This window comes from Mycolicibacterium sp. XJ2546 (assembly GCF_053483195.1).
The window spans coordinates 1-91,925 of sequence record NZ_JBEFRW010000018.1; the positions used below are offsets into that span (position 1 = coordinate 1).

Sequence of the window (91,925 nt, forward strand, 5' to 3'; positions counted from 1 at the left end):
AGCCCTGTGCCCCCCAATTCAATTGGGGGGCACAGGCATTTGTATATCTCGAGCCGAAAAAGCAGCAGACGCATATTGGGCTTCGAACCAATCAACCGCTGTCCGGGCCCCTACGCTGACCGTATGACGGCAACCGGCGGGCATAGTCCAGCGACGCCCCCCCGCGGAACGACGCTTCCACCTGAAGGCCGGCGTCGTCGTGGGCCGCGTCGACGACGACGTCATGCGGGCGCTGGGCATTCCCTACGCACAGTCAGCGAGGTTCGCTGAGCAATGATCAGAACCTGTGGATGAGCCTCGGCGAGGCGGCGTGAAAGTGGGCGCACCTTCCCGAGGATGATCTGAAAGTCGAAGTGGTTCTGATCAAGACCGGCGTTGGCGCGCTGGTTGGGAAGGTACGCCCATGCTCACGGTAGTTCACGATGCCCAGGAGGCCAACGACAACACCGGCGGTCGGTCGTTGTTGGATGAGATCGTCCGCGACGGTGCCCGGCAGATGTTGGCTGCGGCGTTGCAGGCCGAGGTCGCCGCGTATGTGGCGCAGTTCGCCGACCAGCTCGATGAGGACGGCCATCGACTGGTGGTCCGCAACGGCTATCACCAGGCCCGTGAGGTGCTGACGGCCGCCGGTGCGGTCGAGGTGAAAGCGCCGCGGGTCAACGACCGCCGTGTCGATCCCGACACTGGTGACCGCAAGCGGTTCGCCTCGGCGATTCTGCCGGCCTGGGCGCGCAAGTCCCCGCAGATGTCCGAGGTGCTGCCGCTGCTGTACCTGCACGGGGTCTCGACCAGCGATTTCGGGCCGGCATTGGAGCAGTTCCTCGGCTCCGGTGCCGGACTGTCGGCCACTACGATCAGCCGGCTCACCGCGCAATGGCAGGACGAAGCCCGGACTTTCGCCGCCCGAGACCTCTCGGGCACCGACTACGTCTACCTGTGGGTCGACGGCATCCACCTCAAGGTCCGCCTGGACCAGGAGAAGCTGTGTCTGCTGGTGATGCTCGGCGTGCGTGCTGATGGCCGCAAGGAGCTGGTGGCGATCACCGACGGCTACCGGGAGTCGGCCGAGTCGTGGGCCGATCTGCTGCGCGACTGCAAACGGCGCGGGATGACCGCCCCCGTGCTCGCTGTCGGCGATGGCGCCCTGGGGTTCTGGAAAGCGGTCCGCGAGGTGTTCCCAGCCACCAAAGAACAGCGCTGCTGGTTCCACAAGCAAGCCAATGTGCTTGCCGGACTGCCTAAATCAGCCCACCCGTCAGCGTTGGCGGCGATGAAAGAGATCTACAACGCCGAAGACATCGACAAAGCGCAAGTCGCGGTTAAAGCGTTCGAGGTCGACTTCGGCGCCAAGTACCCCAAGGTGGTCGCCAAGATCGTCGACGATCGGGACACCCTGCTGGAGTTCTATCACTACCCGGCCGAACATTGGATTCACCTGCGCACCACGAACCCGATCGAAAGCACCTTCGCCACAGTGCGTTTGAGGACCAAGGTCACCAAGGGGCCGGGATCACGGGCGGCGGGACTGGCGATGGCTTACAAGCTGATCGACGCCGCCGCGGCCCGTTGGCGGGCAGTCAACGCCCCACATCTGGTCGCCCTGGTCCGCGCCGGCGCGGGTTTCCATAAAGGCAAACTGCTCGAACGCCCCGCCGACATCACCCCGCCGACACCGCCATCAGACGATGACGAACAAGCCGGAACGGAGGTCGCCTGAAACACACCGATCCACAGGTCTTGACAATTTCTCAGGTTCGCTGCGCCCGTACTGATTTCGCGCTACGCGGCGCCGCTGGGCCGAATTCGCCCGAACGGGCACTGTGTCAGCTGCCGGCGCCGAAGATACGATCACCTTCTTGCCGGACTGACGGTGCTCTACTCGAAGAGTGCGGCCTGCGCGGGCGCGTGCGACCGCTCGAGCCCGAGCAGCAGCTTCTTGCGGTCCAGGCCGCCGCCGTATCCGGTGAGGCTGCCGTTCGCGCCGATCACCCGGTGACACGGCACGATGATGCCAATCGGATTGTGGCCGTTGGCCAACCCGACCGCACGAAACGCGCCCGGAGATCCGATCTGTCGAGCGATATCACCGTACGAACGCGTCTCCCCGTAAGGGATCGTCAGCAGCGCCTCCCATACGCGGCGCTGAAACGCGGTGCCGACCAGGTGCAGGTCCAGGTCGAAGTCCCGGCGGTCGCCGGCGAAGTACGCCTCGAGCTGGGCGACGGCCTCGGGGAAGGCCGTGTCGTCGGGTTCCCAATTGGCGCGGCTCGGCTCATAGGTCTGGTCGACCATCCGCAGGTGCATGAGTCGACCGTCCTTGCCGGCCAGCGTCAGCGGGCCGACCGGGCTGTCGACGCTGCGAAATTGCAGGGTTTCGATCACTTCTTCTCCTTCGGCGGCCAATGGTTGACCGCGTGTTCGAGGGCCGTCCATAGATGCTGCGTGGCATAGGAACGCCAGGGCCGCCACTGCGCAGCACGCTCGGTAAGCGCCCGCTGATCCGACGGTAACCCGAGTTGCTTGGCGGCGAGCCGCACACCCAGGTCGGTAACCGGAAAGGCGTCCGGGTCACCGAGTCCGCGCATGGCGATCACCTCCGCGGTCCAGTCGCCGATGCCGGGGACTGCCCGTAGCTGATCCCGCGCCCCGTTCCAGTCGGTTCCGGCGTCCAGCACCACCTCGCCGTCGGCGACGCCGCGGATCAGCGCAGTCAATGACCGTTGCCGGGCCTTGGGGAAGGCAAGGTGCGCGGGGTCGATGTCGGCAAGCTGCTCGATCGCGGGAAAGACGTGCGTCAGCCCGCCGTCGGCGTCGCCGATGGTCTGGCCATAGCCGGCGACGAGTCGTCCGGCGTGGGTGCGTGCGGCCTTGACGGAGACCTGTTGGCCCAGCACCACCCGCACCGCAAGTTCTTGTTCGTCGACGGCGCGGGGGATCCGCTGACCGGGTGCCTTCGCGACGAGCACGCTCAGATCGGGGTCGGCGCCCAGCGCGTCGACGACGGCTTCGGGGTCGGCGTCGAGGTCCAGCAGCCGTCGGCACCGGGCGATGGCGGTGGAGAGATCGCGGAAGTCGTCCAGGCTGACGCGGCACTGCACATGGTCGGGCTGCGGTGTGAGGCCGACGATTCCGTTGCCGTTGGGCAGGCGCAACGTCCGCCGGTAGGCGCCGTCGCGCACCTCCTCGACACCGGGTACCGCGCTGGCGGCCAGATGGCCGAAGACGCCTTCGTACGCGAACGGGGTGCGCACTGGCAACCGCAGCGACAGCGCCCCAGCGCCGCCCTCGGCTCGTCCGAACCGCCTACGGGCGCGCTGGCGCAACACGGTCGGCGTCGTATCGCACACCGTGCGCACGGTGTCGTTGAACTGACGGATGCTGGAGAACCCGGCGGCGAAAGCCACGTCGCTGAACGGCAATTCGGTGGTTTCGATGAGGATGCGGGCCGTCTGGGTGCGTTGGGCTCGGGCCAGCGCCAGCGGGTTGGCGCCGACCTCGGCCTGCAGAAGCCGTTCCAGTTGCCGGATGGTGTAGCCGAGGCGGCTGGCCAGCCCGGTCACACCATCGCGGTCGACGGTGCCGTCGGCGATCAACCGCATGGCGCGGGCCACCACGTCGCCGCGCACGTTCCACTCCGGTGAGCCCGGCGACGCGTCGGGGCGGCAGCGCTTACAGGGTCGGAACCCGGCGTTCTGCGCCGCGGCCGCCGTCGGGTAGAAGCGCATGTTGCGCGCATACGGTGGGCGGACGGGGCAACTCGGGCGGCAGTAGATCTTCGTGGTCAGCACGGCGGTGACGAACCAGCCGTCGAACCGGGCGTCCTTGGACTGCACGGCCCGGTAGCAGCGGTCGAAATCGTCGTACACGCCTTCAACAATTACACGCGCCCACCGACATGACTAGCGGAAAAACGACATCGTGGTCGATGGGCTTCAATCTCGTCAACCGGCACGCCGACCTGCAGCCGCCGGCACAGGAGGTGCCCAGCTATGTGCACCACGAGATGTGGGGGGTGGGGCACCAACCCGCCGTGCCCGTCGCGACCGTGAGGCTCAGCACGAAACGGTGACATAGACCGTTCGGTATCGGATTCGCTCCACCGACCCGGAGTCGCCGACGGGGTCGCGATCCGTAACATCTTGGCCCGCAGTGACACTGGTCACCGCGCATTGTGACAGCGGCGCTGCCCCGACACGGTTGACGATCACCCGTCTGCCCTCGGATTCGAGCTTTCGGATGGTGTCGGCCGCCGAGTCGGGACCCGTCGGTGCGCCGTGCGCGGTGCCCGCCATCCCGAGTATCGCTGTCGACAACGCGACCGCCGTCATCGTGGAAGCAATGAGAAATTGCATGGTGTTTCCCTCCTAGACCAGGCCGCCGTTGGCGAAAACGGTCTGGCCGTTGACCCAGCCGCCGTCACCGCTGCACAACGCGGCGATGACGTCGGCGATATCGGTTGGTTCACCGAGCCGCTGATGCGGTGTTCGTTGCGCGAAACCCGCAATCTGCTCGGCGCTCTTTCCGTCGGTGAACAAGGTCGTATTGACGACGCCCGGGGCGATGGCGTTCACCGAGACCTGTCGGCTGCCAAGCTCTTTGGCCAGCGCGGCCGCATACATGTCTTGCGCCATTTTTGTTGCCGCATACGGACCGTATGTGGCCGTACGCAATTGCGTGATGCTCGATGACAGCGTCACGATCCTGCCGCCGTCGCGCACGCGCCGCGCCGCCTCACGAAGCGTGTTGAAGCTGCCTTTTGTGTTGACCGCGAACATGCGGTCGAAGTCCGCGTCGGCCATCTGCGCCATCGAGGCGAGGTGCATGATCCCGGCGTTGGCGATCACCACGTCGACGCCATCGAAGGCTTCTTCGTGTCGGTCGAACAGGTGGCGAACTGCCAGCGGGTCGCTGACGTCGGCCTGTACCCAGATCGCCCGTCCACCGCCGGCCTCGATCTCGCGGGCGACGTCTGCGGCCAGGTGCCGGTTGACCACGCAGTTGACCGTGACGGCGTAACCGTCGCGCGCCAACCGCAGCGCGGTCGCAGCGCCGATGCCGCGTGACGAGCCCGTGACGATTACCGACTTGCCGGTTGAGGGTCGGTCCTCGCCCATGGTTGCGGCGGCGATGCCGGCGATACCGGAAGCGCCGACGCCCACTGCCGCAGTCGCTGCCAGCATCGACCGGCGGGACAGCCGACGCGGTTCGCCTTCGTCCTTGTCGCTTGTGCACTCCACCGGGCCCTCCGTTCGTTAAAGGTGATAGCAGAAGTACGATAGCGCTGATGTTATCACCAGAATGCCAACAGTGCTATCGTCGATAACATGTCGGGGGTCGCTAAGCCACAGCTCGAGCCGCGGGAGCGCATTCTGCGCGCGGCCGCCGACATCCTCGCCCGGCATGGGCGTGAGGCTGTGACCACCCGAAATGTCAGCACGGCGGCGCAGGTTCAAGCCCCCACGATCTACCGGCACTTCGGCGATATGCGCCAGCTGATCGACGATGCGGCCAGCCTCGGCATGGCCGAGTATCTCGCCGTCAAACGCCGTCAGCCGCGGACCGACGATCCCGTCGAAGACCTGCGCGGGGGCTGGGACCGCCACGTCGAGTTCGGGCTCGCCAACCCCGCGACGTACGCGGTGCTCTACGGCGATCCGCGACCAGACGCCGTACCCCGAGCGGTCGCCGAGGGCGACGCCATCCTCAAGGGGATGATGCAGCGGATCGCACAAGCCGGCCGACTGCGGGTACGCGTCGACCGCGCCGCCGATATGGTTCATTCGGCGTGCCGCGGTGTCACGCTCACGCTCGTCTCGCAGCCGCCGCAGGCTCGCGACCCCGGCCTGTCCAACGCCACCCGAGAAGCCATGCTGGCGGCCATCACGACCGACCGCCCGGACAGTCGACTCGAAGACACCCGCACGGCGGCACGCGCCATAGCGCTGAAGTCAGTACTGGAAACGGGTGATGCCAGCGTGCTGACTGAAGCCGAGACGGCGCTGCTCGTCGAGTGGCTCGACCGGCTGTCGCGATGAGCGGTTGGCTTACAGTCAAACGGTGACGATCAGCTACGACGACGGCCTGCGCGAACAGATTCGGCAACGGATGGCAGGCCACCGCCGCCGCACCGCGAGCGATCCCGCCAAGCGCCGCGCCGCGGTCGCGGTGGTTCTCGTCGACTCTGCGCTCGGCGAGGACCGGGTGGACCCGGCGCCCGTCGACGACTGGATCGACGGACGGCCGATGCCGGAGGCCGGGCTCGACGGCCGCATGGTCGACGTCTCCGGCGGTGCCGCGTTTCTGCTGTGCCGCAGGGCGTCTCGATTATCCACTCACGCCGCGCAATGGGCGCTGCCCGGCGGGCGCGTGGACCCGGGCGAGACCGTCATCGACGCCGCATTGCGCGAACTCGACGAAGAAGTGGGGGTCCGGCTGTCCGACTCTTCGGTGCTCGGCATCCTCGACGACTATCCGACCCGGTCGGGCTACATCATCACTCCGGTGGTGATCTGGGGCGGTGGACGACTCGACCTGCGCCCGGCGCCCGACGAGGTGGTGGCGGTCTACCGCGTCGGCCTGCACCAGCTTCAGCGCGGCGATTCCCCGCGGTTCGTCAGCATCCCGGAGAGTCCGCGCCCCGTCGTGCAGATACCTCTCGGCAACGACCTGATCCACGCCCCCACGGGCGCGGTGCTGCTGCAGCTGCGGTGGCTGGCCCTGGAAGGCCGCAGCGACCCCGTCGACACGCTCGAACAACCCGTCTTCGCGTGGTCATAGCCCGCAGATATCAAAGTCCTAACGATCTCGTCAATTCCGCGGGTGCGCCTCGCCCACGGGCCTCAGCCGTGGTCTGGTGGTGGCGATGTCAACACATGAGCCGTCCGCATTGTCCTTCTTGGCCGCCGCGACGGCGGGAGCCGCGCTGCTCACTTTCGGGGTACCAGTGGCGGCGGCCGCGCCCACGTCGGACAGCCGCGGCTACGTCGACTCCACCGCGCGCTGTGCCCCGCCGAGCACCGCGGTGGTCTTCGGCAGCACCGGCAGTTCGCGGGTGGCGATCTGTATGTCTACCGACGGCGATTACGAGTACCGCGGTGTGCGGGTGCGCGACGGCGCCAAGCTGATCGCGCCGGCTTCGCCTGCGGACGACGGCGGCTTCAGCGCCGACAACGACGGGATCACCTACACGGTGACCGCGGACGCCTTGACCATCACGTCCGGCACGAAGGTGATCCGGGAGGAGACCATGGTCGACGTCCATGGTTCAGCACCGTCGGGCAACCCGGGCGCCTCGCCGGCAGCGCCGAGTGCGACCGCCACGCCGACGACACCGCTGCCGCCGCCCTTACCCGCCGAGGTGGGTGGCGACAGCAGCAGCTAAGGCCTGGTGGCACAGGCTTAGCCGCGTACCCCACCGCGCAGGTACTCGTCGCGGCAGGCCCGTCGAGCCAGCTTGCCGCTGGTGGTGCGCGGGATCGAACCGGCGGGCACGAAGCGGACGTCGGCGACCGACAGGCCGTGCACATCCGCGACCGCGGCGCGGATGGCGGCGATCGCCGGCAGCGGGTCGGCGCGGCGGGTACCCGACGCACGTTCGGCGATGACCACCACGTCGTCATCGCCGACGGTGAACACCGCCACGTAACCCCGGCGCACCATCGCCGACGCCAGCGCCACCGTGTTCTCGATGTCGTGCGGATAGTGCTGGCGCGCACCGACGGTCACCAGATCCGCCATGCGGCCGGTGACGTAAAGCTCCCCGCCCAGATACACCCCGAGGTCGCCGGTGCGCATCCAAGCGGCGTCGCCCGGTGCCCCGTCGGCGTGGCTTGCCGTCGTCAGCCGCGAGCCCAGCATGGCATCGAACGTCTGCTGTGATTCCTGCGGGCGGGCCCAGTACCGTCGCGCCACGTTGTCGCCGTGCAACCAGATCTCACCGACCCGACCGTCGGCGACTTCCTCGTGGCCCTCGGGGTCGACGATCACCGCCCACTGGCTGCGCGCGACCTGACCGCAGGACACCTGCGCCAGCGCACTTTTCGCGTCGGCGGGCACCCGCACGGCGCGTCCATCGGCGAGCTGCGCGCGGTCGAGGTACACCACGGACGGCTCGGCGTCGGGCGCGATGGTCGACACGAACAGGGTGGCCTCCGCGATGCCGTAGGACGGTTTGATCGCCGTTGCAGGCAGCCCGTACGGCGTGAACGCGTCGGTGAACGTCGTGATCGCGTCCATGCTGACCGGTTCGGATCCGACGATCATCACCACGTTGCGCAGGTCGATGTCCTGGCCCGCGGCGGGCACGCCGCGCTGGGCGGTGTACTCGTAGGCGAAGTTCGGCGCGGCGGTGACCACCCGGCCGCGGCCCGACTCGTCGGACAGTGCGCGGATCCAGCGCTCGGGCCGCCGAAGAAACGCGGTGGGCGCCAGCAGCGTCGAATGGCCGCCGTAGACCGCGGGAAAGCCGATCATCGACAAACCCATGTCGTGGTAGAGCGGCAGCCAGCTGAGCCCGTGGGTGTTTCGGTCCAGCAGGTCGATCGACAGGATCATCTGGATCAGGTTTGTGCCGACCGCCCGGTGGGTGATCTCCACGCCGACCGGGGGCCGCGTCGATCCGGAGGTGTACTGCAGGTGCGCGACGTCGTCCACATCCAGATTGACCGGCGAGAACGTCTCGCCCACGGAAACGGGTACCTCGTCGACGACGATGAGTTCGGGGCGGGGCCGCAACGTGCGCTGTATCAGGAACGCCTCGATGGCGTCGGCGGCCGCGCGGGTCGTGAGAACCGCCGCGGGCCGGGCGTCGCTCAGGGCGGTGTCCAACCGTTCGGCGTGGCCCTGGAGTTCGGGGGCGAACAACGGAACCGCGATCATGCCCGCCTTGACCGCGCCGTAAAACCCGGCGACGTAATCGAGGCCCTGCGGAGCCAGGATGGCCACCCGGTCACCCCGCGAGGCGACGCGTTGTACGGCCGCACCGATCGCCCTGATACGACGTCCCAGTTCGTTCCATGTCAGCTCGATGGCCCGACCGTCTGCCGATCCCGTGTAGTCCAGGTACCGGTAGGCGACCGCGTCACCGACGTTGGCGATGTTGCGGTCGATGAGCGAAACCAGCGTGACGCCGGGCGGCAGAACGACGTTGCCCTCGGCATCCAGGCAGTCCTCGATCTGCAGCAGACCTCTATGGTCGGTGGAAGCGGCCATACCGTCGAGTCTAATTAATGTGACGCGCGGTATCACCTATCTCTACCTGGATGTGACCAAAAAGGCTCGCAAGGTGCTTTGTCAGGAAGTGAGGGATCATGACGCCAACCATGCCGCTCGTGCCGCCGTTCACCCTCGATACCGCCACCGCGAAGGTGCGTGTCGCCGAAGATCTCTGGAACACCAGGGATCCCGAACGCGTCGCCAACGGCTACACCCCCGACAGCTGGTGGCGCAACCGGTCCACCTTCGTGCAGGGGCGGGCGCAGATCGTCGACTTCCTCACCGCAAAGTGGGCAACCGAACTCGAATACCGGCTCATCAAGGAGATCTGGGCCTACGGCGACAACCGCATCGCCGTGCGGTTCGCATACGAGTACCACGACGACTCCGGCCAGTGGTTTCGCGCGTACGGCAACGAGAACTGGGAGTTCGACGCCGACGGGCTGATGAGGACACGCCACGCCAGCATCAACGACGTCGTTCTCACCGAGGCCGATCGCCTGTTTCGCTGGGACCGAAGCGGGCCGCGACCGGCCGACCACGCCGGGCTCACCGAGTTGGGCCTGTGAACCAACGCCTCGTCGTTAGGATTTTGCCATGGCGGAACTGGTGCAGGAGTACCTGGACCAAATCTGTGCCGAACACCTCCCCAACACCGAAGGGGCATTGGCCGACTACATTCCCGAGCTGACCCGCGTCAACCCCGACGCGCTTGGGCTGTCGTTGTCGCTGGCCGACGGATATGTCTATGAATGCGGCGATGCCGCAACGGAGTTCACGATCCAATCGGTGTCGAAGCCGTTCACGTACGCGCTCGCGCTCGACCGTTTTGGCCAGCAAGCGGTGGATGCGAGGATCGGCGTGGAGCCATCGGGCGAGGCGTTCAACGAGATCAGCGTCGACCGAACCACCAAGAAGCCGAAGAACCCGATGATCAACGCGGGTGCCATCGCTGCGGTTTCGCTGATCCCCGGCGTCAGCGCCGAGGACCGGTTCAACCAGATACTCGAGTTCTATTCGGAGTTCGCGGGTCGAGAGCTTTCGGTCGATCACGACGTGTACGCATCGGAGAAAGCCACTGGCAGCCGAAACCGTGCGATCGCCTACATGTTGCAGAGCTTCGGCGCCCTCGAGGGTGATCCCGACGAGATCCTCGACGTCTATTTCCGGCAGTGTGCCATCAACGTGACGAGCACCGACCTGGCCAGGATGGCGACGACGCTTGCCCGCGGCGGTGTCGAACCCCAATCGGGGCGGCGGGTGACCAACGCCGCTGTGGTCACCCGCACGCTGAGCGTGATGGTCACCTGCGGGATGTACGACGCGGCGGGTGACTGGGTGAGCGCGGTGGGTATGCCGGCCAAAAGTGGTGTGGGCGGCGGTATTACCGCCGTCCTTCCTGGTCAGCTCGGCATCGGGGTCTACTCGCCGCGGCTGGATGCCAAAGGTCACAGCGTGCGTGGCGTGGAGGTGTGCCGCAGCCTGTCCGCGAACCTGGGAATGCACTTCATGTCGGTCACCCGCGAGTCACTCTCGACGGTCCGGGCCGCCTACGACGCCCGTCCCGGCATCCGGATCTACGAACTGCACGGCGACCTGTTGTTCGCAGGAACCGAGCAGGTGCTGCGCAACATCGAGCGGGAATACGACGACTTCGACGTGGCCATCCTGGAAGTGTCACGGGTGGACGACATCGACGCCACTTCCCGGCGCATGCTTGCCGGCATGCGCGAGTTCCTCACGGCGGCAGGCAAAGAAGGTTATCTGGTCGATCCCGACGATACGTTGCGGGTGGCCGATGTTTCGGAGTCTAAAGCGCAAGTTTTCGGCACGTTCGATGATGCGTTGCGGGCCGCGGAGAAAGCCGTCGCGGCACGGCGCACGTCAGACGGGTAACGCCAGGCGGGTCGGCTCGTCGTGCCCACGCAGCGTCACGGTGTCACCGAATGTCCAATGTGCTCGCTCACTTTCGGATGCATTGGAAACGGCCGCCGACGACGCCAGCAGGTGACAGGGCTTGGTCTTGGCCAGTTCGCACAGCCGCGCCGCCTCGTTGACGGGTTCGCCGATGACGGTGTACTCGAACCGTTCTCGGGCACCGACATTGCCGGCGACCGCTTCTCCCGCCGCGATCCCGATGCCGGCGTCGAACTCGGGAGTCTCATCACCGATGCGCCGCGCGATGGCCCGACCCGCGGCCAGCGCCGCGTCTTCGGGGGAGCGCAGGTGGTTGGGCGCGCCGAAGACGGCCAATGCGCCGTCGCCCTCGAACTTGTTGACGAACCCGCGATGGCGGTCGACTTCCTCGACCACCACCGAGAAGAACCGATTGAGAAGGTCGACGACCTGGGTCGCGGGCAGTTGTGTCACCAGATGTGTGGAACCGATGATGTCGACGAAGATCACTGCAACGTGACGTTCCTCGCCGCCGAGCTTGGTGTGCTCTTTCTCGGCGGCGGCTGCGACATCTCGGCCGACGTGGCGGCCGAACAGGTCGCGCAACCGCTCCCGCTCGCGCAGCCCGTTGACCATCCGGTTGAAGCCGCGCTGCAACTCGCCGAGTTCGGTGCCGTCGAAAACCACCACTTCACAGTTCAGGTCGCCTTCTTCGACGCGATTGAGGGCCGCGCGCACTACCCGCAGCGGCGTCGCGAACAGCCACGACAGCAGCCACATCAGAAGGAAACCGAACGTCAACCCGAGAAGCGAGATGATCATCACGGCGACGGCGAACTGCGTCTCCGACAGGTTCTGCAGCACCAGCGCGAACAGCGCTGTGATCACGATGCCGATCAGCGGTACGCCCGAGCCGAGCAGCCAGACCGTCATCGTGCGGCCCATGAGTCCGCCGGTCAGCCGCCGCGGCGGCGGGGCGTACTCCAGCGCCTGCGCGGCCACCGGCCGCAACGCGAACTCCGTCGTGAGATAGCCGGCAGTGGCGACCATGACACCGGGGAACGCCAACGAGAACAGGAACCGCGGGATGAAGACCGTATCGACGATGCCGTAGAGCGTGGTGAACAGCGCCGTAGCCATACCCCACAAGGCGATCAGCGCCCACGCCACCCGCCACGGCGCCACGAACGCGTTGCGATGATCCTTGGCGGTGGGCCGGCGTTCTTCGATGGCCCACCGCAGCGCGTTGACCGTGCGCCTGGTGATCCAGAAGACGCCGACCACCAACGCTCCGACGATGTAGGCCGGCACGGCTCCGAACGACAGCCACGCCGGAGCGTCGGTGAACACACTGGGCACCGGAAACGCGACCGCCACCAACAGCGTCGACACCGCAATGCCGAGGAAGTTCCAGAACAAGACCAGCACCGTCAGGATGATCTGGATGCGCACCCGACGGCGTAGCTGGTTCTCTGTCGACTTGCCGAGCAGCCAGGACCCGTACTCCGGACCGTCGGGTAGCCGTCCGCTCTGCCGGGTGACGGCTTCGGCGATACGGCCCAGTCGGCGCGCGAGGGTACTTTTCTTGGCGTTCATCTGGCCCCACCCTAAATCGCCCCGACCGCCCCTTAATGTGGTTCGGGTGCGTCTTGTCATTGCCCAGTGCACCGTCGACTACGTTGGACGGCTCACGGCACATCTGCCGTCGGCCCGTCGCCTGCTGCTGATCAAGGCGGACGGGTCGGTGAGTGTGCACGCCGATGACCGCGCCTACAAGCCGCTGAACTGGATGACCCCGCCGTGCCGGCTGACCGAGAACCTCGATGGGCCGGTGCCGGTCTGGGTGGTGGAGAACAAGGCTGGCGAGCAGTTGCGTATCACGATCGAAGGGATCGAGCACGACTCGAGCCACGAACTCGGTGTGGACCCGGGGTTGGTGAAGGACGGGGTGGAGGCCCACCTGCAGGAACTGCTGGCCGAACACGTCGAGCTGCTGGGCCCCGGTTACACGCTGGTGCGCCGGGAATACATGACCGCGATCGGACCGGTGGACTTGTTGTGCCGTGACGAGCACGGCGGATCGGTCGCGGTGGAGATCAAACGCCGCGGCGAAATCGACGGGGTCGAACAGCTCACCCGCTACCTCGAGTTGCTCAACCGGGACACGCTGCTGGCGCCGGTGGCCGGCATCTTCGCGGCCCAACAGATCAAACCCCAGGCGCGGACACTGGCGACTGACCGCGGGATTCGCTGCGTGACTTTGGACTACGACCAGATGCGCGGTATGGACAGCAACGAGTTCCGGCTGTTCTGATGGCTCGGCACGGCAGGCCCTCGCGGCGGCGACCGGCGCCGTCGACGCCGATGCCTGTCCCGCGTCGCATCGAGATCGGCCCGGACGGATACGAATACGAAGTTCGACCGGTTCCGGCCTCGCGCGCCACCAAGACATACCGGTGCCCGGGCTGCGATCACGAAATCCAACCCGGCACACCACATTTGGTCGTTTTCCCAGCCGAGGGCGGCGGAGCGATCGAAGACCGTCGGCACTGGCACACGCCGTGCTGGACGCACCGCAATACGCGTAGCCCGACGCGGAAGTGGTCTTAGTCGGCGGCGTCGTCTGAAGCGGGCTCGACCAACTCGATGAGCACTCCGCCGGCATCCTTGGGATGGATGAAGTTGATCCGCGAATTCGCGGTGCCGCGCCGCGGTGCGTCGTAGATCAGCCGCACGCCGTCAGCGCGCAGCCGCTCGGAAAGCGCGTCGATGTCGCTGACGCGATAAGCCAACTGCTGCAGACCGGGGCCGCGCTTGTCGAGGAACTTCGCGATCGGGGAGGTCTCGTCGAGCGGAGCCATCAACTGGATCTGCGCGCTGCCGACGGGGGCACCCCGCACGGACAGCATGGCTTCACGAACGCCCTGGTCCTCGTTGATCTCTTCGTGCAGAACGATCATTCCGAGGTGGTCGTGGTACCACTTGATCGCTGCGTCCAGATCGGGCACCGCGATTCCGACATGGTCGATTGCTGTGACCAACGCGCTCGCGAGGGCCGGACGGGCATCAACCTGTTCGGTGGTCATAACGTAACGGTAACCTTGAGACAACTGGTTGCGGAATGTGTCATGGGCCACATATGTGTGTACCCATGGCTGGGAGGATTTAAATGACAACGTCGGTGATTGTTGCTGGAGCACGCACTCCGGTGGGCAAACTCATGGGTTCGCTCAAGGATTTTTCCGGCAGTGACCTCGGCGGCATCGCGATCGCCGGGGCACTGGAGAAATCCAAGCTTCCAGCCTCGGCCGTCGAGTACGTGATCATGGGACAGGTGTTGACCGCCGGTGCCGGGCAGATGCCGGCCCGCCAGGCCGCGATCGCCGCGGGTATCGGCTGGGACGTGCCCTCGCTGACCATCAACAAGATGTGTCTGTCCGGAATCGACGCGATCGCATTGGCCGATCAGTTGATCCGTGCCGGCGAGTTCGACGTGGTGGTCGCCGGGGGTCAGGAGTCGATGACGCAGGCGCCCCATTTGTTGATGAACAGCCGCTCGGGCTACAAGTACGGCGACGTCACGGTGTTGGACCACATGGCCTACGACGGCCTGCACGACGTGTTCACCGACCAGCCGATGGGCGCGCTCACCGAGCAGCGCAACGACGTCGACCAGTTCACCCGCGCCGAGCAGGATGAGTTCGCCGCGCGCTCGCACCAAAGGGCCGCTGCGGCATGGAAAGACGGCGTTTACGCCGACGAAGTCGTGCCCGTGCAGATACCGCAACGCAAGGGTGACCCGATCGAGTTCGCCGAGGACGAGGGCATCCGGGCCAATACCACTACCGAGTCGCTGGCGGGTCTCAAGCCAGCCTTCCGCAGGGACGGCACCATCACCGCCGGTTCCGCGTCGCAGATTTCCGACGGTGCGGCCGCAGTCGTGGTGATGAACAAGGACAAGGCCGTCGAGATGGGTCTGACCTGGCTGGTCGAGATCGGCGCCCACGGCGTCGTCGCAGGCCCGGACTCCTCCCTGCAGTCGCAGCCGGCCAACGCCATCAAGAAGGCCATTGCGCGCGAAGGCATCTCCGTTGATCAGCTCGATGTGATCGAGATAAACGAGGCGTTCTCCGCGGTGTCGTTGGCCTCGGCCAAGGAACTCGGCGTGGATCTGGACAAGGTCAACGTCAACGGTGGCGCGATCGCCATCGGCCATCCCATCGGGATGTCGGGGGCTCGGATCGCCCTGCATGCGGCCCTCGAGCTGGCGCGACGAGGTTCCGGCTACGGCGTGGCGGCCCTGTGCGGGGCGGGCGGCCAAGGCGACGCGCTGGTTCTGCGCGCCGGGTAGCGCCTACGACGCTGCGTAGTAATCGGTTCGGGTTTCGGGCACAATGGCGGCCATGACCCGTGCCCTCGATCCTCGGTCCGTCGCTCGATGGTTCCGATTGGTCGCCCTGCTTGAGGCAATCAGCTGGGCCGGACTGCTGATCGGGATGTATTTCAAGTACCTGGGCACGCCTCGGACCGAGATCGGGGTCAAGGTGTTCGGCGCGGCGCACGGGGCGATCTTCGTGGCCTTTGTTGCGGTCGCCTTGCTGGCCGGACTGGTGTTCAAATGGGCGTACGGCACCTGGTTGCTGGCGGCGTTGTCGAGCATTCTGCCGATGTGCAGTGTGATCTTCGTCATATGGGCCGATCGCACCGGGCGGATCGGCGTCGGCGCGGTCGCCGGGCCCGTTGCCCAGCCGGGCCTGACCGCACCCGAATCGACGTGACAAACTTGTAGCGTGACTCGTCCTCGACCTTCAATTGCGGCCTCGATGGCCGGTGCGGTTGACCTGTCAGCGCTCAAGCAGCGGGCGTCCGCGGGTGACGGTGGTTCGGCAGCCCCATCGGGTGGGGTAGAGATCACCGAGGCCAACCTCGAAGCAGAAGTTCTGGCCCGCTCCGGGCAGGTGCCCGTCGTCGTGTTGTTGTGGTCGCCGCGCAGCGACGCCAGCATCCAGTTGGGTGATGCGCTTGCCAACCTCTCGTCGACCGACGGCGGTAAGTGGGCGCTGGCGACGGTCAACGTCGACACGGTTCCGCGGGTGGCGCAGATGTTTGGCGTGCAGGCCGTCCCGACGGTCGTGGCCTTTGGCGCCGGCCAACCGTTGTCGAGCTTTCAGGGCGTGCAACCGCCCGAGCAGCTGCGGCAGTGGATCGATTCACTGCTGAACGCGGTCGCCGGCAAGCTCCCCGGCGGTGATGATCCCGACCAACCCGAACAGGTCGATCCCGAACTCGCGCAGGCGCGCGCGCACCTCGACGCCGGTGACTTCGACGCGGCAGGCAAGGCCTATCAGGCGATCTTGGACGCCAACCCAGCCCATGCCGAGGCCAAGGGCGCGGTGCGCCAGATCGGCTTTCTTCAGCGGGCGACTACGCGTGCCCCCGGCGCGATCGTCGCCGCCGATGCCCAGCCGGACGACATCGAGTTGGCGTTGGCGGCCGCCGACGTCGAGATCCTGCAGCAGAACGTCGGTGCGGCCTTCGACCGGTTGGTCGGGTTGGTCAAGCGCACCGCCGGTGAGGACCGCGCCAAGGTCCGCACGCGGCTCGTCGAGCTGTTCGAGCTGTTCGACGCCGCCGACCCCGAGGTGATCGCGGGCCGGCGCAAGCTCGCCAACGCGCTCTACTAGCTCCGCGCACCTGGCGCCGAGGGCACCCAGCTTCCGCCGAGATCGACGAAATGGCGGAATTTACTCGCACATTTCCGCCCGTTTGTGCCTTTGGGCGTGAATGTGTCAGGCCGGTTCGAACCAGAGGGCGGCCAGCGGCGGTAGCACCATGACCGCCGACGCGGGGCGGCCGTGCCACGGCTCGTCGGTCGCTTCGACCGCACCGTAGTTGCCGATCCCGGCGCCGTTGTAGATGTCGGCGTCGGTGTTGAGCACCTCGCGCCACGTGCCCGTGTGCGGCAGGCCCAGCCGGTAGCGGGTGTGCTCGGCGCCGGAGAAGTTGAAGACGCACGCCATCACGGAGCCGTCATCGCCGTAGCGCAAGAAGCTCAGCACGTTGTTGGCCGAGTCGTTGGCGTCGATCCAGGAATAGCCCTCGGGGCTGGTATCGCGCGACCACAGCGCCCGCCTGCTGCCGTAGATGGCGTTCATGTCCTGCACCATGCGCTGGATGCCCGTCGAGTAGCTGTTCTCGTCGAGCTGATACCAGTCGACGCCACGTTCCTCCGACCACTCGGCACGCTGGCCGAAATCCTGGCCCATGAACAACAGCTGCTTGCCCGGATGCGCCCACTGGTAGGCCAGCAGGCCGCGCAGCCCGGCCGCCTTGACGTGGTCGTTGCCGGGCATCCTGCCCCACAGTGTGCCCTTGCCGTGCACCACCTCGTCGTGGCTGACCGGCAGCACGTAGTTCTCGCTGAACGCATACAGCATCGAGAACGTGATCTCGTGGTGATGATAGCTGCGGTGGATCGGGTCGCGCTTGACGAACTCCAGGGTGTCGTTCATCCAGCCCATGTTCCACTTCATCGAGAACCCAAGGCCGCCAAGATTTGTCGCTCTGGTGACGCCCGGCCACGACGTCGACTCCTCGGCGACGGTGACGATGCCGGGTGCCCCCTTGTGCAGGGTCGCATTCATCTCCTGCAGGAACTGCACGGCTTCGAGGTTCTCCCGGCCACCGTAGATGTTCGGCGTCCAGCCGCCCTCGGGACGCGAATAATCCAGGTACAGCATGGAGGCGACCGCGTCGACGCGCAGACCGTCGATGTGGAACTCCTGGCACCAGTACAGCGCGTTGGCCACCAAAAAGTTGCGCACCTCGGCGCGGCCGAAGTCGAATACGTAAGTGCCCCAGTCGAGTTGCTCGCCGCGACGCGGATCGGAGTGCTCGTATAGCGCTGTCCCGTCGAAGCGGCCCAGCGCCCACGCGTCCTTGGGGAAGTGGGCGGGCACCCAGTCCATGATCACGCCGATGCCGGCCTGGTGGAGGGTGTCGACGAGGAAGCGGAACTCGTCGGGGGTGCCCAGCCGCGACGTCGGCGCGTAATACGACGTCACCTGGTAACCCCACGAGCCGCCGAACGGATGTTCGGCCACCGGCATCAACTCGACATGGGTGAAGCCTTGTGCCACCACGTATTCGGTGAGCTGCTCGGCCAGCTCGCGATAGCTCAGCCCGGGCCGCCACGACATGAGGTGCACCTCGTAGGTGCTCATCGGCTCGAACACCGGGTTGAGATCGGCCCGCCGGTCCATCCATTCGCCGTCGCGCCAGCGGTACTCGCTGTGCGTCACCTTCGACGCCGTCTGCGGCGGCACCTCGGTGGCGAACGCCATCGGATCGGCGCGGTCGCTGACCGAGCCGTCGGCGCCGTGGATCCGGAACTTGTACAGGCCCCCGATCTCGAAACCGGGCCAGAACAATTCCCACACACCGGTGGAGCCCAGCACCCGCAACTGAGCCTCCGTGCCGTCCCAGTGGTTGAAGTCACCAATCAGGCTGACACCTTTGGCATTCGGCGCCCACACCGCGAACGAGACCCCGTCGACCACACCGTCGGGCGTGGTGAAGCTGCGCGGGTGGGCGCCCAGCACCTCCCACAGCCGCTCGTGGCGGCCCTCGGCGAACAGGTGCAAGTCGATCTCGCCGAGCGTGGGCAAGAACCGGTAGGCGTCGGCCACGGTGTGGCGATGGGTCTTGCCGTCCTGGCCGGCGTAGCTGACCTCGAGGCGGTAGTCGACCAGGTCGGTGAACGGCAGCGCCACCGCGAACAATCCGGCCTCGATATGGGTGAACGGATACCGCGCGTCGCCGATCAGCGCGACCACCTCCAGCGCGTGCGGCCGGTAGGCCCGGATGACGGTGTGGTCGTCGTACTCGTGGGCGCCGAGAACCGAATGCGGATCGTGATGGTCGCCGGACAGCAGCCGGTTGAGGTCGGCGGTGTGTGGCCTCAGATGGGGGCTGGTGAGTGGATTGGTCTGCGTCATGTCGGTCACTCCCTACGCAGCAGGTTCAGTCGGTGCTCCGGCGCAACCTGAGGCATGTTGAGCACGTGCGCCACGGCTCTGGCCGGATCGATACGGACGTAATTCGCTTGGCCCCACTGGTATTCCTCGCCGGTGATCTCGTCGCGCACCCAGAACCGGTCGTAGGGTTCCATACCCAGCGCGGCCATGTCGAGCCACAAGGTGGTCTCTTCGACGCCGAACGGGTTGAGTGTCACCACCACCAGCACCTGGTCGCCGGTTGCGGGGTCGAACTTGCTGTACGCCAGCAGCGCATCGTTGTCGGGGTGGTGGAACTTGATGGTGCGCAGCTGGTGCAGCGCCGGGTGGACGCGCCGAATCTCGTTGAGCTGAGTCAAAAACGGCTCCAGCGATTCGCTGTCGGCCACCGCGGCCTCGAAGTCGCGCGGCCGAAGTTCGTACTTCTCGGAGTTCAGATATTCTTCGCTGCCCTCGCGCACGGCCCGATGCTCGAACAGCTCATAGCCCGAATACACCCCCCATGACGAGCTCATCGTCGCCGCCAGCACCGCCCGGATCGCGAACATGCCGGGCCCGCCGTGTTGCAGGCTCTCATGCAGGATGTCGGGGGTGTTGACGAACAGGTTGGGCCGCGCATAGTCGGCGTGCTCGGCGATCTGCTCGCCGAATTCGGTCAGCTCCCACTTCGCCGTGCGCCAGGTGAAGTACGTATAAGACTGGGTGAAGCCGAGTTTGGCCAGCCCGTACAACCGGGCCGGGCGGGTGAAGGCCTCGGACAAGAACAGCACGTCGGGGTCGTCGTTCTTCACTTCGCCGATCAGCCAGGCCCAGAAGTCCGGCGGCTTGGTGTGCGGGTTGTCGACGCGAAACACCTTCACGCCGTGTGAAATCCAGTACCGCACGACGCGCAGCACTTCCTGGTACAGCCCGGCCGGATCGTTGTCGAAGTTCAGCGGGTAGATGTCCTGGTACTTCTTGGGCGGGTTCTCCGCGTAGGCGATGGTCCCGTCGGGTAAAACGGTGAACCACTCGGGATGCTCACGCGCCCAGGGATGATCGGGCGCGGTCTGCAACGCCAGGTCCAGCGCGACCTCCATACCCTCGTCACGGGCGGCGGCGACGAAATCGTCGAAATCGGAGATGGTGCCCAGCCTCGGGTGCACGGCGTCGTGGCCGCCCTCGTCGCTGCCGATCGCCCACGGTGAGCCGACGTCGTTGGGCGCCGCGGTGACGCTGTTGTTGCGGCCCTTGCGGTGCACTTTGCCGATCGGGTGGATCGGCGGCAGATACACCACGTCGAACCCCATCCGCGCGATCCGCGACAGCGCCTTGGTGGCGGTGGCGAACGTGCCGTGTACGGGGTTGCCGCTGGCGTCCCACCCGCCCGTCGACCGCGGAAACATCTCATACCAGGCGCTGAACCTCGCCAGGGGGCGGTCGACCCACACGCCGTACTGCTCGCCGCGGGTGACCAGTTCGCGCAGCGGATAGCGCGATAACAACTCGTCCACCTCGGGGGACAGCGCCGCACCCGCACGGGCGAACGGATCGCCGGGTTCCCGCAGCCGGGCCGCCGCGTCGATCAGCGGAAACCGATCCTGGCGGGGCACCCCGGCGGCGGCGCGCTCCAACAGAGTGGCGCCGACCAACAGGTCATTGGACAGTTCGGCCTCGCTCTGCCCGGCGTCCAGCTTCGCGGTCACGTTCTTGCGCCACGTCGAAATGGGGTCGCCCCACCCGTCGACCCGGAACGTCCACAGACCGACCGCGTCGGGGGTGAACTGACCGTGCAACACGTCCGGCGTCGTGCCCGTCGACATGGGCAGCCGCTGCGGTTTGATTCGTGAGGCTCCGGTGACGACCTCCTCGATCGGCACGGCTTCGGCCGCCCGCACCAAACCGGGTGGGTCCTCGACCAGCTTCGGGTAGCCGCGGCCGTGGTAGCGCACGACCAGCGTGGCCGCGACGGCGTCGTGGCCCTCGCGCCACACCGTCGCCGTCACCGGCACGATTTCGCCGATGACGGCCTTGGCCGGGTACCGACCGCCGGAAATGACAGGTGCGACGTCGTCGATTGCGATCCGACCGGCCACCCCACCACTCCTTAACGTTGTCGCGGCCCTGTGCCTAACAGCCTCGTGAGAACCCTCTGCCGCCCTATACCCACCGTAATGCGCGGCCCAACCCCTCGCGCCGAAGCGAACAGGGTTCCCAGCTGCGCCGGTGTGACAGATCAGTAAGGTTGTCTCGCGTGAAAGCCCTGAGACGGTTCACCGTGCGCGCCCACCTCCCCGATCGGATGGCCGCGCTCGAACGGCTGTCCATCAACCTGCGCTGGACGTGGGACAAACCCACGCAGGACCTGTTCGCCACCATCGACGAGGATCTGTGGCGGCAGGTCGGCTGCGACCCGGTCGCCCTGCTGGGGCAGGTGAGCCCGAAGCGCCTCGATGAGCTGGCGGTCGACGAATCGTTTCTGGGTCGCCTCGACGGGCTCGTCGCCGATCTCGACGACTACCTGACCCGCCCGCTGTGGTATCAGCAGCAGCTTGACCACGGCGCCGAACTACCCCACGGCATCGCCTACTTCTCGATGGAGTTCGGGGTGGCCGAGGTGCTGCCGAACTACTCCGGCGGCCTGGGCATCCTGGCCGGTGACCATCTCAAGTCAGCCTCCGACCTGGGCCTGCCCCTGGTCGCGGTGGGGCTGCTGTACCGCTCGGGCTACTTCCGTCAGTCGTTGACCGCCGACGGCTGGCAGCACGAGAGCTACCCGTCACTGGATCCGCAGGGCCTTCCGCTTCGACAGCTCACCGACCGCAGCGGCAGGCCGGTGCTCGTGGACGTGGCGATGCCCGAGCAAAACCAGCTGCGCGCACGGATCTGGGTCGCTCAGGTGGGCCGAATTCCCTTGCTGCTGTTGGATTCCGACATTCCGGAAAACGACCACCGGCTACGCGGGGTGACCGACCGGCTCTACGGCGGCGACCAGGAACACCGAATCAAGCAGGAGATCCTGGCCGGCATTGGCGGGGTGCGCGCGATCCGGGCGTTCATCGAAATGGAGGGCCGCCCCTCTCCCGAGGTGTTCCACATGAACGAGGGACATGCGGGCTTCCTCGGTGTCGAGCGCATCCGGGAGCTCGTCGACGCCGGGCTGGACTTCGACACCGCGTTGACGGTGGTGCGCTCGTCGACGGTGTTCACCACCCACACGCCGGTGCCCGCGGGCATCGACCGGTTTCCGGTGGAAATGGTCAGGCGCTACTTCGGCGGTGGCGCCGATGCGCCCGCGCACGACGGGCAGCCGGCCGGTGGTCCGCCCTCGCGGCTGCTGCCCGGGGTCCCGCTGGACCGCATCGTCGCGTTCGGCGCCGAAGAGGACCCGGCGAAATTCAACATGGCCCACATGGGTCTACGGCTGGCCCAGCGGGCCAACGGTGTATCGCTGCTGCACGGCAAGGTCAGCCGCCACATGTTCAACGCGCTGTGGCCGGGGTTCGACCCCACCGAGGTGCCGATCGGCTCGATCACCAACGGCGTGCACGCCCCGACGTGGGCGGCGCCGCAGTGGCTGGAGTTGGGTCGCGAACTGATCGGCGCCGGCTCGCGTGGTGAGCCCGCGGTGTGGGAGCCCGAGGTGTGGGAGCGGCTGCATCAGGTCGATCCCGGCCATATGTGGTGGATCCGCTCGCAACTGCGCAATCAGCTGGTCGAGGACGTGCGGGTGCGGCTGCGCCGGTCGTGGGCCGAACGCGGCGCAGCCGATGCCGAACTCGGTTGGATCGCAACGGCGTTCGACCCGGAAGTGCTGACCATCGGGTTCGCCCGGCGGGTTCCCACGTACAAGCGGCTGACGCTCATGCTGCGCGACCCCGAACGCCTGGAACGGTTGCTGCTCGACGAGCAGCGGCCGATCCAGCTGATCGTGGCGGGCAAGTCCCACCCCGCCGACGAGGGCGGCAAGGCGCTGATCCAGCAGGTGGTCAAGTTCGCCGACCGGCCCGAGGTGCGGCACCGCATCGCCTTTCTGCCCGATTACGACATGTCGATGGCCCGCCAGCTGTACTGGGGATGCGATGTATGGCTGAACAATCCGCTGCGGCCGCTGGAGGCGTGCGGCACCTCGGGGATGAAGAGTGCGCTCAACGGCGGGCTCAACCTGTCGATCCGCGACGGCTGGTGGGACGAGTGGTACGACGGCGAAAACGGTTGGGAGATCCCGACTGCCAACGGCCTCGCCGACGAAGAGCGACGCGATGACCTCGAGGCGGCCGCGCTCTACGATCTGCTCGAGCAATCGGTGGCGCCGAAGTTCTACGACCGCAACGAGCACGGCATCCCGATGCGGTGGGTGGAGATGGTGCGGCACACGCTGATCGCACTCGGACCGAAGGTGTTGGCGTCGCGCATGGTTCGCGACTACACCGAGAAGTATTACGCGCCCGCCGCCCAATCCTTGCGTAAGACAGTGCAACCCAACTCCAACGGTGAACCGTTCGGTGCGGCCTGCGACCTCGCGGCCTACCGGCGGCGCGCCCAGGACGCCTGGCCGAAAATCCAGATCACCGATGTCGACAGCTCCGGGCTGCCCGACACCCCGCTGCTCGGGTCCGAGCTCACGTTGACCGCGAAGGTGCAACTCGCCGACCTGCGACCCGATGAGGTGACCGTGCAGGCGGTGCTGGGTCGCGTCGACGCCAGCAACACCCTGGTGGATCCGGTGACCGTGCCGATGCAGCACACCGGCACGGCCGACGGTGGCAATGCGATCTTTTCGACGACGACGCCGCTGCCGGCCGCCGGTCCGGTCGGATACACGGTGCGGGTGCTGCCCCACCACCCGCTGCTGGCCGGCGACAACGAACTCGGCCTCGTCACCTCCGCATGACGGGTGCGCTGAAGGTCCCGCTCGACGGGGGGCCCTACGCACTGGCTCTCGGCGCCGACGGTGCGCTGTGGGTGACGCTGGTGCACGCAGGCGCGATCGCGCGGGTGACGACCACAGGTGAGGTCGCGGTGTTCCCCGTCGACGTGCAGAGTCGCCCGTCGCTCATCACCGCGGGTGCCGACGGCGCGTTGTGGTTCACCCGCGCCGGCGACCACCGTATCGGCCGGATCACCACGGCGGGGGAGTTGAGCGCGGTTGCGCTCGGCGAGGACCGCGGCCCCTACGGCATCACCGTGGGACCCGACGAAGCGCTGTGGTTCACCGCGATGGCCTCCGGTGAGGTCGGCCGGATCTCGCTCGACGGGCAGGTGACCGATCGCCATGCGGTCGGCGGCGCGCCGGCGATGATCACGACCGGACCCGACGACGCGTTGTGGTTCACCCTCAACCAGGCCAACGCGATCGGTCGGCTGTCGCCGCCGGATGGCCTGACCGTGCGCGAATTGCCCACTGCTGCAGCGGGTCCGGTGGGAATCGCCGCAACGCACGATGACGCGGTGTGGTTCACCGAGATCCGCGCCGAGAAACTCGGCCGCATCCCGCTTGACGACGCGATCCAGGAGATCGACCTGCCCGGTAAACCACACGCGGTGGTGGCCGATCCCGACGACGGCGTGTGGGTGAGCCTGTGGGGGTCGCATCAGATCGCCAGGGTCAGTGGCGACGGCGAGATCGTCGTCATCGACCTCCCGCAGGGTAGCGAGCCGCACGGGCTGGCGATCGGCCCCGACGGCGCACCGTGGGTCGCGCTGGAGGCCGGCTACGTGTTGCGGATGCCGACCTGAGACCTGTGCCGCGCAATTATCCGGACACTCGTACAGCAGCCGCGGCGGCCCAGGTAGGTTGCCCTCCAGTGCGTCAATTACCGCGACGCGTGGCGAAGGACTTCAGCAGTGACGGTTGGACATGGGTTGCGGGGCGCCATCACCTTCCTGGCGATCAGCGGGCTGCTCGGAGGGCTGGCAGCTGCCACGGCGTCGGCCGAACCGGCGATCGAGCCCGTCGTCGACGTGGCGCCCGCCGCACCGCCACCAGAGGGCGCACTCGCACCTGACGCGCCACGGCCGCACGACGACGGTGCGGTCGCATCCACGCCGCCGGTGGTGAAGGAGGCTCCCGACGGTTGGCGTCTGGAACTGGGCGCCAGGGACGAGACCCAGGCCCCGGTTCCTCCGCTGACGACGGCGCTGTCGTCGCGCGAGTACGTGGTCGGCGGCACCTACACCGGCAAGCTGAGCGGTCCCGACGACGGCAGCACTCCGGGGGGCACCCTCGAGGTCGGCTACGAGATCGGCTGCGGCATCGACATGAGCACGTCCAACGGCGTCTCGCTGACCGGCACCGCGGGCATCAACCCGTCGCTGGGAATTCTGGGCATCGACGCCGCCGGACCGGTGGAGCTCGGGGTATTGCCCAGCGTCGGCGGCAATATCGGCGGCGGTATCACCGTCGGCCTCAAACCCGGTCTGATCAACGTGGTTCCGGTGACGAAAAAGGAGTTCACCGGCGCCGAGCCGTGGGTGATGGTGAGCGACTTCCGGGTCAAGATCGACGGCTGCGTCGGCGAGTCGTTCATCCGCTCGTATGCGTTCTTGACTCGCTCCACCGAGATGTCGGAGGCGATCGTCGCCTGGTACGGCGTGACCAAACACATTTAGCGGCTCAGCTCAGCCGCGAGCAACCCGCTGTCATGAGAAGCGTTTGAAGCAGCGGTCCTGATCGCCGAGCACCCCGATGCGGAACGCGTCGATCCGGGAAAACCCGGATGGCACCGACTCACCGTTGACATCGCTGGCGACCAAGCCGTTGGTGAGGATGCCCGACACCGCCTCGTCGACGTCGCCCGCGGTCAGCGCGACGGTGTTGCCGTCGGGCGTGGTGACCGACTTCGACAGCATCGTGGTGGCCACACCGGTCAGACAGGCGGTGCGCAGCGCAGCCTCGGCGTCGTCGAGCGCGACGCCGCCGCGCTGGTGCTGGATCGCCTGCATGTAGCGCGACACCAGCACCGAGTAGGCGGTGTTGTCGCCGGTGGCCAGCCCGACACCGCCGCTGGTGACGTCTAACGTGCCCATCCGGGCCAGCTCGTCGAGGTCGACGGCGATGGTGTTGGTGGCCGGGCAGTACGCCACCGGCGGGCTCGGTCGGGTGCCGGGACAGTCGGCGACCGCAAAGCTCAGCCGCGGCGGATCGGCGGGCTCGAAGAGAATGTTCAGCACGTCAATGATGGCGCGCACCGAGGTCTCGCTGACTTCCCACTCGCCCGTCTCGTTTTCGTCGAGCAGCACGGGCAGATCGCCTCGGCGCTGGCCGATTTCGCGCATGTCGATCGAGGCGCATGCGGCCGCGCCGTCGGTGAAGCCGAACTGGAACGCCGAGAGCCGTTCGAACGCCGAGCCGTGCGCGTCGACCCCGGCGTCCGGGTCGGTCTCGCTCATCAGCGGATCGCGGAACGCGATCACCGCGGCCAGCACGTTGTTGAGGCCTTCGCCGGTGGACAGCGTGAACCGCGGCGAGTGGTCCTCGGCCACCCAGCGCATGTAGACCCCGGCCAGGCAGTCGGCTTGCTGTTCGGCGACCAAGGTGGGGGTGATATCGCCGACCATCTTGGCCTGTCGCTGCACGGCGTGGCCGTACTCGTGGGCGAGCACCATCGTGACGCCCATGTCGCCGTAGGCGTGCTGCAGGTCGGGCAGCAGTTCGCCGCGGTCCCAGCCGATGGTCTGGTCGTCGTGGCAGAAGCCGGCGTTGACCAGGCCGTAGGTGTCGCCGCCGCAGAACTCGATGCTGTCGAATCCGTTGGCGTCCCAGGAGATCAGGGCCTTCACCCGGCGGAACGCGCCGCCGAGCGGCTCGCGGTAGGCGTCGGACCAGAATTCCTCGATGTCGCTGACGGCCTGGCGGGCCAGTTCGTCGACGTCGCCGCCGTCGGTGCCGTGGACCTTGCGGGTCGGTTCGGCGGCGTCGGGCCGCAGCCCGGTCGGTCCGTCGGTCGCCGGCATACCCGCGACGCGGAACGGGTCGGCGAACACCGAGACGGGTTGGCCCTGCAATGTCGCCGTACATGCCGCGACGAGCAGCGCCGACGCCGCAGCGAGCACGGCGCCCACCAGGTGTCGTCGACCCATGGGAATACCTAATACGCCCAAAGGGACATTTGGGCGTAAAAGTGCGAGTGAATTTCGTTAATACATCGATCTCGGCGCAAGAGGGTCAGGCACCGCGCAGCCGCTGCAACGCCTGGCGCACCCGCATCGGATCGGTCGTGGCCCAGAACGGCGGCAGCGACGCGCGCAGGTAGCTGCTGTAGCGCGCCGTGGCCATCCGCGAGTCGAGCACCGCGACGACGCCGCGGTCCTCCACAGTGCGCAGCAATCGGCCCGCGCCCTGAGCCAACAGCAGAGCCGCGTGACTGGCGGCGATGGCCATGAACCCGTTGCCGCCGCGGGCCGCCACCGCACGCTGACGCGCGGTGAGCAACGGATCGTCGGGCCGCGGAAACGGGATGCGGTCGATGAGCACCAGCGACAGCGACGGGCCCGGCACGTCGACGCCCTGCCACAACGACAACGTGCCGAACAGCGACGTCTCGGGATCCTCGGCGAACCGCTTCACCAGCGCCGACGTGGTGTCCTCACCCTGGCACAGCACCGGGGTGTCGAGGCGCTCGCGCATGATCTCGGCGGCGGCCTTGGCCGCCCGCATCGACGAGAACAGGCCCAGCGTGCGCCCGCCCGCTGCGGTCACCAGCGCCGCGATCTCCTCGAGTTGTTCGGCTGAACCAGTCCCGTCGCGTCCTGGCGGCGGCAGATGCGCGGCGACGTAGAGAATGCCCGACTTGGCGTGCTCGAACGGCGACCCGACGTCGATACCGCGCCACTTGGTGTCCTCGCCGAGCCCCCAGGCCGCGGCCATCGCGTCGAATGTGCCGCCGATGGTCAGCGTCGCCGACGTCAACACGGTCGTCGAATGCTCGAACAGCCTGCCGCGCAACAACCCTGCCACCGACAGCGGCGCCACCCGCAGCACCGCGCGCACGTTGCCGCGGTTGTCCTCGTGGTCCAGCCAAACCACGTCGGTGCGGTCAGGGATGGCCGGCACGAACGAGTCGAGGATGCGCGACGCAGTGTCGGCGACGTCGGTCAGTGCGGTGGCGGCCTCCGCGCGCGCCGACGCGGCCTTCGGGTCGGCCGGGCTGGTGTCGATCGCCGAACGCACTCCGTGGGCGGCGTCGCGGAGCGCGGTCAGATAGGTTGCCAACTCGTCGTCCAGCATGTCGATGCGCCCAGGCGTGGCGTCGTGGATCACCGACGTGATCGTCGCGGTCGCCGCCTCCAGCCGTTGTGCGAGTTCGGCATCGACGAGGCGCGCCGCGCGGCGCTGCGCCACCCCGAGCGACGTGGCCGACAGCTCACCGGTGGCCACCGACGTCACCCGGTCGACCAGTTCGTGCGCCTCGTCGACGACCAGCAGGCGGTGCTCGGGCAGCACGGCCGCATCGGAGATCGCGTCGATGGCCAGCAGCGCGTGGTTGGTGACAACGACATCGGCGTGCCCGGCTTTGTCGCGGGCCCGCTCGGAAAAGCAGTCGGTGCCGAACGGGCACCGCGACACCCCGATGCACTCCCGCGCCGACACACTGACCTGCGACCACGATCGGTCCGGAACCCCCGGGGTCAGCTCGTCGCGATCACCGGTGTCGGTGTTCGACGACCACGCGATCAGCCGCTGTACATCCCGGCCCAACGCGCTGGCGGCCATCGGCTCGAACAGCTCCTCCTGCGGCCGGTCTTCGGGTTCGGCCGCAGCCGACCCGTTGTGAATCTTGTTCAGGCACAGGTAGTTTCCCCGGCCCTTCAACAACGCGAACCCCGGGGCGCGTGGCAGCACGTCAGCCAGCGACTCTGCCAGCCGCGGCAGGTCGCGGTCCACCAGTTGGCGTTGCAGCGCGATGGTCGCCGTCGACACCACGACCGGTTCCTCGATCTCGAGGGCCCGCGCGATCGCGGGCACCAGATAGGCCAACGACTTGCCGGTGCCCGTTCCGGCCTGCACCGCCAGGTGCTCACCGGTGGCAAAGGCGCGCGCCACCGCCTCGGCCATCTCGATCTGACCGCTGCGCTGGCTGCCGCCCAACGAGGCGACCGCTGTGGCCAGCAGGTCCGTGACGTCTGCCGTGGTGCCTCCTAAGTTACGCGCGAAACCATGCGGGTCGGGATCGCCGGTTCACCGCGGGACAGCGCCAGACCGTGCCACGGCAACCTTTCCAGCCCGGCGCGGACCCGGTCGCGCGCCGTCTCCAGCCTGAGGTCGCCGACCGGTTCGCCGTCGCGCACCAGCGCCTCGGTGAGCGGCCGCTCGACCAGCCCCCGCTCGTCTGCGGGCGGCTGTCCGTACAGGTGCACGACCTCCTCGACGACGGTGCCGGTGGTCTTGGCCAGCCGCGTCGCCTGTTTGCGTCCGCCGTGGGATTCCTTGTGGCTGCTGCGCTTCTCCACCGGCATCCCATCGACCTCGACGAGCTTGTACACCATGCCTGCGGTCGGTGCGCCCGATCCGGTCACCAGCGAGGTGCCGACGCCGAACATGTCCACGGGTTCGGCGCGCAGTGCGGCGATGCCGAACTCGTCGAGATCGCCGGAGACCACGATGCGGGTCCGGTGCGCGCCGAGCCGGTCGAGTTGCTCGCGGACCTGACGCGCCAGCACCCCCAGGTCGCCGGAGTCGATGCGGACCGCACCGAGTTCGGGCCCGGCTACCTCGACGGCGTTGGCTACGCCGGTGGTGATGTCGTAGGTGTCGACCAGCAGCGTGGTGCCCACGCCGAGCGCCTCGACCTGCGCCGCAAACGCCGCCTTCTCCCATTTGGATGTTCTTCGCCCGAGAGGCTCATCACCAGGCCCCGCTGCTTCGCTGTACAGCAGCGTGAACGCGTGCGCGCTGGTGCCGGCGGCGGGCACCCCGTAGACGCGCTGCGCCTCGAGGTTGGACGAGGCGCTGAACCCCGCGAGGTAGGCGGCCCGCGCGGCGGCGACGGCGGCTTGCTCATGCGTGCGCCGTGAACCCATCTCGATCAGCGAGCGCCCCTGTGCCGCCGACACCATGCGCGCGGCCGCCGACGCGATTGCGCTGTCGTGGTTGAAGATCGACAGCGCAAGGGTTTCCAGGACCACGCACTCGCCGAATGTGCCGTGCACGGACAGCACCGGCGAGCCCGGGAAATACAGCTCGCCCTCGCCGTACCCGTCGATGTCGCCGCGGAACCGGTAGTCGGCGAGGTAGGCCAGCGTCTCGGGGTCGCAGAAGTCCGAAAGCGCCGCGAGCGCGGCGTCGTCGAACGTGAACTGCGCCAACGACTGCACGAACCGGGCGGTACCGGCGACCACGCCGTAGCGGCGGCCCTCGGGCAGACGTCGGGCGAAAACCTCGAAGGTCGTCCGCCGGCGCGCAGTGCCGTCGCGCAGGGCGGCCGCGAGCATCGTCAGCTCGTACTTGTCGGTAAACAACGCCACAGCCGGCCGGGTCACACCGCAACCGTAGTAGTTAAAGGCCCTCGATATGCCCCGGCTATCCTGAAGAACATGGTTACGCCGGCCAAGGCTCGACCGGGAACCCGCGAGGAGCGTGACGTCGCCACGCACGAGGCGGCCGACGTCCCTTGGGTGACGATCGTCTGGGACGACCCGGTCAACCTGATGACCTATGTGACGTACGTTCTCCAGAAGCTGTTCGGCTACAGCGAGCCGCACGCGACCAAACTCATGCTGCAAGTGCACAACGAAGGTAAGGCCGTGGTGTCGGCGGGCAGCCGTGAGTCGATGGAGGTCGATGTGTCCAAACTCCATGCCGCCGGCTTGTGGGCGACCATGCAACAGGACCGCTGACAGAGCAGTGCGTAAATGGAAGCGGGTCGAGACTCCCGACGGCCCGCGGTTCCGGTCGGCGTTGGCCGCGCATGAGGCCGCGTTGCTGCACAGCCTCGCCACCTCGATGATCGGTATGCTCGATGAGCGCCAATCCACCGCTCCCGCAGATGAATTGGAACAGATCACCGGTATCCGCACCGGAAACTCCGCCCCGCCGCAGGACGAAACGATGAAACGCCTGCTGCCCGACTTCTACCGGTCCCAGACCGACCATCCCGCTGGTTCGGGCACGGCCGAATCCCTCAACAGCGCGTTGCGCAGCCTGCACGAGCCCGAGATCATCGACGCGAAACGCCAAGCCGCACAGCAACTTCTGGACACCATTCCGCAGGCGGGCGGCAAGCTGGAGCTGACCGAGGGGGACGCGCAGGCGTGGGTCGCTGCGGTAAACGACATGCGGCTGGCGCTGGGCACGATGCTCGGGGTCGCGTCGGGCGGACCCGACGCGCTGCCCGACGACCATCCGTTGGCAGGGCACCTGGACGTGTACCAGTGGCTGACGGTGCTGCAGGAATATCTTGTCCTCGGGCTCATGGGCAAGTCGCGTTGATGAGCGCCATCGGCGGAAAGAGAGAGCGGAAAGAGAGAACAGTGACGGGTTCGATCACCGACGTCGCCGGCATCCTAGTCGGTCAGCACCATCAAATCGACGCCGATGCCACGCTCGGGTCCGGATGGGCCAGTGGCACCACGGTGGTGCTGGCGCCGCCCGGCACGGTCGGCGCCGTCGACGGCCGCGGTGGTGCCCCGGGCACCCGCGAGACCGACCTGCTCGACCCGAGCAACTCGGTGCGCCACGTCGACGCCGTGGTGCTGTCGGGTGGCAGCGCGTTCGGGTTGGCCAGCGCCGACGGCGTGATGCGGTTCCTGGAGGACCAGGGCCGCGGGGTGGCGATGGAGGGCGGGGTGGTGCCGATCGTGCCCGCCGCGGTGGTCTTCGACCTGCCCGTCGGCGGCTGGGCGTGCCGGCCGACGCCGGAGTTCGGCTACACCGCCGCCCAGAGCGCAGGCACCGAGGTGGCGCTCGGCACCGTCGGCGCGGGCACCGGAGCGCGCGCCGGCGTGCTCAAAGGCGGCGTCGGCACGGCGTCGACGACGCTCGAATCGGGCGTGACCGTCGGGGCGCTGGTGATCGTCAACTCCGCCGGTGACGTGGTGGACCCGGCGACCGGGTTGCCGTGGCTGGCCGACCAGGTCGACGAACTGGGCCTGGTAGCGCCGCCGCACGACCAGATCGCCGCCTACGCCGGAAGGCACCAGGAGTTCAGCCCGCTCAACACCACGATCGCCGTAGTCGCCACCGACGCGGTCCTGAGCAAGGCGGGGTGTCGGCGCGTCGCCGTCGCCGCGCACGACGGTCTGGCCCGCACCATCCGCCCGTGCCACACCCCGTTGGATGGCGATACGGTGTTTGCGCTGGCCACCGGTGCTGTCGAGGTACCGCTGGACCCCACCACCCCGGCCTCGATGTCGCCGGAGACGCCGCTGATCACCGCGATCGGGGCGGCCGCCGCGGACTGTCTGGCCCGCGCGGTGCTGGCGGGTGTGCTGGCGGCGGAGTCGGTGGCCGGAATACCGACGTACCGGGACATGTTGCCCGGAGCATTCGGGTGACCCGTCCACGAACAGGGCCCGTAGAAAGGGAATGACAGTGCTGGTGATCCGCGCCGACCTGGTCGACGCCATGGTCGCGCACGCCCGCGCCGACCACCCCGACGAGGCGTGCGGGATCATCGCCGGACCGGAGGGCTCCGATCGTCCCGAGCGGTTCATCGCGATGGTCAACGCCGAACGGTCCCCGACCTTCTACCGCTTCGACTCGATGGAGCAGCTGAAGGTGTGGCGGGCGATGGAGGAGGCCGGTGAGACGCCCATCGTCATCTACCACTCCCACACCGCGACCGAGGCGTACCCCAGCCGCACCGACATCTCTCTCGCTTTCGAACCCGACGCCCACTATGTGCTGGTGTCGACCCGCGATCCCGACGCGCACGAACTGCGCAGCTACCGCATCGTCGACGGCGTCGTCACCGAGGAACCCGTCAAGATCGTCAAGCAGTACGAGGAGCAACCATGACCGTGAACGTCTCGATCCCAACCATCCTTCGCCCCCACACCGGCGGTGAAAAGCGGGTGACCGCATCCGGTGACACCTTGGCCGCCGTCATCAGCGACCTCGAGACGAACTACTCCGGCATCGCCGAACGGCTCGTCGATAACGGCAAGCTGCACCGCTTCGTCAACATCTACGTCAACGACGAGGACGTGCGGTTCTCCGGCGGGCTGGACACCTCGATATCCGACGGCGACTCGGTGACCATCCTTCCCGCCGTGGCAGGAGGCTGAGTGGGCGCCCGATGACCCGTTACGAGTCACTGCTCGACGCGCTTGGTGACACCCCGCTGGTCGGGCTGCGCCGGCTGTCGCCGTGCTGGGACGACGCGCCCGACGGCGCACCGCACGTGCGGCTGTGGGCCAAGCTCGAGGACCGCAACCCCACCGGCTCCATCAAGGACCGCCCCGCGCTGCGGATGATCGAAGACGCCGAACGCGGCGGCCTGCTGCAGCCCGGCGCGACGATCCTAGAGCCCACCAGCGGCAACACCGGGATTTCGTTGGCGATGGCCGCGCTGCTCAAGGGCTACCGAATGATCTGCGTGATGCCCGAGAACACCTCGATCGAACGCCGTCAGCTGCTCGAGCTCTACGGCGCGCAGATCATCTTCTCCCCGGCCGAAGGCGGATCCAACACCGCGGTGGCGCACGCGAAAGAGCTTGCGCAACAGAACCCGTCGTGGGTGATGCTCTATCAATACGGCAACGCGTCCAACACCCTGTCGCACTACGAGGGCACCGGGCCTGAGCTGTTGGCCGACCTGCCCGAGATCACCCACTTCGTCGCAGGCCTCGGCACCACGGGCACGCTGATGGGCACCGGGCGCTATCTGCGTGAGCAGGTCCCCGACGTGCAGATCGTGGCCGCCGAACCCCGCTACGGCGAAGGGGTTTACGCGCTGCGCAACATCGACGAGGGGTTCATCCCCGAGCTGTACGACCCCGACGTGCTGACCACCCGCTTCTCCGTCGGCTCCTATGACGCCGTCAAACGCACCCGCGAACTGGTCCAGGTCGAGGGCATATTCGCCGGCATCTCCACCGGCGCGGTGCTGCACGCCGCGCTGGGCATGGCCGCCAAGGCGGTCAAGTCAGGTCAGCGCGCCGACATCGCATTCGTGGTCGCCGACGCCGGTTGGAAGTATCTGTCGACCGGTGCCTACGCCGGTAGCCTGGATGAGGCTGAAGACGCGTTGGAAGGACAGCTGTGGGCATGACAGGCACGGGCGGATACCCAGGCGCACCTGGGCCCGCGCAGCCAAAGAAGCGCCCCGCCTGGCTGGTCGGCGGCCTGACCATCGTCAGTTTCGTGGTGCTGCTGTGGCTGATCGAGCTGTGGGACTCGCTGACCGGACATCGCCTGGACGACAACGGAATTCGACCGCTGGAAAGCGACGGGCTGCTGGGCATCCTGTTCGCCCCGCTGCTGCATTCGGACTGGGATCACCTGATCGCCAACTCCATTCCCGCGCTGGTCCTCGGATTCCTGATGACGCTGGCGGGGATGTCGCGGTTCATTTTCGCCACCGCGATCGTGTGGATCCTCGGCGGCTTCGGCACTTGGTTGATCGGCAATGTCGGCACGTACTGCCCGTACGTGCGCTGCGAAACCAATCACATCGGCGCGTCAGGGCTGATCTTCGGCTGGCTGGCGTTTCTGATCGTGTTCGGTTTCTTCACCCGCAAGATCTGGCAGATCGTCATCGGCGTGGTCGTGTTGCTGCTCTACGGCAGCATTCTGCTCGGCGTGCTGCCCGGCACCCCGGGCGTCTCCTGGCAGGGCCACCTGAGCGGGGCGGTCGCCGGCGTCATCGCGGCCTACGTGCTGTCGGGGCCCGAACGTAAGGCGCGGGCGCTGCGACGGCCGGTCGAGCCGCCGCGGCTGACGTGACCGGACCTTCGGTGGACGCGGCTCTGCCGGTCGGCATCTTCGATTCGGGGGTCGGCGGGCTGACGGTCGCCCGCGCGATCATTGACCAGCTACCCGACGAGGACATCGTCTACGTCGGCGACACCGCCAACGGACCCTACGGGCCGCTGACCATTCCACAGATCCGCGCGCATGCGCTGGCGATCGGCGACGACCTGGTGGCGCATGGCGTCAAGGCCTTGGTGATCGCCTGCAACTCCGCGTCGGCGGCGTGCCTGCGCGACGCCAGGGAACGCTACGCGCCGGTGCCCGTCGTCGAGGTGATCCTGCCCGCGGTGCGGCGTGCGGTGGCCGCAACCCGCAACGGCCGCATCGGGGTCATCGGCACCGAGGCGACCATCACGTCGGGGGCCTACCAGGACGCCTTCGGGGCCGCGCGCGACACCGAGGTGACCGCGGTGGCGTGTCCGCGGTTCGTTGACTTCGTCGAGCGGGGTGTGACCAGTGGGCGCCAGGTGCTGGGCCTGGCCGAGGGCTACCTCGAACCGCTGCAACGCGCCGAAGTCGACACCCTGGTGTTGGGCTGCACCCACTATCCGATGCTGTCGGGGCTGATCCAGTTGGCGATGGGTGATCATGTGACGCTGGTGTCCAGCGCGGAGGAGACTGCCAAGGACTTGCTACGGGTGCTCACCGAACTGGATCTGCTGCGTCCCCACCGCGAGCAGCCGGACGGCCGCGGTGCGCAGCGGATCTTCGAGGCGACCGGTGAACCTGAGTCGTTCACCGCACTTGCCGCCCGGTTTCTCGGTCCGTCACTGGACGGTGTTCGACCTGTTCAACGTCACGTCGGGGCCGGGAAGTGATCTACCGCAGGAAAGAAGCGCAAACGCGCCATGTCTTCGTCACATGAGTGACGGGCATGGCAAGCTAGAGAGCGTGCGAATCACCGTACTCGGTTGCTCCGGCAGTGTCGTCGGACCTGATTCGCCAGCGTCTGGTTATTTGATCACGGCTCCGGATACCCCGCCGCTGGTAGTCGATTTCGGCGGCGGCGTGTTGGGTGCGCTGCAGCGCTACGCCGATCCCAACGATGTGCATGTGTTGCTTTCGCATCTGCACGCCGACCACTGCCTTGACCTTCCCGGGTTGTTCGTCTGGCGCCGCTACCACCCGGCGCCGGCCCAGGAGCCCGGCGTGCTGTACGGGCCGGCGAACACGTGGGCGCGGCTCGGCGCAGCGTCATCGCCGGAGGGCGGTGAGATCGACGATTTCTCCGACGTTTTCGAGGTGCGCCACTGGGTGCACGACGAGCCGGTGACGATCGGCGCACTGACCGTGGCGCCGCATCTTGTTTGTCACCCGACCGAGTCCTACGGTCTGCGCTTCACCGATCCGTCTGGTGCGACGTTCGTCTACAGCGGTGACACCGGCTACTGCGAAGCGCTGATCGACCTGGCCCGCGACGCCGACGTGTTCCTCTGCGAGGCGTCGTGGACGCATTCCGAGGACCGGCCGCCCAACCTGCACCTGTCGGGCACCGAGGCCGGGCGGGCGGCCGCCGAGGCCGGCGTCGGCGAACTGTTGCTGACCCATATCCCGCCGTGGACGTCGCGTGAGGACGTCATCAGCGAAGCGAAGGCGGAGTTCAACGGCCCGGTGCACGCGGTGGTGTGCGGGGAGACGTTCGACGTCCCCCGCAAGTGAGCTTTTCCCGCCCAAAGGGACAAGCGGGCGCGACAAAACGTCGACCTCGGCGATGACGGTGGCACCCGATAGGGTTGGCCCGTGTCCACACGAGAAGACGGCCGACGCGACGACGAACTGCGGCCGGTGCGCATCACCCGCGGTTTCACCACCCATCCCGCCGGGTCAGTGCTGGTGGAGTTCGGCGAGACCCGCGTCATGTGCACCGCCAGCGTCACCGAAGGTGTGCCGCGCTGGCGCAAGGGCACTGGGCAGGGCTGGCTGACCGCCGAATACGCGATGCTGCCCGCGGCCACCCACGAACGCTCGGACCGTGAGTCGGTCAAGGGCCGTGTCGGCGGGCGCACGCAAGAGATCAGCCGGCTCGTCGGCCGGTCGCTGCGCGCGTGCATCGACCTGGGGGCGCTGGGGGAGAACACCATCGCGATCGACTGCGACGTGCTGCAGGCCGACGGCGGCACTCGCACCGCCGCAATCACCGGCGCCTACGTGGCGCTGGCCGACGCGGTGACCTACCTCTCGGCGGCCGGTAAGTTGTCGGACCCGCGGCCGCTGTCGTGCGCGATCGCAGCGGTCAGCGTCGGCGTCGTCGACGGTCGCATCCGCGTCGACCTGCCCTACACCGAGGACTCCCGCGCCGAGGTCGACATGAACGTCGTCGCCACCGACACCGGAACGCTCGTGGAGATCCAGGGCACCGGGGAAGGCGCGACGTTCCCGCGATCGACGCTGGACAAGATGCTCGACGCCGCGATGGCGGCCTGCGAACAGATCTTCGAAATCCAGCGCCAGGCACTGGAATTGCCTTATCCCACGGAGTTGCCCGAATCTGCGGAGCCGGCGAAGAAGGCGTTCGGAAGCTGACCACGCTGCTGGTGGCCAGCCGCAACCGCAAGAAGCTGGCCGAACTGCACCGGGTGCTCGACGCCGCGGGGGTATCCGGGTTGACCTTGCTGTCCCTGGACGACGTGGCGCCGTTCGACGAAGCCCCGGAGACCGGGGCGACGTTCGAAGAGAACGCATTGGCCAAGGCGTGCGACGCATTTCGGGCCACCGGGCTGGCCACGGTTGCTGACGACTCCGGGCTGGAAGTCGACGCGTTGAACGGGATGCCGGGGGTGTTGTCGGCGCGGTGGTCGGGCGTGGCCGGCGGTGCCGCCGAAAGGGACCAAGCCAACACCGCGTTGCTGCTGGCGCAATTGCGCGACGTGCCCGACGAGCGGCGCGGGGCGGCGTTCGTGTCGGCGTGCGCACTGGTGTTTGACGCGGGCGGCGGCCAAAGAGAAGCAGTCGTACGTGGGACCTGGCCCGGCAGCATCGCGCGTGAACCGCGCGGCGACGGCGGCTTCGGCTACGACCCGGTGTTCCTACCGGCGGGTGCGACGCGCACCGCCGCGGAGCTGAGCCCGGCGGAGAAGGACGCCGTATCGCATCGCGGGCGGGCGTTGGCCGCGCTGCTGCCGGTGCTGCGTGAACTGGCCGGCTAGCCGAATTTTGTATAGCTGATCTAATCGGTAGCATGCCCGAGGTGCGCAGCCGCTTCGCTACCTCACGTGCCGAGGGCCCGCGCACCCGGCACCCCGCGATCGTTGTCGCGGTGCTCGCGGCCGCCGGTATCAGCGTGTCGCTGATGCAGACCCTGGTGATCCCGCTGATCCCCGAACTTCCCATGCTGCTGCACACCAACGCCGCGAACGCATCGTGGATGATCACCGCGACGCTGCTCACCGCGTCGGTGGCGACCCCGGTGTTCGGCAGGCTCGGCGACATGTACGGCCCCAAGCCGATTCTTCTTCTCTGCGCCGTCATCCTGACGGTCGGTTCGTTGATCGCGGCGACGACGAGCGCGTTGCTTCCGGTGCTCATCGGCCGCGCGCTGCAGGGGTTCGGCATCCCGATCATTCCGTTGGGCATCAGCGTGTTGCGGGCGTCGGTACCGCCGCACCGGGTGGGCACCGCGATGGGACTGATGAGCTCGTCACTGGGTGTGGGCGGAGCCCTGGGCCTTCCGCTGTCGGCGATCATCGCCGACCGCTTCGACTGGCACGCGCTGTTCTGGTTCGCCGCCGCGCTGGGTATCGCGTCGGGTCTGCTGTTCGCGGCGCTGGTTCCGCGGATACCGCCGACGTCGACCGACCGGTTCGACCCGCTCGGCGCGCTCGGCCTCGGTGTCGGGCTCGTGACGTTGCTGCTCGGCATCTCCAAGGGCGGGGATTGGGGCTGGACGAGTGCGACGACGCTGGGGATGTTCATCACGTCGTTCGTCGTCTTCGGCCTGTTCGGGCTGTGGCAGTTCCGCACCGCCGCGCCGATCGTCGACCTGCGCACCACGTTGAAGCGGCCCGTGCTCAGCACCAACGTGGCGTCGATCGCGGTGGGTTTCGCGCTGTTCGCAATGTCGTTGATCGGACCGCAGGTCCTGGAACTACCGCCGGCAACCGGTTATGGGTTGGGCCAGAGCATGTTTCAGGCCGGGCTGTGGTTGGCGCCCGGGGGTCTGGCGATGATGGTCTCGGCGCCGATCGCGTCTCGAGTGGCCGCGGCGCGCGGCCCGAAGTTCACGTTGATCGTCGGCAGCCTGATCGTCTCCGGGTCGTATCTGGCCGGTTTGGTGATGATCGGCAGCGCGTGGCAGGTGTCGGTGTTCAACGTGTTGGTCAGCATCGGGGTGGGGTTCGCGTTCGCGTCGATGCCCGCTTTGATCAACGCCGCGGTGCCGATCTCCGAAACCGCTGCGGCCAACGGTATCAACGCGCTGGCGCGGTCGCTGGGAACGTCCATCTCGAGCGCCGTCGTGGGTGCGGTCCTTGCGGGGATGACGATCTCGGTCGCGGGCCAGGCCTATCCGACGCTGACCGCCCTGCGGATCGCGCTGGTGATCGCCGCCGCCATGGCCGCACTCGCCGCGTTGCTTGCCGTGTTGATTCCGGCTGGGGTGGGTGGCGTCGACGAATCCGCCGCCCCGATGCGGGAACCGGTTACAAGCCGAAGCGGTCCTTGATCTCCTTGGTCTGCACCTGCTCGACGATGATGCCGACAAGGGGGATGGTGCCGGCCAGCAGCACGCCGATGGTCTTGGCGATCGGCCAGCGCACCTTCACCGCAAGGTTGGCGGTGAAGAGCAGATAGACGAAGTACACCCAGCCGTGCACGACGGCGATCCAGTTCAAGCCCTCGACGTGGTACACGTACTTCATCACCATCTCGTAGCACAGCGCGATCAGCCAGATACCCGTCGTCCAGGCGAGGATGCGGTAGCCGAGCAGCGCCTTGCGGATGGCGTCGATCGGGGTAGTGGGCGCAGGCGTTTCGGTCATGTCGTCGGCTGTTCCTTGTCTTTCTTTGCGGAGTCTTTCTCTGCGAGCTCGGCGAGGTAGGCGTTGTACTCCCGCAACGCTGGATCGCCGTCTGTGGCGGGCTCCGGCGTATGTCGTTCGGGCAGCAACCCGGCAGGGATCTCGGTGACGGTATCGCGGCTGGTCGGTTCCGGCGGGGCCTCTTCGTAACGGACGAACTTGTAGTACGCGTACACGAGGAATCCGGCGAACATCGGCCATTGCAGCGCATAGCCCAGGTTCTGGAAATCACCGGATGTCGACTCGAAGCGGCTCCACTGCCACCACGCCAGGGCCAGGCAGCCGGCGGCGCCGACGATCACCAATGCGATGAGCGCCGGTCTGCTACGCCGTGTAGTGGACACGGTTCAACGGTACCGCGATGGCCTTCGGCCCGACGAACTCATCCAGCCGCGCAGTGGCCGCCTTGCGATAAATGGAGACGATGTACTTGCTCGACCGGGTCCAGGGGATGTCGCGCTTGTCGAGCGCGGCGGTGAACAGCTCCGGAATGTCTTCGGATCGGTTCGTGAAGTGGTACCGGATGCTATAGATCATGTTGGACCCCGCGATCGTTGGCGACGACGCGGCAGCCGTCGCTGTGGATGAGGCCGAGGACGAACTCTTCGGTTACCTGGTCGACGAGCGCCTGCTGCCAGGGCTCGAGTTTGATCGACCTCTCATGCTTCTTGCCCGCACCGTGCTGGGGAAGTTAGGCAGGGCCAATGCTTCGAGTACAGCCACACGTCAACGCAACCGTCGGAGCGGCGAAGGACTCGGGCCTACTGTCCAGGCATCAACAGGTCGATCGCCTGACGACAGCGCTCGATTATCGGTGGATACTTTGCATCAAGAGTGATTCGTAAAATGAAGGTCCTCGGGTGCCGAGAAATGCAGCCGTCACCCAGGTACAAGCCGAGCAGATAGGCGTACGGTACTGCGGCGACCGCAGCAAAATCATGCTCGATCGCGCAAAGAGAGGATTCTGAGGAGTGGCGCGGTAGACGTCGGGGCAGGCGTCTTAGATCGCAAACGGTCCTTCGCGGGATACCGGTTAGCCGGGCAATGGCGCAGTCATTGAATCCAGCCGCAACTAGACCAAGCACAGCGTCGACCTCATCTGAAGAACGCACTCTTCGCCCCTGTCCTGGGTGATCAAACTCAAGGTATGGGACGCTGCCGACATATTTATTGCCGGAGAAGAGCTGTACGATCGGCGCATTGCGCGAGTGGCGGAACGGCAGACGCGGTGGCTTTAGGTGCCATTGTCCTTTGGACGTGGGGGTTCAAATCCCCCCTCGCGCACTCATCTTTGCGCAGCCGACGGTTTGCTGTGCCGCCTAGGTCCTCGGTGACACGACCTCGGGTTCGGCGGACTGCCTGACGAAACAGACGATGCTGCCCGCGGTGCTCACCGCGGCGATCGAGCCGAACACCAGGGCCAGCATTCCATCCCCGACCGTCCAGCTGGCCAGCGCTATCGCGATCGCGATCACGCCTGCGACGTTGAGGAACAGTCCGGTTGTCGCGATGGCCTCCGACCATGCCTCGGACTTCATGTCGTCAGAAGGTGCGGAGGTCCCCCCGTGCATCAGTACTCCCATCGGCGATCCAACTCAGTTGCCGATGAATTGACCTCTCAGGAAATTTCTAAACGCGTTGATGCCGAGAGAACGTCAGGCGGAGTGCTCGATCGTGTCCTGGCGATGGCGCACCGGGAAGCCGTTGAGTTCGGCGAGCGAGCGCAGTTGCCTCAGCGCGAACCGCCGGGCACGACCCGATTCCGGGATCAAAATGCCTGCCCATATGCCCTCGGCCGCCGGCGTCTCACACGCCTCCTGCGCGCACCGCCAGCGTCGCGGGCAGGCGCGACAGATCGCTTTGGCACCCTCGTCGGCGCTCATCGTCCAGCGGTCCGGATCGCGCGTGCAGGCACCGAGCGGGCTTTCATCGGCGGTCTTCCGATCGGCCAGCGTGTTGCCCGGCCACGCGACCACCCCAGGTGGCCGCGCATTGACCCCTTCGCGGTTCTGCATCTGTTGGCCTTCCGATGTCGCCGGTTCAGACCGCCGGCAAGCCGACAATACACGTGTATCGGAACTGACGATACAGGCGTATTGCTACGCTGCCACGGTGACAGTGACCGCCGACACGAGCACACGGTCGAGCGTCGAGAAAATCCGTGACGCGGCATTGCGGAGTTTTGCCACGACCGGAACGGGGATGACGTCATTGCGCGCAGTGGCCGCGGCTGCCGGCGTGTCCCTCGGTCTGGTCCAGCACCACTTCACGACGAAGGCCGGTCTGATCCAGGCCGTCGACGACTACGTGATGTCGGTGGTGAACGCGACCCTGTCGGAGCCCGTCCCCGAACCGCCCAGCGATTCGATCTCCGACATCGGGCAGCGGGTCACCCAGTTGGTCAACGAGCACCCCGACGTCATCGACTACGTCGGGCGTGCCCTGACCGACGGCAGCGCGCTGGGGCGCAAGTTGTTCGACGCACTGGCGGCCATGGGTGCGGCCCGCTGGCAACAGCGCACCGAGTTGGGGCTGACCCGGCCCGATCTGGACCCGACGTGGGCGACGCTGAACCCGCTCGTACTCGCGCTGGGCACCTTTATCCTGCGCGCGCACATCGAGCGGCACCTGCCCGAACCGTTCACCACGCCCACACAGCTGCAGCGTTGGCAGAACGCCGTCGACGGGCTGTTGCGCGACGGGCAGATACGCGACTAAAGACGGTCGCTACCAACTCTTTTGCGGTAGGTAGTCGGTGTCTCACCGCAGAACTGGGCGAACGCGCGGGTGAACGAGCTGAGGCTGTCGAAGCCGACCGCCGACGACGTCGCCTGCACAGATTGGCCCGGTGCTGCCAGGAGCGCCATGGCGCGCAGCATCCGCGCGTGTAAAAGGTATGTCCGCCAAGGCATTCCGAGCGTGTCGCGGAACAACCGCCGCAGTGTGCGCTCGGATACGGCGACGGCGCGGCTGACGTCTTCGACGGTGACGGTGTCGAGGTGCTCCTTGGTGTGGGCCATGGCGGCCGCGACGATCGGGTGCTCGGATGCTGGCAGGCTCAGCGGTGCCTCGTGATCCAGCGCTTCGCTGACCAAGTTGGCCAGGGTGCGAAAGAAGCCGTCGGATATGTCGTCGCCGTGCCGCCGGTCGATCGGCCAGCGCAGCGCGTAGAGCATCATCTCCCGGATCAGCGGCGAGACCGCGATGATCCGGGCGCGGTCACCGCCGTCGGGGATCAGCAGCGGGTCGAACATCACCGCGACGGTGCGCACGTCGGGGTTCATCGTCGCCTGGTGGGCGAGTCCGGCGGGGATCCATGCCGCCTGTTGGGGCGGCAGCAGGTAGTGCGCGCAATCGGTTTCCACCTCGACGACGCCACCGACCGCGTACTCGATCTGGTGCACGTCATGGGAGTGCCACCCGGTGATCAGCGCGTCGCCGTGGTACAGGTAGCTGCCGCCCAAGGCGCGTCCGCCGCGGCGCAGGTCGATGACCCGGCGCGAGGCCGCAGCCACGTCGTTGGCCGATTCAGTCAATACTCTGTCCGATAGCGCAGAGACGGTCACGCCATTAGACGGTACTACTGGGGTATGAGCGAAGGTATGCGACCTGACGACCTGATCCTGGTGAGCATTGACGACCACGTCGTGGAGCCCCCCGACATGTTCCTGCGGCACGTGCCCGAGAAGTACAAGGCCGAGGCGCCGATCGTGGTGACCGACGACAAGGGCGTCGACCAGTGGATGTATCAGGGCCGCCCGCAAGGTGTCAGCGGGCTGAACGCGGTGGTGTCCTGGCCCGCTGAGGAGTGGGGCCGCGATCCGGCCGGGTTCGCCGAGATGCGCCCGGGGGTGTACGACGTGCACGAGCGGGTCCGCGACATGAACCGCAACGGCATCCTGGCCTCGATGTGCTTTCCGACGTTCACCGGCTTCTCCGCGCGTCACCTCAACATGACCCGCGAAGACGTCACCCTGGTGATGGTGTCGGCCTACAACGACTGGCATATCGACGAGTGGGCCGGGTCCTATCCGGACCGCTTCATCCCGATCGCGATCCTGCCGACGTGGACGCCGGAGGGGATGTGCAACGAGATCCGCAGGGTCGCGGCCAAGGGTTGCCGGGCGGTGACCATGCCCGAGTTGCCCCATCTGGAAGGCCTGCCGAGCTACCACGACGAGGACTACTGGGGCCCGGTGTTTCGCACCTTGTCCGAGGAGAACGTGGTGATGTGCCTGCACATCGGCACGGGCTTCGGCGCGATCAGCATGGCGCCCAACGCCCCGATCGACAACCTGATCATCCTGGCCACCCAGGTGTCGGCGATGTGCGCGCAGGATCTGCTGTGGGGTCCGGCGATGCGCAACTATCCCGACCTGAAATTCGCGTTCTCCGAAGGCGGTATCGGCTGGATCCCGTTCTACCTCGACCGCTCCGACCGGCACTACACCAACCAGAAGTGGCTGCGCCGCGACTTCGGTGACAAGCTGCCTTCCGACGTCTTCCGCGAGCACTCATTGGCCTGCTACGTCACCGACAAGACCTCGCTGAAGCTGCGCCACGAGATCGGCATCGACATCATCGCTTGGGAGTGCGATTACCCGCACTCAGACTGCTTCTGGCCCGATGCGCCCGAGCAGGTGCTGGCCGAGTTGAACGCCGCGGGCGCCGACGACAGCGATATCAACAAGATCACCTGGGAGAACTCATGCCGGTTCTTCAGCTGGGATCCGTTCAAGCTGACGCCGCGCGCCGAAGCGACGGTTGGTGCCTTGCGCGCCAAGGCAACTGACGTCGACGTGTCGATCCGCCCGCGCAAGGAGTGGGCACGCCTCTACGAGCAGAAGCAGCTCGCCAAAGCCTGATTGCCGGCTCGCCGGCGGGGCCTGAGCTCTACAGCGCGGTGACGCTTACCGGGATGTTGCCCTGCCGCGGCAGGCCGGTGATCGGGTCGTATTCGACTTCGGTCGGGACGAGGCGGCCGACGTTCGTGCCTCGCTCGCGGAACTCGTCGTCTTCGCTGGGCAACCCGCCGAACGCGTGGTGCATCGCGATGACGTCGTGGCGCAGGGTGTCATCGGCTTCGAGTACCGCGAAGACGCTGTCGTGGGCTGAGGTGACCCGGACTGAGTCCCCAGACGCCAGGCCGAGAGCCGCGATCGGGTCCGGATGCATGTACGCCGGGTTGTACGGTTTGCCCCGGTGCAGGGTCGCGAGGTTCGTGCCCGACGAGTTCATGAAGTTCTGATGACGCCGTGGGATCAATCGGAACGGGAACGCAGGATCGCTTCGCGCAGTGGCGAAGTCGTCGTCCAACATGCGCGCGAGTTCCGCCAGCATGTAGGCGTTGCCGACATCCAGCTTGGCCGTGCAGTCCGGGTCCCGCGGCTGGACGACCGCGTCGACGTCGAAGATCTTGCCGTGCGGGTGTCGGCGGACCTCGTCGAGCGGAATGCGCGACGTCGCGCACATCTGCTCGAACAGCTCCTCGGTGCTCAGCTCGGTCTCGCCGGTCATCTGCAGCACAACAGGAGGCGACTCCATGAACTTGCCGCCGCCGCCGCCGAAGAAGTTGACGAACCACAACTCGAGATCCATCCGTTTGGCCAGGCCGAGAAAGAACTTCCATTCCTCGGTGAGGTCCGAGCCGGCCGGTGGGTCGACGAGGCGGGGCGTGTACTGCGCATAGGCGGCGGGGATTCCGGTTCCGCTGGTGTAGTACTTGATGAGCTCGCTGCCCATTGTCATGGCTGGCGTCTCCATCTGCATCATCGGTGCGATGACGTAGTCGGCCAGCCGGGAGGTCAAGGACATTTCGGTGTCGAGGGTGACTAGAAGGTCGAGGCTCTCGAGGGCGCGTAGCGTCTTGCGCTGGTCGGGCCATGCCGCCATCGGATTGCCGCCGATGCAGATCAGCGCTTTCACTTGCCCTTCGCCTTCGAGCAGGATCTCGTCGGCCAGCGCCGCCGTCGGCATGCCGCTCACAGTGTCGGTGAGGCCACGTACCCGGAGCCTTTCGCCGTATCCCCAGCCCTCGTACGGCGGATGCGCTTGCGCCTTCGCGGTGAACGCAGGTAACAGCGTGTTGGGTCGAGTAACCCTTTCACCCGCACCCTGCCACCGGCCGCAAATGGTGGTCAGGCAAAGGCACAGATACTCGAGCAGGCTGCCGTGTAGCGCGAAGTTTGCGCCCGTGCCCGCGTTGACCATGCCGGGGCGGGCGCCTTCTGATGCGAAAAGACGTGCCGCCTCGACGAATTGCTCCTGGGGAATGTCCGCACGCTCGGCGACGTAAGCGGGTGTATAGCCGGACACCGCTGTCGCCAACGCCTCGAAACCGTCGACATTCTCGGCGATGAACGGTGCGTCGAACAGATTCTCGTTGATGATCAGGTTGATCATTCCTGCGACGATCGTGACGTCTTCGCCCGGCCGAGGCTGGATGTGGATCGCGGCCCGTGCCGCGGTCTGTGAGCGCCGGGGATCGATCACGATGAGCTTCATGCCGCGGTCGACAGCGGTCTTCAAGCCCTTCGCCGGATTCTGGCCCGGGATACCGATCGCCTTGGAGACCAACGGATTGGTCCCTATCAGCATCCAGCTGTCCGCCTCATGGAAGTCGACGTCTCCGCCAAGCCAGTGACCGTGGGCGGCGAGTGCGATCTGCTTGCCGGGCTGGTCGATCGTGTTCGCGGTGAAGAACATCGGCGACCCGATCGCTCTGATGAAGGCGTTGCCCATCAACGCGGAGGCCGGATAGGGTAGACCGTTTGTTCCCAGATATATCGCCACCGAGCGCGGTCCATGCGTGGCGATCAACTCCTGCAGCTGCGCAGCGATCTCATCCATCGCCTGCTCGGAGGCGATGGGGAAGTACGAGCCGTCAGGTGCGCGCTTCTGGTTGCGCAGGAGGCGCTGCGGGTTGTGGTGGATGTCGGGCAGCGCCCGGCCCTTGATGCAGCTGTAGCCGCCGAACATCGGGTTGTCGGGATCGCCGGTGACCTTTGTCAGGCGGCCGTCGGTCACCGTGGCCAGCACGCCGCAATGCGCGGAGCAGATCCGGCAGATACCTGGCTGCGTCGTCGTCTGCACCATGTGCAGCATGCTAAGCGATCGCACAGCGTCGCGAGTGTGATCGGCGACGCCGCTCGAAATTCAGCGGCGGTCTGCGTCGCCGGGCGGTGGATCTCCGAGTTTGAGCCGCTGCATCGAGGCGACAATCGATGCCACGCCGATGGCCAGAAAGGCCACAGCCATCAGCATGAACATCAGTCCGCCGTTGGTGAAAAAGGCGTAGCCGCGTAGCGCTCCCATCGCGATGGCGAATACGCCGCCCAGTATCAGCCATCGCGCCTGACGGACCGTGGGCGGTACGAGGCTGTTCACCACATCAGCCCGCGGACCATCTCGGCCGGCGGGACGTCCTCCACGGCAATGATTCCCTTGGGGGCGCGGCATACCCAGTCGATCACGTTGAGGACGCGGGCGGCGGTGGAGACGCAGCCGGCCTCGGTGACGTCGAGCGTCGGATGGGACAGTAGGGTGCTCATCTCGATGCGCGGTTCACCTTCCACGATCACCTTGTGCACACCGGAGTGGCCCTTGGGCGGATACTCCCAATCCGGTGCCGCGTCGGGGGTGAGCCGGGTGGTGTGCTCCACGGTGATGATCGGAACTCCGCCGCGTACCCCTTCTGCAGCGAAACGCACCCCGGCCAGCCGGCCGGGCTCGACGGTCATCATCTTGCACTCGATGCGTTTGTCGGTGTACCAGGGCTCGTAGCGGTCGGTGACCTCGTCGAGTTCGACGCCGAGATGGTGCGCGAGGTTGCGCACCAGCCCGCCGAATATCGACGCGACGACGCCGGGCTGAAACGCCATCGGCCGCTCATCGTCCGGGCCGGCACCGAAACCCATTGCAGTGCCTGTGTATTCGTAGTCATCGTAGTTGCCGTAGTCGAAGACCTCCTGCACGGCGACGGACTTTGCGCGGGTGACCAGGCTCAGCGCGGCGAGCGCTGCGGTGTCCCCGGAGTAGCCGGGGTCGATGCCGTTGACGTAGAGCGACGAATTACCTGCCTCACAAGCCTGTTCCAACGGTGTCCGAAGCCAGTCGTCGGCCTGGTTCGGTGTCACCAACCACACCATCGACGTGCCGACGACGTTGATGCCCGCGGCAAGGAACTTCGCCATCTGTTCGATCGCCTCCATCGGACGCGTCTCACCCAGCGCGGTGTACACCACGCAATCGGGCTTCAGCGCGATGAGCGCGTCGATGTCATCGGTTGCGATCACCCCGGTCGGTTCGCTCAGCCCGCACAGCTGGGCCGCGTCCTTGCCGATCTTGGCGGGGCTGGCGGCGTGCACCCCGACGAGCTCCAGATCGGGACGCCCGATCAGCGCAGGCAACGAGTGCTGCCCGACGTTTCCGGTGGAAAACTGGACTACTCTGCGCATCTGGTATCCGTTCTCGGTCAGTAGTCGGGGATGGGCAGTGGCAGGTTATTCGAGTCGATCCCGCCGTCGACGTGGAAGATGGCGTTGGTCGCGTAGCAGTCCTTGGTCGATAGGTAGACGCAGAGCCGACCGAGATCCTCGACGTCGCCGAGTCGATGCAGCGGCGTGAGTGAGAGCATCGTGTCCAGTGCCCCCGGCATCATATCGAGGCCGCTTTGCAGTCCCTCGGTGGCGAATGAGCCGAGTGCGATGGCATTGACGCGGATCTTCGGTGCCAACTCCTGGGCCATCGCCCGAGTGAGTGCTTCGAGCCCACCCTTCGCGACGCAGTACGCGGTAAGTGCGCGGATGCCGAAACGTGCTGAGCCCGAGGAGATATTGACAATGTTGCCGTGTCCGGCCTCGATCATGTGACGGGCGGCGAGTTGACTCATGATGAACGCTGACGTGACACACCAGTCGAAGGTGTGCCGGAAGTCCTCGTCGGTGATGTCGAGAAACGACCCGAACGTCGAACCACCCACATTGTTGATGAGGATGTCGATACGCCCGAACTCTTTCATCGCCGTGTTCACCACACGTTCACCGTCCGCACGGCTCGTCGCGTCGGCGACGAGCGCCAACCCCTTGCCGCCGTTCTCCTCGATGCCGGCGATCGTCGCGTCGATGTCGGACTCGGTGCGCGCGGTGCCGACCACCGTCGCCCCCGCTTCGGCAAGCACCCTGGCGATCCCTTGTCCGACACCCTTACCCGAGCCCGTGACGATCGCCACCTGGCCGTCGAGGTTGAACTGTTCCAACGCCATGCGAACTCCTCCGTGAAATTGACTGCAGTCAATCACAGATGTCGAGCCAAGAAAAGTGTTGCTATCGTCAAGGTATGGCAGTGGTGGAAAGGCCATCGGCACGTGAGGCCAAGCGGCTACAGACCCGAGAGCGACTGATGGGTGCGGCCATTGCCGAGTTCAAGCGGGCAGGTATGGCCGAGGCCGACGTGGGCGCGATCGTGACCGCCGCCGGAGTTGCCCACGGCACCTTCTTTTTCCATTTCCCGACCAAGCAGCATGTGTTGCTCGAGTTGGAGCGGCGCGAGGAAGAGCGCATCGCCAAACAGCTCGGCCGGTTCGCGGAATCCAGGCGCACGCTGCCAGCGATCCTCAAAGAGGCCGTTCGACTGGTGCTGGGGCTGGAACGTCGCCTTGGCGCGGTACTGTTCAAAGATTTTCTCGCCCTGCATTTCTCGCAGAGTCGGCCTACCGACGAAAGCCAGGAGCACCCGGTCATCGTCAGGGTGGCCCAGGAGATCGAACGCGCCCAACAGGCCGGTCGGGTGGCCCCCGACGTCAATCCAATGAACAGCGCGGTGTTCTTCCTGCTCGGCCTGTACGCCTTGCTGACCACCACGTCCGAGTGGCCCACCCGGAGTGCGATGCTCGACGATTACATCGCCAGAACACTGCGCGGCATCGAGGTCCGCTGACTGATTGACTTGAGTCAACGTCGCTGACAAGCTCATGGCACCACGCCCGCTTCAGGAGGTGCCTGTGAACCCGCCCGCGATGACCGCAACCGTAAGCGGACTCGACGAACATGCGGAGGCCTCGCGGCAGGCCCAGCGCCAGGCCGACAAGTGGCTGATCTCGGGCAGTGTGCTCATCGGCACCGCGGCGCTCGGGATCTTCGGACTGCCTCTCTTTCTGCGGGGGGTGTGGCTGCTGCGCAGGGCGGCACGGAGCGGGCTGTCCGTGCGGCCGATGTTGGTGACGCTGCTGGGTTACTGCGTCATCGTCGACGCCGCGATCAACGTGTTCGGTTGGGCGCTGGACCTGGTGGCCCACCACACGATCCTGGCCCGAGTGTTGTTGAACGGCTGGGGTGCGATGTTCGACGCCGGATACTTCTGGCACTACAACGAACTGTGGCTCGGCGGTGCTGCCGGACCGGGGGAGAAGGCGCTCGAAGTCGGTCTGATCCTCACGGTGTTCTGCATGCGCATCGCCGCCGGCATCGGCTTTTTGCAGATGAAGCGCTGGGGTCATCAGTGGATGATCATCACCTGCTGGATGGGCGTGGTGATCTGGTGCGTGTACGTGTTCAACATGACGATGTACGCCGACGTCCGCTACGCCGGAGTGATACTGCCCGTCATCGGCTGGTGGATCTACGACATCTTCTACATCACCCCGTTCCTCGCGATTCCATATTTGCACTCGGTGAACAGAGAAATCTTCTCCGATTGACCTCGACTGACTGAACTCATTGACTTCAGTCAGCCCCTGCGTTACAAAGAGCGAATCATGACCGCACAGGTGAAGGCGTCGGCGCGCAAAGCGCAACGGCTGCAGACGCGCGAACGCATCCTCGGCGCGGCGATCACCGAGTTCACGAAGTCCGGCATGGCCGGCGCCGACGTCAACGCGATCGCGGCGGCGGCCGGTGTCGCGCACGGCACGTTCTTCTTCCACTTCCCCAGCAAGGAGCATGTGCTCCTGGAGCTGGAGAGCCGCCAAGAGGCACGCATCGCGACGGAGTTCGCGGAGTTCATCGAGCACCGCCACGATCTGGTCACCACATTGACCGCGGTGGTCGATCTGGTCACCGATCTGGAACACCGGTTCGGCCCGGTGCTTTTCAAGGAACTGCTGGCACTGCACTTTTCACCGACACGGCCGCACAAGGACGAATGGACCGACCACCCGGTGATCGTCCTGCTGGTCCGCGAACTGGAACGTGCCCGCGGCGACGGCGAAGTCCATCCCGAGGTCGACGCCTTCTACAGCGCGACGTTCTTCCTGCTCGGCATCTACGGCGTGCTGACAACCACGGCCAACCCGAACACCCGCGACATCATGCTGGCCAAATTGGTCTCGACCGCCGTTCGCGGCTTGGCAGTGCGATGACCGGTTCGCACTGGCAACGACACAACAACCGAGGAGATCGACGTGTGGGCTTGGATATGGGAGATATTGCGCTACGTAGGGGCGTGGGGTGGCGCCGCGCTGGTCATCTGGTTCTGGTACTGGATGTTCTCCAGCCTCGGCACGTTTTAGGCCAGCCATGACTGATCTGTCCGACGCTCACGCGCTGGCGGTCGAACGCAGTTGCGCCGTCACCGCTGTCGCGCTCAGCGGCCAGCGCCGCGAGGGCGTACGCCTGGTGACCGGTGAACATCGCCAGTTCAGCCTGAACGCGGGATTGGATTACGTGCTGGTGCCGTATCCGTCCCTGGCGCCGGACTGGACCCGCAGAACCCTGACGTGCGGTGTCGCGCTGCAGTGTGCACCGTCGAAGGAGCGGCTCGCCCACTTCCGGCTCAACGAACTCACCGCGCGTGAGCTTCGCGCGCTCACGCTGGTCGAGGCCGGCGTCGCACTGGGTTGGGTCGCGGTCAACTGGCCCGGGCTGGTGGTCGAGGCGCAGCGATTGCTGCCCGATCTCGAGGCGTTGCCCGACGACATGGCTGCCGACGCGATGCTCGAACGCGCGATCTCGTTGACGCGCAACGGCCAGCCGGTCGGCGACGTCCCCGCCGTCGTGGGCAGGCTGCCGCTGGCCTACACGGTGCCGCAGGGCCTGTCGGACAAGCTGCGGCGCAGCTTCGGCCGGATGCCGTGGACCACGACGCAAAAGCGGCTGCCGCGACCGTACTCCGTTCCGGTCGGCGGCGACGGGGGAGTCCGCAACCCCAACCTGCCGCCGCCCAGCCGCCCGCAGGACAACGATCTGGATCTCACGCCGGATCACCGGCCAGGCATTCCCTATCCGGAATGGAACGCCTGGACAAAGAGTTTCATGGCCGACCACGTCGCTGTCCTCGAACGTGCGCACGCCAGCCGCAACCGGCAGCCCGGAACGGTGTCGGCCGATCTGCGCAAGTGGTTCAGCGAACACACCCACCGTTCGATGAAGAACCGCCTCGAAGACGGTTCCGACCTGGACGTCGAGCAGTATGTCAACCATTACATCGACCTCACAACCGGCGAGGCCATCGAACCCCGCATCTTCAGAGAACTGCTGCCCAGCAGCCGCGACGTCACCACCGCGCTGCTGTTGGACGGCAGTTCGTCGCTGGGGGTACACGGCGGCCGGGTCTTCAAACTCGAATTAGCTTGTGCCGACGCACTGTCACGCGCCATGACACTGGCCCGCGAACGCCACGGCATCTTCGTGTTCACCGGCAACACCCGGCACCGGGTCGAGGTCAACTGCCTCAAGGACTTCGAGGACCGGCGCTTCGTTCCGCCCGGCCGGCTCGGCCTGTCGGCCGGTGGCTATACCCGGCTCGGGGCACCGTTGCGGCACCTGACAAGCCGCCTGCTAGCGCAGCCGTCGGAACGTCGGCTGCTGATCGTGATCGGTGACGGCCTGATCTCCGACGAAGGATACGAAGGCCGCTACGCGTGGGCCGACGCAGCACATGCGGTCGAGGAGGCCAACGACGCGGGCGTCTCGATGTACTACGTCGGCGTCGGACCGACCCGCGTCGACCCGCTTCCCGAGGTCTTCGGAGCTCGCCGGTCCCAACGCATCCGACGCGTTGAGGACCTGCCACGGGTGCTCGCCCACGTCCACCGCGAACTCGTCGCCGCCTGACCGCATCATCAACCCGAGGGAGCTCGAACCACCGATGACCACCGACACCTACTACTCGAACAGCAACGAGGTCCAGTTGTTCGAGCAGGCCTACCACCAGCGCCTGCCCGTCATGCTCACCGGGCCGACGGGCTGTGGAAAAACGCGGTTGGTCGAGCACATGGGTGTGCTGCTGCGCCGGCTGGTCGTCACGATCAGCTGTCACGACGACCTGACCAGTTCGGACCTCGTCGGCCGGTTCATGGTCACCGGAGGCGACGTGGTGTGGACCGACGGGCCGCTCACCCGGGCGGTCAAGGCCGGTGCAATCTGCTATCTCGACGAGGTGGTGGAGGCACGCCACGACTCACTGGCCGTGCTGCATTCGTTGACCGACCACCGACGCACGCTCTATCTCGACCGCGCCGACGAAGTGGTCCAAGCGCCGGAGACCTTCATGCTCGTGTGCTCGTACAACCCCGCCTACCGAAGCTCGCTGAAGGAGCTCAAGCCGTCGTTTCGGCAGCGGTTCGTCACCCTGCCGATGAGATACCTTCCGCCCGACCGTGAGGCCGAGGTCATCGTCGCCGAAACCGGCATCCCGCTGCAGACGGCGACGCGGCTCGTCGCGTGCGCCACCGCGATCCGCACCGCCGACGAGGCGTTTCACTTCGAGCCCCCGTCCACCCGCGTCCTGGTCACCGCCGCCTACCTGATCGCCGCGGGTGCAACGGAATTAGATGCCGCCGAAGCCTGCATTCTCGCGCCGTTGTCCAGTGACGGTGCGGTGACCGACGGCCTACGTGAAGTGGCCGTGGCCAGCCTGGCCGCCGCCGGCAACTCGAGCAAGCCGCACTGAGAAAGGGAGTTGTGATGGACCCCAAGGAGAAGCAGCGCAAGAAGGCGCTCATCATCCTGCAGATCGTCATCTACGGCTATCTGCTGGCGATGTTCCTCATCCAGCTTTACATGTCGTTCGAGCGTGGCTGGTGGTCGCTGTGAGTGCGACGGCCACAGTCAGTCTCGAAGATCATCACGAAGAATCGCGCGTCGCTCAACGTCGAGCCGACAAGTGGATGATCGTGGGCGCCGCACTGATGGGTATGTGGGCGCCCGGCCTCATCGGGTTCCCCATCTTCATGCGCGGGGTCTGGCTACAACGGCAGGCTGCGCGCGCCGGACTGTCGGTGCGACCGATGATCGTCACCCTCATCGGATACCTGGTGTTGATCGACGGCATGCTCAACAGCCTCGGTTGGGCGCTGGACCTGGTCGCCAACCACACGCTGATCAACCGGGTGTTGATGATCGGGTGGGGCCACATGTTCGACGCCGCGTACTTCTGGCACTACAACGAACCATGGGTGGGCGGTTCCGCGGTGCCCGGCGAAAAGGCCTACGTCGCCGGCCTGATCCTCACCGTCTTCGCGATGCGCTGCGCCGCAGCGATCGGCTTTTTGCAGATGAAGCGCTGGGGCCACCAGTGGATGATCATCACCTGCTGGATGGGCGTGGTGATCTGGTGCGCGTACGTGTTCAACATGACGATGTACGCCGACGTCCGCTACGCAGGTGTCCTGTTCCCCGTCATCGGCTGGTGGATCTACGACATCTTCTACATCACGCCGTTCCTGGCCATCCCGTACCTACACACGGTCAACCGCGAAATCTTCTCCGACTGAACAGGTTAAGGAGCACCTCATGACGTCACCATCGGATTCGTCGACCACCGACGAAAAGGACCCCGCCGAAGACCTGCCCCCCGGCACAACGCCCTACTACGCGCGGATGCACAAATACATCAAGCGCGCGGTGCTCGTCTGCCTGATCGCCCTCGTCATCGAGGGCGCGTTCACGTTGCCGTTCATGGCGGTGTGGTACGGGTATCCGACGCTGAGCCTGACCGAGATCTGCAGCGGTCTGCTCAAGGTCCGCTACTCCGACGACACCCTCGAGTGCAAGGTTCCGTATCCGCCGCTGGGTCCCCCGGAGGGCGCCGAGGGCAAGGACACCGCACGGGACGAGTGGGGGATCCAACCGGTGCCGAAGTACGACCGGATCGGGTTCCGCGAGCTCGTGCGGATCCACGAAGAGAGCGAAGCGCGCAAGGCCGCTCAGCAGCAAGAAGATTCGGCTCAGTGAGTTCAAAGCCCCCCGGGCAGCATGCCCGTAACTGGGATCTGCGCCACGAGGATTTCAACGACAACGACTTCCTCTACGACGTGTACTCGGTGATGCGGCGGACTGCACCGTTCGCCCACACCGACACGCCGTTTCTCAGCGCGACCCCCGGCGGAGCCTGGGTGGCGGTGCGCTACGAGGAGTGCTACCGGATCCTGCAGGACTGGCAGCACTTCTCCAGCAACCCGACACCGGAGGCAAGCGAGCAACTGGCGGGCGATCTGGTGATCACCCTGGATCCCCCGCGGCAGCAGAAGTTCCGCAAGGTGCTCAACCCGTACTTCTCACCCGCGCGGATGAAGGCGCTGCGTCCGCAGATCCGCGAGGAGACCGACCGGCTGATCGACAGCTTCATCGAAGCAGGAAGCGGTGACCTTGCCGATGTGGCGTGGCGCCAGCCGGGAATCGTCTTCTTCAAGTATGTCCTCGGCATGCCGATCGAGGACGTCCCGTTGTGCGTCGAGCTCACCGACTCCGCGCTCAACGGTGAGACCGAGGAAACCCGGATGGCGGCCTGGGGCGGGCTGTATCAACATCTGCACGACGGGGTGAGCGAGCGCTCCACCCAACCGCCGCGCGACGACATGATCGACGTGCTGCTGACGGCCGAGATCGACGGGGAGCGGCTTCCGTTCGGCGACGTGGTGGCCAACGCGATGCTGCTGGTGCAGGCCGGGCTCGAAACCACCGCCAGCGCCATGTCATTCGCCTTCCACTATCTGGCGACCAACCCCGGCGAGCGCGACCGGCTCATCGCCCAGACCGAAATCATGGGCCGCGCAGTCGAGGAGATCATCCGCTTCGGGGGCTCGATCCACGGAATCCCGCGCACGGTCGCCAACGAGGTTGAACTGAACGGGCAGAAGTTCTGCCCCGGAGAATCGGTCATCGTCAACTACGCGTCGGCCAACCGCGACGAACAGGTGTTCCCCGATGCCGATCGGTGCATCCTCGACCGCCGCGAAAACCGGCACCTCGGGTTCGGCGCCGGCGTGCACCGCTGCCTGGGATCCAACCTCGCCCGCCTCGAACTGCAGGTCGGCCTCGAGCAGGTATTGGCGCGGATGGCGGACTTCCACCTCGACCCCGGCCGTCAACCGCACTTTCACGGAAACTCGGTCACCCGGGGATTCCGTTCGGTGCCCGTGGTCTTCGAGCCAGCACAACGGTTAGTGGCATGACCTACCGCATCGTCCAGTGGACGACGGGCAACGTCGGCAAGCGATCCGTGCGTGCCGTCGTGGCCAACCCGCAGCTAGAGCTCGTCGGCTGCTACGCATGGTCGAAGGACAAGGTCGGCCGAGACGTCGGCGAGCTGTGCGGTATCGAACCCGCGGGTGTGGCAGCCACCGACGACGTCGACGCCCTGCTGGCGCTCGAGCCGGACTGCGTGGTCTACAACCCGATGTTCGCCGACATCGACGAGATGGTCCGAATTCTGAGCGCGGGCATCAACATCGTGTCCACCTCGGAGTTCATTACCGGCCACTTCCTGGGAGCGGGCCGCGACCGCATTTCAGAAGCATGCCGACAGGGCGGATCGACCGTTTTCGGCAGCGGCATCAACCCCGGCTTCATCCAGCTCTTCGCGATCGTCTCGGCAGGCCTGTCGGAGCGCGTGGAAAAGGTCAGCGTCACAGAGGCCGTCGACACCACCATCTACGACTCGCCGGCCACCGAAAGGCCGATGGGCTTCGGCTATCCCATCGACCAGCCGGAGCTGCCCGCGATCACCGAGAAAGGTTCAGCAATCTTCGGTGACGGTGTCCGCCTGGTCGCCGACGCACTTGGTGTCGAACTCGACGAGGTGCGTTGCGACGTCGCGTACGCCCAGACCACCGATGACCTGCACCTGCCTGGTGACTGGACGATCGCGAAAGGTTGTGTCGCCGGCGTCGACGTCGCCTGGTTGGGAATCATCGCTGGCAAAGAGGTCATCGAGATCCGCGGACGCTGGCGCAAGGGCCAGACACTGGACCCGGATTGGGAACTCGACATGGGCTACACGGTCGAGGTCCGCGGCACACCGACGATCAAGACCACGCTGAGCTTCCTGCCACCTGTCGACTTCGTCGGCGAAACGTTGGATGACTACATCATGCTGGGACTGTCGATCGTCGCGATGCCTGCGGTCACGGCGATACCTGCCGTTGTGGCGGCACCTGCAGGCATCGCCACGTATAACGATCTACCACTGCTACTTCCGCGGGGAGTCCTCCATGTCTGAGAAAACGTATCGGGTGATCCAGTGGATGACGGGAGATGTCGGGCAGGTCGGCGTGCGGCACTTCGCGCAGTGCCCGGTCTTCGACCTGGTCGGGGTTCTGGTGCACAACAAGGACAAGGTCGGCAAGGACGCCGGAGAGATCGCAGGCATCCCACCGATCGGGGTGACCGCAACCGACGACGTCGAATCGCTGATCGCCATGGACGCCGACTGCGTGTTCTACACACCGGTGATCATGGACGTCGACACCGTGTGCCGGCTCCTGCGCTCGGGCAAGAACGTCGTGACCACAAGCGGCTTGTTCTATCCCACAGACGATTTCCGCGAGCCGGGGGACAAGCTCCGCGCTGCGTGCCAGGACGGCGGGACGTCGTTCTCCGCGGGCGGTATCCACCCCGGCTATGCGGGTGACATCCTGCCGCTCACCCTGGCCCGTGTCGTCAGCCGGATCGACAAGATCCAGGTCTACGAGGTCGTCAACGTCCTCACCGATGCGCCCCTGGACCACATTGACTGGATGGGGTTCGGCAAAGACCGCGACAAGTTCCTCTCCGAACCAACGATTCTGGGTCTCGGCGTGTCATTTTTTGCCCAATCCATGCACATGGTCGCCGACGGCCTCGGGGTGGACATCGACGAGGTGAAAGCCGATCTGCGCGCGGCCGTTTCGACCGATGACATACCTCATGAACTGGGTGTCATCCCGCGGGGCACTGTCGCCGCCCAGCATCACGAGTGGACCGCATGGGCCGATGGCAAGCCGCTGATCGTGTACCACGCCATCTATCTGACCGCGGGGCGCGATCAGCTGGATCCGCCGTGGGACTGGGGTAAAACCCGCTACCGCATCGTGATCGAAGGCGACCCGCCGACCGAACTGACCCTACAGGGTGTCGACCGGCCGGACGGCACCATGGTCCACCCGGGCTACGACTGGACCGCGATGGGCGCCATCAACACGATCCCCGACGTCTGCGACGCCGCGCCGGGCTGGCTCACCCACCACGACCTCGGACTGGTTCGACCGCGCGGTCTGGTACGCAAATGAGCGACGACGGTTCCCGGCTGCACCACGTGGTCTTCGCCGTGGCCGCCGAACGGCAGGCCGACGTCATCCGGATGTTCACCGAACTCGGCTTCACCTTCAACCCCGCCGAGTTGACCGAGTTGGGCGTGACCGTGCAACTGGACTGGGACGGCGGACTCGAACTGATCAGCCCGATACCGGGGTCCACGGCGTCGGTCGCGTTGTCGGTTAACGACTTTCTCACCACCCACGGCGACGGCGTGTACACGGTGGTGCTGCGGGTGCCCGACGCCGCAGCAGCCGAGGCAGTGACCGACCGGTACGGTTCGGTCACCCGGTTTCGCCAAGGCTTCTCCGGAAAAGGTTCCTATCTCGACGAAATCGATCTCTCGGTGCTCAACCTGCCAATTACCCTGCTAGCAACGAATGTGACATGACTGAAATCTCTGCCAACCTGCCGCCACCCGTCTGCTACGAAGACCTGCCGATGTCGCATGACCGCGGCGCGGGCTGGGCCAAACTTCGCGACCTCGGACCGGTGCTGTACGGCGACGACTCGTACTACTTCACCCGCCGCGAGGATGTTCTTGCCGCGCTACGCGATCACGAGACGTTCTCGTCACAAACCAGCTATGACGATATGATCAGCCCGGTACCGATGGTGCCGCTGGGGTTCGACCCGCCCGAACACACGCGCTACCGCCGCATCCTGCATCCGTTCTTCAGCCCACAGAAACTGAGCACCGTCCTCCCATCGTTGCAGGCGCAGGCCATCGACATCATCGACGGCATCGCGCACCGAGCCGAGGGCGAGGTCATGGCCGACCTCGCTACGCCCTACCCCTCACAGGTGTTCCTCACCCTGTTTGGGCTGCCCCTCGCAGACCGGAAGCGGCTGATCGCCTGGAAGGACGCGATCATCGCCGTCAGCCTGGCCAAAGACCCGACCAGCGTCGACCTGACCCCGGCGGCGGAGTTGTTCGCCTACCTCGCCGAGGCCGTGCACCGGCAACGGCGCGAACCGCAGGACGGCATGCTGTCGCAGTTGCTGCACAGCGATGACCCGTTGACCGATGAGGAGGCGACCGGGCTTTCGCTGGTTTTCGTACTCGCCGGGCTCGACACGGTCACCTCGGCTATCGGCTTCACCATCCTCGAGCTGGCCCGACGGCCCGAGCTGCGCGCGCAGCTCCGCGAAACACCAAGCCATATCGACGGTTTCGTCGAGGAGATGATCCGGTTGGAGCCGCCGGCACCGACAATGGGCCGACGTACCACCCGACCGGTGACCGTCGCCGGCGTGGCGCTGCCCGCCGGAGCGGAAGTCCGGTTGTGTCTGGGCGCGATCAACCGCGACGGCAGCGATGCCACCTCCGGCGACGACCTCGTGATGGACGGCAAGGTGCACAAGCACTGGGGGTTCGGCGGGGGACCGCACCGCTGCCTCGGTTCGTACCTGGCCCGCATGGAGCTGAAAGTCGTCGTCACCGAATGGCTGCACCGGATACCGGATTTCGAACTCGCACCCGGTTACATCCCCGAGATCACGTGGCCGTCGGCCACCTGCACACTGCCGCAACTGCCGTTGCGGATCGGTGCAAACGCGTAGCGCCAGCAGGAGGAGAAAGCCATGACGGTCGGGGCCGCGAAACCCAGTGTCTTCGAGGCCGGGCTCCCGACGCTGGACTATGACCTCACCGCCACGCCGCAACAGATCTATCCGCAGTTCCGGGCCGCCCAGCAGGTCGCGCCCATCGCATTGGGACCCATTGGCCCCGAAGTGATTTCGTATGAGATGGCCAGGACGGTGTTGCGCGACCCGCGGTTCGGGATACCGCAGGGCATCCACCTGTCGGCCCACGGGATCACGTCGGGGCCGCTGTGGGACAGGGTGACCCGCAGTATCTTGAATATGGACGGCGCCGAGCACCGGCGACTGCGCGGCCTGGTGTCGAAGGCCTTCACCCCTCGCGGCACCGCGCGCATGGACCCCACCATTCACGCCGTGGTCAACGAGCTCATCGACCGGGTCGCCAACCAAGGGGGGTGCGAGTTCGTCGCCGACATCGCCAAGCCGTACCCGATACCGGTGATCTGCGCGTTACTCGGTGCGCCACCCGAAGATTGGCAGCAGTTCTCGCGATGGGCCGAGGACATCTTCAAGATCGTCAGCTTCGATTGCGACCTCGCCGCAGAACAGCCGGTGATCTTGGCGGCGTGGGGTGAATTCGACGACTACATCGACGAGATGATCGAGCGGCGGCGGAACCGACTCACCGACGACCTGTTGTCCGAACTCATCCGCGCCGAGCACGACGGCGACCGACTCAACCAAAGCGAACTGCGCATGCTGGCGTTCAGCATCCTGGTCGCCGGTACCGACACCACCCGAAGTCAACTGGCCGCGTCGATGCAGGTGCTCTGCGACCACCCCGACCAGTGGGCGTTGCTCCAGGACCGCCCCGAACTGGCGATGCCGGCCGTCGAGGAGACGATGCGCCACTCTCCGTCGATGTGCAGCACCGTGCGCAGTGCCATCGACGACGTCACGGTCGGCGAATACATCTTTCCCGCAGGCACGTTCATCATCGTGAACACGTATGCGGCCAACCGTGACCCGACGATCTACGATGATCCGTCCCGCTTCGACATCACCCGAAGGGACCCGCCCGCCATTCTGACGTTCGGCGGCGGAGCGCACTACTGCCTAGGCGCCAACCTGGCCCGCCGCGAACTCGCCGAAGCGCTGACCATCCTGGCGCGCCGGATACCGAACGTGCGGCGCGTCGGGCAGGCGCCGTGGAAGCCGCTACTCGGTATGAGCGGACCGACCGCCCTGCAGGTCGAGTTCGATGTCGTGGCGTGACGTGCGCGACCACCCGCCGGGCAGAAAGCACGCCGACACCGCGGAGATCACCGACACCACCACCAGGTAGGCGACGATCGCGTTGCTGGTCTGCGTCGCGGCGTAGAGGGCGGTGGCGATCGTCGGCGCGAACGCCGAACCCACCACCTGCGACAGCGTGTAGCCGATCGACACCCCGCTGTAGCGCACGTCGGCGTCGAACGAGAGGCTGAACAACGACCCGGTGACACCGGCGGCCGGTGCCATCGCGAAGCCGAACACCAACAACAACGCGGCCAGAAACAATGCCGGTCTACCGGTGTTGATCAACGCGAAGGCGGGCCAGATCGAGAGCCCCATCGCCACCACCCCGGCGACGAAGACCGGTTTGCGGCCCACCCGGTCCGATAGCGCACCGAACATCGGATAGGTCACCACGGCCACGACAGCAGCGACCGAAACCCCGAAAAGTGCTGCGGTGCGGTCGATCCCGGCCACCCTCGTTGCATACGACACCAGATACGCCACGCAGATGTAGGCGAACACCCCCTGGGACAGGTAGGCGCCGGCGACCAACAGAATCTGCTTGGAATGCTTGCGGAACGCCTGGGCGATCGGCATCCGCACTACCTGTGAACGCTGCCGCAGGACATCGAAATCGGGGCTTTCGGTGATCGAAAGCCGGATCACCAGGCCGATCGCGATCAGCACGGCGCTGGCCAGAAACGGGATGCGCCAACCCCATGCGAGAAACTCCGGATCGGGTAGACCCGACACCGCGAAGAACGCCAGCGTCGCGGTCGCGGTGCCCGCCGGTGCGCCCATCTGCGGGAAGGCGCCGTAGAGACCCTTGCGGTCCGCGCTCGCGTGCTCGACGGCCATCAGCGTGGCGCCGCCCCACTCCCCGCCCATGGCGAAGCCCTGCACCAGGCGCAACAGCGTCAACAGGATCGGCGCGGCCATGCCGATCTGGGCGTAGGTCGGCAGCAAGCCCATCAACACCGTCGTAGTGCCCATCAGCAGCAGCGAGTACACCAGCATCTTCTTGCGGCCCACCCGGTCACCGAAATGGCCGAACACCACGCCGCCGAGGGGACGGGCGACGAAGCCGACACCGAACGTCGCGAACGACAACAGCAGTCCCATCGCGGGAGACGCCTCCGGAAAGAACAGCTTCGGAAACACCAACGCGGCGGCGGTGCCGTAGATGAGGAAGTCGTAGAACTCCACGGTGGTGCCGATGAAGCTGGCGAACGCCACCCGCGTCGGAGAGGTCGTCGCAAGGGTATCAGTCGCAGACATCGTTCCCTTTCGGCGCCCATAGCTGTGTCGGAGACGTGCGGCCCCGCAGCAGCACTTCTGAATGATCTGTCGCCCAATGGCTTTGCTCGGCCGCACCTGCGCATTCGAGCACCGCGGCCGAACACAACACCCGGCTCTGGTTCTCCTTGGCTAGGTCGGCCAGCCGGGCCGCTTCGTTGACCGCGTCACCGACCACCGTGTACTCGTAGCGGTTCTGTCCGCCGATATTGCCGGCGAACACCGGACCCGCCGAGACGCCGATACCGAAGTCCACTGGAAGACTGCGCAGTTGGCGCCGCAGGGAACGCGCGGTGGTCAGACCGGCCGCGGCCGGATCGTCGATGCGCAGCGGCGCGCCGAACACCGCAAGCGCCGCATCACCTTGAAACTTGTTGATCAGACCGTGGTGGGCGTCGACCTCGTCGACGACAATCCGGAAGAAGTCGTTGAGCACTTCGGCCACCTCGTGCGGTTCCCGCGTCGCCGCCAATTGTGTCGACTCCACCAGGTCGACGAAAAGGACCGTGACCTCGCGCTCGTCACCCGAGAACGACTCGTCTGCGTCGATGGCACGGCGCGCGACTTCCTCGCCGACGTGACGGCCGAACAGATCCCGCAGCCGGTCACGCTCGCGAAGTCCGGCGACCATGCTGTTGAAACCCCGTTGCAGGCGCCCGATCTCCGACCACTCGTACACGTCGACCGCGTGGTCGATCCTGCCCCGCTCGACCTCGGCCATCGCGTCGACGACCTCGCCCACCGGATCCGAGATCGACATCGACACCAGGATCATCGCCCGCAGACCGAGTACCACCGCGACGAGCGCCAGCACCAACAGGGCCAGGTCGATCGAGGTGCTCTGCGTGGTGAGCCAGCCGCGAGACCGCATGATCAGCAGCAACGCGATCGTCAAGCCCGGCAACGCCGTAAAGACCGTCCACACGAGCACCAGCCGGGCCCGCACGCCGGGGGCTATCAGCCCACGCAGCGCCGGATCCGGGGACACGCTGGCCAGTACCGGACGCAGAGTCCGCAGCGTGAAGAGGAAGCCGGTGGGCACGGTGGCTATAGCGCCGAACACGATGGCCGATGCGATGACCACCTCCACCTCGGGTCCCGCGTCGAGGTTGAGCGGGACCAGCACTGCGGCGGTGAGCACCCACGGCGCAACGGCGATCATGGACTGGCGTTGCAGCGTCTTGAGGGCCGTTTGCCGTTCGGCTTCAGTCGGCGCCCGGCCGGAACCGACCCAGCGCAGGGTGGGCGCGACGATGAGCACGGCGCCCACGGCGGTGGTGGCCGTTCCGATGCAGATGAGCACCGCCGCGGTGAGGATGTTCTCGGTGGTGGCGGTACGTCCCGCGGTGAGCGCCAAGACGATCGCGATGACCTCGGCGACCGTCAGGAGATAGGCGAACGTAAGGCCTGCCGCGTAGCGGGCGAGCAGGCGGCGTGGCCTCACAAAGTGGAAGGTATCAGTCGCTCGCGGGCAGCGGCTTGGCTTCCTTGAGAGACAACGGTGTCGTGCCGACGCTCAGCGTGCCCGCGCCGGCTTTGGTGACGAGCACCTCGGCGCCGTTGTCGTCGACGTAGCGCTTGCCCATCGCGTTGCCTTCGGAGAACTCTGGGTCCAGTGCGGCGCCCGCATCCTTTTCGCCGTCCAACGGGATCATCGGGATCCCGCCGGCGCGCAGGTCGTCGAGGCTGTCGGCGCTGCGCACCACGATTACCTGGGTGTCGCAGACCTGGCTCTGCAATCGTGTGCCGTTCTTGATCATGTTCGGCTCCTTAGTTTTTCGCGCTCGTCGGCGAGTATTCATCGACCAGTTCGCGGCGCAGCACCTTGCCCGTCGCGTTGGTGGGTAGCGCGTCTCGGAACACCACCCGATCCGGTGTGCGGGACCCGCGCAGCTGTCGCCGCACGAACTCACGCAGCTCGTCGGGGTCGGGGTTCGCCCGCCCATCGGACGTGCTGGCGGGCACCACCACCGCAACGATGATCTGGCCCCACTCGGGATCATCGGGTCCTACCACGGCGCAATCGTGCACCAGCGGATGTTCCACGAGAACGTCTTCGATCTCGGCCGGAGAGATGTTCTCCCCACCCCGGATGATGGTGTCGTCCGAGCGGCCGCCGATGAACAGGTATCCGCCGTCGTCGAGCATGGCGATGTCCTTGGTGGGGAACCAGCCGTCGGCGTCGAGCACCGAGCCGATCTCGGCGTAGCGGCCCGACACCTGATCCCCGCGGACGAACAACTCGCCCGTCTCGCCGGGCCCGAGAAGATCGCCGTTCTCGCTGCGGATCTGCACCTCGATCCCCGGTACCGGCTGCCCGACCGAGCCGAGCCGGCGCACAACGGCGTCGTCGTCGGCCTCGAGGGCGGCGCGGTGGTCGTCGGGGGAGAGCACCGCAATCGTCGAGCTGGTCTCGGTGAGCCCGTACGCGTTGACGAACCCGACGTTGGGGAGCAGGTTAAGTGCCTTGCGCACCAACGGAAGCGCGACCTTGGAGCCGCCGTAGGCCAGGTTGCGCAGGGTGGGAAGTTCGGTCGGTTCGGTTTCGAGCGCCGTGACGATGCGGTCGAGCATGGTCGGCACCACGGTGGCCGTCGTGACCCCCTCGTCGCACACCAGCCGCACCCACCGGTGCGCGTCGAACTGGCGCAGGTAGACCATCTTTCGGCCCGCGTACAGGTTCGACAGCGCGGCGCCCACACCGGCGATGTGGTAGGGCGGCACGCAGATCAACGCGGCGTCATCGGGCTCTGCCGACGCGAACTCGACGGTGCCGGTGACGTAGCTGGTCAGGTTGTTGTGCGTCAGCTCAACGGCTTTGGGGCGCGATGTGGTTCCGGACGTGAACAGTACGACGCCGACGTCGTCAGGATCGGGAAACTCCGCGGCGGGTTCGGCACTGCGGGCGGCGGCGACGAACTCAACGGAGTCGATCACTTGCTTACCCGCGCCGGCGATGGCGTCGCGGTACTCGCTGTCGGCGACCACCAGCGGTGCGGGCAACCGGTCGATCAGCTCGCGCAACCCGTCGGCGCTGAGCCGGTAGTTCAGCGGTGTGAACGCCACGCCTGCCCGCGCGGCCGCGAACAGCAACAGCGGCAACATGAAACCGCCGGTACCGACATAGGCGACGTGGGATGCGCCGGAGGCGGCCACCACACCTGCGCCACCGTCGGCGAGCTCGCTCAGTTCGGTTGTGGTCAGGCGCAGTTCATCGGACACCACGGCGGTGCGGTCGGGATCGCTCGAGGACGCCATCTCGAGCAGCAGGGAGATGCTCATTTGTCGACGAAGATATCAAGGATGGGATCGTCCCCGCCGCCGTAGTGCGACAGGTCGGCATCGGCGAGCAGCGCGGAGTCGATGTAGCACTGACCGTTGACGTCGGCGGGCGGGCGGGACAGGATCTCGACGGCCGCATCGCCCATGATCTGCGGATCGCGCGATCGGGCCGCCAGGTGCGCGCCGTCGGCCAGGTTGGACACCGCGGCCGTGGCGATATAGGTCTCGGGCCACAGGCAGGCAAAACCGATGCCCTGATCGGCGTACTCGGCCGCCCAGCCCAGCGACAACAGCGTCATGCCGTACTTGGACAGCGTGTAGGACGGGTGGGCGCCCAGCCAGTGCGGGTTCATGTTCAGCGGTGGCGCCAACGTCACCACGTGCGCGTCGGCCGACTTGCGCAGGTGCGGCAGCGCCGCCTTGGTGAGCAGGAATGTGCCCCGGATGTTGATGTCCATCATGAGGTCGAACTTCTTGGCGCTCAGCTGCTCGGTCGGTTCGGTGGCGATGGCGCTGGCGTTGTTGACGACGATGTCGATGCCGCCGAAGCGCTCCACGGCGGTGTCGACCGCGCGCTGCACATCCTCTACCTTGCGCACATCGCCCACGACCGCGGCGGCTTTGCCGCCCGCAGCCTCCACCTCGGCGACCGCGGTGTGCACGGTGCCGGGCAGTCTGGGATGGGGCTCGGCCGTCTTGGCCAACAACACCACGTTCGCGCCGCGCTGGGCGGCGGCGAGCGCGATCGCCAACCCGATGCCGCGACTGCCGCCGGATACCACGAGCGTGCGGTCTGTGAAGGTGGACATGGACCTCCTCGGATGGCCGGCCTCGATGCTACCCGACACGCGCTGCGCCGGTAGTGGCGTTCTCATTTTACGCAAGTGCCATAACCGCTGTGTATAGGGTCGTCGGTACACGTCCGCCGGTCGCGTGTCGGCCTCACTCCGTGCGCGTTTGCCTCGTTCGGTATTGGCATTCTCATTTTTTGCAAGTACGTTATCCAGTGATGAGCGAGCCAGTACAGACCCCGTCCGGGATCCCGCTGGAGCCCGTTTACGGCCCCGGGGACCGGGCGGCGGACCCGCCTGCGCCGGGCACCTATCCGTTCACCCGGGGCAACTTCGCGAGCGGCTACCGCGGCAAGACGTGGACGTTTCGGCAGTACTCGGGGTTCGGGACGGCAGAGGAGTCCAACCGCCGCTACCGCTACCTGCTCGATCAGGGCGGTACCGGGCTGTCGGTGGCGCTGGACCTGCCGACCCAGTGCGGCTATGACTCCGATGACCCGGAGTACGGCGAGGAGGTCGGCCGTGTCGGGGTCGCCGTGGACACGCTGGCCGACGCCGAGATCCTGTTCGACAGCATTCCCCTTGATCAGATCTCCACGAGCTTCACGATCAACGGCACAGCTGCGATCCTGTTGGCCTTCTATGTCGCGGCCGCGGAGAAGAAGGGTGTGCCGCGCGAGAAGCTCACCGGCACCATCCAGAACGACATTCTCAAGGAGTACGCCTCGCGCGGCACGTGGATCTGGCCGCCGGAACCGTCGTTGCGGCTGATCGCGGACACCATCGAGTTCTGCGCCGCGGAGGTGCCCCGGTTCAACGCGATCTCGGTGGCTGGCGCACACTTCCGCGACGCGGGCGCCAACGCCGTGCAGGAGATGGCGTTCACCCTGGCCGACGGTGTGACGTACTGCGACACCGTGGTCGAGCGCGGCCGGATGACGATCGACAAGTTCGCCCCCCAGATCTCCTTCTTCTTCTACACCCACGGTGACTTCTTCGAAGAGATCGCCAAATACCGTGCGGGACGGCGGCGTTGGGCCACCATTGTGCGGGAGCGCTACGGCGCCAGCACCGACAAGGCGTCGATGTTCCGGTTCGGCTGCGTGTCGGGCGGGGCGTCGCTGTACGCACCGCAGGCACAGAACAACCTGGTGCGGGTCGCCTACGAGGCGATGGCTTCGGTGCTCGGCGGTGTGCAGTCCATGTTCACCGCGGCCTGGGACGAGCCGTTCGCGCTGCCCAGCGAGGAGTCGGCGACGCTTGCCCTGCGCACCCAGCAGATCCTCGCGTACGAGACCGGTGTGACCAAGGTGGCCGACCCGCTCGGCGGCTCCTACTTCGTCGAGGCGCTCACCGACGCCACCGAGGAGAAGATCATCGAGATCATGCACGATCTCGAAACCCACGGCGGCATGGTGCGCTGCATCGAGGACGGCTACCTGCAGGGCCTGATCGCTGACGAGGCGTTCAAGATCCACCAGGAGATCGAGTCCGGTGTGCGACCCGTCGTCGGCGTCAACAAGTTCGTCGCCGACGAGCCGCCGCCGGAGATCGCCACCTACGAACTCGACGCGGAGGGGCGCGATCTGCAGCTCAAGCGGCTGGCCAAGGTCAAGGCCGAGCGCAGCGATGTGGCCGTCAAGGAAGCCCTCGCTGCGCTGGCCACGTCGGCGGAAGGCGATGACAACCTGATGCACAAGCTGGTCGACTGCGCCAACGCCTACTGCACCGTCGGTGAAATGGTGTCCACGCTCAAGTCGGTATGGGGCGAGTTCCAGCAGCCGGTGGTGTTCTGATGGCGTCCGCAGCGCCGAGCCCGGTCCGTGTGCTGGTGGCCAAACCCGGCCTGGACGGGCATGACCGCGGCGCCAAGATCGTCGCGCGGACGCTGCGCGACGCTGGATTCGAGGTGATCTACACCGGAATCCGGCAGCGCATCGAGGATATCGTCTCGATTGCCTTGCAGGAAGACGTGGCCCTGGTGGGGCTTTCAATTCTCTCTGGCGCGCACGTGGCGCTGACCACCCGCACCGTCGATGCGCTGCGCGCCGCGGATGCCGGCGACATCGCCGTCGTCGTGGGGGGCACGATCCCGCAGGCAGACGTACCCAAACTGGTCGAAGCCGGTGCGGCCGCGGTTTTTCCCACCGGTACGCCGCTGGACGCACTCGTCGACGAGGTGCGCAAACTGACCGCCGGGTCTCAGGTGGAGAGCTGATGGTCTCGCCGAGTGTGATACGACGGCGACGTTTGGTGGTTTCTTCGCCGAGGCTTCACCCTCGGCGCGGAACTCCCGGAGGGAGGGCTAGATGCGGCTCGGCGTGATGATCGGGGCCGAGCGCGGCGATATGGCGCGCAAGGTCAGAAAGCTGCTCGACGACATCGAGTGGGCCGAGGCCGCCGGAATGGACACCGCGTGGATGCCGCAAGTGCCCAACGACTTCGACTGCCTGACCATGGTCGCCTTGATGGGCAGCCGCACGTCGCGTATCGAACTCGGCACCGCCGTCGTGCCGCTGCAGGCGCAGCATCCCATCGCGCTGGCGCGCCAGGCGCTGTCGGTGCATGCCGGCACCGGCGGACGGCTGGCGCTGGGTGTCGGGCCGTCGCACCACTGGATCGTGCGCGACATGCTCGGCATTGCCTACGACAAGCCCGCCGCCTACACCCGCGACTACCTCGAGGTGCTCAACGCGGCGCTGTCCGGGCCCGGGGACGTCGACGTGGAGAACGACACATTCACCGTGCACAACCCGACCGTGCTCGGCGCCGAGTCGCCGATGCCGGTGCTTGTCGCCGCGCTCGGGCCGGTGATGCTGCAGATCGCCGGTGAGCACGCCGACGGCACGGTGTTGTGGATGGCCGACGAGAAGGCCATCGGAGAGCACATCGCGCCGAAGATCAACAAGGCCGCCGCGGAGGCGGGCCGCCCGGCCCCGCGCATCGTGGCCGGCATCCCGGTGTGTCTGTGCGCCAATTCGGAGATCGATGCGGCCAAGGACCGTGCCAACCGCATCCTGGCGGAGGCCGAGACGTCCCCGAACTACCAGCGGCTGCTCGACCGCGGCGACGCCCGCAACGTCGGCGACCTCTGCGCGGCGGGCGACGAAGATGCAATCCTCGCGCGCTTCAAGCAGTTCGCTGATGCCGGTGTCACTGATTTGTCGGTGCGGCTGTTGCCGATCGGGAACAACCGCGACGAGCTGATCGCCTCCAAATACCGGACCCGCGAGGTGATCGCGGAGTTGGCCAAGGCTGTGCGGTGAATACCGGCGCACCGCTGGCCGGTATCCGCATCTTGGAAGTCGGCGTCATGCTGGCCGGTCCGTACGCGACGATGCTGCTGGCCGATCTGGGCGCCGAGGTGATCAAGATCGAGCCGCCCGGCGGCGAGATCTCCCGGCAGGTATCGGACAGCTACTTCGCGAGCCTGAACCGCAACAAGCAGAGCGTCGTACTGGATCTGCGCTCGGCGGACGGACGGCGGCGGCTGGGCGAGCTCGTCGCGGAATCCCATGCGCTGCTGGTGAATATGAAGCCGTCGGCGATCAATAAGCTCGGGCTGACCTACGAGTCGCTTCGGCAATTCAACGAGGGCATCGTCTGCGTGGCGATGACCGGCTTCGGCCTCGACGGCGGTGACGACCCGGCGTTCGACTACGTCATCCAGGCGGCGACCGGGGTCGCGATGATGACCGGTGACCCGGCCGGTCCGCCGACGCTGCCCGGTTATTCGTCGGCGGACAACTCCACCGGGCTGGCCGCGGCGCTGGGGCTGCTGGCCCAGATCGTGTCGGGCCGCGGCGGTCAGGTGGACGTGTCGCTGCGCGATGTGATGTTGTCGCAGTTGAACTACCGTGCGTCGGCCTATCTCAACGACGGCGCGCCGCCGTTGCGCTATCCGATGGGTGCGCATTCGTATTACGTTCCGGCTCAACTGTTCTTGACCGCCGATGGATATCTGGCACTGTTCATCACCCACGACGCGTTCTGGCAGTCCTTCTGCGCGGAGGCCGGGATCGAGGGCTTCTCGACGATGGCCGAGCGCGCGGCCAGGCGTGACGAGGTGCTGGCGGTGGTGTCAGCCGCGTTGGCCACCGACACCGCCACCAGCTGGGAGGCGCGACTGCGTCCGCTCGGCATTCCGGTGGCAGCGGTGCGCACGCTGCCCGAGGCGCTGGAGGCGACACCCGAGGTGGTCGTCAAGGCGGGCGATTTCCGGTTGGTGGGCAGCCCCATTCGAGTCGCCGGCTACCAACCCGACTACCGGCCGCCACCACGGGTCGACGAGCACGGCAGCGTCGGCCCGCGCGCGGCTCACTCGTCGTAGCTGACGCTGACCGATGAAGACTCGGGAATGGCTTGGCAGGTGAGGATGTATCCCTCTTCGACCTCATCAGGTTCGAGGGCGTCGTTGACGCGCATGATGGCCTGGCCGGTGATCAGCTTGCCCATGCAGGTACCGCAGTTTCCGGCTTCACATGAGAACGGCGGGGACAGGCCTGCCCGCCGGGCGCTTTCCAGCAGCGTCTCGTTCGCCACCCGCGGCACCGAGACCTTCTTGCGGTCCAGGACGATCGTCACCAGTCCGTCGCCTTCATCGGCGGGTGGGGCAGGCATCGGATCTGCCGTCATCGAACCTCTCCTGGCATATCGATTCTATGCGTAAGAGAATAGCATTCTCATTAACTGATACGCTATTCTCCATACGTCGGAGACTTCGGCAGGAGCCAGTGAGGACAGGGTGTGAGTGAGGCGACCGCGCTCGTTTTCGAGGAGCGCGAGTACACCCTGTCGCAGCTCGACGCCCTGGCCGGGGGGCTGGCCGGCGCGCTCGAAGGTCGCGGGGTAACGGCGGGGCAGCGCGTCGCGCTGATGTCGTCGAACCGGCCCGAATTCGTGATCGCGTTGCGTGCGATCTGGGGGCTCGGCGCTGCGGCGGTGCTGCTCAGCCCGGCCTGGCGGCGCGCCGAGGTGGAACATGCGCTGGCACTGACCGCGCCCACGCACGCTGTCGGCGACCATCCGGTGCTCGCCGAGTTGATGCCGATGCTGCACCTGGACGAGCCGGTGGAGCCGCAGCGACGCGAGCTGCCGGCGCCCGATCCGGAGGCCGACGCGCTGTTCGTGTTCAGCTCCGGCACCACCGGCATGCCCAAGGCCGTGCGGCACACCCACGGCGGATTCGCGGTCGCCGTGCGGCACTGGCGTGACGCGCTCGGGCTCTCGTCGGCCGACCGCATGCAGATCATGACCCCGCCGTCGCACATTCTGGGTCTGCTGAACATCGTGATGGCCCTCGACACCGGCGCGTGGGTCCGGCTGCACCGCCGCTTCGACATCGACGCGATGCTGGCGCACATCCAGGCCGAGCGAATCACCATCGAAATGGCAGTCGCGCCGATCGCACTGGCGCTGGCCGCCCACCCGAACCTGGACTCCTATGACTTGTCGTCGTTGCGCTACATCATGTGGTGCGCGACACCGGTGACCCAGAGCGTCGCTGAAGCCGTCACGGACAAGGCCGGGGTGAACTGGGTGACCGCCTACGGCACAAGCGAATTGCCGGTGATCTCGTGCAACTCGCTGCAGAGGGCACGGTTGGACACCGTGGGGCGTCCCGTACCCGGCGTCGACGTACGCGTCGTCTCACTTGCGGACGGCGCACCGCTGCCGGCCGGGGAGGTAGGGGAGATCCAGGCCCGATCCGATTCGGTCATGGGCGGTTATCTCCCCGATTCAGCGACGACGCAGGCGTTTTCGGATGGCTGGTATCGCACCGGTGACGTCGGCTATCTCGACGGCGACGGCTGGCTGCAGATCACCGACCGCGCCAAAGAGATGATCAAGGTGCGTGGTTTTCAGGTCGCCCCCGCTGAGATCGAGGCGGTCTTATATGGGCATCCCGCCGTCGAGGACTGCGCAGTGTTCGGGGTCAGCCATCCCGCCGACGGCGAAGCGGTGGTGGCCGCCGTAGCGCCGCGAGGTGAGGTCGACACCCAAGAGCTCAGTGAGTTTGTCGGCGAGCGGCTGGCGTCCTACAAACGTTTGAGCCGGGTCGTTCTCGTCCCGGAGATTCCCCGCTTACCTTCTGGAAAGGTATTGCGCCGAGTGTTGAAGGAGCAGCATGGATGTTCGACTGACGGCTGAACAGCAACAGCTGCGACAAGCCGCCGCGGCGCTGGCCGACGACCTCGGACCCGGGTCGGTCGCCGATCTCGACGATGCAGACCGGCTCGCGCGGCTGGAGAAAGCGGTGGACGCCACCGGGTTTCGCGCGCTGCGCTCCGACGGCGCTTCCGGGGTGGAGGTGGCCATCGTCGCCGAGGAATTCGCCCGCGGGCTGGTCGACGCCCCGTTCATCGGGCCGGTGCTCGCCGACGACCTCAGCCGCCGGCTCGGTCGCGACTGGCTGGCGGCGAGCGCGCAGCAGGGCAGCGCCGATCTGACGAATGCGCTTGCCGGGGTGGTGGAGTCACCGGCCGAGCTGGGTGATCTCGACGCCGACGATGCCACCCGCTGGCACGCGTTGGCGCTGACCGCCACGTGTGCGGACCTGGTCGGTGCGGCACGTGGCACGCACACTCTTGCGGTGGAGTACGCCAAGGTCCGCGAACAGTACGGCGCGACGATCGGGTCGTATCAGGCGGTCGGACACCTGTTGGCCGACGCGCTTGCGCTCATCGAGGGCTCGATCAGCGTGCTGCGCCACGCCGCGTGGGCGGTCGACGAGTTGCCTGGGGCCGAGGCGGTCGAAGCTGCCCGGGTCGCCAAGATCTACTGTGCGCGTGCGGCGCTGACGGTCTGCGAGACGTCGATCCAGGTGCACGGAGGTATCGGCAACACCTGGGAATGTCTTGCGCACGTGTACCTGCGGCGGGTGCTGGTCGCCACCGAGGCATGGCCTGTCAAACTGGAGGAGTTGACCATTGGACTTTCGTGATTCGCCCGAGGAGGCCTCGTTTCGCGCCCGGCTGCGGAACTGGCTGACCGAGCAGAAGGGTAAGTTCCCGACATCGGGCGACGAGTACTGGGCCGCACAGGGCGCCTGGCATCAGGCACTGTATGCGGCCGGGTTCTTCGGCACATCGTGGCCGAAAAAGTATGGCGGACAGGACCTCCCTCCGGTGTACGACGTCATCGTCGACGAGGAGATCGCCAAGGCCGGAGCGCCGGCGCGGCCCAGCCTCGGATACCTTGTCGTCGGACTGTCCCACCACGGCAACGAGGAACTACGGCAACGGTTCCTGCCGGGCATGATCAACGGCACCGAGCGGTGGTGCCAGGGCTTCTCCGAACCGGGTGCGGGATCGGATTTGGCGTCGCTGACCACCACCGCGGTCCAGTGTGGCGACGACCCAGAAACTTACGTGATCTCCGGGCACAAGATCTGGACGAGCTACTCCGACGTCGCCGACTGGTGCCTGTTGTTGGCCCGCACGAACAAGGACGTTCCCAAACATAAAGGCATCTCGGCGTTCATCGTCCCCATGCATCAGCCGGGCATCGAACAGCGACCGCTGAAGATGATCAGCGGTGTGACCAAGGAGTTCGGTCAGGTTGCCTTCGACGGCGCTCGGGTACCTGCCGAGAACATGGTCGGCGAGCCAGGGGACGGGTGGAAGCTGGCGATGACCGTCGTCAGCCACGAGCGCGAGCCGTCGACACTCGGCTTCTCGGCACGGTACGGAAAGCTTGTCCGGCAGTTGGCCTCCCGGGTCGATGGCGCAACGCCCGATGAGCTGTCGTGGGCGTGGGTGCAGACCGAGATGTTGCGGTTGCATGTGCGCAGGCGGTTGTCGGAGCAGCTCGACGGTGTCACCCACGGGCCGCAGGGGTCACTCGACAAGCTGCTGATGACCTGGGTGGAGCAGTCAGTCGGCCACGCGGCGCTGGCGACCGTCGGCACCGGTGACCCGGAGTTGTTCGGTGCCTACATGTACAGCCGGGCGCAAAGCGTCATGGGCGGCACGTCGCAGATTCAGAAGAACATCATCGCGCAGCGCATTCTCGGATTGGGGTCCTGATGTACGACATGCCAGACGAAATCGACGTTCAAGCCGACGGTGCGCTGCGCATCATCACGCTCAACCGGCCCGACGACCTGAACGCGGTCAACGACGCCCTGCATGTCGGGTTGGCGAAGCTCTGGGATGCGCTCAACGAGGACGCCGACGCACGCGCGGCGGTGATCACCGGTGCCGGGCGGGCATTCTCGGCCGGTGGCGACTTCAACTACCTCGACGAGTTGCGCAACGACGAAGCCCTGCGCCAGAAGACGATCAAGCACGGCCGTGACATCGTGATCGGTATGGTGCGCTGCCGCATCCCGGTGGTCGCCGCGGTCAACGGGCCGGCGGTGGGGCTGGGCTGCAGCCTCGCGGCGCTCTCAGATGTCGTCTACATCGCCGAAGACGCGTTCTTCGCCGACCCGCACGTCACGATCGGGCTCGTCGCCGCCGACGGTGGTCCGCTCGTGTGGGGTTCTCAAATCAGCCTGCTGCAGGCCAAGGAGTTCGCGCTCACGGGCGTGCGGATCAAGGCCCAGCGCGCCGTCGAACTCGGAATGGCCAACCACCTGGTGGTGGACCCGCTGGCCGAGGCCATCGGGTGTGCCAAGAAGCTGATCGAGCTGCCGCGCCAGGCTGTGGAGGCCACCAAGCGCCTGATGAACTTGCAGCTGGAGAAGTCGGTGCTGGCGTCGCTGGATTACGCGAACCTCGCGGAGTACGTGTCCTTCGGCACAACTGACTTCAATAAGATCGTCGACGGTCTCATCGACAAGAAATAGCTCCCCCTTTTTTCCGCGAGCGTGCGGGGAACGCGCACGCTCGCCGACGAAGGCTGGTGGTCAGAAGCTGAGGGCTTCCGACCGCTGGACAGTGCCGGTGACGCCGTTGGCGTCCTGCTGCGCCAGCCGCACCGTCGCGTTGGCCATCGCCTCCGGCGGCTCGACCATCTCGGGCGGTACCTGCATACCGCCACCGCCGGCCTGCCAACCCTCGGTCAACACCACCCGCGACGGGGACAAGCAGTTCACCGCGATGTTGTCGGGCCGCAGATCACTTGCCAGCCCGAGATACAACCGCTCCACCGCGGCCTTCGACACCCAGTAGGCGTTGGCGCCGTGTTCGATCATCTCGACACCGGTGGTCGTTATCGCGATCAGCGAACCACCGCCGCGGGCGCGCACGTGCGGGATGACGACCTTCGTCACGAGGAACACCCCGGTGAGGTTCACGTTCAGGCACAGCTGCCACCGTTTGAGAGGTGTCGACTCGATTGGCCCAAGCCACAGCACCCCGGCGTTGGCGACCAGGATGTCGATGCCGCCGAACTCGGCAACCGTCGCGGCGACGGCGTTTTCGACCGATTCTTCGCTGGTGACATCGCACGGCACAGGTAACGCGCGCCCGCCGGCAGACGTAATGCGTTCGGCGACAGCATGAATCGTTCCGGGCACCTTGCCCTCGTGCTCCGATCGCGCCGCCACGGTGACTGCCGCGCCTTCACGGGCCAGCGCAGCAGCCAGCGTCGCGCCGATCCCTCGGCTGGCGCCGGCGACGAACGCGACCTTGCCCGCAAGCATCACTTGGGCGGGAACCGCAACGCTCCGTCGAGACGAATGATCTCGCCGTTGAGGTAGTCGTTTTCGACGATGCTCTGCGCCAGCTGCGCGTACTCCTCCGACCGGCCCATCCGCTTGGGGAACGGCACCTGTGGACCCCAGTACTGCTCGAGCTGGTCGGCCGCTTGGCCGTAGGCGGGCGTGTTGATGGTGCCGGGGGCGATGGTGACGACGCGGATGCCCAGCGGTGACAGGTCGCGCGCGGCGTTAAGCGTCATGCCGATGACGCCGCCCTTGGCCGCGGCGTACGGCAGCTGACCGATCTGCCCTTCGTAGCCGGCGATCGAGGCGGTGTTCACGATCACGCCACGCCCACCTTCCTCGAGCGGTTCGGTGCTACCGATCGCCGCCGCGCTCAACCGCATGACGTTGAACACCGCGGTCAGGTAGTACTTGACGGTGGTCTCGAACGCGTCGAGTGCCAGCGGGTTGCCGTCCTTGCCGACCAACCGCCCGCCGCCGGCGGGGCCGCCGTGGGTGTCCACCGAGATCCGCAGCGGTGCCAGTGCTTGCGCCTCGGCGATCGCGGCTTTCACCGACTCCTCTGACGTGGCGTCGGTGGGCACGTAACGCACACCGAGTTCGGATTCCAGCGCCTTGCCCTTGTCGTCGGCGAGGTCAGCGACCACCACCTTGGCCCCCGCGCCGTGCAGGCGCCGGACCGTTGCTTCGCCAAGACCGCCGGCGCCGCCGACGACGATCGCCGAGCTACCTGCGATGTGCATATGGTTCCCCTCCTTGCAACTGGCACTCTCCAGTTGAGAGAATAGCATTCTCGTACTGTTTGAAACGGAGATATCCCATGCCAGAAGCCGTCATCGTTTCCGCGCTGCGCACCCCCATCGGTACCGCGATGAAGGGCGCGCTGCGTGACACCGACGCCTACCAGCTCGCCGAGCACGTCGTGGGCGCGGCGGTCGGTGAGCTCGGGTCGCATCCGGTCGACGACGTGGTGCTCGGCGAGGGGCTGTACGGCGGTGGCGTGGTGGCCCGGCACGCGGCGATCACCGCGGGGCTGACCGCGGTGCCGGGACTCGCGGTGAACCGGCACTGCGCGGCGGGACAGGCCGCGGTGCAGGGGGCGGCGGCCAGCATCCGCGCGGGGATGGACCAGCTCGTCATCGCCGGCGGCGTCAACTCCGCGTCCACGTCGCCGAGGTTCAAACGCCAGGACGGGGACGGGGACTGGGTGGATTGGTTTCCACCCACGCATCCGGACCGGCCGGACGCGCCGAATATGGACATGTCGATCACCGTGGGCTGGAATGCCGCGGTCAAGGCCGGGGTCAGCCGCGCCGAGATGGATGAGTGGGCACTGGGCTCGCACCACAAAGCGATCGCGGCGATCGACGAGGGCCGGTTCAAGCATGAGATCGTGCCGATCGAGACGCCGCACGGCGTGTTCGACACCGACGAGCATCCCCGCCGCGACACCAGCCTCGAGAAGCTGGCCGCGCTCAAGCCCTTGCATCCCGAGATCGACGGGTTCTCGATCACCGCCGGAAACGCCTGCGGCGCAAACGACGGTGCCGCGGTGCTGGCGATCGCGAGCGACCGTCTCGGGCTGCCGGCGCTGGCCACCGTGCGCGCGTGGGCCTCGGTGGGTGTCGACCCGGCATCGACCGGGCTGGCGCCGGTGGAGGCCATTCCGAAAGCGCTTGCCCGGGCCCGGCTTTCCCTCGCCGACGTCGACGTGTTCGAGATCAACGAGGCGTTCGCGTCGATGTGCGTGGCCACCATCAAGTTGCTCGACATCGACCCGGAACGCGTCAATGTCAGCGGCAGCGGGTGTTCGCTCGGCCACCCGGTGGCTGCCACCGGCGCGCGGATGCTCGTCACGCTGGTCCATGAGCTGCGCAGGCGCGGTGGGGGTATCGGCGTTGCCGCGATGTGTGCCGGCGGGGGAATGGGATCGGCCACGGTGATTGAGGTCGCGACACCGTAGACTGCGGAAGCCATGACCATCGACGAGCTGATAGCGGCGGCGCGCAACGGATCCGCCCGCGCCGCAGGACGGCTGCTCAGCCTGGTCGAAAGTTCTCGGCGCAGTGAAGTTCTCGAGGCGCTCGGCCCCGTCGCCTCGCCGCGGATCGTGGGCCTGACCGGACCGCCCGGCGCGGGGAAGTCGACGACCGTGGGCGTCCTGGTCGGCGCGTACCGCGAGCGCAACATGAGGGTCGCGGTGCTGGCCGTCGACCCGTCCTCGCCGTACAGCGGCGGCGCGCTACTGGGTGACCGGATCCGAATGGCCGCCCATATCAACGACGCCGATGTGCTCATCCGATCGGTGGCCGCGCGAGGTCATCTGGGCGGGTTGGCGGCGGCGGTGCCGGCCGCGATCAGATTGCTCGCCGCGCTGTCCTACGACCTGATCGTGCTGGAGACCGTCGGCGTCGGGCAGTCGGAGATCGAGATCGCGGCGGTGGCCGATCCGACGGTCGTCGTCCTCAATCCCGGTGGCGGTGACGCGGTTCAGGCGGCCAAGGCGGGTCTGTTGGAAGTCGCTGACATCGTGGTCATCAACAAGGCCGATCGCGAGGGCGCCGATCAAACCATTCGCGACCTACGGGGCGAGACCAGCGTGCCGATCCTCAAACTCGTTGCCACACAGGGCGATGGCATCGCCGAACTGGTCGACGCCATCGAGGCCCATCATCGCGCGGACAACCCCGAGCGGCGCACCGCACGCGCTCGGTCGCAGATCCTGTCGCTGGCCCATTCGCTGCTGCGTAACCACCCGGACCTGGACCGGCTCGCTCGGGCGGTGGCCGACGGCGACGACGACGCCTACACCGCAGCGGAGCGGCTGTTCGGGGTGGGCACCGGGCGGTAGCGCTGGCTACGCACGTGCCGAGACGGCCAAGCCCGCGCGGTAGCCGAATACCATTGCGGGCCCGATGGTTCCGCCGGCGCCGCCGTAGGCCTTGCCGGTGGCGCCGGCCATCGCGTTGCCCGCGGCGAACAGCCCGGGGATCGCCGATCCGTTGACGTGCAGCACCCGGCCGTCGGCGTCGGTGCGGGGACCGCCCTTGGTGCCCATCGCCCCGATCGACACCGGCACCGCGTAATAGGGCGGCGTGTCGATCGGGCCCAGCGTCTTGCCCGCTGTCGTCGGTGCCGTGTCGTCTCCCCAGTACCCGTCGTAAGCACTTGACCCACGGCCGAACTCAGGATCACATTCGTGAGCGACGGCCTCGTTCCACGCGGAAAGTGTGCCCGCCAGACCGTCGGCGTCGATACCGGTCTTGGCTTCCAGCTCGGCCAGATCCGCCGATGCCGAAAACCATTCGGGCGCCTGGGCGCCCGGTTCCACGCCAAGGAACCCGTACCGCTTGAGATGCTGTGCGTCGAACACCATCCAGGCGGGATCATTCGCGTAACCGTGGCGCGGGTCAAGGTAGTGGAACGGCCCCGCCATCGAGTTGTACTCGCCTGCTTCGTTGAGAAACCGCCTGCCAGCGCGGTTGACGATGATGCTGCGCGGACGGGTGCGTTCCAGCCGGACGCTTCGGCTGCGCGGATGGCCTTCGAACGTATCGCCGGGTAGCTGCACGATCGGCACCCACCACGCCTCACCCATGTTGGCCAAGTCCGCGCCGTGCGCCATGGCCATCCGCAGCCCGTCGCCGGTGTTGTTGGGCGGCGAGACCGCTCCGCGCATCGGACCGCGCAGATACGCCTCGACCAGTTTCGGATCCCATTCGAAACCACCGGTGCCCAGCACCACGCCGCGGCGCGCGCGCACATTGAAATCTCTACCGTCCTGGGCGATCCGCACCCCCGTGATACCCAACGCGTCAGCGATGAGCTCGACGGCCCTGGCGTTGGTCCGTGGCACCACACCGCGGTCGAGTAGACCCTTCAACAGCCCGGCGATCAACGCGGTGCCGGCCACACAGTAGTCCCCGGAGTCGTCGTCAAGTGACGCGTGGATCCGGGCCCGGGTCTCGGCGTCGATACCGACGTTGCTGAAATCCGCCGGAAACGACGTGATGCGGTTGCGCCATTCACCGAGGCGCGATAGATCGAACGGTTTGGCGTTCAGCGACCGCCCGCCACTGGGTCGGCCGCCGGGCAGCTCCGGCTTGTAATCCGGGAAACCCTCGGCGATCTCGAACTGCAGTTCGCTGTTGGACTCCACGAACTCCAGCATCTTCGGACCGGTGCGCACGAACGTCTCGACCAGGTCGTCGTCCATGAACCCCAGCGACTGCGCCCGCAGATATGCCATCGCGTCCTCGACGGTCAGCTCGCCGTCAGCGGAGCGCGAATGTGCCGGAATCCACAAGATGCCACCGGAAACCGCCGTCGTGCCCCCGACCGTCGCGGCCTTCTCGTAGATCTCCACCGAAGCGCCGTTCACCGCAGCGGTGAGCGCCGACGTCAGGCCTGCGCCGCCACTGCCGAGGACGACGACGTCGACGTCGTGATCCCAGTCCGTCATCGGTAGCTCCTTTCGGCTGCCGCGGCCCTCAGCTGAGGATCGCGGATAAATCGTTGGCCGCCTTGATCACTGCATCGCGCCCGTCGATCACGACGTCTTCCCGATGCGAGATGAGGTTGATGCACATGGGCGGCGACGGGGGCCGTCGGCGTACCGGGACGGCCAGGCCGTATGTGTTCGGCTCGATCTCGCCGTGGGTGATCACCCACCCCTGCTGGCGGGCCAGCGGTACGAGGTCGCGTTCACCGGGACGCGGCGGCATGCTGGCCAGCAGCGCGATCCCGGCCGCGCCACGCTCCAGCGGATAACGGCTGCCCTCGTGAAAGGACATTTGGTAGAAGACATTGGTCGGCACGAGCACCGCGATCGCGACCTGTTGGTCGCCCTCGGCGACCAACAACGACACGGTGCTGCCGATCTCGTCGGCCAGCGCGCGCAGCGTGGGCAAGCTGAGTTGGCGCACATTGTTGTCGAACGACGCCCCGAGCACGGCGAGGGCAGCCGCCGCGCGATAGCGCCCGTCCTCCCCTTTGGCCACCAACCGGAACTGCGACAGCGTGGATAGCAGCCGATAGGCGATGGTCCGGTGCACACCGATGCTGTCGGCAACCTCCTGGGCGGTGAGTCCCTCTCGCGCGGTCGCGACCAACTGCAACGCGGCCAGCCCGCGCGCCAATGTCTGCGATCCGGGAGCACCGTTGGGCATGGCGCTGGACTCCGGCGTCATCGCGGTCGCCTCCTGGGTTTCCCTTGACATTCCCCACTCGCGAGAGTGATGCTCTGACTATAGTGCACGTGGATGTGCGATAAATGAGCAAAGTGCTTACAAATCACGAGAATTCAGTTCTCGCGGTCGAGAGGGTAGGCGTGTCGGAGTTCGAGAGCGTCTGGAGCGATCTTCAGGGTGTCGCGTTCTCGCAGGGCTACCTCGACGCCGGCGGGGTGCGCACCCGTTATCTGCACGCGGGCGACACCGACAAGCCGGTGGTGGTGTTCCTGCACGGCTCCGGCGGACATGCCGAGGCGTACGTGCGCAACCTCGAAGCCCATGCCGAGCACTTCTCGACCTGGTCGATCGACATGCTCGGGCACGGCTACACCGACAAACCCGGGCATCCGCTCGAGGTGCACCACTACGTGAATCATCTGATCGCCGTGCTGGATGCACTCGGCGCGAAGCGGGCCCACATCAGCGGGGAATCGCTAGGCGGGTGGGTGGCGGCCAGGGCCGCAGTCGATCACCCCGAGCGCATCGACAAGTTGGTGCTCAACACCGCGGGTGGGTCGCAAGCCGATCCCGAGGTGATGAGGCGCATCATCACCTTGTCGATGGCCGCGGCGGAGAACCCGACCTGGGAGACCGTGCAGGCCCGCATCAAATGGTTGATGGCCGACAAGTCCAAGGACTACGACGACATTGTCGCGAGCCGGCAGCGCGTATATCGGCAGCCGGGGTTCGTCGCGGCCATGAAAGACATCATGGCGCTGCAGGATCCGCAGATCCGTGCGCGCAATCTGCTCGGGCCCGAAGAGTACGGGTCGATCACCGCGCCGACGATGGTGGTGTGGACAAGTGACGATCCCACCGCCGACGTCGCCGAGGGCCGGCGCATCGCCTCGATGGTTCCCGGCGCCCGCTTCGAGCTGATGCCCGGCTGCGGGCACTGGCCTCAATACGAGGATCCCAAGACCTTCAACCGCCTGCATCTGGACTTCCTGCTGGGACGCCAAGGATGACCGAGCAGGTCGATGTCGTCATCGTCGGCGCCGGACCGTCGGGACTGACGCTTGCGAACATCCTTGGGCTGCAGGGTGTCCGGACGGTGGTTGTGGAGGAGCGCGACACGCTCATCGACTATCCGCGCGGCGTCGGTCTCGACGACGAGGCGCTGCGCACCTTTCAGTCCATCGGACTGGTGGACCGGGTATTGCCGCACACCGTGCCCAACCAGATCCTGAGGTTCTTCGACGCCAATCGGCGGCTGCTCGCCGAAATGGCGCCGCCCGACGCACGGTTCGGGTGGCCCAAGCGCAACGGGTTCGTGCAACCGATGGTCGATGCCGAATTGTTCGCCGGCCTCGAACGTTTCGATTCCGTCGACGTCCGGTTCGGCCACCAGATGCAGACGTGTGTGGAAACCGACGACGGCGTGACGGTGAAGTTCGCCGGCAGGCAGGACGGCCTGCACGCGCGCTACGTCGTCGGGTGCGACGGCGGGCGCAGCGCGACGCGCCGGCTGATGGGCGTGTCGTTCGACGGCACCACGTCCTCGACCCGCTGGCTGGTCGTCGACGTCGCCAACGACCCCCTCGGCCATCCCAACAGCGAGGTGGGCGCCGACCCGGCCCGGCCGTATGTCTCGATCTCCATCGCCCACGGCATCCGGCGCTTCGAGTTCATGATCCACCCCACCGAGACCGACGCCCAGGCCGACGACCCGGTGTTCGTCAGAAATATGCTGGCGCAGCGGGTTCCACACCCGGAGAATGTAGACATCATCCGGCACCGGGTGTACACGCACCATTCGCGGATCGCAGGGTCGTTCCGCAAGGGGCGGCTGCTGCTGGCCGGCGACGCGGCGCACCTCATGCCGGTGTGGCAGGGGCAGGGCTACAACAGCGGGATCCGCGATTCGGCCAACCTCGGGTGGAAGCTGGCCGCCGTGGTGAACGGCCAGGCCGGTGACGCCCTGCTCGACACCTACGACATCGAGCGCCGCAAACACGCCAGGGCCATGATCGACTTGTCCACCATGGTGGGGCGGGTCATCTCACCGACGAACCGACGGGTGGCCGCCCTGCGCGACCGGGTCATCCACGCCGCATCAGTGGTGCCGACGCTCAAACGTTACGTGCTCGAGATGCGGTTCAAGCCGATGCCGCGCTACCAGCAGGGCGCGGTTTTTCACGCCGAACACGACGCGGAGAACTCGCCGACCGGAACCCTGTTCATCCAGCCCCGCGTCGACACCCGCGACCAACAGAATGTGCTGCTCGACGACGTGCTCGGTGCTGGCTTCGCGGTGTTGTGCTGGAGCAACAACCTGCGAGCGATCCTGGGGGACAAGGCGTTCGACCGCTGGAAGGCGCTCGGCGCCCGGTTCATCGAGGCGCGGCCGATGACGCAGCTGTCGTGGCCGGGCCATGACGACGCCGACGTGACGGTGATCGGCGACAGGACCGGCGCGCTCAAGGGCTGGTTCGACACCTACACCGACTCGGTGTTGTTCCTGCGCCCCGACCGGTGCATCGCGGCCGCCTGCATCGCCCAACGTGCGGCCGAGACCAGCGAATCGCTCTTCGACGTGCTCTGCCTGACTCAGGGAGGAGGTTCAGGTTCTCATGGCAACACTGGCCCTGTGCTGTATGTCGCACAGCCCGCTGCTGGATCTTCCGGGACCGTCGCGGGATCTCCTTGACGAGATCGACGCAGCGCTGACCGAAGCGCGTCAGTTCGTCACCGACTACGACCCCGAACTGGTCGTCATCTTCTCGCCCGACCACTACAACGGCTTCTTCTACCGGACCATGCCGCCGTTCTGCATCGGCACTGCCGCGCAGGGCGTAGGTGACTACGGCACCCACGCCGGTCCGCTCGACGTGCCCGCCGACATCGCCACCGACTGTGCCCGAGCGGTTCTCGAGTCCGGGATCGACGTGGCGATCTCGGCGAGCATGGACGTCGACCACGGCACGGTGCAGCCGTTGCAGAAGCTGTTCGGCGACGCGACGGCGCGTCCGGTGATCCCCATCTTCATCAACTCGGTCGCCGTCCCGCTGGGACCGCTGCGGCGGGTACGTGCGCTGGGCGCCGCGGTGGGCACCCATCTGGCGACGCTGGGCAAGCGGGTGCTGGTGGTGGGATCCGGTGGCCTTTCGCACGATCCGCCCGTCCCGACGTTGGCGAACGCACCGGCCGCTGCGCTGGAGCGCATCGTGCACGGGGCGCCGATGAGCGCCGAGCAGCGCCAGGCCCGCCAGGTTGCGGTGATGGCGGCCGCGCAGACATTCGCGCAGGGTGACAGCCCGCTGCAACCGCTCAACCCCGACTGGGATGCCGGGTTCCTCGAGTTGATCGACGCCAACCGGTTGGCTGAGGTCGACGGTTGGTCCAACGCCTGGATCGAGAAGGAGGCCGGCCACTCGGGCCACGAGATCCGCACGTGGGTGGCGGCTTTCGGCGCGCTCGCTGCGCACGGGCCCTACCGCACCGGGCACCGGTTCTACCGCGCGGCACCCGAGTTGATCGCCGGCTTTGCGGTCAGGACGGCGGTGCTCGATGTCTGATGTGTTCGACCGCACGGTCGATGTGCTGGTCGTCGGATCGGGAGGGGGCGGCATGACCGCCGCCTTGGCTGCCGACGCATTCGGCCTCGACACGTTGATCGTGGAGAAGTCGCCGCGCTTCGGCGGCTCTACCGCGCTGTCCGGCGGCGGGATCTGGGTGCCGGGCGCGCCGGCGCAACGCAAAGCCGGCTACACCCCCGACCCCGACGGGGTCGTGCAGTACCTGCGCCGCATCACCGGCGGCCTGGTCAGCGACGAGCGGCTACGCCAGTACGTCGACACCGCGCCCGAGATGATGGAGTTCCTGGAGAAGCTCAGCCCCTGGTTCGAGTTCGTCTGGAAACCCGGCTATGCCGACTACTACCCAGAACTGCCCGGCGGATCCGAACTGGGCAGCACCATCAACGTGCCGGCCATCGACCTTCGCAAGCTCGGCGACGAGGAGCAGAACCTGCTACAGCCGTTGGCGCTGGCGCCGAAAGGAATCTGGTTCGCCCCCAAGGACCTTCGGCTGTTCTACCAAGTGCGGCAGAACTGGCGGGGCAAGGCTGTGCTCGTCAAGCTGATCTGGCGGATGGTGCGTGCCCGGGTTTTCGGCGATCGGATGGCCGCCATCGGGCAGTCCCTCGCCGCGCGCATGCGCCTGGCCCTCAAACAGCAGAACGTCCCGTTGTGGCTCGACACGCCCATGACCGAACTGATCACCGACGTCGACGGCACCGTGACGGGTGCGGTGGTCGAACGCAACGGCCGCCCGCAGCGCATCGGCGCGCGCCGCGGCGTCATCCTGGCCGCGGGCGGGTTCGACCACGACATGCACTGGCGCACCCAGCATCTGCCCGTGCTCAACCGCGTCCGTGAGCTCGCCGGTGAGGGCACCGACTGGAGCTTCGGCAACCCGGCGAACATGGGTGAGGGTATCCGCGCGGGAGAAAAGGTCGGCGCCGCCACCGAACTGCTCGACGAGGCGTGGTGGTTTCCCGCCATCTGCTGGCCCGACGGCCGGCTGCAGTTCATGCTCAACGAGCGGATGATGCCGTCGCAGTTCGTGGTCAACGGCGCCGGCAAGCGGTTCATCAACGAGGCCGCGCCGTACATGGATTTCGCGCACGCAATGATCGAGGGCCACAAGTCCGGGGTCACCCACATCCCGTGCTGGCTGATCACCGACATCCGCTCGTTTCACCGCTATGTCGTCGCCGGGCACCTGCCGATCCCGAAGATTCCCTTCGCGCCGGTACCGACCGGGTGGAAGGTACCCAAGGCCTGGTTGGAATCCGGCGTCGTGCAAGAGGGCACCAGCTGGGAAGAGCTGGCCGACAAGATCGGCGTACCGAGAGGCCAATTACGTGAAACCGCCGAGCGGTTCAACGAGTTGGCGCGCAAGGGCCACGACGACGACTTCAACCGCGGCGAATCGGCCTACGACAACTACTACGGCGACCCGAACCTGCCCAACCCGAACCTGCACCCGTTGGGCAAACCGCCGTACTACGCGTTCCAGATCATCCTCGGCGACCTCGGAACCTCCGGCGGTCTGCGCACCGATGAACAGGCCCGAGTGCTGCGCGATGACGACAACGTTGTCAAGAATCTCTACGCGGTGGGCAACACCTCGGCTGCGGTGATGGGCCGTAGCTACGCCGGAGCCGGCGCAACCATCGGCCCGGCAATGACATTCGGCTACGTCGCGGCAAAACACATCGCCGACCAGTCGACCGACACCGGCACCCCGAACGTCGATAAAGATCGAAAGGTAACCAAATGAAGATCTCGCTGTTCTACGAATTCCCGCTCCCGCGGCCGTGGAGTGACGACGACGAACACCAGCTTTTCCAGGACGGTCTCGACGAGGTGGAGCTTGCCGACAAGGCGGGCTTCTCGACGGTGTGGTTGACCGAGCACCACTTCCTCGAGGAGTACTGCCACTCCACCGCACCGGAGATCTTCCTGTCGGCAGCCAGTCAACGCACCAAGAACATTCGGCTCGGCTTCGGCATCATGCACCTGCCGCCGGCCGTCAACCACCCCGCACGCGTAGCCGAGCGCGTTTCGACCCTCGACCTCATCTCGAACGGCCGCGTCGAGTTCGGCACCGGCGAGTCCTCGTCGGTGGGTGAACTGGGCGGGTTCGGGATCGACCCCGCCGACAAACGCGCCATGTGGGAGGAGGCCCTTGAGGTCTCGATCCGCTGCATGACCGAGGAACCGTTCACCGGATATTCCGGCCAGCACATCGAGATGCCGCCGCGCAACGTCGTGCCCAAGCCGCTGCAGAAGCCGCACCCGCCGGTGTGGGTTGCGTGCACGCGGCCGGCGTCGGTGTCGATGGCGGCGCAAAAAGGGCTCGGTGCACTGAGTTTCGCCTACACCGGCCCTGGCCCGCTGACCGATCGGGTCAACGGTTACTACACGGAGTTCGAGGAGAGCTGTGTCCCGGTGACACCGCAGATGAACCCGAACATTCTCGCGATCGGCGGCGATTTGTCGATGATGGTCGCCCCGACCGACGAGCAGGCCATCGAACGGCTCGGGATGGGCGGCGGGTTCTTCGCGTTCGGAATCATGCACTACTACATGACCGGGATGCACACGCCGGGCCGCACCGGTGTGTGGAAGCGCCACCTCGAGGAGATCGAGAAAGACCCGAGCGTGGTCTACGGCCCCGACCGTGGCCCGATCGGCAGCCCGGAAACCGTGCGCAACTTCCTGCGCGGCTACGAGCAGAGCGGTGTGGATGAGCTGATCCTGCTGCTGACACCCCGCAGGCACGAGGAGACGATGGAGTCTATCGAGCTGATGGGCAAGGAGGTGCTGCCCGAATTCATCGAACGCGATGAGAAGGCCACCGCCGATAAGGCCAAGCGTCTGGCACCGATCCTGGAGAAGGCCGAGGCCCGGCGGCCCGAGTCGACGGCGCCGGTGTTCGACGAGAGCTACGCCTTCGGCGGGTTGCCGACGGGCCGGCAGAACTACACCGCCAACGAGGTCGCGCTGGCGATGGATGAGATGACCGAGGGCATCGAGGCCGCCGCCAAGAAGCTCAAGTCAGGGGAGGGGTGGGCGAGCCGCAACCCGGCTGCCGATCAGAGCTGATCCATGGGGCAGATCGCCGACTTGTGGCGCTACGACGGCCGCAGGGTCGTGGTCACCGGATGTTCGTCGGGTATCGGTGAGCAGGTCGCGCGTCAGGTCGCCGAACTCGGTGCCGAGGTGATCGGGCTGGATATCAGCCCGCCCGCAGCGTCATTCGGTGAGTACATCGCGCTCGACCTGTCGGATCCGGCATCGATCGACGCGGCGGTCGCGTCGATCGGTGGTCACGTCGACGCGCTGTTCAACGTCGCCGGCGTGTCGTCGGGTATCGGGGATCCGCTGCGGGTGGTCACCATCAACTTCCTCGGTACCCGCAAGTTCACCGAGGCGTTGGTGCCGTCGATGCCGCCGGGGTCGTCGATCGCGAACGTGTCGTCGCTGGCGGCGTCGGGCTACCGGCTGAACGCCGACGTCACCGCGGGGCTGGTGGCCACCACGACGATGGCCGATGGAATCAAGTGGTGCGAAAGCCATCCCGAAGCCGTTGCCGATGGCGGCGGTTACCGGCTGTCCAAGGAGGCGATCATCCTCTACGGCATGGCCAGCGTCGTGGCGTTGGGTACCAGAGGAATCCGGATCAACTGCACCGCGCCCGGCGTCACCGACACGCCGATCCTCGACCAATTGCGCAGCGCCTACGGGCAGGAGTTCCTGGACTCGTTTCAGACGCCTCTGGGCCGGACCGCGACACCCGGCGAACAAGCCAGCGTCCTGGTCTTTTTGAACAGCCGCGCCGCCAGCTACGTCACCGGACAGGTGATCTGGGTGGATGGTGGCACAATCGGCGAGACCGACCTCGCCGGGTCGGTGCTGCGACAATGATGACGAGGAAGCAATGACGGCCAGTATGAAGGATTTTCGCCGCGTCGCCGACGAGGTTCGCAATTGGGGCCGGTGGGGCGACGACGACGAGCTGGGCACGCTGAACTTCATCACCCAGGACAAGGTCGCCGAGGCGGCGGCCACCGTGCGCCAGGGTAAGGTCATCTCCCTCGGTGGCGACTTCGGGTCGTCGGGACCGCAGGGCGCGTTCCAGTTCCGTCAGAACCCCATCCACGTCATGACCGTCGACGGTGGCGATGCAAACACCTTGTGTCAGTACGCACCTAATTGGCTGCGCAACTCCGTTGCCCAACAGCTCAGCTCGTTCTTCGCCGACAACCCGTTCCGCTTCAACGACGACATGATCGTGATGCCGCTGCAGGCGGCCACCCAGTGGGACGCCCTGTCTCACGTCTACTACGAGGACAAGCTCTACAACGGTTTCCCAGCGGACTCGGTGACCAGTTTCGGCGCCTTCCACTGCGGCATCGACAAGGTCGACGTCAAGGGCATCACCTCGCGCGGCGTGCTGCTCGACGTGGTGGCGCACCGCGGCGCCGAGGTGTTCTGTGAGCCCGGAAACCCCATCACCCCAGCCGAACTCGACGACGTCGCGGCCAAGCAGAACGTGCAGATCGGGCGGGGAGACATCGTCGTCGTGCATACGGGATGGTGGACGCGGTTCCTGTCCACCGGTGACGGCGAGGAACCCGGCTCCGGGCTCGACTGGACCTGCGCGTCATGGTTGCACGACCACGAAGTGGCCGCCGTGGCCGCCGACAACCTCATGGTCGAAGACCCCGACCCGGCCAACGGCGTGGAGGGCACCTTCCTACCGATGCACATGCTGTGCCTGCGCGATATGGGCATGATGCTGGGCGAGTACTGGGACCTCACCGGCCTGGCCGCCGACTGCGCCGCCGACGGGGTGTACGAATTCCAGTTGATTGCACCGCCGTTGAAGGTGGTGGGCGCGGTCGGCGCACCCGTCAGCCCGATTGCGATCAAGTAGGTGGGCTCGGTGGCGGAATACGCCCGCAAGTCCGTGCTGGTCGACGGGCTCGTGACGAGTTATCTTGAGGCCGGAGAAGGCGATCCGGTGGTGCTGCTGCACGGTGGGGAGTTCGGCGCCGGCGCCGAACTCGGCTGGGAACGCAATATCGCCGCCTTGGCCGCGCACCACCGGGTGCTGGCGCCCGACATGCTCGGCTTCGGCGACACGGCCAAAGTCGTCGACTTCACCGACGGGCGCGGTATGCGGATCCGGCACATCGCACGGTTCTGCGAGGAAGTGGGGGTCGACTCCGCATACTTCGTCGGCAACTCGATGGGTGCGGTGAACCTGTTCGTCGACATCACCTCGCCATCGCCGGTCTTGCCGGTGCGCGGCATGGTGGCTATCTGCGGCGGTGGTGAGATTCAGCGCAACGAGTTTTCGGCGGCGCTCTACGACTACGACGCCACGCTACCCGCCATGCGCAAGATCGTCGAAGCGCTGTTCTACAGCCCGGCGTATCCGGCCGATGATGCGTATGTGCAGCGGCGATACCAGGCCAGCATCGCGCCCGGCGCGTGGGAGGCGTTGGCGGCGGCGAGGTTTCGTCGTCCTGGGCTGGAGGCTCCACCGTTGCCGTCGAGCACCCGTGCCTACCAGCGCATCACCGTGCCGACGCTGGTGGTGGAGGGCGGCGGGGACAAGCTGCTGCCACCCGGTTGGGCTGCCGACATCGCCGGGCAGATCAGCGGCGCGCGATCGGCCGTGGTGAACGCCGCTGGGCATTGTCCGCAGATCGAACAGCCCGACGCCGTCAACGCGTTGCTGCTGGAGTTCCTGGCCGGAAACGAGGAGGGTCATGACGGGTGAGCTCGAGGGTAAGGTCGCGGTCGTCACCGGCGGCGCGTCGGGCCTCGGCGAGGGGCTGGCACGCCGTTTCGCCGCCGAGGGCGCGCAGGTGCTCATCGGCGACGTCGACCGCGACGGCGGCACCGCGCTGGCCGCCGACATCGGCGCCAACGCCCACTTCGTCGACGCCGACGTCACCGATATCCAACAGGTCAGCGGCCTGGTGTCGACGGCCATCGACCGGTTCGGCGGTCTGCACGTCATGGTCAACAATGCCGGCGTATCGGGCACCATGCACCGCCGCTTCCTCGACGACGACCTGGCCGACTTCGACCACGTGATGCGCATCAACGTGCGCGCGGTGATGGCGGGCACCCGCGACGCCGCCCGGCACATGTCGCAGCACGGCGGCGGGTCGATCATCAACCTGACGTCGATCGGCGGCATTCAGGCCGGCGGCGGCGTGATGACCTACCGGGCGTCGAAGGCAGCCGTCATCCAGTTCACGAAGTCCGCGGCAATCGAGTTGGCGCACTACGAGATACGCGTCAACGCGATCGCGCCGGGCAACATCCGCACCGCTATCGTGCGTAAGTCGGCCACCGGCGAGGATCGCGAAAAGCTCGGGCAGTTCGAGGCCAAGATCCGCGAACAGATGCGCAACGACCGTCCGCTGAAGCGCGAAGGCACCATGGAGGATGTCGCCGAGGCGGCGCTCTACTTCGCCACCGACCGCTCCCGGTACGTCACCGGCACGATCCTTCCGGTCGACGGCGGCACCGTTGCGGGCAAAGTAATTGTGCGCAAACCGAAATCGGACACCGAGGCCTAGTCACCGTCCGCGTGGTCGGCATGTTCTCGAACCAATTGCGGAAACCTGCGGCGGTCCGGGCGGAAGATGTCGTGAGGCGAGTCGCTGAACTCGACCAACGTTGCATCGGGGAACTCGTCCCGATACCGCGACCACTGCTCGTCGGTGACCAGAACACGTTCGCCGCTGCGCACCACGAGTAACGGAATTTGCAGCGCGGCAAGCTCATTCCAAAACGCCCGCGCGCGAGCGGCCGCAAACG

The 91,925-nt window shown here is 66.6% G+C and carries 95 protein-coding genes and 1 tRNA gene; 63 read left to right on the forward strand and 33 right to left on the reverse strand.

What is annotated here, in order from left to right; all coding sequences use genetic code 11:
• The first annotated feature begins 403 nt into the window (after window positions 1-403).
• The gene (locus ABQE44_RS22100) at window positions 404-1,717 is read left to right on the forward strand and encodes an IS256 family transposase (RefSeq protein WP_448431917.1); all 1,314 of its coding nucleotides are present in this window, start codon (window positions 404-406) and stop codon (window positions 1,715-1,717) included.
• A gap of 158 nt (window positions 1,718-1,875) precedes the next feature.
• Here ABQE44_RS22100 and ABQE44_RS22105 read toward each other — a convergent pair whose 3' ends face one another.
• Together ABQE44_RS22105 and ABQE44_RS22110 are read right to left on the reverse strand one after the other, a co-directional pair.
• A complete protein-coding gene (locus ABQE44_RS22105) occupies window positions 1,876-2,379 on the reverse strand; it encodes a methylated-DNA--[protein]-cysteine S-methyltransferase (RefSeq protein WP_448431996.1) in 504 nt (167 codons plus the stop codon).
• Window positions 2,379-3,866: an AlkA N-terminal domain-containing protein gene (locus ABQE44_RS22110; RefSeq protein ID WP_448431919.1), complete on the reverse strand. Its 1,488-nt coding sequence runs from the start codon at window positions 3,864-3,866 to the stop codon at window positions 2,379-2,381. The genes ABQE44_RS22105 and ABQE44_RS22110 overlap by 1 nt, the downstream gene beginning before the upstream one ends.
• Before the next feature lie 59 nt (window positions 3,867-3,925).
• Here ABQE44_RS22110 and ABQE44_RS22115 point away from each other — a divergent pair, with 59 nt between their 5' ends.
• Window positions 3,926-4,069, forward strand: coding sequence for a hypothetical protein (locus tag ABQE44_RS22115; protein ID WP_448395538.1), 144 nt, complete (start codon window positions 3,926-3,928; stop codon window positions 4,067-4,069).
• On the opposite strand, the gene ABQE44_RS22120 is transcribed toward ABQE44_RS22115, so the two are convergent.
• On the reverse strand, window positions 4,053-4,352 hold the full coding sequence (locus ABQE44_RS22120; protein WP_448431921.1) for a hypothetical protein: 300 nt from the start codon (window positions 4,350-4,352) through the stop codon (window positions 4,053-4,055). The genes ABQE44_RS22115 and ABQE44_RS22120 overlap by 17 nt on opposite strands.
• A gap of 12 nt (window positions 4,353-4,364) precedes the next feature.
• Window positions 4,365-5,237: an SDR family oxidoreductase gene (locus tag ABQE44_RS22125; RefSeq protein WP_448431923.1), complete on the reverse strand. Its 873-nt coding sequence runs from the start codon at window positions 5,235-5,237 to the stop codon at window positions 4,365-4,367.
• Window positions 5,238-5,324: 87 nt separating this feature from the next.
• Between ABQE44_RS22125 and ABQE44_RS22130 the strand changes: the two genes are divergently transcribed.
• The 3 genes from ABQE44_RS22130 (at window position 5,325) to ABQE44_RS22140 (ending at window position 7,381) form a co-directional block, all read left to right on the forward strand.
• Window positions 5,325-6,035 carry a TetR/AcrR family transcriptional regulator gene (locus ABQE44_RS22130; protein ID WP_448394924.1) on the forward strand — a complete coding sequence of 237 codons (711 nt, stop codon included), beginning with the start codon at window positions 5,325-5,327 and terminating at the stop codon, window positions 6,033-6,035.
• Between the two features lie 22 nt (window positions 6,036-6,057).
• Entirely contained in the window at window positions 6,058-6,777 is a 720-nt protein-coding gene (locus ABQE44_RS22135; RefSeq protein ID WP_448394923.1) for an NUDIX hydrolase, read from the forward strand.
• Window positions 6,778-6,862: 85 nt separating this feature from the next.
• A complete protein-coding gene (locus ABQE44_RS22140) occupies window positions 6,863-7,381 on the forward strand; it encodes a hypothetical protein (RefSeq protein WP_448431925.1) in 519 nt (172 codons plus the stop codon).
• A gap of 17 nt (window positions 7,382-7,398) precedes the next feature.
• Here ABQE44_RS22140 and ABQE44_RS22145 read toward each other — a convergent pair whose 3' ends face one another.
• Window positions 7,399-9,210: a fatty acyl-AMP ligase gene (locus ABQE44_RS22145; protein WP_448431927.1), complete on the reverse strand. Its 1,812-nt coding sequence runs from the start codon at window positions 9,208-9,210 to the stop codon at window positions 7,399-7,401.
• 98 nt (window positions 9,211-9,308) lie between these two features.
• On the opposite strand from ABQE44_RS22145, the gene ABQE44_RS22150 reads away from it, so the two are divergent.
• Window positions 9,309-9,782, forward strand: coding sequence for a nuclear transport factor 2 family protein (locus ABQE44_RS22150; protein WP_448394920.1), 474 nt, complete (start codon window positions 9,309-9,311; stop codon window positions 9,780-9,782).
• 28 nt (window positions 9,783-9,810) lie between these two features.
• Window positions 9,811-11,109, forward strand: a complete 1,299-nt coding sequence (gene glsA / locus ABQE44_RS22155; RefSeq protein ID WP_448431929.1) for a glutaminase A — start codon at window positions 9,811-9,813, stop codon at window positions 11,107-11,109.
• Here the strand turns inward: glsA and ABQE44_RS22160 are convergent.
• Window positions 11,098-12,705, reverse strand: a complete 1,608-nt coding sequence (locus ABQE44_RS22160; RefSeq protein ID WP_448431931.1) for an adenylate/guanylate cyclase domain-containing protein — start codon at window positions 12,703-12,705, stop codon at window positions 11,098-11,100. The genes glsA and ABQE44_RS22160 overlap by 12 nt on opposite strands.
• A 46-nt stretch (window positions 12,706-12,751) precedes the next feature.
• Here ABQE44_RS22160 and nucS point away from each other — a divergent pair, with 46 nt between their 5' ends.
• Together nucS and ABQE44_RS22170 are read left to right on the forward strand one after the other, a co-directional pair.
• A complete protein-coding gene (nucS, locus tag ABQE44_RS22165; RefSeq protein ID WP_448394917.1) occupies window positions 12,752-13,423 on the forward strand; it encodes an endonuclease NucS in 672 nt (223 codons plus the stop codon).
• Window positions 13,423-13,719, forward strand: coding sequence for an Rv1322 family protein (locus ABQE44_RS22170; RefSeq protein ID WP_448394916.1), 297 nt, complete (start codon window positions 13,423-13,425; stop codon window positions 13,717-13,719). Before nucS ends, ABQE44_RS22170 begins: the two co-directional genes overlap by 1 nt.
• Here ABQE44_RS22170 and mce read toward each other — a convergent pair.
• Window positions 13,716-14,195, reverse strand: coding sequence for a methylmalonyl-CoA epimerase (gene mce / locus ABQE44_RS22175; protein WP_448431933.1), 480 nt, complete (start codon window positions 14,193-14,195; stop codon window positions 13,716-13,718). The genes ABQE44_RS22170 and mce overlap by 4 nt on opposite strands.
• A gap of 83 nt (window positions 14,196-14,278) precedes the next feature.
• On the opposite strand from mce, the gene ABQE44_RS22180 reads away from it, so the two are divergent.
• The 3 genes from ABQE44_RS22180 to ABQE44_RS22190 are packed head-to-tail and all read left to right on the forward strand — an operon-like array spanning window position 14,279 to window position 16,793.
• The gene (locus ABQE44_RS22180; RefSeq protein ID WP_448431935.1) at window positions 14,279-15,460 is read left to right on the forward strand and encodes an acetyl-CoA C-acetyltransferase; all 1,182 of its coding nucleotides are present in this window, start codon (window positions 14,279-14,281) and stop codon (window positions 15,458-15,460) included.
• A 43-nt stretch (window positions 15,461-15,503) separates the two neighbouring features.
• Complete coding sequence (locus ABQE44_RS22185; protein ID WP_448394913.1) at window positions 15,504-15,887, forward strand: DUF3817 domain-containing protein; 384 nt, start codon at window positions 15,504-15,506, stop codon at window positions 15,885-15,887.
• A gap of 12 nt (window positions 15,888-15,899) precedes the next feature.
• A complete protein-coding gene (locus ABQE44_RS22190; RefSeq protein WP_448394912.1) occupies window positions 15,900-16,793 on the forward strand; it encodes a tetratricopeptide repeat protein in 894 nt (297 codons plus the stop codon).
• Window positions 16,794-16,898: 105 nt separating this feature from the next.
• Here the strand turns inward: ABQE44_RS22190 and glgB are convergent, their stop codons facing one another.
• Together glgB and ABQE44_RS22200 are read right to left on the reverse strand one after the other, a co-directional pair.
• Entirely contained in the window at window positions 16,899-19,106 is a 2,208-nt protein-coding gene (gene glgB / locus ABQE44_RS22195; protein ID WP_448394911.1) for a 1,4-alpha-glucan branching protein GlgB, read from the reverse strand.
• A 5-nt stretch (window positions 19,107-19,111) separates the two neighbouring features.
• Complete coding sequence (locus ABQE44_RS22200) at window positions 19,112-21,199, reverse strand: alpha-1,4-glucan--maltose-1-phosphate maltosyltransferase (RefSeq protein WP_448394910.1); 2,088 nt, start codon at window positions 21,197-21,199, stop codon at window positions 19,112-19,114.
• Window positions 21,200-21,357: 158 nt separating this feature from the next.
• Here ABQE44_RS22200 and ABQE44_RS22205 point away from each other — a divergent pair, with 158 nt between their 5' ends.
• The 3 genes from ABQE44_RS22205 to ABQE44_RS22215 all read left to right on the forward strand — a co-directional run bounded on the left by ABQE44_RS22205 (window position 21,358) and on the right by ABQE44_RS22215 (window position 25,715).
• Window positions 21,358-23,997, forward strand: a complete 2,640-nt coding sequence (locus ABQE44_RS22205) for a glycosyltransferase family 1 protein (protein WP_448394909.1) — start codon at window positions 21,358-21,360, stop codon at window positions 23,995-23,997.
• Window positions 23,994-24,842 (forward strand): Vgb family protein, encoded by an 849-nt coding sequence (locus tag ABQE44_RS22210; RefSeq protein WP_448431937.1) that lies wholly within the window; start codon window positions 23,994-23,996, stop codon window positions 24,840-24,842. The genes ABQE44_RS22205 and ABQE44_RS22210 overlap by 4 nt, the downstream gene beginning before the upstream one ends.
• 108 nt (window positions 24,843-24,950) lie before the next feature.
• On the forward strand, window positions 24,951-25,715 hold the full coding sequence (locus ABQE44_RS22215) for an MspA family porin (protein WP_448394907.1): 765 nt from the start codon (window positions 24,951-24,953) through the stop codon (window positions 25,713-25,715).
• A 30-nt stretch (window positions 25,716-25,745) separates the two neighbouring features.
• On the opposite strand, the gene ABQE44_RS22220 is transcribed toward ABQE44_RS22215, so the two are convergent.
• The 3 genes from ABQE44_RS22220 to ABQE44_RS22230 form a co-directional block, all read right to left on the reverse strand.
• The gene (locus ABQE44_RS22220; protein WP_448394906.1) at window positions 25,746-27,185 is read right to left on the reverse strand and encodes a neutral zinc metallopeptidase; all 1,440 of its coding nucleotides are present in this window, start codon (window positions 27,183-27,185) and stop codon (window positions 25,746-25,748) included.
• Between the two features lie 85 nt (window positions 27,186-27,270).
• Window positions 27,271-29,193: an ATP-dependent DNA helicase gene (locus ABQE44_RS22225; protein WP_448431939.1), complete on the reverse strand. Its 1,923-nt coding sequence runs from the start codon at window positions 29,191-29,193 to the stop codon at window positions 27,271-27,273.
• A gap of 50 nt (window positions 29,194-29,243) precedes the next feature.
• Window positions 29,244-30,584, reverse strand: coding sequence for a nicotinate phosphoribosyltransferase (locus ABQE44_RS22230; RefSeq protein WP_448431941.1), 1,341 nt, complete (start codon window positions 30,582-30,584; stop codon window positions 29,244-29,246).
• 54 nt (window positions 30,585-30,638) lie between these two features.
• Here ABQE44_RS22230 and clpS point away from each other — a divergent pair, with 54 nt between their 5' ends.
• The 12 genes from clpS (at window position 30,639) to ABQE44_RS22290 (ending at window position 39,676) form a co-directional block, all read left to right on the forward strand.
• Window positions 30,639-30,941 carry an ATP-dependent Clp protease adapter ClpS gene (gene clpS, locus ABQE44_RS22235; RefSeq protein WP_448394903.1) on the forward strand — a complete coding sequence of 101 codons (303 nt, stop codon included), beginning with the start codon at window positions 30,639-30,641 and terminating at the stop codon, window positions 30,939-30,941.
• Between the two features lie 7 nt (window positions 30,942-30,948).
• Window positions 30,949-31,533 carry an oxidative stress transcriptional regulator AosR gene (gene aosR, locus ABQE44_RS22240; protein ID WP_448431943.1) on the forward strand — a complete coding sequence of 195 codons (585 nt, stop codon included), beginning with the start codon at window positions 30,949-30,951 and terminating at the stop codon, window positions 31,531-31,533.
• The gene (locus tag ABQE44_RS22245) at window positions 31,533-32,597 is read left to right on the forward strand and encodes a P1 family peptidase (protein ID WP_448431945.1); all 1,065 of its coding nucleotides are present in this window, start codon (window positions 31,533-31,535) and stop codon (window positions 32,595-32,597) included. Before aosR ends, ABQE44_RS22245 begins: the two co-directional genes overlap by 1 nt.
• A gap of 37 nt (window positions 32,598-32,634) precedes the next feature.
• On the forward strand, window positions 32,635-33,060 hold the full coding sequence (locus ABQE44_RS22250) for a M67 family metallopeptidase (RefSeq protein ID WP_448394938.1): 426 nt from the start codon (window positions 32,635-32,637) through the stop codon (window positions 33,058-33,060).
• The gene (locus tag ABQE44_RS22255) at window positions 33,057-33,329 is read left to right on the forward strand and encodes a MoaD/ThiS family protein (RefSeq protein ID WP_448394900.1); all 273 of its coding nucleotides are present in this window, start codon (window positions 33,057-33,059) and stop codon (window positions 33,327-33,329) included. Before ABQE44_RS22250 ends, ABQE44_RS22255 begins: the two co-directional genes overlap by 4 nt.
• An 11-nt stretch (window positions 33,330-33,340) precedes the next feature.
• Window positions 33,341-34,315, forward strand: coding sequence for a cysteine synthase (locus ABQE44_RS22260; protein ID WP_448394899.1), 975 nt, complete (start codon window positions 33,341-33,343; stop codon window positions 34,313-34,315).
• The gene (locus tag ABQE44_RS22265; protein WP_448431947.1) at window positions 34,312-34,989 is read left to right on the forward strand and encodes a rhomboid family intramembrane serine protease; all 678 of its coding nucleotides are present in this window, start codon (window positions 34,312-34,314) and stop codon (window positions 34,987-34,989) included. The genes ABQE44_RS22260 and ABQE44_RS22265 overlap by 4 nt, the downstream gene beginning before the upstream one ends.
• 11 nt (window positions 34,990-35,000) lie before the next feature.
• Window positions 35,001-35,834 (forward strand): glutamate racemase, encoded by an 834-nt coding sequence (gene murI, locus ABQE44_RS22270; RefSeq protein WP_448394937.1) that lies wholly within the window; start codon window positions 35,001-35,003, stop codon window positions 35,832-35,834.
• Window positions 35,835-35,877: 43 nt separating this feature from the next.
• The gene (locus ABQE44_RS22275; protein ID WP_448394897.1) at window positions 35,878-36,675 is read left to right on the forward strand and encodes a cyclic nucleotide-degrading phosphodiesterase; all 798 of its coding nucleotides are present in this window, start codon (window positions 35,878-35,880) and stop codon (window positions 36,673-36,675) included.
• Between the two features lie 81 nt (window positions 36,676-36,756).
• Entirely contained in the window at window positions 36,757-37,539 is a 783-nt protein-coding gene (rph, locus tag ABQE44_RS22280) for a ribonuclease PH (protein WP_448394896.1), read from the forward strand.
• On the forward strand, window positions 37,536-38,162 hold the full coding sequence (gene rdgB / locus ABQE44_RS22285) for an RdgB/HAM1 family non-canonical purine NTP pyrophosphatase (RefSeq protein ID WP_448431998.1): 627 nt from the start codon (window positions 37,536-37,538) through the stop codon (window positions 38,160-38,162). The genes rph and rdgB overlap by 4 nt, the downstream gene beginning before the upstream one ends.
• 32 nt (window positions 38,163-38,194) lie before the next feature.
• A complete protein-coding gene (locus tag ABQE44_RS22290) occupies window positions 38,195-39,676 on the forward strand; it encodes an MFS transporter (protein ID WP_448394895.1) in 1,482 nt (493 codons plus the stop codon).
• Here the strand turns inward: ABQE44_RS22290 and ABQE44_RS22295 are convergent.
• The 3 genes from ABQE44_RS22295 to ABQE44_RS22305 are packed head-to-tail and all read right to left on the reverse strand — an operon-like array spanning window position 39,654 to window position 40,568.
• Window positions 39,654-39,992 carry a DUF3817 domain-containing protein gene (locus ABQE44_RS22295; protein WP_448394894.1) on the reverse strand — a complete coding sequence of 113 codons (339 nt, stop codon included), beginning with the start codon at window positions 39,990-39,992 and terminating at the stop codon, window positions 39,654-39,656. The genes ABQE44_RS22290 and ABQE44_RS22295 overlap by 23 nt on opposite strands.
• Window positions 39,989-40,375, reverse strand: coding sequence for a hypothetical protein (locus ABQE44_RS22300; RefSeq protein WP_448431949.1), 387 nt, complete (start codon window positions 40,373-40,375; stop codon window positions 39,989-39,991). Before ABQE44_RS22300 ends, ABQE44_RS22295 begins: the two co-directional genes overlap by 4 nt.
• Window positions 40,356-40,568, reverse strand: a complete 213-nt coding sequence (locus ABQE44_RS22305) for a hypothetical protein (RefSeq protein ID WP_448431951.1) — start codon at window positions 40,566-40,568, stop codon at window positions 40,356-40,358. The genes ABQE44_RS22300 and ABQE44_RS22305 overlap by 20 nt, the downstream gene beginning before the upstream one ends.
• 665 nt (window positions 40,569-41,233) lie before the next feature.
• On the opposite strand from ABQE44_RS22305, the gene ABQE44_RS22310 reads away from it, so the two are divergent.
• Window positions 41,234-41,315, forward strand: a tRNA-Leu gene (locus ABQE44_RS22310).
• 35 nt (window positions 41,316-41,350) lie between these two features.
• Here the strand turns inward: ABQE44_RS22310 and ABQE44_RS22315 are convergent.
• Window positions 41,351-41,602 carry a hypothetical protein gene (locus ABQE44_RS22315; RefSeq protein WP_448431953.1) on the reverse strand — a complete coding sequence of 84 codons (252 nt, stop codon included), beginning with the start codon at window positions 41,600-41,602 and terminating at the stop codon, window positions 41,351-41,353.
• 84 nt (window positions 41,603-41,686) lie between these two features.
• The gene (locus ABQE44_RS22320) at window positions 41,687-41,983 is read right to left on the reverse strand and encodes a WhiB family transcriptional regulator (RefSeq protein WP_448394934.1); all 297 of its coding nucleotides are present in this window, start codon (window positions 41,981-41,983) and stop codon (window positions 41,687-41,689) included.
• Between the two features lie 160 nt (window positions 41,984-42,143).
• Between ABQE44_RS22320 and ABQE44_RS22325 the strand changes: the two genes are divergently transcribed.
• Window positions 42,144-42,749: a TetR/AcrR family transcriptional regulator gene (locus tag ABQE44_RS22325; protein WP_448394891.1), complete on the forward strand. Its 606-nt coding sequence runs from the start codon at window positions 42,144-42,146 to the stop codon at window positions 42,747-42,749.
• Here the strand turns inward: ABQE44_RS22325 and ABQE44_RS22330 are convergent.
• Window positions 42,746-43,597: an AraC family transcriptional regulator gene (locus ABQE44_RS22330; protein WP_448431955.1), complete on the reverse strand. Its 852-nt coding sequence runs from the start codon at window positions 43,595-43,597 to the stop codon at window positions 42,746-42,748. The two genes, ABQE44_RS22325 and ABQE44_RS22330, sit on opposite strands and share 4 nt — an antisense overlap.
• 36 nt (window positions 43,598-43,633) lie before the next feature.
• On the opposite strand from ABQE44_RS22330, the gene ABQE44_RS22335 reads away from it, so the two are divergent.
• A complete protein-coding gene (locus ABQE44_RS22335; protein ID WP_448432000.1) occupies window positions 43,634-44,896 on the forward strand; it encodes an amidohydrolase family protein in 1,263 nt (420 codons plus the stop codon).
• A gap of 28 nt (window positions 44,897-44,924) precedes the next feature.
• On the opposite strand, the gene ABQE44_RS22340 is transcribed toward ABQE44_RS22335, so the two are convergent.
• From ABQE44_RS22340 to ABQE44_RS22355, 4 genes are read right to left on the reverse strand one after another with little or no spacing between them, the layout of a single operon-like run.
• Window positions 44,925-47,126: a molybdopterin-containing oxidoreductase family protein gene (locus tag ABQE44_RS22340; RefSeq protein ID WP_448431957.1), complete on the reverse strand. Its 2,202-nt coding sequence runs from the start codon at window positions 47,124-47,126 to the stop codon at window positions 44,925-44,927.
• A gap of 60 nt (window positions 47,127-47,186) precedes the next feature.
• Window positions 47,187-47,417, reverse strand: coding sequence for a hypothetical protein (locus ABQE44_RS22345; protein WP_448431959.1), 231 nt, complete (start codon window positions 47,415-47,417; stop codon window positions 47,187-47,189).
• Window positions 47,414-48,487 carry an NAD(P)H-dependent amine dehydrogenase family protein gene (locus tag ABQE44_RS22350; RefSeq protein ID WP_448394888.1) on the reverse strand — a complete coding sequence of 358 codons (1,074 nt, stop codon included), beginning with the start codon at window positions 48,485-48,487 and terminating at the stop codon, window positions 47,414-47,416. Before ABQE44_RS22350 ends, ABQE44_RS22345 begins: the two co-directional genes overlap by 4 nt.
• Window positions 48,488-48,504: 17 nt before the next feature.
• Window positions 48,505-49,293: an SDR family NAD(P)-dependent oxidoreductase gene (locus ABQE44_RS22355; protein ID WP_448431961.1), complete on the reverse strand. Its 789-nt coding sequence runs from the start codon at window positions 49,291-49,293 to the stop codon at window positions 48,505-48,507.
• A 74-nt stretch (window positions 49,294-49,367) separates the two neighbouring features.
• Here ABQE44_RS22355 and ABQE44_RS22360 point away from each other — a divergent pair, with 74 nt between their 5' ends.
• The 14 genes from ABQE44_RS22360 to ABQE44_RS22425 all read left to right on the forward strand — a co-directional run bounded on the left by ABQE44_RS22360 (window position 49,368) and on the right by ABQE44_RS22425 (window position 61,360).
• Window positions 49,368-49,967, forward strand: coding sequence for a TetR/AcrR family transcriptional regulator (locus tag ABQE44_RS22360; RefSeq protein WP_448394886.1), 600 nt, complete (start codon window positions 49,368-49,370; stop codon window positions 49,965-49,967).
• Between the two features lie 79 nt (window positions 49,968-50,046).
• Window positions 50,047-50,727 (forward strand): hypothetical protein, encoded by a 681-nt coding sequence (locus tag ABQE44_RS22365; protein WP_448394885.1) that lies wholly within the window; start codon window positions 50,047-50,049, stop codon window positions 50,725-50,727.
• 57 nt (window positions 50,728-50,784) lie between these two features.
• Window positions 50,785-51,387, forward strand: a complete 603-nt coding sequence (locus tag ABQE44_RS22370) for a TetR family transcriptional regulator (RefSeq protein ID WP_448394884.1) — start codon at window positions 50,785-50,787, stop codon at window positions 51,385-51,387.
• A gap of 157 nt (window positions 51,388-51,544) precedes the next feature.
• A complete protein-coding gene (locus ABQE44_RS22375; protein ID WP_448394883.1) occupies window positions 51,545-53,080 on the forward strand; it encodes a nitric oxide reductase activation protein NorD in 1,536 nt (511 codons plus the stop codon).
• 34 nt (window positions 53,081-53,114) lie between these two features.
• Window positions 53,115-53,918 (forward strand): CbbQ/NirQ/NorQ/GpvN family protein, encoded by an 804-nt coding sequence (locus ABQE44_RS22380; protein ID WP_448431963.1) that lies wholly within the window; start codon window positions 53,115-53,117, stop codon window positions 53,916-53,918.
• A 14-nt stretch (window positions 53,919-53,932) separates the two neighbouring features.
• Complete coding sequence (locus tag ABQE44_RS22385; protein WP_268875954.1) at window positions 53,933-54,061, forward strand: hypothetical protein; 129 nt, start codon at window positions 53,933-53,935, stop codon at window positions 54,059-54,061.
• Window positions 54,046-54,741 carry a hypothetical protein gene (locus ABQE44_RS22390; protein ID WP_448432002.1) on the forward strand — a complete coding sequence of 232 codons (696 nt, stop codon included), beginning with the start codon at window positions 54,046-54,048 and terminating at the stop codon, window positions 54,739-54,741. Before ABQE44_RS22385 ends, ABQE44_RS22390 begins: the two co-directional genes overlap by 16 nt.
• Window positions 54,742-54,760: 19 nt before the next feature.
• On the forward strand, window positions 54,761-55,201 hold the full coding sequence (locus tag ABQE44_RS22395) for a hypothetical protein (RefSeq protein WP_448431965.1): 441 nt from the start codon (window positions 54,761-54,763) through the stop codon (window positions 55,199-55,201).
• The gene (locus ABQE44_RS22400) at window positions 55,198-56,421 is read left to right on the forward strand and encodes a cytochrome P450 (protein ID WP_448431966.1); all 1,224 of its coding nucleotides are present in this window, start codon (window positions 55,198-55,200) and stop codon (window positions 56,419-56,421) included. The genes ABQE44_RS22395 and ABQE44_RS22400 overlap by 4 nt, the downstream gene beginning before the upstream one ends.
• Window positions 56,418-57,467 (forward strand): NAD(P)H-dependent amine dehydrogenase family protein, encoded by a 1,050-nt coding sequence (locus tag ABQE44_RS22405; RefSeq protein ID WP_448431968.1) that lies wholly within the window; start codon window positions 56,418-56,420, stop codon window positions 57,465-57,467. Before ABQE44_RS22400 ends, ABQE44_RS22405 begins: the two co-directional genes overlap by 4 nt.
• Window positions 57,460-58,515 carry an NAD(P)H-dependent amine dehydrogenase family protein gene (locus tag ABQE44_RS22410; protein ID WP_448431970.1) on the forward strand — a complete coding sequence of 352 codons (1,056 nt, stop codon included), beginning with the start codon at window positions 57,460-57,462 and terminating at the stop codon, window positions 58,513-58,515. The genes ABQE44_RS22405 and ABQE44_RS22410 overlap by 8 nt, the downstream gene beginning before the upstream one ends.
• Window positions 58,512-58,931, forward strand: coding sequence for a VOC family protein (locus ABQE44_RS22415; protein WP_448394877.1), 420 nt, complete (start codon window positions 58,512-58,514; stop codon window positions 58,929-58,931). The genes ABQE44_RS22410 and ABQE44_RS22415 overlap by 4 nt, the downstream gene beginning before the upstream one ends.
• Window positions 58,928-60,103, forward strand: coding sequence for a cytochrome P450 (locus ABQE44_RS22420; protein WP_448431972.1), 1,176 nt, complete (start codon window positions 58,928-58,930; stop codon window positions 60,101-60,103). The genes ABQE44_RS22415 and ABQE44_RS22420 overlap by 4 nt, the downstream gene beginning before the upstream one ends.
• A 21-nt stretch (window positions 60,104-60,124) precedes the next feature.
• Window positions 60,125-61,360 carry a cytochrome P450 gene (locus ABQE44_RS22425; protein WP_448431974.1) on the forward strand — a complete coding sequence of 412 codons (1,236 nt, stop codon included), beginning with the start codon at window positions 60,125-60,127 and terminating at the stop codon, window positions 61,358-61,360.
• Here ABQE44_RS22425 and ABQE44_RS22430 read toward each other — a convergent pair.
• The 5 genes from ABQE44_RS22430 to ABQE44_RS22450 are packed head-to-tail and all read right to left on the reverse strand — an operon-like array spanning window position 61,304 to window position 66,750.
• The gene (locus tag ABQE44_RS22430) at window positions 61,304-62,641 is read right to left on the reverse strand and encodes an MFS transporter (RefSeq protein WP_448431976.1); all 1,338 of its coding nucleotides are present in this window, start codon (window positions 62,639-62,641) and stop codon (window positions 61,304-61,306) included. The two genes, ABQE44_RS22425 and ABQE44_RS22430, sit on opposite strands and share 57 nt — an antisense overlap.
• Window positions 62,628-64,103, reverse strand: a complete 1,476-nt coding sequence (locus ABQE44_RS22435) for an adenylate/guanylate cyclase domain-containing protein (protein WP_448431978.1) — start codon at window positions 64,101-64,103, stop codon at window positions 62,628-62,630. Before ABQE44_RS22435 ends, ABQE44_RS22430 begins: the two co-directional genes overlap by 14 nt.
• Window positions 64,104-64,116: 13 nt before the next feature.
• Entirely contained in the window at window positions 64,117-64,419 is a 303-nt protein-coding gene (locus ABQE44_RS22440) for a hypothetical protein (protein WP_448394872.1), read from the reverse strand.
• Between the two features lie 10 nt (window positions 64,420-64,429).
• Window positions 64,430-65,941 (reverse strand): class I adenylate-forming enzyme family protein, encoded by a 1,512-nt coding sequence (locus ABQE44_RS22445; protein WP_448431980.1) that lies wholly within the window; start codon window positions 65,939-65,941, stop codon window positions 64,430-64,432.
• Window positions 65,938-66,750 (reverse strand): SDR family oxidoreductase, encoded by an 813-nt coding sequence (locus ABQE44_RS22450; protein ID WP_448431982.1) that lies wholly within the window; start codon window positions 66,748-66,750, stop codon window positions 65,938-65,940. The genes ABQE44_RS22445 and ABQE44_RS22450 overlap by 4 nt, the downstream gene beginning before the upstream one ends.
• A gap of 200 nt (window positions 66,751-66,950) precedes the next feature.
• Between ABQE44_RS22450 and ABQE44_RS22455 the strand changes: the two genes are divergently transcribed.
• The 4 genes from ABQE44_RS22455 (at window position 66,951) to ABQE44_RS22470 (ending at window position 71,062) form a co-directional block, all read left to right on the forward strand.
• A complete protein-coding gene (locus ABQE44_RS22455; RefSeq protein ID WP_448394869.1) occupies window positions 66,951-68,528 on the forward strand; it encodes a methylmalonyl-CoA mutase family protein in 1,578 nt (525 codons plus the stop codon).
• Window positions 68,528-68,950, forward strand: coding sequence for a cobalamin B12-binding domain-containing protein (locus ABQE44_RS22460; RefSeq protein WP_448394868.1), 423 nt, complete (start codon window positions 68,528-68,530; stop codon window positions 68,948-68,950). Before ABQE44_RS22455 ends, ABQE44_RS22460 begins: the two co-directional genes overlap by 1 nt.
• 91 nt (window positions 68,951-69,041) lie before the next feature.
• Window positions 69,042-69,998, forward strand: a complete 957-nt coding sequence (locus tag ABQE44_RS22465) for an LLM class F420-dependent oxidoreductase (protein WP_448394867.1) — start codon at window positions 69,042-69,044, stop codon at window positions 69,996-69,998.
• On the forward strand, window positions 69,995-71,062 hold the full coding sequence (locus tag ABQE44_RS22470) for a CaiB/BaiF CoA transferase family protein (protein WP_448394866.1): 1,068 nt from the start codon (window positions 69,995-69,997) through the stop codon (window positions 71,060-71,062). Before ABQE44_RS22465 ends, ABQE44_RS22470 begins: the two co-directional genes overlap by 4 nt.
• Here ABQE44_RS22470 and ABQE44_RS22475 read toward each other — a convergent pair.
• Window positions 71,050-71,367 (reverse strand): 2Fe-2S iron-sulfur cluster-binding protein, encoded by a 318-nt coding sequence (locus ABQE44_RS22475; protein WP_448394865.1) that lies wholly within the window; start codon window positions 71,365-71,367, stop codon window positions 71,050-71,052. The two genes, ABQE44_RS22470 and ABQE44_RS22475, sit on opposite strands and share 13 nt — an antisense overlap.
• A 111-nt stretch (window positions 71,368-71,478) precedes the next feature.
• On the opposite strand from ABQE44_RS22475, the gene ABQE44_RS22480 reads away from it, so the two are divergent.
• From ABQE44_RS22480 to ABQE44_RS22495, 4 genes are read left to right on the forward strand one after another with little or no spacing between them, the layout of a single operon-like run.
• The gene (locus ABQE44_RS22480) at window positions 71,479-72,882 is read left to right on the forward strand and encodes a class I adenylate-forming enzyme family protein (RefSeq protein WP_448394864.1); all 1,404 of its coding nucleotides are present in this window, start codon (window positions 71,479-71,481) and stop codon (window positions 72,880-72,882) included.
• Window positions 72,860-73,675 carry an acyl-CoA dehydrogenase family protein gene (locus ABQE44_RS22485; RefSeq protein WP_448394863.1) on the forward strand — a complete coding sequence of 272 codons (816 nt, stop codon included), beginning with the start codon at window positions 72,860-72,862 and terminating at the stop codon, window positions 73,673-73,675. Before ABQE44_RS22480 ends, ABQE44_RS22485 begins: the two co-directional genes overlap by 23 nt.
• Window positions 73,662-74,759 carry an acyl-CoA dehydrogenase family protein gene (locus ABQE44_RS22490; protein ID WP_448431984.1) on the forward strand — a complete coding sequence of 366 codons (1,098 nt, stop codon included), beginning with the start codon at window positions 73,662-73,664 and terminating at the stop codon, window positions 74,757-74,759. The genes ABQE44_RS22485 and ABQE44_RS22490 overlap by 14 nt, the downstream gene beginning before the upstream one ends.
• Window positions 74,759-75,523: an enoyl-CoA hydratase/isomerase family protein gene (locus tag ABQE44_RS22495; RefSeq protein ID WP_448394861.1), complete on the forward strand. Its 765-nt coding sequence runs from the start codon at window positions 74,759-74,761 to the stop codon at window positions 75,521-75,523. Before ABQE44_RS22490 ends, ABQE44_RS22495 begins: the two co-directional genes overlap by 1 nt.
• Before the next feature lie 60 nt (window positions 75,524-75,583).
• Here ABQE44_RS22495 and ABQE44_RS22500 read toward each other — a convergent pair whose 3' ends face one another.
• Both ABQE44_RS22500 and ABQE44_RS22505 read right to left on the reverse strand, forming a co-directional pair.
• Window positions 75,584-76,324: an SDR family NAD(P)-dependent oxidoreductase gene (locus ABQE44_RS22500; RefSeq protein ID WP_448394860.1), complete on the reverse strand. Its 741-nt coding sequence runs from the start codon at window positions 76,322-76,324 to the stop codon at window positions 75,584-75,586.
• Window positions 76,321-77,085, reverse strand: a complete 765-nt coding sequence (locus ABQE44_RS22505; RefSeq protein WP_448394859.1) for an SDR family NAD(P)-dependent oxidoreductase — start codon at window positions 77,083-77,085, stop codon at window positions 76,321-76,323. The genes ABQE44_RS22500 and ABQE44_RS22505 overlap by 4 nt, the downstream gene beginning before the upstream one ends.
• Window positions 77,086-77,162: 77 nt before the next feature.
• Here ABQE44_RS22505 and ABQE44_RS22510 point away from each other — a divergent pair, with 77 nt between their 5' ends.
• Both ABQE44_RS22510 and ABQE44_RS22515 read left to right on the forward strand, forming a co-directional pair.
• Entirely contained in the window at window positions 77,163-78,305 is a 1,143-nt protein-coding gene (locus tag ABQE44_RS22510) for a thiolase family protein (RefSeq protein ID WP_448394858.1), read from the forward strand.
• A gap of 12 nt (window positions 78,306-78,317) precedes the next feature.
• Window positions 78,318-79,193: an ArgK/MeaB family GTPase gene (locus ABQE44_RS22515; protein WP_448394857.1), complete on the forward strand. Its 876-nt coding sequence runs from the start codon at window positions 78,318-78,320 to the stop codon at window positions 79,191-79,193.
• A 6-nt stretch (window positions 79,194-79,199) separates the two neighbouring features.
• Here the strand turns inward: ABQE44_RS22515 and ABQE44_RS22520 are convergent, their stop codons facing one another.
• A complete protein-coding gene (locus tag ABQE44_RS22520) occupies window positions 79,200-80,804 on the reverse strand; it encodes an FAD-dependent oxidoreductase (protein WP_448394856.1) in 1,605 nt (534 codons plus the stop codon).
• A 28-nt stretch (window positions 80,805-80,832) separates the two neighbouring features.
• Complete coding sequence (locus tag ABQE44_RS22525; protein ID WP_448394855.1) at window positions 80,833-81,561, reverse strand: IclR family transcriptional regulator; 729 nt, start codon at window positions 81,559-81,561, stop codon at window positions 80,833-80,835.
• Between the two features lie 110 nt (window positions 81,562-81,671).
• On the opposite strand from ABQE44_RS22525, the gene ABQE44_RS22530 reads away from it, so the two are divergent.
• The 9 genes from ABQE44_RS22530 to ABQE44_RS22570 are packed head-to-tail and all read left to right on the forward strand — an operon-like array spanning window position 81,672 to window position 91,684.
• On the forward strand, window positions 81,672-82,541 hold the full coding sequence (locus ABQE44_RS22530; protein WP_448394854.1) for an alpha/beta fold hydrolase: 870 nt from the start codon (window positions 81,672-81,674) through the stop codon (window positions 82,539-82,541).
• Entirely contained in the window at window positions 82,538-84,223 is a 1,686-nt protein-coding gene (locus tag ABQE44_RS22535) for a bifunctional 3-(3-hydroxy-phenyl)propionate/3-hydroxycinnamic acid hydroxylase (protein ID WP_448394853.1), read from the forward strand. Before ABQE44_RS22530 ends, ABQE44_RS22535 begins: the two co-directional genes overlap by 4 nt.
• Window positions 84,147-85,091, forward strand: a complete 945-nt coding sequence (locus ABQE44_RS22540; protein WP_448394852.1) for a 3-carboxyethylcatechol 2,3-dioxygenase — start codon at window positions 84,147-84,149, stop codon at window positions 85,089-85,091. Before ABQE44_RS22535 ends, ABQE44_RS22540 begins: the two co-directional genes overlap by 77 nt.
• On the forward strand, window positions 85,084-86,859 hold the full coding sequence (locus ABQE44_RS22545; RefSeq protein WP_448431986.1) for an FAD-binding protein: 1,776 nt from the start codon (window positions 85,084-85,086) through the stop codon (window positions 86,857-86,859). Before ABQE44_RS22540 ends, ABQE44_RS22545 begins: the two co-directional genes overlap by 8 nt.
• Complete coding sequence (locus ABQE44_RS22550; protein WP_448394850.1) at window positions 86,856-88,187, forward strand: LLM class flavin-dependent oxidoreductase; 1,332 nt, start codon at window positions 86,856-86,858, stop codon at window positions 88,185-88,187. The genes ABQE44_RS22545 and ABQE44_RS22550 overlap by 4 nt, the downstream gene beginning before the upstream one ends.
• A gap of 3 nt (window positions 88,188-88,190) precedes the next feature.
• Window positions 88,191-89,009, forward strand: a complete 819-nt coding sequence (locus ABQE44_RS22555; RefSeq protein WP_448431988.1) for a coniferyl-alcohol dehydrogenase — start codon at window positions 88,191-88,193, stop codon at window positions 89,007-89,009.
• 13 nt (window positions 89,010-89,022) lie between these two features.
• Entirely contained in the window at window positions 89,023-90,021 is a 999-nt protein-coding gene (locus ABQE44_RS22560) for a cyclase family protein (RefSeq protein ID WP_448431990.1), read from the forward strand.
• Window positions 90,022-90,030: 9 nt separating this feature from the next.
• Window positions 90,031-90,873, forward strand: coding sequence for an alpha/beta fold hydrolase (locus ABQE44_RS22565; RefSeq protein WP_448394847.1), 843 nt, complete (start codon window positions 90,031-90,033; stop codon window positions 90,871-90,873).
• Window positions 90,863-91,684 carry an SDR family NAD(P)-dependent oxidoreductase gene (locus ABQE44_RS22570; protein WP_448431992.1) on the forward strand — a complete coding sequence of 274 codons (822 nt, stop codon included), beginning with the start codon at window positions 90,863-90,865 and terminating at the stop codon, window positions 91,682-91,684. Before ABQE44_RS22565 ends, ABQE44_RS22570 begins: the two co-directional genes overlap by 11 nt.
• Here ABQE44_RS22570 and ABQE44_RS22575 read toward each other — a convergent pair.
• A partial coding sequence (locus ABQE44_RS22575; RefSeq protein WP_448431994.1) for an alpha/beta fold hydrolase occupies window positions 91,681-91,925 on the reverse strand: 245 nt, incomplete at its 5' end. The genes ABQE44_RS22570 and ABQE44_RS22575 overlap by 4 nt on opposite strands.

Coding starts and splice junctions, on each gene's coding strand:
- ABQE44_RS22100 (WP_448431917.1), top strand. CDS start 404: ATGCTCACGGTAGTTCACGATGCCCAGGAGGCCAACGACAACACCGGC.
- ABQE44_RS22115 (WP_448395538.1), top strand. CDS start 3,926: ATGGGCTTCAATCTCGTCAACCGGCACGCCGACCTGCAGCCGCCGGCA.
- ABQE44_RS22120 (WP_448431921.1), bottom strand. CDS start 4,352: ATGCAATTTCTCATTGCTTCCACGATGACGGCGGTCGCGTTGTCGACA.
- ABQE44_RS22130 (WP_448394924.1), top strand. CDS start 5,325: ATGTCGGGGGTCGCTAAGCCACAGCTCGAGCCGCGGGAGCGCATTCTG.
- ABQE44_RS22140 (WP_448431925.1), top strand. CDS start 6,863: ATGTCAACACATGAGCCGTCCGCATTGTCCTTCTTGGCCGCCGCGACG.
- ABQE44_RS22145 (WP_448431927.1), bottom strand. CDS start 9,210: ATGGCCGCTTCCACCGACCATAGAGGTCTGCTGCAGATCGAGGACTGC.
- ABQE44_RS22150 (WP_448394920.1), top strand. CDS start 9,309: ATGACGCCAACCATGCCGCTCGTGCCGCCGTTCACCCTCGATACCGCC.
- glsA (WP_448431929.1), top strand. CDS start 9,811: ATGGCGGAACTGGTGCAGGAGTACCTGGACCAAATCTGTGCCGAACAC.
- ABQE44_RS22160 (WP_448431931.1), bottom strand. CDS start 12,705: ATGAACGCCAAGAAAAGTACCCTCGCGCGCCGACTGGGCCGTATCGCC.
- ABQE44_RS22170 (WP_448394916.1), top strand. CDS start 13,423: ATGGCTCGGCACGGCAGGCCCTCGCGGCGGCGACCGGCGCCGTCGACG.
- mce (WP_448431933.1), bottom strand. CDS start 14,195: ATGACCACCGAACAGGTTGATGCCCGTCCGGCCCTCGCGAGCGCGTTG.
- ABQE44_RS22180 (WP_448431935.1), top strand. CDS start 14,279: ATGACAACGTCGGTGATTGTTGCTGGAGCACGCACTCCGGTGGGCAAA.
- ABQE44_RS22185 (WP_448394913.1), top strand. CDS start 15,504: ATGGCGGCCATGACCCGTGCCCTCGATCCTCGGTCCGTCGCTCGATGG.
- glgB (WP_448394911.1), bottom strand. CDS start 19,106: ATGACGCAGACCAATCCACTCACCAGCCCCCATCTGAGGCCACACACC.
- ABQE44_RS22210 (WP_448431937.1), top strand. CDS start 23,994: ATGACGGGTGCGCTGAAGGTCCCGCTCGACGGGGGGCCCTACGCACTG.
- ABQE44_RS22220 (WP_448394906.1), bottom strand. CDS start 27,185: ATGGGTCGACGACACCTGGTGGGCGCCGTGCTCGCTGCGGCGTCGGCG.
- clpS (WP_448394903.1), top strand. CDS start 30,639: ATGGTTACGCCGGCCAAGGCTCGACCGGGAACCCGCGAGGAGCGTGAC.
- ABQE44_RS22245 (WP_448431945.1), top strand. CDS start 31,533: ATGAGCGCCATCGGCGGAAAGAGAGAGCGGAAAGAGAGAACAGTGACG.
- ABQE44_RS22255 (WP_448394900.1), top strand. CDS start 33,057: ATGACCGTGAACGTCTCGATCCCAACCATCCTTCGCCCCCACACCGGC.
- ABQE44_RS22260 (WP_448394899.1), top strand. CDS start 33,341: ATGACCCGTTACGAGTCACTGCTCGACGCGCTTGGTGACACCCCGCTG.
- ABQE44_RS22265 (WP_448431947.1), top strand. CDS start 34,312: ATGACAGGCACGGGCGGATACCCAGGCGCACCTGGGCCCGCGCAGCCA.
- ABQE44_RS22275 (WP_448394897.1), top strand. CDS start 35,878: ATGAGTGACGGGCATGGCAAGCTAGAGAGCGTGCGAATCACCGTACTC.
- ABQE44_RS22290 (WP_448394895.1), top strand. CDS start 38,195: ATGCCCGAGGTGCGCAGCCGCTTCGCTACCTCACGTGCCGAGGGCCCG.
- ABQE44_RS22295 (WP_448394894.1), bottom strand. CDS start 39,992: ATGACCGAAACGCCTGCGCCCACTACCCCGATCGACGCCATCCGCAAG.
- ABQE44_RS22305 (WP_448431951.1), bottom strand. CDS start 40,568: ATGATCTATAGCATCCGGTACCACTTCACGAACCGATCCGAAGACATT.
- ABQE44_RS22315 (WP_448431953.1), bottom strand. CDS start 41,602: ATGCACGGGGGGACCTCCGCACCTTCTGACGACATGAAGTCCGAGGCA.
- ABQE44_RS22335 (WP_448432000.1), top strand. CDS start 43,634: ATGCGACCTGACGACCTGATCCTGGTGAGCATTGACGACCACGTCGTG.
- ABQE44_RS22340 (WP_448431957.1), bottom strand. CDS start 47,126: ATGGTGCAGACGACGACGCAGCCAGGTATCTGCCGGATCTGCTCCGCG.
- ABQE44_RS22350 (WP_448394888.1), bottom strand. CDS start 48,487: ATGCGCAGAGTAGTCCAGTTTTCCACCGGAAACGTCGGGCAGCACTCG.
- ABQE44_RS22355 (WP_448431961.1), bottom strand. CDS start 49,293: ATGGCGTTGGAACAGTTCAACCTCGACGGCCAGGTGGCGATCGTCACG.
- ABQE44_RS22360 (WP_448394886.1), top strand. CDS start 49,368: ATGGCAGTGGTGGAAAGGCCATCGGCACGTGAGGCCAAGCGGCTACAG.
- ABQE44_RS22365 (WP_448394885.1), top strand. CDS start 50,047: ATGACCGCAACCGTAAGCGGACTCGACGAACATGCGGAGGCCTCGCGG.
- ABQE44_RS22370 (WP_448394884.1), top strand. CDS start 50,785: ATGACCGCACAGGTGAAGGCGTCGGCGCGCAAAGCGCAACGGCTGCAG.
- ABQE44_RS22375 (WP_448394883.1), top strand. CDS start 51,545: ATGACTGATCTGTCCGACGCTCACGCGCTGGCGGTCGAACGCAGTTGC.
- ABQE44_RS22380 (WP_448431963.1), top strand. CDS start 53,115: ATGACCACCGACACCTACTACTCGAACAGCAACGAGGTCCAGTTGTTC.
- ABQE44_RS22385 (WP_268875954.1), top strand. CDS start 53,933: ATGGACCCCAAGGAGAAGCAGCGCAAGAAGGCGCTCATCATCCTGCAG.
- ABQE44_RS22395 (WP_448431965.1), top strand. CDS start 54,761: ATGACGTCACCATCGGATTCGTCGACCACCGACGAAAAGGACCCCGCC.
- ABQE44_RS22405 (WP_448431968.1), top strand. CDS start 56,418: ATGACCTACCGCATCGTCCAGTGGACGACGGGCAACGTCGGCAAGCGA.
- ABQE44_RS22410 (WP_448431970.1), top strand. CDS start 57,460: ATGTCTGAGAAAACGTATCGGGTGATCCAGTGGATGACGGGAGATGTC.
- ABQE44_RS22415 (WP_448394877.1), top strand. CDS start 58,512: ATGAGCGACGACGGTTCCCGGCTGCACCACGTGGTCTTCGCCGTGGCC.
- ABQE44_RS22420 (WP_448431972.1), top strand. CDS start 58,928: ATGACTGAAATCTCTGCCAACCTGCCGCCACCCGTCTGCTACGAAGAC.
- ABQE44_RS22425 (WP_448431974.1), top strand. CDS start 60,125: ATGACGGTCGGGGCCGCGAAACCCAGTGTCTTCGAGGCCGGGCTCCCG.
- ABQE44_RS22430 (WP_448431976.1), bottom strand. CDS start 62,641: ATGTCTGCGACTGATACCCTTGCGACGACCTCTCCGACGCGGGTGGCG.
- ABQE44_RS22440 (WP_448394872.1), bottom strand. CDS start 64,419: ATGATCAAGAACGGCACACGATTGCAGAGCCAGGTCTGCGACACCCAG.
- ABQE44_RS22445 (WP_448431980.1), bottom strand. CDS start 65,941: ATGAGCATCTCCCTGCTGCTCGAGATGGCGTCCTCGAGCGATCCCGAC.
- ABQE44_RS22450 (WP_448431982.1), bottom strand. CDS start 66,750: ATGTCCACCTTCACAGACCGCACGCTCGTGGTATCCGGCGGCAGTCGC.
- ABQE44_RS22455 (WP_448394869.1), top strand. CDS start 66,951: ATGAGCGAGCCAGTACAGACCCCGTCCGGGATCCCGCTGGAGCCCGTT.
- ABQE44_RS22460 (WP_448394868.1), top strand. CDS start 68,528: ATGGCGTCCGCAGCGCCGAGCCCGGTCCGTGTGCTGGTGGCCAAACCC.
- ABQE44_RS22465 (WP_448394867.1), top strand. CDS start 69,042: ATGCGGCTCGGCGTGATGATCGGGGCCGAGCGCGGCGATATGGCGCGC.
- ABQE44_RS22475 (WP_448394865.1), bottom strand. CDS start 71,367: ATGACGGCAGATCCGATGCCTGCCCCACCCGCCGATGAAGGCGACGGA.
- ABQE44_RS22485 (WP_448394863.1), top strand. CDS start 72,860: ATGGATGTTCGACTGACGGCTGAACAGCAACAGCTGCGACAAGCCGCC.
- ABQE44_RS22495 (WP_448394861.1), top strand. CDS start 74,759: ATGTACGACATGCCAGACGAAATCGACGTTCAAGCCGACGGTGCGCTG.
- ABQE44_RS22505 (WP_448394859.1), bottom strand. CDS start 77,085: ATGCACATCGCAGGTAGCTCGGCGATCGTCGTCGGCGGCGCCGGCGGT.
- ABQE44_RS22510 (WP_448394858.1), top strand. CDS start 77,163: ATGCCAGAAGCCGTCATCGTTTCCGCGCTGCGCACCCCCATCGGTACC.
- ABQE44_RS22515 (WP_448394857.1), top strand. CDS start 78,318: ATGACCATCGACGAGCTGATAGCGGCGGCGCGCAACGGATCCGCCCGC.
- ABQE44_RS22520 (WP_448394856.1), bottom strand. CDS start 80,804: ATGACGGACTGGGATCACGACGTCGACGTCGTCGTCCTCGGCAGTGGC.
- ABQE44_RS22525 (WP_448394855.1), bottom strand. CDS start 81,561: ATGTCAAGGGAAACCCAGGAGGCGACCGCGATGACGCCGGAGTCCAGC.
- ABQE44_RS22535 (WP_448394853.1), top strand. CDS start 82,538: ATGACCGAGCAGGTCGATGTCGTCATCGTCGGCGCCGGACCGTCGGGA.
- ABQE44_RS22540 (WP_448394852.1), top strand. CDS start 84,147: ATGGCAACACTGGCCCTGTGCTGTATGTCGCACAGCCCGCTGCTGGAT.
- ABQE44_RS22545 (WP_448431986.1), top strand. CDS start 85,084: ATGTCTGATGTGTTCGACCGCACGGTCGATGTGCTGGTCGTCGGATCG.
- ABQE44_RS22550 (WP_448394850.1), top strand. CDS start 86,856: ATGAAGATCTCGCTGTTCTACGAATTCCCGCTCCCGCGGCCGTGGAGT.
- ABQE44_RS22555 (WP_448431988.1), top strand. CDS start 88,191: ATGGGGCAGATCGCCGACTTGTGGCGCTACGACGGCCGCAGGGTCGTG.
- ABQE44_RS22560 (WP_448431990.1), top strand. CDS start 89,023: ATGACGGCCAGTATGAAGGATTTTCGCCGCGTCGCCGACGAGGTTCGC.
- ABQE44_RS22570 (WP_448431992.1), top strand. CDS start 90,863: ATGACGGGTGAGCTCGAGGGTAAGGTCGCGGTCGTCACCGGCGGCGCG.